At 68.2% G+C, this 109836-nt stretch carries 112 protein-coding genes, 1 tRNA gene and 3 pseudogenes (1 of these 116 cut by a window edge); 61 read left to right on the top strand and 55 right to left on the bottom strand.

Annotation, left to right across the window (positions count from 1 at the left end; genetic code table 11):
• The 3 genes in view from I4Q42_RS15840 to I4Q42_RS15850 are tightly spaced (at most 36 nt apart) and all read right to left on the bottom strand, a layout consistent with a single transcriptional unit that may run on beyond the window.
• A protein-coding gene (locus I4Q42_RS15840) for an isopenicillin N synthase family dioxygenase (RefSeq protein WP_198577055.1) crosses the window boundary here: on the bottom strand, positions 1–604 show its 5' portion. 410 nt of this gene lie to the left of the window's left edge; 604 of the gene's 1014 nt are visible here — the first part of the coding sequence; the start codon lies at positions 602–604; its stop codon lies off the left edge, out of view.
• Positions 605–640: 36 nt separating this feature from the next.
• Complete coding sequence (locus tag I4Q42_RS15845; protein WP_198577056.1) at positions 641–1987, bottom strand: nucleobase:cation symporter-2 family protein; 1347 nt, start codon at positions 1985–1987, stop codon at positions 641–643.
• Positions 1988–1989: 2 nt separating this feature from the next.
• The gene (locus tag I4Q42_RS15850; protein ID WP_198577057.1) at positions 1990–4278 is read right to left on the bottom strand and encodes a TonB-dependent receptor; all 2289 of its coding nucleotides are present in this window, start codon (positions 4276–4278) and stop codon (positions 1990–1992) included.
• 134 nt (positions 4279–4412) lie between these two features.
• On the opposite strand from I4Q42_RS15850, the gene I4Q42_RS15855 reads away from it, so the two are divergent.
• Together I4Q42_RS15855 and I4Q42_RS15860 are read left to right on the top strand one after the other, a co-directional pair.
• Positions 4413–5321, top strand: coding sequence for a LysR family transcriptional regulator (locus I4Q42_RS15855; RefSeq protein ID WP_198577058.1), 909 nt, complete (start codon positions 4413–4415; stop codon positions 5319–5321).
• Between the two features lie 272 nt (positions 5322–5593).
• Entirely contained in the window at positions 5594–6661 is a 1068-nt protein-coding gene (locus I4Q42_RS15860; RefSeq protein ID WP_198577059.1) for a family 43 glycosylhydrolase, read from the top strand.
• 178 nt (positions 6662–6839) lie between these two features.
• Here I4Q42_RS15860 and I4Q42_RS15865 read toward each other — a convergent pair whose 3' ends face one another.
• From I4Q42_RS15865 to I4Q42_RS26635, 3 genes and pseudogenes are all read right to left on the bottom strand, one after another.
• A complete protein-coding gene (locus I4Q42_RS15865; protein ID WP_198577060.1) occupies positions 6840–9110 on the bottom strand; it encodes a TonB-dependent receptor domain-containing protein in 2271 nt (756 codons plus the stop codon).
• A 97-nt stretch (positions 9111–9207) separates the two neighbouring features.
• Positions 9208–10251, bottom strand: coding sequence for a FecR family protein (locus I4Q42_RS26120; protein ID WP_332873091.1), 1044 nt, complete (start codon positions 10249–10251; stop codon positions 9208–9210).
• Positions 10252–10312: 61 nt separating this feature from the next.
• Positions 10313–10924: pseudogene (locus I4Q42_RS26635) on the bottom strand (RNA polymerase sigma factor); the annotation flags it as partial.
• 506 nt (positions 10925–11430) lie between these two features.
• Here I4Q42_RS26635 and I4Q42_RS15875 point away from each other — a divergent pair.
• The 13 genes from I4Q42_RS15875 to I4Q42_RS15935 all read left to right on the top strand — a co-directional run bounded on the left by I4Q42_RS15875 (position 11431) and on the right by I4Q42_RS15935 (position 24177).
• Positions 11431–13311 carry a conjugal transfer protein TraG gene (locus I4Q42_RS15875; protein WP_232793206.1) on the top strand — a complete coding sequence of 627 codons (1881 nt, stop codon included), beginning with the start codon at positions 11431–11433 and terminating at the stop codon, positions 13309–13311.
• A gap of 2 nt (positions 13312–13313) precedes the next feature.
• On the top strand, positions 13314–13727 hold the full coding sequence (locus I4Q42_RS15880; protein ID WP_198577063.1) for a CopG family transcriptional regulator: 414 nt from the start codon (positions 13314–13316) through the stop codon (positions 13725–13727).
• Between the two features lie 142 nt (positions 13728–13869).
• Positions 13870–14904 carry an extracellular catalytic domain type 1 short-chain-length polyhydroxyalkanoate depolymerase gene (locus I4Q42_RS15885; protein ID WP_198577064.1) on the top strand — a complete coding sequence of 345 codons (1035 nt, stop codon included), beginning with the start codon at positions 13870–13872 and terminating at the stop codon, positions 14902–14904.
• A gap of 312 nt (positions 14905–15216) precedes the next feature.
• Positions 15217–16134 carry a P-type conjugative transfer ATPase TrbB gene (gene trbB, locus I4Q42_RS15890; RefSeq protein WP_198577155.1) on the top strand — a complete coding sequence of 306 codons (918 nt, stop codon included), beginning with the start codon at positions 15217–15219 and terminating at the stop codon, positions 16132–16134.
• A gap of 50 nt (positions 16135–16184) precedes the next feature.
• Positions 16185–16496 (top strand): TrbC/VirB2 family protein, encoded by a 312-nt coding sequence (locus I4Q42_RS15895; RefSeq protein WP_198577156.1) that lies wholly within the window; start codon positions 16185–16187, stop codon positions 16494–16496.
• Positions 16493–16759 carry a VirB3 family type IV secretion system protein gene (locus tag I4Q42_RS15900; protein ID WP_332873092.1) on the top strand — a complete coding sequence of 89 codons (267 nt, stop codon included), beginning with the start codon at positions 16493–16495 and terminating at the stop codon, positions 16757–16759. Before I4Q42_RS15895 ends, I4Q42_RS15900 begins: the two co-directional genes overlap by 4 nt.
• A 3-nt stretch (positions 16760–16762) precedes the next feature.
• Positions 16763–19180, top strand: a complete 2418-nt coding sequence (gene trbE, locus I4Q42_RS15905; RefSeq protein ID WP_198577065.1) for a conjugal transfer protein TrbE — start codon at positions 16763–16765, stop codon at positions 19178–19180.
• Complete coding sequence (trbJ, locus tag I4Q42_RS15910) at positions 19177–19911, top strand: P-type conjugative transfer protein TrbJ (RefSeq protein WP_198577066.1); 735 nt, start codon at positions 19177–19179, stop codon at positions 19909–19911. The genes trbE and trbJ overlap by 4 nt, the downstream gene beginning before the upstream one ends.
• Positions 19908–20183, top strand: a complete 276-nt coding sequence (trbK-alt, locus tag I4Q42_RS15915; RefSeq protein WP_198577067.1) for a putative entry exclusion protein TrbK-alt — start codon at positions 19908–19910, stop codon at positions 20181–20183. The genes trbJ and trbK-alt overlap by 4 nt, the downstream gene beginning before the upstream one ends.
• Before the next feature lie 2 nt (positions 20184–20185).
• Positions 20186–21439 (top strand): P-type conjugative transfer protein TrbL, encoded by a 1254-nt coding sequence (gene trbL, locus I4Q42_RS15920; protein WP_198577068.1) that lies wholly within the window; start codon positions 20186–20188, stop codon positions 21437–21439.
• A gap of 1 nt (position 21440) precedes the next feature.
• Positions 21441–22124, top strand: coding sequence for a conjugal transfer protein TrbF (gene trbF / locus I4Q42_RS15925; RefSeq protein ID WP_198577069.1), 684 nt, complete (start codon positions 21441–21443; stop codon positions 22122–22124).
• Positions 22121–22987, top strand: a complete 867-nt coding sequence (gene trbG / locus I4Q42_RS15930; protein WP_232793193.1) for a P-type conjugative transfer protein TrbG — start codon at positions 22121–22123, stop codon at positions 22985–22987. The genes trbF and trbG overlap by 4 nt, the downstream gene beginning before the upstream one ends.
• A complete protein-coding gene (locus I4Q42_RS15935; protein WP_198577071.1) occupies positions 22984–24177 on the top strand; it encodes a TrbI/VirB10 family protein in 1194 nt (397 codons plus the stop codon). The genes trbG and I4Q42_RS15935 overlap by 4 nt, the downstream gene beginning before the upstream one ends.
• A gap of 75 nt (positions 24178–24252) precedes the next feature.
• On the opposite strand, the gene I4Q42_RS15940 is transcribed toward I4Q42_RS15935, so the two are convergent.
• The gene (locus I4Q42_RS15940) at positions 24253–24690 is read right to left on the bottom strand and encodes a DUF2147 domain-containing protein (RefSeq protein ID WP_198577072.1); all 438 of its coding nucleotides are present in this window, start codon (positions 24688–24690) and stop codon (positions 24253–24255) included.
• Positions 24687–25637 (bottom strand): annotated as a pseudogene (locus tag I4Q42_RS15945) (oxygenase MpaB family protein). The gene I4Q42_RS15940 and the pseudogene I4Q42_RS15945 overlap by 4 nt, the downstream one beginning before the upstream one ends.
• Before the next feature lie 95 nt (positions 25638–25732).
• Between I4Q42_RS15945 and I4Q42_RS15950 the strand changes: the two are divergent.
• Positions 25733–26440 (top strand): CerR family C-terminal domain-containing protein, encoded by a 708-nt coding sequence (locus I4Q42_RS15950; protein ID WP_198577073.1) that lies wholly within the window; start codon positions 25733–25735, stop codon positions 26438–26440.
• Positions 26441–26526: 86 nt separating this feature from the next.
• Here the strand turns inward: I4Q42_RS15950 and I4Q42_RS15955 are convergent, their stop codons facing one another.
• Positions 26527–27441 (bottom strand): LysR family transcriptional regulator, encoded by a 915-nt coding sequence (locus I4Q42_RS15955; RefSeq protein ID WP_198577074.1) that lies wholly within the window; start codon positions 27439–27441, stop codon positions 26527–26529.
• Between the two features lie 176 nt (positions 27442–27617).
• Between I4Q42_RS15955 and I4Q42_RS15960 the strand changes: the two genes are divergently transcribed.
• The 6 genes and pseudogenes from I4Q42_RS15960 to I4Q42_RS26505 all read left to right on the top strand — a co-directional run.
• Complete coding sequence (locus I4Q42_RS15960) at positions 27618–28538, top strand: HEPN domain-containing protein (protein ID WP_198577075.1); 921 nt, start codon at positions 27618–27620, stop codon at positions 28536–28538.
• A 432-nt stretch (positions 28539–28970) separates the two neighbouring features.
• Complete coding sequence (locus I4Q42_RS15965) at positions 28971–34136, top strand: hypothetical protein (RefSeq protein ID WP_198577076.1); 5166 nt, start codon at positions 28971–28973, stop codon at positions 34134–34136.
• Positions 34137–34635: 499 nt separating this feature from the next.
• Positions 34636–35151 (top strand): RNA polymerase sigma factor, encoded by a 516-nt coding sequence (locus I4Q42_RS15970; RefSeq protein ID WP_198577077.1) that lies wholly within the window; start codon positions 34636–34638, stop codon positions 35149–35151.
• A 15-nt stretch (positions 35152–35166) separates the two neighbouring features.
• Positions 35167–36168, top strand: a complete 1002-nt coding sequence (locus I4Q42_RS15975) for a FecR family protein (protein ID WP_198577078.1) — start codon at positions 35167–35169, stop codon at positions 36166–36168.
• Between the two features lie 124 nt (positions 36169–36292).
• A complete protein-coding gene (locus I4Q42_RS15980; protein ID WP_198577079.1) occupies positions 36293–39301 on the top strand; it encodes a TonB-dependent receptor domain-containing protein in 3009 nt (1002 codons plus the stop codon).
• Between the two features lie 1913 nt (positions 39302–41214).
• A pseudogene (locus I4Q42_RS26505) lies at positions 41215–41691 on the top strand (alpha/beta hydrolase family protein); the annotation flags it as partial.
• Between the two features lie 33 nt (positions 41692–41724).
• On the opposite strand, the gene I4Q42_RS26130 reads toward I4Q42_RS26505, so the two are convergent.
• The 3 genes from I4Q42_RS26130 to I4Q42_RS15995 all read right to left on the bottom strand — a co-directional run bounded on the left by I4Q42_RS26130 (position 41725) and on the right by I4Q42_RS15995 (position 45243).
• Complete coding sequence (locus tag I4Q42_RS26130; protein WP_232793194.1) at positions 41725–43506, bottom strand: asparagine synthase-related protein; 1782 nt, start codon at positions 43504–43506, stop codon at positions 41725–41727.
• A 1-nt stretch (position 43507) separates the two neighbouring features.
• Positions 43508–44131, bottom strand: a complete 624-nt coding sequence (locus tag I4Q42_RS15990) for a lasso peptide biosynthesis B2 protein (RefSeq protein ID WP_198577081.1) — start codon at positions 44129–44131, stop codon at positions 43508–43510.
• Positions 44132–44610: 479 nt separating this feature from the next.
• Positions 44611–45243, bottom strand: coding sequence for a GntR family transcriptional regulator (locus I4Q42_RS15995; protein WP_198577082.1), 633 nt, complete (start codon positions 45241–45243; stop codon positions 44611–44613).
• Positions 45244–45564: 321 nt separating this feature from the next.
• On the opposite strand from I4Q42_RS15995, the gene I4Q42_RS16000 reads away from it, so the two are divergent.
• The gene (locus I4Q42_RS16000; protein ID WP_198577083.1) at positions 45565–46092 is read left to right on the top strand and encodes a hypothetical protein; all 528 of its coding nucleotides are present in this window, start codon (positions 45565–45567) and stop codon (positions 46090–46092) included.
• Here I4Q42_RS16000 and I4Q42_RS16005 read toward each other — a convergent pair.
• From I4Q42_RS16005 to I4Q42_RS16055, 12 genes are all read right to left on the bottom strand, one after another.
• Positions 46087–47886 carry a relaxase/mobilization nuclease domain-containing protein gene (locus I4Q42_RS16005; RefSeq protein ID WP_232793195.1) on the bottom strand — a complete coding sequence of 600 codons (1800 nt, stop codon included), beginning with the start codon at positions 47884–47886 and terminating at the stop codon, positions 46087–46089. The two genes, I4Q42_RS16000 and I4Q42_RS16005, sit on opposite strands and share 6 nt — an antisense overlap.
• A 95-nt stretch (positions 47887–47981) precedes the next feature.
• The gene (locus I4Q42_RS16010; RefSeq protein ID WP_198577084.1) at positions 47982–48578 is read right to left on the bottom strand and encodes a lytic transglycosylase domain-containing protein; all 597 of its coding nucleotides are present in this window, start codon (positions 48576–48578) and stop codon (positions 47982–47984) included.
• Positions 48575–49096, bottom strand: coding sequence for a S26 family signal peptidase (locus I4Q42_RS16015; protein WP_198577085.1), 522 nt, complete (start codon positions 49094–49096; stop codon positions 48575–48577). The genes I4Q42_RS16010 and I4Q42_RS16015 overlap by 4 nt, the downstream gene beginning before the upstream one ends.
• Before the next feature lie 8 nt (positions 49097–49104).
• Complete coding sequence (locus I4Q42_RS16020; RefSeq protein ID WP_198577086.1) at positions 49105–49590, bottom strand: DUF2840 domain-containing protein; 486 nt, start codon at positions 49588–49590, stop codon at positions 49105–49107.
• Entirely contained in the window at positions 49587–49835 is a 249-nt protein-coding gene (locus tag I4Q42_RS16025; RefSeq protein WP_198577087.1) for a hypothetical protein, read from the bottom strand. The genes I4Q42_RS16020 and I4Q42_RS16025 overlap by 4 nt, the downstream gene beginning before the upstream one ends.
• Positions 49832–50467: a ParA family partition ATPase gene (gene parA / locus I4Q42_RS16030; protein WP_198577088.1), complete on the bottom strand. Its 636-nt coding sequence runs from the start codon at positions 50465–50467 to the stop codon at positions 49832–49834. Before parA ends, I4Q42_RS16025 begins: the two co-directional genes overlap by 4 nt.
• Positions 50464–51582: a replication initiator protein A gene (locus I4Q42_RS16035; protein WP_198577089.1), complete on the bottom strand. Its 1119-nt coding sequence runs from the start codon at positions 51580–51582 to the stop codon at positions 50464–50466. Before I4Q42_RS16035 ends, parA begins: the two co-directional genes overlap by 4 nt.
• A 2-nt stretch (positions 51583–51584) precedes the next feature.
• Complete coding sequence (locus I4Q42_RS16040) at positions 51585–51845, bottom strand: helix-turn-helix transcriptional regulator (protein WP_198577090.1); 261 nt, start codon at positions 51843–51845, stop codon at positions 51585–51587.
• 163 nt (positions 51846–52008) lie between these two features.
• Positions 52009–52617, bottom strand: a complete 609-nt coding sequence (locus I4Q42_RS16045) for a DUF2285 domain-containing protein (RefSeq protein WP_332873096.1) — start codon at positions 52615–52617, stop codon at positions 52009–52011.
• Positions 52520–52720, bottom strand: a complete 201-nt coding sequence (locus I4Q42_RS26135) for a transcriptional regulator domain-containing protein (RefSeq protein ID WP_232793196.1) — start codon at positions 52718–52720, stop codon at positions 52520–52522. Before I4Q42_RS26135 ends, I4Q42_RS16045 begins: the two co-directional genes overlap by 98 nt.
• A 106-nt stretch (positions 52721–52826) precedes the next feature.
• Complete coding sequence (locus I4Q42_RS16050) at positions 52827–53093, bottom strand: DNA -binding domain-containing protein (RefSeq protein ID WP_198577091.1); 267 nt, start codon at positions 53091–53093, stop codon at positions 52827–52829.
• A 99-nt stretch (positions 53094–53192) separates the two neighbouring features.
• Positions 53193–53561, bottom strand: coding sequence for a DUF736 domain-containing protein (locus I4Q42_RS16055; RefSeq protein ID WP_198577092.1), 369 nt, complete (start codon positions 53559–53561; stop codon positions 53193–53195).
• A gap of 115 nt (positions 53562–53676) precedes the next feature.
• Here I4Q42_RS16055 and I4Q42_RS16060 point away from each other — a divergent pair, with 115 nt between their 5' ends.
• Genes I4Q42_RS16060 through I4Q42_RS16075 form a run of 4 tightly spaced genes read left to right on the top strand, consistent with a single transcriptional unit; the run spans position 53677 to position 60032 of the window.
• Complete coding sequence (locus tag I4Q42_RS16060; RefSeq protein ID WP_408611080.1) at positions 53677–54780, top strand: ImuA family protein; 1104 nt, start codon at positions 53677–53679, stop codon at positions 54778–54780.
• Entirely contained in the window at positions 54677–56236 is a 1560-nt protein-coding gene (locus tag I4Q42_RS16065) for a DUF6504 family protein (protein WP_332873093.1), read from the top strand. The genes I4Q42_RS16060 and I4Q42_RS16065 overlap by 104 nt, the downstream gene beginning before the upstream one ends.
• Positions 56233–59427 (top strand): error-prone DNA polymerase, encoded by a 3195-nt coding sequence (locus I4Q42_RS16070; RefSeq protein WP_198577093.1) that lies wholly within the window; start codon positions 56233–56235, stop codon positions 59425–59427. The genes I4Q42_RS16065 and I4Q42_RS16070 overlap by 4 nt, the downstream gene beginning before the upstream one ends.
• 8 nt (positions 59428–59435) lie before the next feature.
• Entirely contained in the window at positions 59436–60032 is a 597-nt protein-coding gene (locus I4Q42_RS16075) for an alpha-ketoglutarate-dependent dioxygenase AlkB (protein WP_198577094.1), read from the top strand.
• A gap of 85 nt (positions 60033–60117) precedes the next feature.
• On the opposite strand, the gene hisE is transcribed toward I4Q42_RS16075, so the two are convergent.
• Entirely contained in the window at positions 60118–60498 is a 381-nt protein-coding gene (gene hisE, locus I4Q42_RS16080; protein ID WP_198577095.1) for a phosphoribosyl-ATP diphosphatase, read from the bottom strand.
• A gap of 98 nt (positions 60499–60596) precedes the next feature.
• Positions 60597–60962 carry a PRC-barrel domain-containing protein gene (locus I4Q42_RS16085; protein ID WP_198577167.1) on the bottom strand — a complete coding sequence of 122 codons (366 nt, stop codon included), beginning with the start codon at positions 60960–60962 and terminating at the stop codon, positions 60597–60599.
• Between the two features lie 186 nt (positions 60963–61148).
• Here I4Q42_RS16085 and I4Q42_RS16090 point away from each other — a divergent pair, with 186 nt between their 5' ends.
• On the top strand, positions 61149–61559 hold the full coding sequence (locus tag I4Q42_RS16090) for a helix-turn-helix domain-containing protein (protein WP_198577096.1): 411 nt from the start codon (positions 61149–61151) through the stop codon (positions 61557–61559).
• 198 nt (positions 61560–61757) lie between these two features.
• On the opposite strand, the gene I4Q42_RS16095 is transcribed toward I4Q42_RS16090, so the two are convergent.
• Positions 61758–61988 carry a KTSC domain-containing protein gene (locus tag I4Q42_RS16095; RefSeq protein ID WP_198577097.1) on the bottom strand — a complete coding sequence of 77 codons (231 nt, stop codon included), beginning with the start codon at positions 61986–61988 and terminating at the stop codon, positions 61758–61760.
• 5 nt (positions 61989–61993) lie between these two features.
• Positions 61994–62170 carry a hypothetical protein gene (locus I4Q42_RS16100; protein ID WP_198577098.1) on the bottom strand — a complete coding sequence of 59 codons (177 nt, stop codon included), beginning with the start codon at positions 62168–62170 and terminating at the stop codon, positions 61994–61996.
• 270 nt (positions 62171–62440) lie between these two features.
• Here I4Q42_RS16100 and I4Q42_RS16105 point away from each other — a divergent pair, with 270 nt between their 5' ends.
• Together I4Q42_RS16105 and I4Q42_RS16110 are read left to right on the top strand one after the other, a co-directional pair.
• A complete protein-coding gene (locus tag I4Q42_RS16105; protein WP_198577099.1) occupies positions 62441–62710 on the top strand; it encodes a hypothetical protein in 270 nt (89 codons plus the stop codon).
• Positions 62711–62825: 115 nt separating this feature from the next.
• Positions 62826–63236, top strand: a complete 411-nt coding sequence (locus I4Q42_RS16110; protein ID WP_232793197.1) for a helix-turn-helix domain-containing protein — start codon at positions 62826–62828, stop codon at positions 63234–63236.
• Positions 63237–63309: 73 nt separating this feature from the next.
• Here the strand turns inward: I4Q42_RS16110 and I4Q42_RS16115 are convergent, their stop codons facing one another.
• The 3 genes from I4Q42_RS16115 to I4Q42_RS16125 form a co-directional block, all read right to left on the bottom strand.
• On the bottom strand, positions 63310–63660 hold the full coding sequence (locus I4Q42_RS16115) for a DUF736 domain-containing protein (RefSeq protein ID WP_198577101.1): 351 nt from the start codon (positions 63658–63660) through the stop codon (positions 63310–63312).
• A gap of 786 nt (positions 63661–64446) precedes the next feature.
• Positions 64447–66639, bottom strand: coding sequence for a ParB/RepB/Spo0J family partition protein (locus I4Q42_RS16120; RefSeq protein ID WP_198577102.1), 2193 nt, complete (start codon positions 66637–66639; stop codon positions 64447–64449).
• Between the two features lie 301 nt (positions 66640–66940).
• Positions 66941–67264 (bottom strand): hypothetical protein, encoded by a 324-nt coding sequence (locus I4Q42_RS16125; RefSeq protein WP_198577103.1) that lies wholly within the window; start codon positions 67262–67264, stop codon positions 66941–66943.
• Positions 67265–67601: 337 nt separating this feature from the next.
• Here I4Q42_RS16125 and I4Q42_RS16130 point away from each other — a divergent pair, with 337 nt between their 5' ends.
• Genes I4Q42_RS16130 through I4Q42_RS16140 form a run of 3 tightly spaced genes read left to right on the top strand, consistent with a single transcriptional unit; the run spans position 67602 to position 69032 of the window.
• Positions 67602–67913, top strand: a complete 312-nt coding sequence (locus tag I4Q42_RS16130) for a hypothetical protein (protein ID WP_198577104.1) — start codon at positions 67602–67604, stop codon at positions 67911–67913.
• 50 nt (positions 67914–67963) lie between these two features.
• A complete protein-coding gene (locus I4Q42_RS16135) occupies positions 67964–68590 on the top strand; it encodes a hypothetical protein (RefSeq protein ID WP_198577105.1) in 627 nt (208 codons plus the stop codon).
• Between the two features lie 40 nt (positions 68591–68630).
• A complete protein-coding gene (locus tag I4Q42_RS16140; protein WP_198577106.1) occupies positions 68631–69032 on the top strand; it encodes a thermonuclease family protein in 402 nt (133 codons plus the stop codon).
• Here the strand turns inward: I4Q42_RS16140 and I4Q42_RS16145 are convergent, their stop codons facing one another.
• Positions 69033–69428, bottom strand: a complete 396-nt coding sequence (locus tag I4Q42_RS16145) for a hypothetical protein (protein ID WP_198577107.1) — start codon at positions 69426–69428, stop codon at positions 69033–69035.
• A 94-nt stretch (positions 69429–69522) separates the two neighbouring features.
• Here I4Q42_RS16145 and I4Q42_RS16150 point away from each other — a divergent pair, with 94 nt between their 5' ends.
• The 4 genes from I4Q42_RS16150 to I4Q42_RS16165 are packed head-to-tail and all read left to right on the top strand — an operon-like array spanning position 69523 to position 71314.
• Entirely contained in the window at positions 69523–69885 is a 363-nt protein-coding gene (locus tag I4Q42_RS16150; RefSeq protein WP_198577108.1) for a hypothetical protein, read from the top strand.
• The gene (locus I4Q42_RS16155) at positions 69882–70355 is read left to right on the top strand and encodes a hypothetical protein (protein ID WP_198577109.1); all 474 of its coding nucleotides are present in this window, start codon (positions 69882–69884) and stop codon (positions 70353–70355) included. The genes I4Q42_RS16150 and I4Q42_RS16155 overlap by 4 nt, the downstream gene beginning before the upstream one ends.
• Before the next feature lie 9 nt (positions 70356–70364).
• On the top strand, positions 70365–70955 hold the full coding sequence (locus I4Q42_RS16160; protein ID WP_198577110.1) for an SOS response-associated peptidase family protein: 591 nt from the start codon (positions 70365–70367) through the stop codon (positions 70953–70955).
• The gene (locus I4Q42_RS16165) at positions 70952–71314 is read left to right on the top strand and encodes a hypothetical protein (RefSeq protein ID WP_198577111.1); all 363 of its coding nucleotides are present in this window, start codon (positions 70952–70954) and stop codon (positions 71312–71314) included. Before I4Q42_RS16160 ends, I4Q42_RS16165 begins: the two co-directional genes overlap by 4 nt.
• Positions 71315–71316: 2 nt before the next feature.
• Here the strand turns inward: I4Q42_RS16165 and I4Q42_RS16170 are convergent, their stop codons facing one another.
• Positions 71317–71613 (bottom strand): hypothetical protein, encoded by a 297-nt coding sequence (locus I4Q42_RS16170; RefSeq protein ID WP_198577112.1) that lies wholly within the window; start codon positions 71611–71613, stop codon positions 71317–71319.
• Between the two features lie 126 nt (positions 71614–71739).
• Here I4Q42_RS16170 and I4Q42_RS16175 point away from each other — a divergent pair, with 126 nt between their 5' ends.
• Both I4Q42_RS16175 and ku read left to right on the top strand, forming a co-directional pair.
• Entirely contained in the window at positions 71740–71979 is a 240-nt protein-coding gene (locus tag I4Q42_RS16175; RefSeq protein ID WP_198577168.1) for a DUF5961 family protein, read from the top strand.
• Between the two features lie 65 nt (positions 71980–72044).
• On the top strand, positions 72045–72917 hold the full coding sequence (gene ku / locus I4Q42_RS16180) for a non-homologous end joining protein Ku (RefSeq protein WP_198577113.1): 873 nt from the start codon (positions 72045–72047) through the stop codon (positions 72915–72917).
• Here ku and I4Q42_RS16185 read toward each other — a convergent pair whose 3' ends face one another.
• Together I4Q42_RS16185 and I4Q42_RS16190 are read right to left on the bottom strand one after the other, a co-directional pair.
• Positions 72918–73466, bottom strand: a complete 549-nt coding sequence (locus I4Q42_RS16185; protein ID WP_198577114.1) for a hypothetical protein — start codon at positions 73464–73466, stop codon at positions 72918–72920.
• Between the two features lie 35 nt (positions 73467–73501).
• Complete coding sequence (locus I4Q42_RS16190) at positions 73502–73654, bottom strand: hypothetical protein (RefSeq protein WP_198577115.1); 153 nt, start codon at positions 73652–73654, stop codon at positions 73502–73504.
• 27 nt (positions 73655–73681) lie between these two features.
• Between I4Q42_RS16190 and I4Q42_RS16195 the strand changes: the two genes are divergently transcribed.
• Positions 73682–74518 carry an exodeoxyribonuclease III gene (locus I4Q42_RS16195; protein ID WP_232793198.1) on the top strand — a complete coding sequence of 279 codons (837 nt, stop codon included), beginning with the start codon at positions 73682–73684 and terminating at the stop codon, positions 74516–74518.
• A 456-nt stretch (positions 74519–74974) separates the two neighbouring features.
• On the opposite strand, the gene I4Q42_RS16200 is transcribed toward I4Q42_RS16195, so the two are convergent.
• The 3 genes from I4Q42_RS16200 to I4Q42_RS16210 all read right to left on the bottom strand — a co-directional run bounded on the left by I4Q42_RS16200 (position 74975) and on the right by I4Q42_RS16210 (position 76855).
• Entirely contained in the window at positions 74975–75649 is a 675-nt protein-coding gene (locus tag I4Q42_RS16200) for a hypothetical protein (RefSeq protein ID WP_198577116.1), read from the bottom strand.
• A 243-nt stretch (positions 75650–75892) separates the two neighbouring features.
• Positions 75893–76189 (bottom strand): hypothetical protein, encoded by a 297-nt coding sequence (locus tag I4Q42_RS16205; RefSeq protein ID WP_198577117.1) that lies wholly within the window; start codon positions 76187–76189, stop codon positions 75893–75895.
• Between the two features lie 135 nt (positions 76190–76324).
• Positions 76325–76855 (bottom strand): antirestriction protein ArdA, encoded by a 531-nt coding sequence (locus I4Q42_RS16210; RefSeq protein WP_198577118.1) that lies wholly within the window; start codon positions 76853–76855, stop codon positions 76325–76327.
• A 273-nt stretch (positions 76856–77128) separates the two neighbouring features.
• Here I4Q42_RS16210 and I4Q42_RS16215 point away from each other — a divergent pair, with 273 nt between their 5' ends.
• From I4Q42_RS16215 to I4Q42_RS16230, 4 genes are all read left to right on the top strand, one after another.
• Entirely contained in the window at positions 77129–77704 is a 576-nt protein-coding gene (locus I4Q42_RS16215; protein WP_198577119.1) for a hypothetical protein, read from the top strand.
• Positions 77701–78432, top strand: a complete 732-nt coding sequence (locus tag I4Q42_RS16220) for a hypothetical protein (protein ID WP_198577120.1) — start codon at positions 77701–77703, stop codon at positions 78430–78432. The genes I4Q42_RS16215 and I4Q42_RS16220 overlap by 4 nt, the downstream gene beginning before the upstream one ends.
• 14 nt (positions 78433–78446) lie before the next feature.
• Positions 78447–79766, top strand: coding sequence for a hypothetical protein (locus I4Q42_RS16225; RefSeq protein WP_198577121.1), 1320 nt, complete (start codon positions 78447–78449; stop codon positions 79764–79766).
• A gap of 194 nt (positions 79767–79960) precedes the next feature.
• A complete protein-coding gene (locus I4Q42_RS16230; RefSeq protein ID WP_198577122.1) occupies positions 79961–80386 on the top strand; it encodes a hypothetical protein in 426 nt (141 codons plus the stop codon).
• Between the two features lie 257 nt (positions 80387–80643).
• Here the strand turns inward: I4Q42_RS16230 and I4Q42_RS16235 are convergent, their stop codons facing one another.
• Both I4Q42_RS16235 and I4Q42_RS16240 read right to left on the bottom strand, forming a co-directional pair.
• A complete protein-coding gene (locus tag I4Q42_RS16235) occupies positions 80644–81183 on the bottom strand; it encodes a GNAT family N-acetyltransferase (RefSeq protein WP_198577123.1) in 540 nt (179 codons plus the stop codon).
• A gap of 3 nt (positions 81184–81186) precedes the next feature.
• Positions 81187–81351: a hypothetical protein gene (locus I4Q42_RS16240; RefSeq protein ID WP_198577124.1), complete on the bottom strand. Its 165-nt coding sequence runs from the start codon at positions 81349–81351 to the stop codon at positions 81187–81189.
• A 318-nt stretch (positions 81352–81669) separates the two neighbouring features.
• Here I4Q42_RS16240 and I4Q42_RS16245 point away from each other — a divergent pair, with 318 nt between their 5' ends.
• Positions 81670–82854, top strand: a complete 1185-nt coding sequence (locus I4Q42_RS16245; protein ID WP_198577125.1) for a hypothetical protein — start codon at positions 81670–81672, stop codon at positions 82852–82854.
• Between the two features lie 529 nt (positions 82855–83383).
• Here I4Q42_RS16245 and I4Q42_RS16250 read toward each other — a convergent pair.
• Positions 83384–83473 (bottom strand) — tRNA-Ser (locus I4Q42_RS16250).
• Positions 83474–83633: 160 nt separating this feature from the next.
• On the opposite strand from I4Q42_RS16250, the gene msrA reads away from it, so the two are divergent.
• Together msrA and I4Q42_RS16260 are read left to right on the top strand one after the other, a co-directional pair.
• Positions 83634–84284 carry a peptide-methionine (S)-S-oxide reductase MsrA gene (gene msrA, locus I4Q42_RS16255; RefSeq protein ID WP_198577126.1) on the top strand — a complete coding sequence of 217 codons (651 nt, stop codon included), beginning with the start codon at positions 83634–83636 and terminating at the stop codon, positions 84282–84284.
• On the top strand, positions 84284–84634 hold the full coding sequence (locus tag I4Q42_RS16260) for an MmcQ/YjbR family DNA-binding protein (protein WP_198577127.1): 351 nt from the start codon (positions 84284–84286) through the stop codon (positions 84632–84634). The genes msrA and I4Q42_RS16260 overlap by 1 nt, the downstream gene beginning before the upstream one ends.
• Positions 84635–84750: 116 nt before the next feature.
• Here the strand turns inward: I4Q42_RS16260 and I4Q42_RS16265 are convergent, their stop codons facing one another.
• The 6 genes from I4Q42_RS16265 to I4Q42_RS16290 form a co-directional block, all read right to left on the bottom strand.
• Positions 84751–85500 carry a DUF599 domain-containing protein gene (locus I4Q42_RS16265; protein WP_198577128.1) on the bottom strand — a complete coding sequence of 250 codons (750 nt, stop codon included), beginning with the start codon at positions 85498–85500 and terminating at the stop codon, positions 84751–84753.
• A 59-nt stretch (positions 85501–85559) separates the two neighbouring features.
• Entirely contained in the window at positions 85560–87008 is a 1449-nt protein-coding gene (locus I4Q42_RS16270; RefSeq protein ID WP_198577129.1) for an MFS transporter, read from the bottom strand.
• A 100-nt stretch (positions 87009–87108) separates the two neighbouring features.
• Positions 87109–87264, bottom strand: a complete 156-nt coding sequence (locus I4Q42_RS16275; RefSeq protein WP_110118489.1) for a DUF3309 family protein — start codon at positions 87262–87264, stop codon at positions 87109–87111.
• A gap of 99 nt (positions 87265–87363) precedes the next feature.
• Positions 87364–87756 carry a DUF983 domain-containing protein gene (locus I4Q42_RS16280; protein ID WP_198577130.1) on the bottom strand — a complete coding sequence of 131 codons (393 nt, stop codon included), beginning with the start codon at positions 87754–87756 and terminating at the stop codon, positions 87364–87366.
• Positions 87757–88072: 316 nt separating this feature from the next.
• Positions 88073–88210, bottom strand: a complete 138-nt coding sequence (locus I4Q42_RS16285) for an entericidin A/B family lipoprotein (RefSeq protein WP_198577131.1) — start codon at positions 88208–88210, stop codon at positions 88073–88075.
• 80 nt (positions 88211–88290) lie between these two features.
• Positions 88291–89022, bottom strand: a complete 732-nt coding sequence (locus tag I4Q42_RS16290) for a beta/gamma crystallin-related protein (RefSeq protein ID WP_198577132.1) — start codon at positions 89020–89022, stop codon at positions 88291–88293.
• A gap of 145 nt (positions 89023–89167) precedes the next feature.
• Here I4Q42_RS16290 and I4Q42_RS16295 point away from each other — a divergent pair, with 145 nt between their 5' ends.
• The 3 genes from I4Q42_RS16295 (at position 89168) to I4Q42_RS16305 (ending at position 90874) form a co-directional block, all read left to right on the top strand.
• Positions 89168–89728, top strand: a complete 561-nt coding sequence (locus I4Q42_RS16295; protein WP_332873094.1) for a hypothetical protein — start codon at positions 89168–89170, stop codon at positions 89726–89728.
• Between the two features lie 85 nt (positions 89729–89813).
• Positions 89814–90341, top strand: a complete 528-nt coding sequence (locus tag I4Q42_RS16300; RefSeq protein ID WP_198577133.1) for a hypothetical protein — start codon at positions 89814–89816, stop codon at positions 90339–90341.
• Between the two features lie 152 nt (positions 90342–90493).
• Positions 90494–90874: a DUF4282 domain-containing protein gene (locus tag I4Q42_RS16305; RefSeq protein WP_198577134.1), complete on the top strand. Its 381-nt coding sequence runs from the start codon at positions 90494–90496 to the stop codon at positions 90872–90874.
• Here the strand turns inward: I4Q42_RS16305 and I4Q42_RS16310 are convergent.
• The 4 genes from I4Q42_RS16310 to I4Q42_RS16325 form a co-directional block, all read right to left on the bottom strand.
• Positions 90871–91929 (bottom strand): endo-1,4-beta-xylanase, encoded by a 1059-nt coding sequence (locus I4Q42_RS16310; RefSeq protein WP_198577135.1) that lies wholly within the window; start codon positions 91927–91929, stop codon positions 90871–90873. The two genes, I4Q42_RS16305 and I4Q42_RS16310, sit on opposite strands and share 4 nt — an antisense overlap.
• 205 nt (positions 91930–92134) lie before the next feature.
• The gene (locus I4Q42_RS16315; protein WP_198577136.1) at positions 92135–92551 is read right to left on the bottom strand and encodes a flagellar export protein FliJ; all 417 of its coding nucleotides are present in this window, start codon (positions 92549–92551) and stop codon (positions 92135–92137) included.
• A gap of 25 nt (positions 92552–92576) precedes the next feature.
• Entirely contained in the window at positions 92577–93911 is a 1335-nt protein-coding gene (gene fliI / locus I4Q42_RS16320; RefSeq protein WP_198577137.1) for a flagellar protein export ATPase FliI, read from the bottom strand.
• 59 nt (positions 93912–93970) lie between these two features.
• A complete protein-coding gene (locus I4Q42_RS16325) occupies positions 93971–94984 on the bottom strand; it encodes an alpha/beta hydrolase family protein (protein ID WP_198577138.1) in 1014 nt (337 codons plus the stop codon).
• 116 nt (positions 94985–95100) lie between these two features.
• Between I4Q42_RS16325 and I4Q42_RS16330 the strand changes: the two genes are divergently transcribed.
• The 3 genes from I4Q42_RS16330 to I4Q42_RS16340 all read left to right on the top strand — a co-directional run bounded on the left by I4Q42_RS16330 (position 95101) and on the right by I4Q42_RS16340 (position 98644).
• Entirely contained in the window at positions 95101–95889 is a 789-nt protein-coding gene (locus tag I4Q42_RS16330; RefSeq protein WP_198577139.1) for a LytTR family DNA-binding domain-containing protein, read from the top strand.
• A 406-nt stretch (positions 95890–96295) separates the two neighbouring features.
• Entirely contained in the window at positions 96296–96991 is a 696-nt protein-coding gene (gene ctrA / locus I4Q42_RS16335; protein ID WP_198577140.1) for a response regulator transcription factor CtrA, read from the top strand.
• Between the two features lie 231 nt (positions 96992–97222).
• Positions 97223–98644, top strand: a complete 1422-nt coding sequence (locus I4Q42_RS16340) for a M23 family metallopeptidase (RefSeq protein WP_198577141.1) — start codon at positions 97223–97225, stop codon at positions 98642–98644.
• Positions 98645–98850: 206 nt separating this feature from the next.
• Here the strand turns inward: I4Q42_RS16340 and I4Q42_RS16345 are convergent, their stop codons facing one another.
• Positions 98851–100938, bottom strand: a complete 2088-nt coding sequence (locus tag I4Q42_RS16345; protein WP_408611084.1) for a phosphocholine-specific phospholipase C — start codon at positions 100936–100938, stop codon at positions 98851–98853.
• 253 nt (positions 100939–101191) lie between these two features.
• On the opposite strand from I4Q42_RS16345, the gene I4Q42_RS16350 reads away from it, so the two are divergent.
• On the top strand, positions 101192–102076 hold the full coding sequence (locus I4Q42_RS16350; protein WP_198577164.1) for a DMT family transporter: 885 nt from the start codon (positions 101192–101194) through the stop codon (positions 102074–102076).
• Between the two features lie 75 nt (positions 102077–102151).
• Positions 102152–102400 (top strand): hypothetical protein, encoded by a 249-nt coding sequence (locus I4Q42_RS16355; protein WP_198577143.1) that lies wholly within the window; start codon positions 102152–102154, stop codon positions 102398–102400.
• A 7-nt stretch (positions 102401–102407) separates the two neighbouring features.
• Here I4Q42_RS16355 and I4Q42_RS16360 read toward each other — a convergent pair whose 3' ends face one another.
• Positions 102408–103505: a Zn-dependent alcohol dehydrogenase gene (locus tag I4Q42_RS16360; protein ID WP_198577144.1), complete on the bottom strand. Its 1098-nt coding sequence runs from the start codon at positions 103503–103505 to the stop codon at positions 102408–102410.
• 96 nt (positions 103506–103601) lie between these two features.
• Complete coding sequence (locus I4Q42_RS16365) at positions 103602–104072, bottom strand: chemotaxis protein CheW (RefSeq protein ID WP_198577145.1); 471 nt, start codon at positions 104070–104072, stop codon at positions 103602–103604.
• 223 nt (positions 104073–104295) lie between these two features.
• Between I4Q42_RS16365 and I4Q42_RS16370 the strand changes: the two genes are divergently transcribed.
• The 4 genes from I4Q42_RS16370 to I4Q42_RS16385 all read left to right on the top strand — a co-directional run bounded on the left by I4Q42_RS16370 (position 104296) and on the right by I4Q42_RS16385 (position 106893).
• Positions 104296–104700, top strand: coding sequence for a hypothetical protein (locus I4Q42_RS16370; protein ID WP_198577146.1), 405 nt, complete (start codon positions 104296–104298; stop codon positions 104698–104700).
• A 111-nt stretch (positions 104701–104811) separates the two neighbouring features.
• The gene (locus I4Q42_RS16375; protein WP_198577169.1) at positions 104812–104997 is read left to right on the top strand and encodes a hypothetical protein; all 186 of its coding nucleotides are present in this window, start codon (positions 104812–104814) and stop codon (positions 104995–104997) included.
• Between the two features lie 227 nt (positions 104998–105224).
• Positions 105225–105917, top strand: a complete 693-nt coding sequence (locus I4Q42_RS16380) for an MgtC/SapB family protein (RefSeq protein ID WP_198577147.1) — start codon at positions 105225–105227, stop codon at positions 105915–105917.
• Positions 105918–105960: 43 nt separating this feature from the next.
• On the top strand, positions 105961–106893 hold the full coding sequence (locus tag I4Q42_RS16385; RefSeq protein WP_198577148.1) for a nucleoside hydrolase: 933 nt from the start codon (positions 105961–105963) through the stop codon (positions 106891–106893).
• Positions 106894–107005: 112 nt separating this feature from the next.
• On the opposite strand, the gene I4Q42_RS16390 is transcribed toward I4Q42_RS16385, so the two are convergent.
• On the bottom strand, positions 107006–108436 hold the full coding sequence (locus tag I4Q42_RS16390; protein WP_408611081.1) for a M20/M25/M40 family metallo-hydrolase: 1431 nt from the start codon (positions 108434–108436) through the stop codon (positions 107006–107008).
• A 147-nt stretch (positions 108437–108583) separates the two neighbouring features.
• Between I4Q42_RS16390 and ruvC the strand changes: the two genes are divergently transcribed.
• Both ruvC and ruvA read left to right on the top strand, forming a co-directional pair.
• Entirely contained in the window at positions 108584–109099 is a 516-nt protein-coding gene (gene ruvC / locus I4Q42_RS16395; protein WP_198577166.1) for a crossover junction endodeoxyribonuclease RuvC, read from the top strand.
• Positions 109096–109716, top strand: coding sequence for a Holliday junction branch migration protein RuvA (gene ruvA / locus I4Q42_RS16400; RefSeq protein ID WP_198577149.1), 621 nt, complete (start codon positions 109096–109098; stop codon positions 109714–109716). The genes ruvC and ruvA overlap by 4 nt, the downstream gene beginning before the upstream one ends.
• Positions 109717–109836 lie beyond the last annotated feature (120 nt).

Consider the following 109836-nt stretch of genomic DNA (forward strand, 5'->3'; position numbering starts at 1 on the left):
CGTCCATCACGCCGTCGGGTTGATCGGGGTAGTTGCTCAGGACCAGGTTGGTCGTGTGTTTGTCGAACTTGTCGTCGAACCAGCTCTCATCAAGGCCAAGGCCCAGGGCGCACAGGTTCATCAGCAGGCCCGCCAGCTCTTCCATCTGGCGATAGTAGGCTTCGATCGCGGGGCGGAACTGCGGATCTGCCGGCCAGATGTTGGGAAGGAAGATTTCCTTGGCCAGATCAGTCCGGTAGTACGGGTCGGCCGCATCGACATCGACCGGGCCTAGCGTGAAATACTCGCGGTGGTCGGGCTTGGCGTTCGCTTCGTCGATCGTGCTGGCTAGGTTGCCCGTCTCCAGGCCGAAATAGCCGCGATAGACCCCCTTGGATCGGGGCCGCGACCGGCCCTTCTCCGACGGGGACAGGTCATAGAAGCGTCGGGTCACGGATGAAGCGGCCTCGATCACTTCCTGCGGCACGCCGTGACCGCGGACGACTAGGAAGCCGATGGATCTTGCGGCCTCGTCGATTTGTCTGGCGACGGCGAGTTTGTCGGCCTGCGAGCCCAGGCGCGCTGGCGTCAGGTCGATGATCGGCACGGATTTCAAGGCGGTCACGATAGGCTCCATGCTGCGGCCAGGCCGCGAACTTGCTCAAGGGTGGAGGGGGGCGGCCGATCCGCCTTCGGCGGCCGGGCGCGGCGAAGACGTCGATTTGAACAGCAGGTTGAGGGCGATCGCGCTGACGACGCCGATCAGCATTCCATTCTCGAGGAACGGCGCCAGCGCCTTGGGCAGTCGATCGAACAGCGTCGGTCGGAACATCGGCAGCAGGCCCAGCGCGAGGCTCACGGCGACCACGGTCAGCCGGCCTGGCTGGGCGTAGTCCACCTCGCTGAGCGCATGCACGCCCGCCGCGGCGACCATACCGAACAGCACCAGCCCCGCGCCGCCGAGGACGGGCGACGGAAGGCCCGCGACCAGCAGCGAGAGTTTGGGGACCATCGCCAGGACGACCAGCAGCGCGCCGGCCGTCGCACAGACCCAGCGGCTGGCCACGCCAGTTAGCCCCACCAGGGCGATGTTCTGGGAATAGGAAGTGCAGGGAAAGCTTCCCAGCAGTCCGCCGATGATCGAGCCCAGGGCGTCGGTGCGCAGGCCGCGGGCCAGCGCCTCGGCGTCCAGTGGACGTCCGGAAATGCGGCCCAGCATGATCAGCATCCCGCTGGATTCCACCAGGGTGATCAGCATCACCACCACCATGGTCGTCGAGGCCGCCAAGTCGAAGTGCGGCCAGCCCATCTGGCCTGGCAGAGGAGGCGCAATCCAGGCGCTGTCGGCCAGGGACACAGGCGCAAGAGCGCCTACCGCCCCGGCGAAGACCACGCCGACGATCATTCCTGCGAGGATGGCCGTGGCCGCCAGGAAGCCGCGACCAAACCGGCTGATCGTCAGGATCGCCGTGAGTGTCACGGCTGCGATCAGCAGGTTGACCGGGTCGCCGAAACGCGCCGCTCCACGACCGCCCGCCGCCCAGTCGGCCGTGACGCCGATCAACGAGACGCCGATCAGCAGCATGGCCGTGCCGGTCACGACAGGGGTCAGGACATGGGTCAGCCGGCTCATGAAGGGGATGACCAGCAGCCCGACCACCCCCGCAACGATCGCCGCGCCGAACACCTCGGCCAGGCCATGGGGACTGGCCGAGGCGATCGCGACGGCGGGCAGGGCGCCGACGAAGGTCACGCCCATGACCACCGGGAGCTTGATACCGAAGGGGCCAAGGCCCAGGCACTGAACGATGGTCACCACCCCGCTGGTCAGCAGCGAGGCGCTGACCAGAAAGCCCGTTTCGGCGGGCGTCAGCCCGAGCGCGCCGGCCACGACCAACGGGACGGTGATGGCGCCGGCGTACATGCTCAGCACATGCTGGATGGCCAGGAGGAGCAGCCGGCCGGCCGGCGGGCGAGCGTCCACGGCGCTGGCGACGAGCTTTGCCATGGCTAGAACTCGTACCTGACCGTCGCGATCACTTGGCGAGGGGCGATGTACTCCTGGCTGGTGGTGAAGCGGCCGAACGGGTTGGTGTAGCGGGAATTGACGCCGGCCTTGTCGAGGAGGTTGGTCACCGACAGGCGCAGGGTGACGGGCCGATCGGTCAGGGCGTATTCCGCGCCGATGTTGACGGCGGTGTAGCCAGGGACGCGGTCTCGGGCGCCGTCGTTGAAGATCCGGTACTGGAACCCGCCGCGATAGAGCGCCTCCGCCCACGACCGCAGTTGGCCAGGACCGACGTCGGCCGTATGGGTCAGCGTTATCGCGCCTTGCGCCTTGGGCAGCTTGGGAGGCTTGTTGCCGTTGGTGTTGCGCACCTGCTGGGCGCGAAGGCCGATCGTGTAGGCGTCGAACGGCCCGTAGCCGAGCGCGGCGGCGGCCAGGGTGGCGTCATGGGCGCGCGAAGGGTCCAGTGCGAAGTAGTCGCCGACCATCTCGCCGTCGAGGGTCGTCGCGTTCGCGGCCAGGTGCAGCGACGAGGACAGCCGCCAGTTCAGCTCGGCTTCCGCCCCCCAGATGTGCGACTCCGGGATGTTGGCCACCCCGCCCTGGTAGGGAACCGGATCTTCCTCCTGATACTGCAGGTTCTTGTAGTCGTAGTAGAAGGCCGCGGCGTTGAGGGTGAGGCGATTGTCGAGGAAGCGGTTCTTGGCGCCGAGCTCATAGGCCCAGACGAATTCGGGCTCGAAGGTCAGCGGCACCAGGGCTGGGGCGCTGTTGTTGCTGACGCCGCCGGGTTTGTACCCCCGCGAGACGCTCGCATACAGCATGCTGCGCGGGGTCAGATCGTAGTCGAGCTCGGCCTTGCCGGTCAGGGCCTTGGCGTCGGTCTTCTGGTGGGACGCCGGCGAGAAGATGTTGAATAGCGTTTCGTTGACGCTCGTGAAGCGATCGTAGTTGTAGCGCAGGCCAAGCGTCGCACGCAGGGCTTCGGTGACGTGGAACGTGCCTTGCGCGAAGGCGGCGTAACTGTAGCGCTGCTGGCGCGAGTTCAGAGCGTAGTCGAGATTATAGGGATAGTTGGCGAAGGTTAGCGGCAGGCTGAGGCTGTAGGTCGGGTTGGCGTCGCTGCCGACAAACTCGAGGATGTCCTGGCCAAGCTTCTGGTAGAGGGCGTAGGCCCCGACGATGTAGTCGAGACGCCGCTCGCCCTGCGAGGATAGGTTGAACTCCTGGCTGTAGGCGTCGACGCTGTTGTCCCAGTACGGCATGTGATCGTAGAGGCCGTAGGCGGCGTAGTTCAGGCGATCCGTATCGACCTGGTTGTGATTGCGCGTGCGCTGGTACGAGGTCAGCGACTTCAGGGCCACGTCACCGAAGTCGTATTGCAGATCGAGATAGGTGAGGAAGAAGTCGAGCTCGTACCTGTTGGGATAGTCCTGGGAGATCCTGCGCGGGTCCGTATCGGGGTCGTCGAGGTTCTTCTGAGCCGCGCCATGTTCGTCGGCACGGAAGATTTGCGCCGACAGTTGCGCGGAGAACTGGGCGTTAGGCTCCCAGCGCAGCGCCACCCGGGCGGAGTTGTGGTTGGCGTCGTCGAGGTCGTAGTCGGCAAGCCCCGTCTGGGTGGCGAAGCCGTCATGGGTGTAGCTAGAAGCGCTGATGCGCGCCGACAGCGTCTGGCTGATCGGCAGGTTCACCGCGCCGCTGGCCTTGACCAGATTATAGTCGCCCAGGCTCAATTCTCCGAAGCCCGAGACGGTGTCGCTGTTGGGCTTGGTGGTGATCGAATTGAGGACGCCGCCGGTGGCGCTCTGGCCGAAGACCGTGCCCTGCGGGCCGCGCAGCACTTCGAGACGCGCGATATCCAGGAAGTCCGTCGTGAGCGCGTAGGGGCTAACCACATAGACGCCGTCGACGTGGAAGGAGGTTCCCGGAACGGCGCTGAGATTGTCCGAGGCCTCGTAGCCAACGCCCCGGATCGAGACCACCCGCACATAGCCGCCACTCTTGGCGACGGTCAGGCCAGGCACATAGCCGTTGAGGTCGCTCAGTTGCTGGACGTTCGCGGCCGCCAGTTTTTCGGGGCTGAGCACAGAGATGGCGAGCGCGGCCTTCTGCAGTGTCACTTCGCGCTTTTCGCCGGTGACCACGATCTCGGTGACGACGTTAGAGGGCTCGGGGTCCGGCGTTGCTGCGCTCGCCGTCTCGGCGGCGAACGCCTGAGCGGACGTGGCCAGGGAAAGGATCGACGCCCCCGCCAACCACGACGACTTCGAGAAGATTGTCTGCCCCACAAGCGGCTCCCCCGGCTTGGCTGTCCGGGCTCCCCTTGGCTCGGACCCCTTTAAGCTAAGGTGGACGAGTGGTGCATTCCAGCGCTAAAAAACGACCATGGTGTTCTAGAAATTAGAACGGTGATGAGGTCTCCATGTTCGACAGGGCGGCGATCTACTTTGACGAAGTCGCCAGGCGCGGCTCGGTCCGCAAGGCGGCCGAACGGCTCCATATCGCGCCTTCAGCCGTGGATCGGCAGATCCTCCAACTCGAAGAGCGCATCGGCGCTCCGCTTTTCGAGCGCTTGCCGCAAGGCCTGCGGATGACCGCGGCCGGCGAGATGCTGGTCGAAGCGGTGCGGCGCTGGAGGCGCGACTTTGGACGTGTCCAATCGCAGATCAAGGACCTGCAGGGGCTCTACCGCGGAGAGGTCTCATTGGCGCTGGTGGAAGGCGCGGTGGACTTCATCACCGACGCGCTCTGCGCGTTCCGCGCACGCTACCCCGGTATCCAGTACCGAATGCAGGTCTGCGGGTCCCAGGCCGTGGACGATCTGGTCCTTAGCGGGGAGTTCGATCTTGGCCTGACGTTCAATCCCCCAAAGACCCACGCCCTCAGAGCCGAGCGCTCTTTGATCTACCAGATCGGTGCGGTGGTTCCCGCTGGCCATCCTCTGGCGGACAAGGATGAGGTCAGCTTCGCTGACTGTGACGAGTGGGGCGTCGTGGCCCCGGACGACTCGATATCAATTCGTCCGATCTTGGAGGGCTGCTGGCAGGCGGCCATGGGCGAGCCGTTGCGGCATAACGCGACCGCCAACAGCATCACCTTGGTCAAGGCGATGGTGCGCAGCGGCATAGGCGTTGGCGTACTCACCCGCCTCAACATCCTCTCCGAATTGCGCGCGGGAGAGTTCGTCTACGTGCCGTTTTCGCATCCCAAGATTCCGTTGTCGGTGCTGTCTTTGGTTGTGCAATCGGGAAGGGCACTTTCGGTCGCGGCGTCGGCGTTTCTCCAAGAGCTAGACGCGGCCATGCAACATGAGGACGAGCCCTCGGTCTGAGGGGCGATCGACAGCTCACGACGCTCGCAAAGGGCGTGCTTGTCCGGCCATAAAAGCAAGTTCCGTACGGCTAGGCCGAGAAGAGATTCTGCACGGCGCGGCCTTGAGAGGTCTTTCGGAGGGCTGGTCGCGACCAGGGTGCGCCCTGCCAATTTTTAGGGAGTACGGTCCTGAAAAGCTTGGCTTGGGGGAAGGTGTCCTGTCCAATATGAGGAGAATCTGGAAAAGTGGTATGACCAAATGCGCGGTCTTCCCTGGAGAGGTCCTGGACAATGAAGCAGTTGCAGCGCCGTTCCTTGCTGGCAGGCGGGGGAGCTCTGACGATCGCAGGCCTTGCATCTCCGGCGCTCGCTGGCGCGGCCAGGGATCAGAACGCGCTGTATCGAACGCCCTACAAATATGGACGGTTGGTTCTAGGTCCGACGAACGAGGCTGGCGCTTTCGACGAGAAGCTGGTCGATTGCCCGTTCGTTTTCTCGGCCAATGATCGCTTCTACCTCGTCTATTCCGGCTGGGACGGCACAGGCTATCAGACCGGTATCGCCGAGAGCCAAGACCTCGTCTCCTGGAGTAAGCGGCGACTGATCCTGGCGCGCCAGCCGGGTGACCCCATCACCAGTTTCAACGTCAACATGGCCACTATCCTGCGTGAGAACGATCTCTTCTCGCCAGGGCGGCTCGTAAAGGTGAACGGACGCTATCTGGGCGCCTGGCACGCCTATCCTTCGCCAGGATATGAGGAAGGTCCCGCGGTGATCGGCCTGGCCTGGAGCGATGACCTCGTCCATTGGGAGCGCACGGCCCCTATCCTTTATCCGCAGGATGGCGCCTCCTGGGAACGTGGCGGCCTATACAAGCCCTACTTGATCAAGGTGGGCGACACGTATCATCTCTACTACAACGCCAAGGAGGTCACGCCCGGCTGGCCATGGCGCGAGCAAACCGGGCTTGCGACCTCAAAGGATCTGAAGACCTGGACACGGCATACGTCCAACCCGTTGATCCGCAATGGCGCGCCAGGTGCTCCGGATACCCAATTTGCGAGCGATCCTGTCGTCTACAAACACGGTGATCGTTGGGTGATGTTCTACTTTGGTCTTTCGACCGAAACGAAGAAGGCCGTCGAGTTGTTGGCGGTCGGGAAGTCCCCGGGCAAATTCACAAAGTCATCCGAAGTGCTGATAAATGTCGGCCCCAAGGGGGCGGTCGATGATCTCTATGCTCATAAGCCATCGGTCATCTATCACGATGGCGCGCTTTACCACTTCTATTGCGCGGTGAGTGGAACAGGCTCCAAACAGGTTCGAGGCATTTCGGTCGCCCGGTCCAAGCCCTGGTAATCCCTTGAGAGCTGTCTGGGGCCGTCGTCGACGTCCTGCGATTACATTGGCGTCGACGAGGCCCTATTGGCGAGGTCCTGACCAGCTGAAGCGACTGCCGGTCACCCGACTGGAAAATCGGACTATGTGGCTTGGTGATCCCGTTAGCTCCCCGGCCTCTGGCGAGCGCTAACCGTGGTCAACCGCGCGCGTCGGACGGGCTTGGTAGATCGGCGTCCAGCGCGGCGCCGCGCTCGTCGGGCGGGGCGTCGCAGCGCCAACCGCCGTCACGGTCAGGTCGTCGAACCAGGGCGTGGACAGGCGGGTCTTCTCGGCGCCGGCCAGGAGGCCCGCCATGCCGGCGGGGTAGAGCGTGTTCTCGGCGGTCAGCACCGGGGCGTCGTCGACCAGGCCGGTGATGCGCGGACCTTGGAACCGCAAGGCCAGCCGCAGCCAGCGGCCGGGCTCGGCGCCGGCCAGGACGGTGTCGCCCCGCACCAGCTCGCCGCCCTCGCCCTCGAACTTGCCGGCCTTGATCAGGGCCTGCTGCTCGGCGTCGCCCACGGCCTCCCTGGGATTGCAGGTTGTCATAGTCGACATGGAAGACGGTTGCGTTGAGGGTCAGTCGCCTGTCCAGCAGCTGCGAGCGAAGGCCCGCCTCGAAGGACAGCGACTTTTCCGGCGCCACGGGCCCGGCGTCCGCCCGAGCCTGGTTGAAGCCGGTGGACAGGTCGTAGACCTGACCCTTGTGACCGGTGGACACCGAGCCGAAAGCCATCAGATCGTCGGTGAATTCATGCTTGAGGCCAAGGCGATAGGTCACGACGTCATCCTTGGCGCCGCCCGACCATGCCGCGGCCGCCCGAAGGTCGGCGAACCAGTAGTCGATGTCCTCACGTTGGGCGCGCGCGCCCAGGGTGGCCGTCGTGCGCGGGAGCACGCGCCAGTCCAGCTGGCCGAACGCGGCCATCTGCTGAGAGCCGGCCGCAGCCTTCCAATCGGCGAGCGAAAAGACCGGGCCGCGCTTGTAGGCGCGCTTGATGGTGCTGCTGCCGTAGTAGAGGCCGACGGTGTAGGTCACCGGCCCGCCGGACGGCGACAGCAGGCGCACTTCCTGGGTCAGCATGTTGGCGCGCGACTTGCCCACGCCGGTGTTGGAGATCAGCGTCGAGGCTGTGCGGTCGGAGTCCAGCTTGTCACCGGTCACGAAGTGATCGTTGGAGGTGACCGAAACCAGCGAGTGCTCGCTGGGCAGTTCCCACGCCACGCGCAGGGATTGGCCGAACGCCTCGCTACGCGCGTACGGCGTCTCGTTGAGCGCGGTCTGAAGGTTGTCGGGTCCAGGCGTGATCCCGGGCATGACGACGGCCGGGGTTTGGGTGGCGTTGCCCCGCAGGCGGGCGTTGGGAGACAGGCGCAGATAGGTGAAGGCGGGGTCGGCGTCGGTCTTGGCGTAGTTCAGGGTCAGGTTCGCCGACACCTTGTCGGTGGGGCGCCACACCAGCTTGCCGCGCAGCGTGGTGTTGGTCGAGCCGTTCAGCGTGTCGCCGTTGACGACATTCTTCACGTTGCCGTCGAAGTCGCTGTAGGAGCCGTTGAGGCGGAAGCGAAGGGTGTCCGACAGCGGCCCCGACAGGGTGAGGCCAAGACGGTATTCCTCATCGCTCGTCACCGTAACCGCTGCGCGGCCCGTGAGCTCGGCGGTTGGGTCGCGGGTTACGATGTTGATCAGGCCGGCCGAGGCGTTCTTGCCGTAGAGGGTGCTTTGCGGACCGCGGAGCACTTCGACCCGCTCTATGTCGGCCAGATCGGTGAAGGCGCGGGCCTGGAATGCCACCGGCACCTCGTCGATCTGCACGGCCACGGACGGCTCGGCCGCCAGGGTGAAGGCGAAGGACCCGATGCCCCGGATCGAGATGGACGCCGCCGAGGGCTGGTCGGACTGACGGATACCCAGCGAGGGCGTGACCTTCACCAGGTCGCCGAACTCGCGGACCGATGCGCGCTCCAGCTGAGCGCCCGAGACGACGCTGATGGCGAGGGGAACGTCCTGCACGTTCTCGGCGCGCTTTTGCGAGGTGACGACGATTTCGCTGAGCGCCTCAGCTTCAGCGTTTGCGGCCGCCGCCACGGACTGGGGGGCGGCCGTGGGCGCGCGTTGCAGCAGGATCGCGCCACGTTCGGTGCGAACGCTTACCAAGCCCGTGCCAGCGAGCAGCCGCTGCAGGGCGGCTTCGGCAGAAAGATCGCCTTTCACCGCCGAGGCGGTCTTACCGGCCGTCAGGTCCTCGGTGAAGAGCAACTGTTGCTGGGTCGCGCGGCCGTAGTCGCGGAGGGCCTGCGACAGCGGTTCGGCGGGAATGTCGAAGGCGTAGCTGCGCGTCTGGGCCAGCGCGGTGTTCGCGCCGAGCGAGATGGCGATCGCGGCCGCGAGCGCGGTGGTGCGATAGAGTCCACGTAGTGAGTGCATCTGGGCGTTCCCCTCCTTGGTCGAGGCCGACTGATCGCGGCCTTCACAAGAGCAGGACGAGGCTCGTCCGAAATCCCTCCGAGGATTTCGCAAATTTCTACCGGCTCGATCTCAGAACGATACCCGCCGGCGTCCTGGTGGCGCGAACGGGCAGGGTGCGTTGGACGGCGTCGATGAAGGTCTCGACATCCCCGGCGTTGAAGACGCCCGACAGGCGCAGGTCCGCCGAAGGTCCCTCAACGAAGATCGGCTCGGGACTATAACGACCCACCCGCTGGGCGACCGCGCCGAGGGGTTCGTCGGCGAAGACGAGCTGACCGGTTTCCCAGGCCACGGCGCGATCGACGCTGGCAGGCTCGATATGGGCCGCTGCGGGTGCTGGCGCTGCGGCCGCGCCGGGCGCTTCTGCGACCGCCGCCAGCTGCTGGCCGGCGGTGAGCTTGGCGATAACGATCGGCGGGGGGCGGGGATTGAACGGCAGTTTGGAGGCTGGCGCGTTTTTCAGGATGGTCACCCGCCCCTCGATCAGGGTGACCAAGACCTTGGGGCCAAGAAGGTCGACATTGAAATTCGTGCCCGTCGCCACGACCACTTGGTCGCGCGCTCGCACGGAAAACGGCCGGGCGCTGACGTGGGCGACGTCAAAGCGCGCCTGGCCGCGCACCAATTCCAAGTTCCGGGCATGGCGCTTGAGCCGCACTTCCAGGCGGGTGTCGGAGTCGAGGGCGACGCGCGAACCGTCGGCCAGCGTAAGGACACGACGCTCGCCCAAAGCGGTCTCATAGGTGGCCGGTCGTCCAACGGTCCAACCAGCAACCCCGGCGGCGGTGATGACGGCGACGACGATGATCGCTGCAGTCAGGCCGCGGCTGGACCGCCAAGGCCGTGCCGGCTTGTGCGATCGTCGTGCGAACTGAAGCGCGGCCTCGCGCGCGGCCATCGTCTCGGCGGCTGTCGCGTGGGACGCGATGTGCTCCAACGGCGCCTGGACCTGGGTCCAGGCCCGAAGATTGCGAACGTCTTCGGCCAACCAGGCCTCGAAGCCGATGCTCGATTCCTGATCGGCCTCGTCCAGCGCGACCCGCCAGGCCGCTGCGGCCGTCAGGCGCTCCAGGTCCGATTGCTCGGGTCGATCGATCACGACACAGGTCCGTATTTGCGCGCCAGATGCAGAGTGGCCCGGATGACATGCTTTCAACCGTGCTGACGCCGATGCCCAGCAGCTCGGCGATCTCGCGATGCTTCATGTTTTCCAGGCGGTGCAAAACGAAGATGGCCTTGGTTTTCTCGCCTAGCTCGTCAATCGACCGGAAGACGTCGGCGAGCGCTTCCCTCCCTAGCAGGACGCGCTCGGGCGAGATTTCCTCCTGAGCCTGGCGTGAAATTTCGGCGACAAGGTGCGGATCGATGCTGACGCTTTGGGCTTCGTGACGGCGCGCCACGTTCTTGGCGCGGTCTCGCAGCAGGTTGGCGGCGACCGTAAACACAAAGCGGTCGGCGTTCTCGAGGCGGTCCACCTCGCTTGATCCGACGAGCTTGACGAAGACCTGCTGGGTCAGGTCTTCGGCTTCGGCGCGATTGAATACGCGCCGTAAAAAGAAACTCATCAAGGGGCGGCGGAACCGCGTGTCCAGCTTCTGCAGGACCTCGGGGTTCCGCGAGAGCGCTGGTGAACTCATCGTCTCCTCGGCCTCATGTCCGCCGCGAGCGTCGCGGGCCGCGGTCCAGTCAGCCTCAAGCCCGGCCCGTCCATCATTGCGGGGACAATCGCGGAGCCTTGATGTGGCGTCAATCGCTCTGGCCAATTTGATCATCCGGCCTGACCGATTTGCGGTCGAGACATCACGGGCCCTACCGAGCGCACGAAACCTCGCGAGACCGCCACCGGAGCCGTTAGGTGTGACCTTTGCAGAAGGGACGCGATGGCCGCGACGCTATGCGGGCAAGCGAGGCAAACCGCGCCGGCGCGATCGGCGCCGCGGCGCCGCCTTGACACCCGGCTCTCACCTTGGTGGGCCGGAGCCTGGTCGGGGAGTTGGAAAAGTCGTGCGAGGACCCCTAGCGGCTTTGGCGCGAGCGCTTGGACATTCCGCCAGGATCCCCGGCCAAGCGACGGCGACCTTAGGCCGCCGCCAAGATGCGGTCAAAGCCGCTGCGCCACGCCAGCGCCTGTCTTTGCCGCTGGGTGTTCGCTGACGGGCAAAAGGCGCTCGCGCTGGACCTATCGGCCGACATCCTGGCCGGCGTGGCGCGTGAAAAGCTCATACCCGCAGCTCGAATCCAGTGGGCGTCGGTGCTCGTCGCGGGCGTCCTGGTGCTCATGGGCGTCTGGGGCGCAACTCAGTGGACGGCGGCCGCCCTCGGCTACCAGGCCGGACTTGGCAAGCCCTGGACCCACCTCTTTGACGTTCCGATCTATCCGCCCGTCGCCTTCTTCGTCTGGTGGTTCGTCTACGAGGCCTATGCGCCGGCGGTGTTCCTCAGGGGCGCCTTAATTGCTGCGTCAGGCGGGCTCGCGTCTGCGGTCGCCGCGATCGCGTTGTCGGTGTTGACCGCGCGTGAGACGGCGGTGGCCGAGACCTTCGGTTCAGCAAGATGGGCCACGCCGGCTGAGGTCCGGCAGGCGGGTCTCCTCAACGACCGCGGGGTCGTTCTTGGTCGCTACGGCGAGGAGTATCTTCGCCACGACGGTCCCGAGCATGTTCTCTGCTTTGCCCCAACGCGAACGGGCAAGGGCGTGGGCCTTGTGGTTCCCACCCTCCTGACCTGGCCAGCCTCGGTCATCGTCCACGACATCAAGGGGGAGAACTGGACGCTGACGGCGGGATTTCGCGCCCGTCTCGGACGCTGCTTGCTGTTTGATCCGACCAACCTGGAAAGCTCGGCCTACAACCCGCTCCTGGAGGTTCGCCGTGGGGCCTTTGAGGTCCGCGACGTGCAGAACATCGCCGACATCCTCGTCGATCCGGAGGGGTCGCTCGACAAGCGTAGCCATTGGGAGAAGACCAGCCACTCGCTGCTCGTGGGCGCGATTTTGCACGTCCTCTACGCGGAAAACGACAAGACGCTGGCGGGCGTGGCCACCTTCCTGTCCGATCCTGAACGGACGATCGAGCAGACCTTGGCGCTGATGATGCGCACCGCCCACCTAGCCGACGGCGGCGTCCACCCCGTCGTCGCCAGCGCGGCGCGCGAACTGCTCAATAAAAGCGACAACGAGCGATCGGGCGTACTGTCGACCGCGATGACCTTCCTTGGCCTCTATCGCGACCCGGTGGTGGCGCAGGTCACGTCCCGCTGCGACTGGCGGATCGAAGATCTCGTCTCGGGACCGCCGTGCTCGCTCTACCTGGTCGTGCCGCCGTCCGACGTCAGTCGCACCAAGCCGCTGATCCGCCTCATCCTCAACCAGATCGTTCGCCGCCTGACCGAGAGCCTGGATGGCGTCGACGCCCGTCAGGAGATGCTGCTGATGCTGGACGAGCTTCCTGTCCTGGGCAGGCTCGACTTCCTGGAGAGCACCCTGGCCTTCATGGCCGGCTATCGGGTCCGGGCTTTCCTGATTACTCAGTCCCTCAACCAGATCGAACGGGCCTATGGGCCCAACAACGCCATCCTCGACAACTGTCACGTCAGGGTCTGTTTCGCCACCAACGACGAGCGGACGGCCAAGCGGGTGTCGGAGGCCTTGGGCACGGCGACCGAAGTCCGCGCCATGCGCAACTACGCCGGCCATCGCCTGTCGCCTTGGCTTGGACACCTCATGGTCTCCAAGGCCGAGTCGCCAAGGCCCCTGCTGACCCCGGGCGAGATCATGCAGCTCCCCCCTCACGAGGAACTGGTGATGCTGGCCGGCGCAGCGCCGATCCTGGCGCTGAAGGCGCGGTATTTCGAAGATGAGCGGTTGCGGGGGCGCATCCTTGCGCCGCCATCGCCCTGGCGGGGCAAGGGCGGTCCTGGGCTCTGGCCGCGAGCCGGATCCAGCGACCAACAGGAGGCCGCGGCCCAACCGGCGCGGATAGAACAAAGACTGGAACGCGAGAGCCCGGTGTTGATCGGCGAGCGCTTCGACCCCGTGCGCAATGAGTTCGGGTTCGATGAGACCGACGACCCCATCGAAAGACGTCGCCAGGACAATGATCGCATCGCCGACCTGGCCCGCCAGGCGGCCATGGATCCCGACGACGGCGTGGAGCTCTGAGCGTGCGAACGAAACACACTTTCCGCTTGCCGCCCCAACTGGCCGCGCGGCTTGCCGAATACGCCCTTCGCAAGCGCGTCTCCCAAGCCATGGTGGTGGAGGCGGCGCTGGAGAGCTTCCTGTCGCCCGACAGCGCCGAGCAACTCGAAGCAGCCATGAGCCGACGCCTCGACCGCCTGTCTCGCCAGGCCGATCGGATCGAGCAGCAGTCTCTGATTGCCAATGAAGCCTTGGGCCTCTTCGTGCGGTTCTGGCTGGCCAACACCTTGGCGCTGCCCGAGGCTGCGCTTGCTTCCCAACAGGCCAAGGGCAAGGAGCGCTACGAGAACTTCCTCGCCGCGCTTGGTCGGCGCCTCTCCAAGGGCCAGTCGTTGTCACAGGATGTGGCCGCGGCCGCGCCCGATCTGGAGGAGTAGGCAGAGGCGGCGCCCGGCAAGGCCAACCTCGCACCGGGGCGTAAATCCTGCGGCTCATTCACCTGGCATGCTGCATTGCGGGATCCGGCGATCCTCGCAGGCGTTAGCCCATGGGCGCGCGTGGTCGCTGCGGAGCCGAAGCGTGAAGCGCCCCTTTCGCGGCCTGATCAAACTGTCCAGAGCCGCGCGTAAAGGGCCGCTTGCGACAGCGTTCGCCCTGCAGCGACTGATGGTGGCGTCGACGCCGAAACCCAAGCGCGCCAAGCCAAAATCGACGACCAAGCCGAAACCCAAGACCAAGCCGAAGTCCAAGGTCGCCCGGCCGCGCGGCGCCGCTGCACGCCCCCAGCGCCCACCCGCAGGCAGCTTCACGGATGGGCGGTTCAGTGGCCCGCACGGCGGCCTGGACTACAAGCTCTACACGCCCGTCGGCTCTCCCCGCCGCCGCTTGCCGCTGGTGGTCATGCTGCATGGGTGCAATCAGTCGGCCGCCGATTTCGCGGCGGGCAGCGGCATGAACGCCGTCGCCGACGAGCTCGGCTTCCTCGTGCTTTACCCACAGCAGTCGACCTCATCCAACCTCGGGCGCTGCTGGAATTGGCACCGGGCCGGCGATCAGGAACGCGGGTCGGGCGAGCCCGAGGCGATCGCCGCCCTGACGCGCCACGTCATCGCGCTTTGCAAGGCCAATCCCGATCGCGTCTACATCGCGGGTCTCTCGGCCGGCGGCGCGGCCGCGGCGATCACGGCGGCCGCCTATCCAGATCTCTATGTCGCCGTAGGTGTCCATTCAGGGGTGGCCCGAGGGGATATTCGCACCTTGCGCGGCGCGATGGCGGCAGTGCGCAGCGGGCTTGCGCGAGCCGCGCCGGCAAAGCCACTCGACCGCTTCCCACCATCGTCTTCCACGGCGACCAGGACAGGGTCGTGCACCCCGGCAACGCGGATGGCTTTCTGCAACATCTCCAGAGATCGAGCACGGCGCCGTTGGTCGGTCGGTCCGAGCAGGGCCAAGCGCCTGGCGGTCGCGCCTTCACCCGCTCGATCTACAGCTATGGCTTCGGGGATGTGCGCCTGGAGGATTGGAGGGTGCACGGCGGCGGACACGGCTGGTCCGGCGGGCGGGCTTTCGGGTCCTACACCGACCCAGGCGGCCCGGACGCATCGCGCGCGATAGCCAACTTCTTCCTGGCGCGTCGACGCCCAAAGGCCGGCGCCGCTTAGGGGCGGCAGGTCGCAACAATCCTCCATCCTGGCGGCGGTCCTTGTGCTTCTACGGATTGCCGTAGAGGCGGAAAACCGCGCGCCTCCGCCGTCTTTACGCTGGCGCCTGTCTTTGCACGCTGCCCTGCGAACGGCCTGAAACCCTTGTTGCGCAACCGCTCAGCGGGTCTTCCTTAGTCAGCCTCCACGCCGCCCAGCGGCAATCGAGGCGCCATCCGTGTCCATCCATCCCATTGCCGGCGAGGGCCGCCAGCGCAGCCAGAAGATGCTGCGAACCGCGCTGGGCGCCTACTTCTGGGACAGCCTTCAGGCTGAGACCGTGGTGGAGGTGATGCTCAATCCGGACGGTCGCCTTTGGCTGGATCGTCTGGACGAGGGGCTGGTCGATACCGGCGAGCGGCTCTCGGCCGATGAGGCCGAGCGTGTCATCCGTCTGGTGGCCCATCACGTTGGACGTGAAGTCCATGCGGGCAAGCCGCGGCTCTCGGCCGAGCTGCCCGAGGGCGGGGAGCGCTTCGAAGGCCTGCTTCCGCCCGTGGTGGCCGCGCCGACCTTCGCGATCCGTAAGCCGGCCTTCCTGGCGCCCCGGCTCGAGGCCTATGTCGCCCAGGGCGTCATGACCAACGCCCAGGCCTTGATCTTGCGATCGGCCATCGCCGAGCGGCGCAACATCCTGGTCGTCGGCGGGACTTCGAGCGGCAAGACCACGCTCGCCAACGCCCTCTTGGCCGAGTTGGCAGAGAGCACCGAACGCGTCGTCCTGATCGAGGACACCGTCGAGCTGCGGTGCCCAGCGCCCAACACGGTGGCGTTGCGCAGCAAGGAAGGGGCGGCCAGCCTCACCGAGCTGGTGCGCTCCACGCTGCGTCTGCGACCGGACCGCATCGTGATCGGCGAAGTTCGCGGCCCCGAGGCCCTCGATCTGGTCAAGGCCTGGGGCACGGGTCACCCGGGCGGGGTGGCCACGATCCACGCCGGTTCCGCGCAGGGCGCGCTGCGCCGTCTCGAGCAGCTGATCCAGGAAACCGCGCTCGAGGCGCCGCGCGAACTGATCGCCGAGACGATCGACATCCTCGCCGTCCTGAGCGGACGCGGCGTTCACCGCCGCCTCATCGAACTCGCCGCCGTCGAGGCCTTCGACGCTGGCCAGTACCGCCTTTCCAACCTCGGAGACATCCAATGACGCAGGGTCGTCCCGCGCCGTCGCTCAAGCGGCGGCTCCTGTCCGGCTCCATGCTCGACCGCCTCGGGATCGCGGCGGTCACCCTCGCCGGCGTGGTCTATGCCGCGCCGGCGCAGGCGGCCGGCTCGTCGATGCCGTGGGAGGCGCCGCTCCAGTCGATTCTGGAGTCGATCGAAGGTCCGGTCGCCAAGATCGTGGCGGTGATCGTCATCATCGTCACGGGCCTGTCCCTGGCCTTCGGCGAAACCTCGGGCGGCTTTCGCCGCCTGATCCAGATCGTCTTTGGCCTGTCGATCGCGTTCGCCGCCTCCAGCTTCTTCCTGAGCTTCTTCTCCTTCGGCGGCGGGGCGCTGATCCTGTGATCGGCGAGCTGCCCCAAGGCTATTTCGCGCCCGTCCGGCGGGCGTTGATCGAGCCGATGCTGCTGGGCGGGGCGCCGCGTACGGTGGCCATCGCCAACGCCACCCTGGCGGCGGCGCTGGGTCTTGGCCTTCGCCTCTGGCTCGTGGGCCTGGCGATCTGGCTGGTCGGCCACGCCCTGGCGGTCTGGGGGGCCCGTCACGATCCGATGTTCGTGGAGGTGGGCCGCCGTCACCTGCGCTATCCCGCCTATTTCAGGACCTGAGCGATGATGTCGCTGAAGGCCTACGGGGATACGAGCGCCAAGCTCGCCGACTTCCTGCCTTGGGCGGCCCTGGTCGCCGACGGGGTGGTGCTGAACAAGGACGGTAGCCTTCAACGCACCGCCAAGATCCGCGGGCCCGATCTCGACAGCGCCACCCCCGCTGAACTCACCGCCACGGCCGCGCGCCTCAACAACGCTCTGCGTCGCCTGGGTTCGGGCTGGGCGCTCTTTGTCGAAGCACGGCGCGATCCGGCCCCGGCCTATCCGCAAAGCCGGTTTCCGGACGCGGCTTCGGCCTTGGTCGAGCTGGAGCGACGCGAGCAGTTCGCCGAGAGCGGCGCCAGTTTCGAGAGCCGCTACTTCCTGACCTTCCTCTGGAAGCCGCCCGCCGAGGACCAGGCGCGCGCCGGCGCCTGGATGATCGAAGGTCGCCAGACCCGCGGCGTGGACGCCTGGGAGCAGGTCCAAGCCTTCGTGGCCCGCACCGATCGCGCGCTCCAGCTGGTCGAAGGCCCCATGCCGCTGGCCGCCTGGCTCGACGACGCGGCGACCTTGTCGTTCCTGCATGGCGCGGCGACGACCGGCCGCCAGGACGTGCGCGTCCCCGAAACGCCGATCCACCTGGACGTCTTGCTTGCGACCCAGCCCCTCGTGGGCGGGCTTGAGCCCAAGCTCGGTCGCCAGCACCTACGGATCCTCTCAGTCGTCGGCTTTCCGACCGTGACGTTTCCCGGAATCCTCGACGACCTGAACAGCCTGGCCTTCCCCTACCGCTGGTCGACCCGGGCGCTGATGCTCGACAAGACCGACGCTGTGAAGCTGCTGTCGCGGATCCGCCGGCAGTGGTTCGCCAAGCGCAAGTCCGTGGCCGCCATGCTCAAGGAGGTCATGACCAACGAGGCCTCGGTCCTTGTGGACTCGGACGCGGCCAACAAGGCCGACGAAGCCGACGCGGCGCTGCAGGATCTCGGCGCCGACGAGGTTGGCCAGGCGCTGGTGACGGCGAGCGTCGCGGTCTGGGATCCCGATCCCAGGATCGCCGCCGAAAAGCTGCGCCAGGTGGAGAAGGTCATCCAGGGGCGCGATTTCACGGTCATCGCCGAGGGCGCCAACGCCGTGGAGGCCTGGCTTGGAAGCCTACCCGGTCACGTCTACGCCAATGTGCGTCAGCCGCCGATCTCGACGCGCAACCTGGCCCACATCGCGCCGCTCTCGGCAGTCTGGGCGGGGCCGGACGAGGACGCTCACTTCGCCGCGCCGCCGTTGCTGCTAGCGCGCACCGACGGGTCCACGCCTTTCCGCCTGGCCCTCCACGTCGGCGATGTGGGTCATACCTTGGTGGTCGGGCCGACGGGCGCTGGCAAGTCGGTGCTCCTGGCGATGATGGCGCTGTCGTTCCGTCGCTACGAGCGATCTCAGATCTTCGCTTTCGACTTCGGCGGCTCGATCCGGGCCTCGGCCCTGGCCATGGGCGGCGCCTTCCATCCTCTGGGCGGGGAGGGGGCGCCCTCGCTCCAACCGTTGGCTGGGATCGACGATCCCACCCAGCGGGCCTGGGCGGCCGATTGGCTGGCCGCCTTGCTGGCGCACAACGGAGCGCTGCTCGAGGTCGCCGCCAAGGAGCGCCTTTGGTCGGCGCTTGGGGTCTTGGCGCAGGCGCCTGTCGATCAGCGGACACTGAGCGGCCTGGCGGCTTTGATCCAGGACGCCGCCCTGAAGGCTGCGCTGGCGCCCTACTGCCTTGGCGGTCCGGCCGGCCGACTGCTGGACGCCGACCACGAAACGCTCGCGGCCGCGTCGGTCGAAGTGTTCGAGATCGAGGCGCTGGTCGGCACGATGGGGGCGGCCGCGGTGCTCGCCTACCTCTTCCATAGGATCGAGGGACGGCTCGACGGTCGCCCGACCCTGGTCATCATCGACGAGGGGTGGCTGGCCCTGGATGACCCGCTGTTCGCCGCTCAGCTGCGCGAATGGCTGAAGACGATGCGCAAGAAGAACGCCAGCGTCATCTTCGTCACCCAGTCGCTCGCGGACATCGAGGCAAGCGCGATCGCGGCGGCCATCATCGAAAGCTGTCTGACCCGCATCCTGCTCCCGAACGCGCGAGCCCTCGAACCGCAGATCGCCAAGATCTACGCAGCCTTCGGATTGAACGCGCGCCAGATCGAGATCCTCGCCCACGCCGTCCCCAAGCACGACTACTACTGCCAGTCGCCGCACGGAAACCGGCTGTTCGCACTGGGCCTTGGCGAGGTGGCGCTGGCCTTCACCGCGGCCTCCTCGAAAGCCGATCAGGCCGCCGTCAGCGCGATCCATGCCAGGGCCGGCGCGGAGGGGTTCGCCGAAGCCTGGCTGCGCTTCAAGGGCCTGGACTGGGCCGCCGATCTCTTGATCCAGCTTCAAAAGGACATCCAGTCATGACCGCGATGATCGCGCGTCGGCGCCTCCTGGCGCTGCCGCTGGCTCTGTGCGCCACGCCCGCGCTCGCCCAGCTGACGGTCTTCGACCCGTCCAACTACGTGCAGAACGTGCTGAGCGCGTCTCGCGCCCTGCAGCAGATCAATCAGCAGATCACGCAGCTGCAGAACCAGGCCCAATCGCTCATCAACGAGGCCAGGAACCTCACCACCCTGCCGTATTCGGCGCTGCAATCGCTGCAGTCGCAGCTGCAGAAGACCCAGGCGCTGATCCTGCAGGCCAAGGGGCTGGCCGCCCAAGTCGCCGATGTCGAGGCGCTGTTCCAGGCCCGCTATGCGGGCGCCAGCTCCAGCGCCAGCAACCAGGACCTGATCGCCGATGCGCGCACGCGGTGGACCAAGAGCGTCGAGGCGTTCCAGGACGCCCTGAAGGTCCAGGCCGGTGTGGTCGGCAATCTCGACGGCTCGCGTGAGCAGGTCAGCCAGCTGGTATCCGCCAGCCAGTCGGCAGTGGGGGCCCTCCAGGCGGCCCAGGCCGGCAATCAGCTGGTCGCGCTGCAGGTCCAGCAACTGGCCGATCTGACCGCTCTGCTGGCCGCGTCCGAGCGCGCGCAGACGCTGGAGGCCGCCCAGAAGGCCGCGGCCCAGGACCAGGCTCGCGAGCAGCTAAAGCGCTTCCTGACGCCCGGCCAAGGCTACCAGCCGGGGTCGGCCAAGATGTTCAACCAACCGTGAGCCTGACCCTCAGCGGCAAGGCCGCCTTTCGCCTGGGCGCCGTCGGCCTGGCTGGGATGGTGATCATCGTGGCGGCAATGCAGACGCACCGCGACACGCCGGCTAAGGCGACGCCGGCCCCGCCGTCTCGGCCGGCCTCGCAGGCTGGGCATAATGAGTTGGCGCGCTGCCAGGCGCTCGGCGCGGACGGCGCCGAGGAGCCCGATTGCCTGCGCGCATGGGAGCAGCAGCGGCGGCGCTTCCTCGGTTTGCCTTCGGAAAAGGGGCGCTGACCATGGAAGGCACAGGCGTCATCGACCGCTTCCTGGGCGTCTTCACCGCCTACATCGACTCCGGCTTTGGGCTGCTCGGCGGCGAGGTGGCGTTCATCGCCACCAGCCTGATCGTCATCGACGTCACCCTTGCGGCGCTCTTCTGGAGCTTGGGCGAGGGCGAGGACGTCATCGCCCGGCTGATCCGCAAGACCCTCTTCGTGGGCGCCTTCGCCTACCTGATCGGCAACTGGAACACCCTGGCCAGGATCATTTTCGAGAGCTTCGCGGGGCTTGGCGTCAAGGCGACCGGCGCGAGCTTCTCGATCGACGATCTGATGAGGCCAGGCCGTGTCGCCCAGGCCGGCATCGACGCGGGTCGGCCGCTCCTGGAGAGCATTTCGGGGCTGATGGGCTACGTCGCCTTCTTCGAGAACTTCATCCAGATCGCCGTCCTGCTGATCGCCTGGCTGATCGTGATCCTGAGCTTCTTCGTGCTCTCGGTGCAGCTCTTCGTGACCTTGATCGAGTTCAAGCTGACGACGCTTTGCGGCTTTGTGCTCGCGCCTTGGGGGCTGTTTGGCAAGACCGCCTTCCTGGCCGAGCGGGTGCTCGGCTCCGTCGTGGCCTCTGGCGTGAAGGTCATGGTCCTGGCGGTCGTGACAGGCATCGGATCGACGCTGTTTTCGCAGTTCACGACGGGCTTTGCCGCCGGTCAGCCGACCATCGAGGAGGCTTTGGCGGTGGTGCTGGCGTCGCTCTGCCTGCTGGGGCTTGGCCTGTTCGCGCCCGGCATCGCCAGCGGCCTCATCTCCGGCGGACCGCAGCTGTCGGCCGGCGCTGCTGTTGGCACGGCCGCCGCGGCGGGCGGGGTGATGGCTGCCGGCGCGGCTGCCGCCGGAATGGCCGTTGGCGGGGCGGCGGGCCTGGCGGCCGGAGCCGCCCGCGGCGCTGCGGGTCTGGCAGGCGCGGCCACGGGGGCCGCCCAGAGCGGCGGCGCGGTCGGGGTCGCCAAGGCCGCCGCGAGCGGTGCAACAAGTCCGCTGCGCCGCATGGCCCAAGGCCTGGGCCAGCGGTTTGAGGCCGCGCGAAAGGCGCATGCCGGCGGCGGGCAGAGCGGTGGGGACGCGGCGCCCCCGTCGCAAGGCGCGCCGGACTGGGCGCGCCGCATGCGCCAGGGCCAAACGGTCGCGCACGGGGCATCGACGGCGGCTCATGCGGCCTCGTCGAGCCAGAGCGGCGGCGGCGCGGCAGTCGATCTTTCGGAGGAGTCCTGACGTGTTCAAGCGAGCTGGCATCGGCTATGGCGCGACCCCGGAGGTCGATACGCCCCACCGGCGGGCGCGCCAGGCCTGGGACGAGCGAATGGGCCGGCTGGCGGTGACTGGCCGTCGGGCCTGGACCCTGGCCCTGGTGGAGGGCGCGGTGATCGTCCTGCTGGCGGGGGCTCTGGTCTGGCAGGGCGCGCGCGGTCAGGTCGTGCCCTGGATCGTCGAGGTCGATCGCTTTGGCGAGGCGCGCACGGTCGGGCCCGCCCAGGCGGACTTCAAGCCCACCGATCCGATGGTCGCCGCTCGCCTGCAGCGGTTCATTGAGGAGGTCCGCTCGGTGTCGTCGGATCCGATCATCGTGCGGCAGAACTGGTTGCGGGCGTACGACTTCACCAGCGTCCGGGGCGCGCGCACGCTCAGCGCCTATGCCCAGGCCAATGATCCTTTCACGCGGGTCGGCAAGGAGCAGGTCTCCGTCGAGGTGCGCAGCGTCCTACGGGCCTCGCCCAGCAGTTTTCGGGTGACCTGGAACGAGACCCGCTTCGTCAACGGCCAGCAACAGGACAGCGCGCGATGGGCCGCGACCCTCACCCTTATCGAGCGGCCGACGCACAACGTCGACCAGCTCCGCAAGAACCCGCTCGGCGTGTTCGTCGACGCGATCGATTGGCAAAAGGAGATGGGCGGATGAGATCGAAGACCCTGTCATTGGCGGTCCTCGCCATCGTCGCGACCAGCGCTCAAGCTCTGGCGGGAACGACCAGATCGCCACCGGCGACCGGCGCGGTCGCGCGAGCCAACGCCGCGGCCAGGATCGAGCCACAGGGCGGCGCCTTCGCCGGCGCGATCCAGAAGTTCGCCTGGAGCGAGGGCGGCCTCTATCAGGTTTATGCCGCCCCGGGCCGGGTGACCGACATCGTGCTCGAGCCGGGCGAGGAGCTGGCCGGTCCGGGCCCGATCGCCGCCGGCGACACCGTGCGCTGGGTGATCGGCGACACCGAAAGCGGCGCTGGCCAGGAGCGGCGGGTCCACATCCTGGTCAAGCCGACGCTGCCGGGTCTGGCGACCAACCTGGTGATCAACACCAGCCGCCGCACCTACTATGTCGAGCTGCGGGCCAGCGCGACCACCTACATGGCCTCGGTGAGCTGGAGCTATCCGCAAGACAGCCTCCTGGCGATCAAGCGGGCCAAAGCCGCCGCCACGCCAGGCGCGCCCGAAGCCGCCACAGCGCCACCCGCGCCAGCGCCGGTCACGGCATCGCTCGCGCTGAACTTCGACTACCGGCTCTCGGGCGACAAGGTGGGCTGGCGGCCGCAACAGGTCTTCGACGACGGGCAGAAGGTTTACCTCGTCTTCTCGGCCCAGGTGTCGACGGGCGAGCTGCCGCCGCTCTTTCTCCTGGACGCGGCCGGCAAAGCCGAACTGGTCAACTACAGGGTCGACGGCCGGCGGATGATCGTCGATCGCCTGTTTGACCGGGCGGAGCTGCGGCTGGGCGACAAGCGCAAGGCGCGCAAGGTTCGGATTGAGCGCGCCGGGGGCGCTCGATGAGCGAGCCAGGGCAGGATCCGGTGGAGGAGGTGGTGAGCCTGCGGGCGCCGCCGCCTCGGGTGGCCCGGCTCTCGCGGCCGATGGTTATGGCGCTGGGCGGCCTCGGCGCGGCGGTCATCGGCGGCGCCCTAGTCCTTGCGCTGCAGACCCGGGCGCCCAAGCCCGTGGAGCACAAGATCGAAGAGCCAGAGACCAAGCCGCCGCTGGCGGCGCTGAGCGAAGCCCCGAAAACCTACAGCGAGGTGCCCAAGCTCGGGCCGCCGCTGCCAGGAGATCTTGGACGTCCAATCCTGGCGGCGCAGGAGCGCCAGGCCGCTGGCGCCGCCGCGCCTGTCCCGGCCGCGCCAGTCGATGCTCAAGCCGAGGCGCGCCGCCAGGTCAGGGACGCGGCGCGCACCAGCGCGGTGTTTCTTCCCGGCGTGCGCGCGGCCGCGCGTGCGTCTGCTTCCGAAGCTGTCTCACTCCCGATCGTCTCGCCGTTGTCGGCGCCGACCGCCACCCTCATGCCGGCCGCCGCTCCCCAGGCCCAGGCGCAGACCGGCCAGACGGCGAAGCGCGCGTTCCTGGACGGGCAGGGGGCGGCCGCCCCGACGGTCAGCAGCTTTCGGCCGGTCGCGCCGGCGGGACGCCTGCTCCTGCAAGCCCACACGGTGATCACCGCCGCCCTTTTGAGCGCGGTCAGCTCCGATCTTCCCGGACCGGTTTCGGCTCAGGTGACCCGGCATGTCTATGACAGCCTGACCGGCCGCACCGTGCTGATCCCCCAGGGGTCGAAACTGCTCGGGACGTACGATACGCAGATCGCCTTTGGTCAGAAGCGGGTGCTGCTGGCCTGGGAGCGCATCGTCTTCCCGGATGGTCGGACCCTGCAGCTAGATCGCCTCGCCGGCGCGGATGCGGCGGGCCGCTCTGGGCTGAAGGATGGCGTCGACGACCATTGGGGCTCCGTCGCCAAGGCCGCGGTGCTGTCCAGCGTGCTTGGCGTGGGCGCGGAGCTTGCGACCGACAATGAGGACGCCGTCGCCCGGGCGCTTTCCGGCGGCGTCCAAGACACCGTCAACCAGGCTGGCCAGCAGATCGTTCGCCGGCAGCTCGACGTCCAGCCGAGCCTGACGCTGCGCGCCGGGCTGCCGATGACGATCCTGGTGACGCGCGACATCGTCTTCGACGCCGAGCCTGCGCGACCGTAGGTCCGGGCGTCGATGAGGCCCGTATCCGTCGGAAGGCGGGGGCGAGCGCACGAGGCGCTTGGATCCCTAGGCGACCTAGTTCGTCCGCGTCCATAGCTGCGCCTTACAGATCGGCCCCACGCAGCCTTCGATGCGCATCGCGCCATCGGCCGACAGGCGGGCGCGGGCCTCGACGGTGCGACCGCTACGGGGATCGTAGAGGCGCCCGTCAGTCCAGCGGCCGTCGCCGGCCGGTTTCAAGTCCCAGACCAGCGTCAGGCCCTGGAGCGGCCGCTGCCGCAGAGCCGGATCGGGATTACCCAGGTCCCGGCGCGGCGAACCGGCGGCGTCGAGCGGCGACTTCATCCAGGCGACCGCGCCGCACAGGCGCTCGCGATAGAGCGGGCACGGCCCGAAGGCGATCTTCACGCTCTGGTCGGCGGTCAGCCAGACGCCCTGTCCCGGCGCCGCCCCGGCCTCACCGGCCAGGACTGCAAGGGCCAGCAGGGCAAGACCCAAGGCCAGAGCTTTCACGTCGTCGCCGTCGCCGCCCGTTCGGCCAGCAGACGCCTTTGCTCGGCGGGCCGGCGATAAAGGAAATCGGCGGGCAGCCCCAAGCGCAGGCTAGCTTGGCAGGGGGGCGAGTTCAGTTGCGGCCTGCGCTCGGCTGCGGCTCCGCCCAGCTTCAGCAACAGGTAATCGAGGGGTTTCAGATCATATTCCCGGCCCAGCTGAAGTCGCTCGCGGACCAGGGGCGGCAGGATCGACACCGCGCCGCGCGCCATGGCGTTGTGCAGGCGCTTGGGCAGGCCCGGCGCGGCCCGGCCCGACTGAATGATCGCCAGAAATTCCCCCACGATCGGATGCGGCTCGAACCGCGGAGCCAGGCTCTCCATCATGGCCAGGAAATCGGCATCCGACTTCAGAGGTTTTTTCACGCCATAGAGTGACAGCACCGGCTCGCCCTCGGCGTAAAACCGGGCCTGATCCTCCGGGCTGACCTTGGCCACGAAGCGGTCATAGGCGGTGAGGAAGCCGTAGGCGGCCGTCGCCGCCACCCAATCCAGCAGCTCCGGATCCAGGGCGCGGTAGGCTTCGCCGGACGGCGTCTTGCCTTCGACCCTGGCGTGCATGTTGGTCACGCCCTGGATCACGCGCCGCGCGGCGCTGGCAGGGCCTTAGGTCCCCACCATCGCCGCCAGGCCCGTGCGCCGCGAGCGGCCGATCGGATCGGCCTTGTAGGTCGAATGGTCCCAGACGCCCGATCGCACGCGGGCGTCGGCGAACTCCAGCAAGACGGCCGCGACGCCGCCTACCCCAAGCGCCACGGGGTTCTTGTAGATCCTCCACTGAACCGAAAGGGGATCGACCAGCGCGGCCTCGCCCGGCGGGTGGGCAAAGTCGATCTGCCAACCAAGATAGCGGGTCATGCCGCCGGTGACGTCGGCGGGTTCTCCGCCGGTCGCATTCCTGGCGTCCATTCGGGCCTCCTGAAAAGCTATCAAGTGATAATAATTGAAGGCGTAAGGCACGCGCGCCGCCTTGGCAAGCGCGGCTGGTCTGCTATTGCCGGGGCATGGACGATGGCGCGCTTCCCCCTCCGGCCCTCACGCCGCCCGAGCCGTCCGCCGGCTATCGCAAGGGTGGGGAGGCTCGCGCCCGCATCCTGACGGCGGCCTTGGCGGAGTTCGGCGAGCACGGCTTCAAGGCCGCCACGACCCGCCAGATCGCCGAAGCGGCCGGGGTCAAGCTGCCCGCCCTGAAATACTATTTCGGCGGCAAGCGGGGCCTCTACCTGGCTTGCGCCCGACAGATCATCGACGTTTACGCAGTGCGGATGCTGCCCCTGGTGAGCGAGGCACACGCGGCGCTGGCCTCTCCAATGAGTTCCGAGGACGCTCGCGCCCGCCTCAAGGCCGTGCTGCGCCCTTTGGCCGAGTTGCTGGTTGGGGCCGGCAAGACGCCCGATGATAATATCGGCGACTGGACAGGCTTCGTGCTCAAGGAAATGACCCAGCAGGGTCCGGCCTTCGACATCCTCCATGGCGAGCTTTGGGCCCCAGGCGTCGAGCTGACCGCTGGCCTCATCGCACGCGTTCTTGGCCAGGCCGAGACCGGCCAGTCCGCCCGCCTTCAGGCCCTTATGCTGATCTCCAGCCTTTCGGCCTTCAGCGTCGTGCGTCCAATCGCGCTCAAGGTTCTCGCCTGGCCCGACGCTGGGGCGGCGCGGTTCGAGAAGGTGGTCGCGCAGCTGGAAGCGCAGGTCGACGCGTTGGGCCGTTGAGGCCAACCACTCCGGACGTTGCCCGGACCGCCCATGGCGATCCTGATCAGACGCGACTTCGCTTTTAACGCCGAAGGAGCGCGGCCTTAGGCCGTGGCTTCAACGAGGGCCAGCAGACGTCGGATGGCGGGTTTCTCCGGGCGTCGTCCGACGACCGCCCTGAAGGGGAGGAAGCCGCGAGCGATCGGACGGTAGGCCACGCCCGTCACCGGGGCTAAGGCGCCTTCGTTGACGATGGCGCACCCCTGGCCAAGGGCGGTCATGCGCGCCGCGCCGCCGGCGCCCGCGTTCAGGACTTCGACGGCGAGGTTGGGCGCCCGTCGGGAGGCCAGCGCGACGACGGCCGGCGCGACCCCGGTGGGTGAAAGGACCCGCCGGCCGACCAGGTCCGACCACTTGAGGGCAGATTTCGCACAAAGGGGATCGTCTATCGTCAGGGCGATCATCAGTCGTTCGCGCCAGGCCGCGATCGAGGTCAGCTGGCCAGGCGGATCCAGAAGGAAGGCCAAGTCCAACCGACCGGCGAGGAGCGCGCCAACCAAGGCCGGCGCCTCGCCTTCGACGAGATCCACCCGCAAGCCGTCATCGTATCGGACTAGCTGCTGCAGAAGGCCCTGCAGCGGCCCACCGCCCAGACCGCCGAGCACGCCGACGCTGAGGGATCCCATCTGGTCACGCCCGGCGTCGGCGACCCGATCGACCATCAGGTCGAGTTCCATGACAGCGGTTTGGGCACCGCGCACGAAGTCTTCGCCGGCCTTCGTCAGCTGGACGCCCTGCAGGCTACGCTCGAAGATCGGCGCCCCCAGGCGCGCCTCGAGCTCCTTGATCCGGCGCGACACAGCCGACTGCTGAACGCCCAGTTTGCGGGCCGCGCGCCTAAAGCCGCCGTACTCGGCGGCGGCCAGGACGTACCGGAGATGATGTAGCCCCACGCCCAAGCGCGCGCTGGTCTGGCCTGCGGCGGCGCTATCGAAGACAAGGGGCTCGGCGTCGTACATGGCGCTCCTGGTCGCGCCCGGTCGCGACCCGAAGCATGGAAACGCGAGCCGCCCCGCCAATCCACACTATAGAGCGAATATACAATCAATATCCGCCGCCTATCCGCCAACAACCCTGGCGTTCACGCCCCTTCCCGCCCTAGACTCCGGCCTCGAAGCGTCCGACGGAAGGAACGATGAAGACGAGCCTGGATCATCTGCCGGCGGGCAAGCGCAAGGAGCTCGAGTTCGTGGTCGAGACTCTGCGTAGCGGCTTTGCCGATGCGCTGAGCCGGCGCACCATGCCCCGTTTCCGCAACGGCCGCCTGCTCAAGATCATCCTGTTTGGCAGCTACGCCCGCGGCGACTGGGTCGAGGATCCTAAGGGCCGCTACTTCTCGGACTTCGATCTGCTGGTGGTGGTCAACCACGACGATCTGGCCGACCTCGAAAAATTCTGGAGCAAATCCGACGAGGTCCTCCTGCGAGAGCTGGCCTCCGGCGAGCACCTGCGCACCCAGCCTAATTTCATCGTTCACAGCCTTGATGACGTGAACGAGCAACTCCGTTTGGGCCGCTACTTTTTTACGGATATTCTGAGAGACGGGATTACGCTTTTCGAGGAAAGCGGCTTTCCGTTGGCCTCGCCCGAAGCTCTGTCCCCGCGCGACGCGTATAGCGAAACCAAGAGCTATCACGAGGAATGGTTCGAGAGCGCCGACCAGTTTTTGGAGACCGGCAGGGATCACATCGCAAAAGGGCCGCGCTGGTCAAAGAAGGCAGCGTTCGAATTACATCAGGCTGCCGAACGTTTTTATCACGGCATCGTTCTGGTTCTCACTCTATACAGCTCGAAGACCCATCGCCTGAATTTGCTTCGGGATCGCGCGGAGGCGATGGACGCTCGCCTCATAGGCATCTGGCCTGGGTCCAACAAGTTCGAGCGTCAGGGCTTCGACCTCATCCGCCGCGCCTACGTCGAAGCTCGCTACTCAAAGACGTACGAGATTTCAGTCGAGCACCTTGGTTGGCTGGAAGAGCGCGTCGGCACGCTGAAAGATATGGTCGAAATCATCGCCCAAGAACGCATCGCGGAGCTTGAGCGACTAGCGGCCTGAAGTCCGCTGGATGACTCTTCGCTGACGTTGGGAAGGTCCGCAGTCGGCGAGTGCAGGCGCCGGAGATGCCAATTAAGATCGGCCGCCCGCGCGCCTGCAAGATGATCTCCGCCACCGTATCGGCGACGGCTGAGAAGTTCAGAAAGTCGCGGGCAGTTTCATTGTCTTGCCACATAGACTCATCCGGTGCATTGCAGCCGATGATTGAATAGCTCAGCTTTGGGGCGAACGCGACCCATCGCCGACCGTTGGTTCGGGTCAGTGTCGGTTCGCAGGAGCGGATACCCGACGACTGCTCAGCAGCAGAGCCTGGGCAAGATCCTCTCGCTGGCTTAGGGCGGGGTTCCGGGACTGCGGCCCGACCGCTAGACGTTGCTCCAGACGCGCTCGGCGCACGCTGCGGGAATCGCGCCGAACGGCTATACCTAGGACATGGACGGGGAAAACGAGACCAGCAAAGGCCGCGATCGCGTCAGTGCGCGATCGACATCCGGCGCGGGGTTTTCGTTCGAGGATCTTATCGCGGCCGACCAACTGACTCGGATGCTGGCTGACGAGCCGGCCCTTCCGCTCGCCGTCCCGTCCCGCCTCGTGGAATTCCAACTTCCGCCGGACCAATCCCTCATCGATGATCTTCGGATCACCGGCATTGACGCCGGCACCGGCAACCGGCGCCTGACAATTTCCTGCAAGTCCAATCTCCAGGTTACCGCGCGCGCCCTCCCACGCGAATTCGTCGAGCTGGCCTGGTCGCAGTGGCGGCGGCCCGACCTCTTCGATCGCGATATGGATCAGATGGCGCTCGCCATCCGGGGGCGGCATGCGCAGTTCCAGCCGCTATGGCACGACATTAAGACCTGGTTGTCGGGAGACACCCTCGAGATTGGCCTGTCGCGGATCCACGCGTCCAACCGGCACCGCGCCATCTTCGACAGCGTGGCGCTAGGGGAGGGCTCGGTCGAGACAGCGCACCTGATCCGTCGCCTCGATGTGCTGGCTTCTGATTTTCAGCTGACACCCTCGATGATGGAGGAGGCGGCGGTGGCGCGGGCCCGCTCGGTCCTTTGCGACGCAAGCCCGGAGCAGGGACGAGATCTTTGGTCGGCGCTAGTGAAGGAGGCCCACGACGCACGCGTCGGCGGCGGTTCGATCGCCCTGGAGCCGCTGATCGGCCGTCTTCGAGATCGCCATGCCCTTAAGGGCCATCCGGCCACCGCGCCGGCCTGGACTAAGCTGAAGGCGCTAAGCGCTCAGCAACAGGCCACCGTCCAGACGCGCTTCCACGATGGCCATCACCTGGAGCGCGACACCGCGCTGCTGACGGCGGCGCTGGAGAAGACCGGCTGCTGCCTGGTGACGGGCGAGTCCGGCACGGGCAAGTCGGCGTGGGTAAAGGCCGGGTTGGCGGCGGGGTTCCCGGCCGCCCGGCAGCTTTGGCTGGGACCGGACGAGGCGCAGCAGGCGCTCAGCGGGCTTGGACCGCAAGCGCTGAATCTCCAGCAGCTCTTGGCCCGCAGCGAGAAGCCTCACAACATCCTCGTGCTCGACGCGGTCGAACGCTTCGCAGAGATGCCGGCCCAGAGCATGGCCATCGTGGTGCGCTCGCTGGTCGAGCGCCTGCGGGCGGGCGAGCGGACCTGGCGTGTCGTCGTCATCGGCCAGGGCATCGCGCAGGACACGCACGTTCGTGCGCTCTGGCAGGCGATCGCGGTTGGTCCGATCACGCCGCCGCTGCTAACCGAGGCCGAGATCCGAGCGATCCTGCAGCGCTCGCCGCGCTTGAGGGCGCACGCCTATGACGGCGGCTTAGTGGCCGCGCTCGGCAACATCCGAACTCTTGCCTGGCTCGCCAGCGTCCCCGCCGCGGACGGCTCCGAAAAGCCATCTCTGGCCTTGCCCGACATCGCCGACATGTTGTGGGACCACTGGACGACCCACGACATCAACCAACACAGTCTGCTTATCCGGCTGGCCAAGCGCGAGGCCGACTACGAGCGCAGCTTTGCGGTCAGTTTGCTCGACGCGGGGGACCGGGCCGCCCTGAAGGCTGGGCAGGCGCGCTTACCCCTGGTCATGAACGACCGCTACCGCGTCCGTTTCGAGCACGACCTAGCCTCGGACTGGGCGCGGTATCAGGCGCTGAAGGAGATGGACGACCCACGCGCGTGGGCCAGACTGGCGGATCGCCCGCTCTGGCTGCCGGCCTTGCGCCTGCTCGGCCTTCATCTGCTGCATCGGTCAGACCAAGCGGGCGACGGATGGGACGCCGCGTTCGAGGCGCTACAGGATCCCAAGGACGCCGCCGCCGCCGACCTTCTGCTCGATGCGCTGTTTCTCGATCCCAACGCCGAGGTTTTCCTGAGCCGCCGGGCCGATAGGCTACTGGCCGACAAGGGCGCGTTGCTAGACCGCCTGCTACGCCGGTTCATGCACGTGGCGTCAACGCCAAACGGCGTGCAGAGCGACGACGCGGACGTCTCTCTCTACATCGAGAGCCACTATCGCACGCCCATCCTGCGTCACTGGCCACCGATGTTACGCTTTCTCGCCGCTCATCACGACAAGGTCGCCGCCCTGGGCTCATCGGTGGTCGCCAAGGTGTGCGGCGCGTGGCTGGAAAAAACGCCGACGATGTTCGAATCCAGCCCGTTTCCGGCGCGGCGGGAAGCCGCGATTCTCGCCCTGGCCAGCGCCCGCACCGAACAGGTGATGAGCGTCGCGCATGGCTGCGTCGGCCGGGGCGGCGACGACGGAAATCCGCTCTATGTCGCTGCCTTGGCGGCGGCGGCGGAGCTGCCGGATGAAGTGGCGGCGTTTGCACTCGAACTGGCGGGTCGCCGCCCCTTAGATCCTCAAACGGCCGCACGGGTGGACGCCATCCACGCCAAGGACCGCGCGCGACGCCGCGCGGCCCAGGCCGCCAATCAGAAGCGGCGAAGGCCCAAGGCCGCACCCCTGTCTTGGTCACCGCGCCCCTTGCCGCCCTGGCCGCTTGGTCCTGCTGGCCGTATCGACGACTCCTTCAGGCGCGTGGTGCTCGATCCGCTCGATTTCACGCCGTTGGCGGTGGCGATGCCGGCGGTGGCCCGCGAAGTGCTGTTGGCCTGCATCGTCGAGGATCGGCCGCACGAAAGCTATGGCAGCATGCTCGATGACCCCTTGGGTCTGGAACATGATCATGACTGCGCGCCGATGATCCATTGGAAGAGTCCATTCTTTGCCTTCCTGAACAATTCGCCTGACGAGGCCGTGACGGCCGTCTTGGCCTTGACGGCGTTCTGCACCGAACGCTGGGCTGAGGCCCAGGCGCGGAGAGGGGAGAAGTCGCCGATCCTGAGGCTTGCCGATGGCGAGGGCAGGACGCGCGACTATGTGGGGGGCAGTCACGTGCTGGCCTGGGCGCAGTGTCGCCGTCACGGCAATCTGCAGCTCTACGGCGCTCTGGACGCGCTTGAGCGGTGGCTGCTCCTCCGGTGCGGTGCGGGAGACGATCTGACACCGACCATCGGGCGTCTGCTGAACGAGAGCAACTCGGTCGCGATCCTGGGGGTGCTATGCGGTTTGGCCAAGCATCGCCCGGAACTTCTCGAAGGCTGTCTGGCCCCGCTGCTTACGTGTCCCGACCTATTCGACGCCGACGAGACGCGCAGCGCGACGGCGCGGTACGAATTCGACGGCTTTGGCTGGTCCCGGATGGGCGAGCGGCTATGGCAACTGGCCCGCGACTGGGAATTCGCCGCCCATAGGGTCATCAGTCTCGCCGAGGTTGTGCGAGAGCGCCGACAGAGCTCGCCGTCAATGGAAGCGACCCTGATGAAGGCGGTGACGCTCTGGCCGCAGGTGCTCGAAGGGCGCGACCAGCTGGTGCGAAGGCTGCTGCTCGCCCGCCTGGATCCGGTTCATTGGGTGCAACGGGCCGACAGCGACGGCAAGCTGGTCTGGACGTTCGAGTGCCCCGCCGAGCTTTCCAAGGCGATCGCCGGCCACAACGGGCCTCAGCAAGACGATGAGCCCGTCACCGCCGGCGCGATCGTCGACTGGTGTAGGAGCACCCTGAACCACGACGATTTCAACGAGGGTCAGGCCGAGGCGCTGCTTGGCTACTTCGACGACGTCAGCCAGATGGGCGTGTTCGACCCCAGCGAGACTCTAGTTATCGAATGCGCGCTTGGCGGCCTGCTCCTGACAAGAGGATCTGAGCAGATCCGGGCGCGCCGGGAGTGCGCCGAAGCAATCGCCGCAGTGCTCGAACGACACAGTCGCGAGATCCTGCTCAAAGCTTCGCGTGAAGAGGTTCCTCGGCTGGCGCTGCGGTGGGCGTGTCTTGGGGCGCTGAACGGGTTGCTGACCGGTGTCGGTGCCAGGGCCGATTGGGCCAAGATCTTGGCGCGGGGCTTGGCCCGCGGCGACGGGGGCGTCATCACTCAGACCAGCCTGGCGATCTTTCCTCGCCGGCGCGAGATCCCGGTCCTTTGGACGCGGGTGGTCACGCTCTCGATCCTTGGCGCGGCGCTGCAAGCTCTGACGCCGGACACGCATGAGCCGGGCAGTCGGGCGCGTGCCGACAGATGGCGCGAGCGCCTGGCGGGCTTCGACCTTACGGCTTCGGGCACCACCGCGCCGACACCGCTCAGCGTCGCCATGAGGGTCGAGCGCCTCTGGCGTTCTCGCTTTCGCCGCGCGGGCCAGCCGGGGATCCCCGCGCCCTGGCGGGCCCACCGCCGGCGTTACGCCTACGGGCTTCAACGACAGGGCGTGCAAGCCCTTTACCAGTGGTCGCTCGACCGGGAGGCCACGCCGTCGCCCGAAGATCTTGACGATCATCGTACGGCGCTGCGCGACCTGTGGGCCTTCATCGACTGGACCATGCATAGCGGCCGGGAGAGCGACACGGATGACGACACCGTCGATCGCGCCGACGATTTTGGCCACACTGCGATCCGAGCGATCGCCGCACGCGTTCGCGTCAGCGACGTCGAGCGCGGCAGACCGCTGTGGGAGCCGATCCTGGCCCTCGGCCCGGCCGGCGAATACACCGTCGAGCACTTCATCGACGTCTTCTTCCTGCGCGCCTACGACGAGGCCGACGCCGAACCGTTTGTCGCCAATTGGGAGGCGATGCTTGAGTTCGTGTTCGCACCAGGCTGGGCCGATCGCGGGCGCTACTATCATGCCAGCGATCTGCGACGGCACATGCTCGGCCTCGATGCGGCCGACGCGATAGGTAGATCGCCTGGCATACTTGCCCATGTGCCTCGGCTGGCGCGGTTCTACGAAGCGTTCGCCGAGACCCATTTGGCCCGGGACGATCGAGCGCTTCGCGATTACGCCCGCTTCCTGACGCGTTCGGCCGGCGCAGCGTTGCGGGCTCAGGCCCTGGATTGGCTCAATGGCGTATTAGTCGCCAAGTCGTCGTTGCGGGATGGTGCTGGCTCGGCGCTCGCCGAGCTCGTGATGGCGATCTTAAAGGAGGATGCCGCGCGCCTGAAATCCGACGCAGGATTTCGCGATCCGCTGCTCGTACTCGTAGGCCATTTGGCACGCATCGGTACGCCCGACGCCCTCGTCCTGCAGGATCGCGTTCGGCGCAGCATCTGAGCCCACGCGCGCCGCCTAGAATTTGGTGGATTGGCTAGGCGCGGTGCTTGCCGGACTCCACAGCCGCCGAGTGTCCGGTTCCGGGAGGCGCATCAACGGCAGCAAATGGCGCCAAGCGGACATTGCCGACTGCGCGAACCTGGCCTAGTCAAAAACTCGCGGGCGCCGCCCTATAGGCCGCGATCTGGAGCCGGGGGTTATCGGCGTCGATCGCGGCTGAAGTCGGCGGGCCTTTCGACATCGCAAGGTTTCCAACGCCCGCCCCTTCTACCGCTGAACGCAGATATGCAACTTGCGCGGGCCCTCCAATTGATTCAGGATTCACCGGCCGGCGCCCCAGGGCGGCGGTGGGGCGTGGAAACCCCGTGCGATGTTGAAGCCTCAGACGACGGCCGCGTGCGGCCGCGTACGCGCCTATCGGCGCGAGCCGTGGCAGCTGGGCTGCCGCGTCCATTTCGCTCGACCGTTTCCATCGCCTCCGACCTGAACGGAGCGGCCGATGACCCGGAATGTGAAGCGCGCGGCGCCGGAGGGCTGGGAGCACTCTGAAGGCCTGGAAGATCTCTACCGGCGCTATGCCCCTTGGCTCGGTGCGACGTTGCGCAAGCAGTTTGGCCCGCGGATCGACGCAGACGCCGAGGACGTCGTCCACGAAGCCTATGTGCGCCTGGCCCCCCACGACACGGCGGAGATCAAGAGACCTCAGGCCCTGCTCGCGCGGATCGCCTCCAACCTGGCCCGAGATCTCCTGCGCCGTCGCTCCGTCAGGACCCGTCACGTGCACGCCGTCGTTCAGGAAGCGCAAGGCTCGCCGAACAGTGGCCCGCTGGACGAACTTCTGTTCAAAGAGATGATATTGTCGATCCCCGAGCCCTATCGCGATGTGTTCGTCTTGAGCCGGTTCCAGAGATTGACCTATGAAGAGATCGCCACACGCTGTGGTTTATCGGTAAAAACCGTGGAGTGGCGATTGGGCAAGGCGATCGCTCATTGCATGAGCCAGATGCGGGACTGAACGGAAGCAGCACCGATGAGCCTTTCGACCGCTCCCAGCACTCAAGCCCACGAGGAGGCCGCCGACTGGTTCGCGCGGCTGAAGAAGAAGCACGTTGCGGCCACAGACCTCGAAGCTTTCCGGCTGTGGCGCAAGGTTCCAGGCAACCGGGAGGCCTACGACGAGGTCGACAGGTTCTGGGGACGCGCGGGAGCCCTTCAGCACGACGCCGACGTGGCGGGCCTCTTGTCGGACACGCTCGCTCGCACCGCGCCTAAGCCCCCCCGACCCAAGGGCTGGCAGTTCAAACCCGCTATGGCGGTCTTGCTCAGCGTTGGCGGGGCCGCGTTGCTGGTCGGCGGCGGCTACCTTGCTCTTGGCCCACGCGGCTACGCCACGGAGGTGGGCGAGCAGCGGACCTTGAAGCTGGCCGACGGATCGACCCTGACCCTGGACACCGCCAGCAAGGTCACGGTTCGCTTCTCGGGATCCCGACGCGATATTCGCCTGGTGCGGGGCCAGGCCCTGTTCGATGTCGCTCATGACGCGGCCCGTCCCTTTATCGTTTCGGCCGGCGACACGTCCGTCACCGCGCTAGGAACGCGGTTCGACGTCCGCCGCGAAGAGGGCGGCGCCAAGGTTACGCTGCTGCGGGGGGCGGTCGAGGTTCGAGAGCAAGAGGCTGGCGTCGAGCGAAAATGGCGGCTGGCTCCGGGGGAAGGGCTCTCCACTGCCGCCCGCGCCCCCAAGCCGGCGATCGTCGATGTCGGCGCTGCCTCCAGCTGGGCCAGCCGGCGATTGACCTTCAAAGGCACGCCGCTTCGAGACGCGGTCGCTGAAGTGGGACGCTACGACCGCACGCGGATCGAGCTCGATGTAGGCGCGCTCGCCGATAGTCGGATTTCCGGCGTGTTCGACGCAGGCGACACTGAGACGTTCGTAAGTTCGGTCGCCGAGTTTCACGATCTGACCGTCACGCATCCCGCCAAGGGGGTCATTCGTCTCAGCCGCAAACATGGAGCCGATGCGGGCGCGTAATTTTTTTCCAAGGCCTTCCAGGGGAAACGGCGAGCTGGCGCGTCAATGCCGCGACGCCGAGCGCCGAGCCAAGAAGATCCGTCCCATGACGGACGCCGCGCGTGCGTCTGAGGGGTCTTCAAGCGTGTGCATTCCAACTCTTCGCCGCCGATTGCTCGCTGGTCTGGCTGTTTCGACATTCGTCATTCCCGCGACTTTCGCCGTCGTACCGGCCCCGGCCGCTGCCGAGCAGTCGCTCGTCACGTTCGACATCCCGCCCGGACCGCTGGATCGCGCCCTGACGGCGTTCGGCGAGCAAAGTGGGCAGCAACTGCTCTACTCGCCTGAGGAGGTCGCCGGCCTGAAGTCAAAAGGCCTGCGGGGAAGGCTGACGCCGGAATGCGCCATCGAACGCCTGCTCGAGGGCGCGCCGATGCAGGTTCGTCGGGGCAACCTCAAGTCCTTCGTGCTCAAGCGCCAGGTCACGCCGATCGCCTTCGATGGCGCCGCCGCCGTCAGCCGGCCCGCGGACTTGGCGCCGGCAGCGCCCGTCGAGGTCGAGGAGATCGTCGTCACCGGCACCCTGATCCGCGGCGCCAACGACGGGCCCTCGCCGGTCGTGACGCTGGACGCCGATGCGCTGAATAGGTCTGGCCGGGCGACCCTGGTCGACGCCTTGGCGGCGCTTCCACAGAACTTCGGCGGCGGCTCCACGCCCGCCAATCAGTTGTTGGGCGCCGATCGCAGCTTCACCAACGACACCGTCTCCACGGGCATCAACCTCAGGGGGCTCGGCAGCTCGGCGACGCTGGTGCTGATCAACGGACGGCGCATCGCCGGCACCGGGCTGAAGGGCAATTTCGCCGACGTATCGGCGATCCCGACCAGCGCGGTGGATCGGGTCGAGGTGCTGCTCGATGGGGCCTCGGCGCTCTACGGTTCCGACGCGGTGGGCGGGGTCGTCAACGTGCTTCTGAAGCGTGACTTCGAAGGCGCCGAAACGCGAGCGCGTGTGAGCGTGGCCGAAGGGGGAACGGCGCAGGAGCGCCAGCTATCCCAGACCCTTGGAAAGCGCTGGTCTGGCGGAAGCGCCGTACTCTCGGCCGAATACTATCGCCGCGAGGCGTTGGCCGCCGATGAGCGGACGGCCACCGCCACCGCGGACCTGCGCGCGCTCGGCGGCACGGACCGCCGCACCATCTACGCCCATCCCGGCAATATCGTGGTCTACAGCGCCAGCGCCGGCGGCTACGTGCCGCTCTACGCGATCCCCAGGACCGGCGCGACCAAGGCTTCGGACTTCACCGCCGGGACGGCGAACTACGGTGACAGCCGCAAAGGCTCCGACACCCTGCCGGCTCAGGAGCGGGCCAGCGTCTATGCAAGCCTGCGCCAGGACATCGGCAAGCTCGAGCTGTCGGCGGAAGGCCTCTACACGCGGCGGCGCTTCACCTATCGCCAAGCCGGGGCGAGCACGATCTTCACGGTGCGGGCGGCCAATCCCTATTTCGTCTCGCCGACGGGCGCGACGTCTCACCTCATCGCCTACGATTTCTCCGACGATCTGGGTCCCAAGCGTACGACCGGCAACTCGGAGAACCTCGCCCTGACCCTCGCCGCGGGCCAGGACTTCGGTCGGACCTGGCGGTGGGACGTCTATGGCGCCTACGGCGTTGACCAAGGCGAGCGCAACCAGAACAAGACGCTCAACAGCCGGTTCCTCAGCGAGGCGCTGGGCAACATCGCCGACGATGCGGCCACCAGCTACAGCGCCGCGCGGGATGGGTACTTCAACCCGTTCGGCGCCAACAACCGCACGGTGCTCGACTTCATCAACAGCGGCTACCAGCATCACAGCCGGCGAAATCGCGTCACCTCTGGCGGCCTGCAATTGGATGGCACGCTCGCCAGGCTCCCGGCTGGTGACGTGAAACTGGCCTTCGGGGCCCAGGGGCGGCACGAAGACTTCATCGTCTGGAATACGAACCTGACTTCGGCGGCGACGCCGACCACCACCGACGGCAAGCTTTTCGAGCGTGACGTCGCCTCCGCCTATGCCGAGCTGCGTGTTCCGCTGGTTTCGCCGGACATGGCGGTCCCGGCGGTGCGCCGCCTTGAACTGTCGCTGGCCGGCCGCGTCGAGCGCTACAGCGACTTCGGAAGCACGGAAAATCCCAAGATCGGCGCCATCTGGGAGCCGGCCGCGGGCCTGAAGGTGCGGGCCAGTTACGGGACGAGCTTTCGGGCCCCGACCCTGGCCGACATCCATGAGAAGTACGCCGTCGGCGCGACCTTCCTGACCAATTCGAAGGGGCAGCAGGTTCTCATCCTCATGAAGACCGGCGGCAACGAGGACCTTGGTCCGGAGACGGCCAAGACCTGGACCGTCGGGGCCGACTTCACACCGAGCTTCGCGCCGCGTGGAGCGCGCCTCAGCGTCACCTATTTCGACACCCGTTTCTCCAACCAGGTCGGTCACCCGGTCTACGACGACATCGTCAACGCCCTGACCAACCCGATCTATGCGGGCTTCGTGCGGACGCTCGATCCCACGAACGCGGCCGACATGGCCGCCGCCCAAGAGCTGATCGACGATCCCACCTCAACCGACGCCAAGCTGTTTCCCGCCACGGCGTTCGGCGCGATCATCGACGGGCGCAATCTCAATGCTGGTGAGCTCGACGTTCGAGGCCTCGACCTACAGGCGACTTGGCCGGTGACGCTGCTTGGTCAGAACCTGACCTTCATCGGCGACGCCAGCTACCTGATCGACTACCAGCGCAAGCTGACCAAGGACGCGGCCGCGATCCAATATGTCGACCAGGCGGGTTTCCCCGTAGACTGGCGAGCCAACCTCGGCGTGAGCTGGTCGCGCGGATCGCTGATGGCCTCGGGCTTCCTGCGATATGTAGACGACTACGCGACGTCCGCGGGGCGACGGATCGGGTCCTGGACGACGCTGGATCTCCAGGTCCAGTGGACGGCGCCGGCCAAGTCAGGGCCGCTCTCAGGCCTGGTGGTGGCGGCCGGCGCCCAGAACCTGCTGGGTCAGGATCCGCCCTTCTATGACGCGGTGCAGGGCGTGGGATACGACCCGGCGAACGCCGACGTTCTGGGGCGGGTTCTCTCGCTGCAACTGACAAAGCGCTGGTAGCGCCGTAAGGGCGCGCGCCCCCGTGGCGCGCGCCTAGTCCTCTCCTTGGAAAACAAGTCATGCGACAGCTCATCCTGGCTGTGGCGGCGCTGTGCTGCGTCCTGTTCGCGCGCCCGTGCCTGGCCCGGCCCTTCACCGTCGACGACCTGCTGTCGGCCGAGACGCTGACCTCGACCACCTTGTCCCCCGACGGTCGCTGGCTCGTGATCCAGTCCGCCGTCGGTCAACTGGACGCGCCGCGGTTCGACTACGACACCGCCTACACCCTGGCCGCCAGCCGGCTGCGGGTGGTCGATCTCGACCATCCAGCCGAAGCCATGTTCGTCGGCGCGCCTTCGAACGAGCTGGGCATGGTCGCGGGCGCCTTCTCGCCCTCGGGGCAGCGCATGCTGATCCATCGCTTGAACGACCATCGGTGGGAGAGCGGCGTGCTCGACCTATCCAGCCGAAAGGTGACCTGGCTGGGCGTCGGCGCCGATATCGCTGTGCTGGGCCGCACGGCCGCCTGGCTTACGGACGACGAGTTGGTCCTCATCGCGCGTTCGCCGGGCCAACCTCACCTGCTCCTCCGGCGCGGCTCCGAGCCGCTCGCCACCCTGGGCGAGCGCTGGCGCGCGACTGCCGAGGGGCAGCTTAGCGCGACGACGATCGGGTCAGGGCGCTTCCTGAGCCGGGGTGGCCAGGCCGTGCCCGCCGAGCTCGTCCACATCAGGCTGAGGACTGGCGATAAGTCCGTCCTGGCCAGAGGTGATCTCCTCTATCTCTCGGTGTCGAGCGGCGGTCGCTATGTCGCCGTGGTCGAAGAGGGCGCCGACATCCAGCCTGGCGCAGGCGACGTCGTGTTCGGCGGCACGGCCATGCGGCGACGTAACCTCATGATCGCCGATCTGACGACGGGCGCGGTCTTGCGTCCTTGCGTCGAGTGCGATCTGGCGCCGTTTCTGCTGGCCTGGTCGCCGACCGACGAGAGACTTCTGATCCAGGCGCGCAAGCCTGGGCAGAGCGTCAGCCAGGGACGCTTGATCGTGGTGACGCCGAGCCCCGCGGAGAAGGCGAGCCTCCATTGGCTGGACGCCTTCCAGCCGACCCCGGGCCAGACCAATGAGGGGTTCGAGATCCCTCACGCCGGTTGGGTCGAATCCCGCCCCATTGGCTGGGGCAGCTTCATGTCCGGCCAGGAAGCCCGGTGGCGGCGCCTTGACGCCGGCGGTGAGACCTTGCCCGGGCCCCTGGCCGGCGCCGATCGGCTTCTGACGTCGAAACAAGGCCTCGTGGCGCTGGCGGAGGGACAGCTGCTCAGCGCCGTGCCGAGACACGCGGCCAAGCTGCTAACTTCCGATTTCACGGCCCTTACTAACACGCCGCCACAGGCGATGGCCGACGGCCTCGTCCGAATAGCGCAGGCGACGGGCATCGTCGGACAGAGCCGCGGCCGCATCGTGAGACTCGAAAACGGAAAGCTGAAGGACCTGGGTCCGACGACCAGCGGCCTGATCATGGTCGCCGCCAATGGCGGGCGGATCATCAACGACCGCGACGCCCAGGGCGTGGTGCGCCTGTTTGTCGAACGGGATGGCCGGCGAACGCTCGTCGCAACCCTCAATCCGCAATTTGCGGTGCTTGATGTGAATCCGGTTCGCGCGATCCCTCATCCGGGCGTCGGCGGAAAGGCTGTCACCAGCTGGGTGCTGCTGCCGCCGAACTGGCGACCGGGTGATCGCCCGCCCGTGGTCGTGGTCCCCTATCCAGGCAGGGCAGGCTTCTCGGCGACCAGGCCGCCCGCCGATCTGCGGCCCGGCCTCGCGATCACCTCGATCTCGGCCCAGCTGATCGCCAGCCAAGGCTACGCCGTACTCTATCCCGACCTGCCGTCGAGCCGATCGGACGATCCCAGCGAGGGGCTGGCCGCGGGAATGTTGAGCGCGGTGGATGCTGCAGACCGGATGGGCCTGGTCGACGGGACGAAGGTCGCTCTGTGGGGGCACAGCTTCGGGGGGTACGCCGTCCTGGCCGCAGCCGCCCAGTCGTCTCGCTTCAAGGCGGTCATCGCCTCGGCCGCGATCGCCGACCAGTTCAGCGCCTGGGGCCAGATCCGTGGCGCGGCCGTTCGCACGCGACCAGAGGGCGGGTTCTCGTTCACGGCCGGCATGGGTTACCTTGAAACCGGCCAGATGAAGGTTGGCGCGCCGCCTTGGGTCGCGCCGGAACGCTATATCAAAAATAGCCCCTACCTGCAGGCTGCCCGCGTCACCGCGCCGGTGCTCCTGCTGACCGGGGAGCAGGACCTCTTCAGCTCAACACAGAGCGAAGAAATGTTCTCGGCGCTGTATCGTCAGGGCAAGGACGCCAAGCTGGTTACCTTCTGGGGGGAGGGCCATGTCGTTCTGTCCCCCGCCAACGTGCGTCGCCTGTATGACGAGGGGCTAGGCTTTCTTGGCGCGGCGTTCGGCGCTCCCGCCTCGCCCGGCCAAGCGCTCGATCCAAGCACGGGCCCAAAGCTCAAGGACGACCATCGCGATGATGTCACGATAAGGATCGCTCCAAATCAGATGCTCGGGCGCGAGCATCGCCTCGACGGCGTCCAACCTTAGGAGCCCGGCCTTGGCCAAAGCGCCGTCGAGGAGCAGCTCGCGCAGCTGCGGCGCGGACTGGGCGAGGGCCAGGCCATAGTGGCGACTGAGGTCGCCCTTGGAGCGTCGATCGCGCACCTTCGGCGCCAAGCGGTCAGCAAAGGCCGCGCGGGCGAAGGCGCGATCATCGCCGTTCGCGGTCAGGATCAGGGAAGGCGTCGCCAGGCCTGCCTCCATCACCGGTTGGGACAGCAGCGGGTTGACCACGGTGGCGTGGTCCGAGCGCGCCGACCGGCCGGTCACCAACAGCGTGCGCGCCAGGCCCTCGACCTGGGAGCGCTTGGTGAAGCTGCAGCGGTGGGCGTCATCGAGCCATAGGGGGGCGGCCTGGGCCCGATGGGCGGCGAGGGCGCGTTCGCCTAGCCAGGCGGGCGGCGCTGGTCTGGCTTGACGCACCCGCGCCGCGTCCAGAAGCCCGAGCCGGATGACGCGCCATATCGAGGTCTTGGCGTTGGCGGCGACCGTGTGCAGCGTTGAAAGGCGCCAGCGCCAGGGCGGCTGGCCGCGAAACAGGTCGCCGGCCAGCCTTGGGCTACCGCCCTGCATGAAGACGCTGTCGCCGCCTAGGCCGGTAAAGATCTGGTCCGCGCCGACTTGAGCGCAGCGAGTCGCCAGATCGCGGTCGTAGTCGGCGTCGACGAGACGAAAGCTTGGCCTGGCGCTCGCCCCGGCCTGGGCCAAGCCCGCCAGATCGACACCGGCTTGCGGCTTGGGGACCTCGGTAAGCGATAGATCAAGATGAGCGGCCGCCGCTCGAGCGTAGGCGCGCTCGTCGCCGCCGTCGTCCTCGACATAGTAGTTGATCCACGCCTTGATCTTGGCGGGGTTGGTTCGCTGAAGGGCGGCCGCGACGATTGAGGAGTCGAGACCGCCAGATATCTCCGCGATTGCCGGACCCTCAGCGCTGGCGAGTGCGGTGACGACGCCGTCGATGGCGCTGGCGAGGGTCTGAGGCGCGTGCTCTGGGGCGTCGGCGCCGGTTCTGACGAAAACGCTCGGCCGCCATAGAAGCCTTTCCCCACCAGCTGCATCGAGGGATCTGAAAGCGCCGGGCGTGACCGCGGTGACGCCGATCAAGGGTGTCTGGCCGGCCAAATGCAGACGCTCGACCAGGCTGGCGCCGAGGAGGTTCCAATCGACCGACAGCTGAACGGGCGCGACCGCCCGCAGGGCTGAGCCATAGTCCGACGCAATCACCCGCAGGCCTTCGGCGCGCCAGGTAAGCGCATCCATCGCGCCGGACGGATCGCGCAGTATGGCTTGCGCCGGCTGCTCTGGAGAGGTGAAGACCGCGATGTAGCCGCCCCAGCCTCCATCGATGAGGTGGCGGGCGGCTGCAAGCGGCTGCGCCGCCGCTTGCGGTGGTCGTCCGAAATAGTCGCCGATGAGCACAAGCCGGCCGTCGGCCGAAAGGTGGACCTTGGGTGGGCGCCGGTTTGGCAGCCAAAGCGCCAGGCCGGGGCGGTCATGGGCGAGCGTCCACTGCGATGCGGTCAGTTCGGCGGCGGCCCGTTGAGCTCGCGCGCTCGCATCGCCATCGGCGGCTCTCCAGGTGAGCAGCACATAGTCGCGCATGTCAGACCGCCAGGATCGGCGTGTAGAGCACCAGACGCTCGGCGCGATCGTCCAGGACCGTGTCGCCGACCTGAAGCCAGCAATGGGCCTCGAAGGACCAGGTCTTGACCCCGAACATCCAGGTGGCCTCCAGTCCCGCTTGGCGCAGAAAGGCCAGGAGCAGGAAGGAGCGGAAGAAGCAGAGGCCAGGGAACGGCGCCAGCGGCAGCAGAAGGCGAAAGGCGGCGACGGCTCTGGCTAGGTCCGGGCAAGCCTCGCACGGCGTCGGGGTCCGCCGTGCCGAGCGCGCGTAGGCCAGAATCTGGCGGAAACGGCGACGATAATAGTGTCGAAGCGCCACGCCGTAGGCCTTGGCGCCATCGCCAACGATGCGTCCGCTCAAGGCGGCGGGCGGGCAGGCCAGATCGTGGACGGCGCGTTCAGGGAGCGGTTCGACGGCGCGCTCGTAGGGCGAGGCCAAGCCAGCCTCGAGCAGTTCATGCGCCAGGTCCGCATCGTTCAGACGCCACGGCGGAACGGCGTCGAAAGACGCGGCGCCGCCAGCAAGGCAGAAGTAGCTCCCGCCGTCGGCGTCAAGGAGGACGACGTCCTGTCCCAGTTTCGCGGCGTGGACGTCAGGGGCCAACCACATTGGCGTAAATCCGTAAAATCGTACTGCCTGAAAGGCGGCGGGACCTCGGCTAAGACGCCCGCCGCCCAGAGCTCAGCCCGCCGCTCGTTGCGGCTGCATGTTCAGCTCGACGCTGTGGTCCTCGCCACCACGGGTCAGGCGCTTGGCCGACCCGACGCGGACGATCAGGACTTTGCGGCCCTTGGTCATGGCGCGCTCCTGGTTCTAGGCGGTGCTGGCGCGGCCGCCTGTGGATGGTAAAGGTGCGCCGACGCGAGCGCGCCGGCGCTGCGGCCTTCAGCCGGTCACCTGCTTGGGCTGCAGGTTGATCTCGAAGCTCTGGTCGCCGTCGCCCCGGGTCAGGCGCTTGGCCGAACCGATGCGCACGAGGCGGTGCTTGCGGGTCGTGGACATGACGCTCTCCTTGCTAGACGCCGCAAAGTTGCGGCGTCTCATCGAGCGACCCAGGGCTGTGCATTGAAACTATATTGGCCCTATAAGGTGGAGATATTCGCGCGCGCCCTCATCGCCCGGATGATCTCGGGGGCCAGGTCGCGCCGACGCAGGTGGATCTGGTTCAGGGTCTCGACCATCGCGGCGGGCCCAGCGGCGGTCGCGGTCTCCAGCGCGGCCAGCTCCCGATCGCCCTCCAGAAGCAATGCTTCGACCTCGATGGCCGGTGCGAGACGGTCGCAGACGCGGCGGTAGACCTCGAAGAGGGATCGGTTTCCAGCGCTGGCCGCCACCCAGTCGAGGATTTGCGCCGCGCGTTCGGCCGGCGTCAGAGCGTCGACCTCACCCGGCGGCGATAGCGCCGCGCTCGCGGGCCGCGCGTGAAGGGCCTCGACCAGGTACAGCCTGCGCAGGCCATAGAGTTCCGTAAGATCGGCCACGTCCAGGCGACGCGTGAAGTAGCCCCGGCCGCGGCGATCTTCGATCAGGCCTTCGCCGGCCAGCCGTGACAGCGCCTCCCGGATAGGTGTCGCCGAAAGGCGCAGATCGTGCGCGAGCGCCGTGATTGTCAGCGGCTCTCCAAGCGCAAAGCGCCCGTCCCGCAGAGCCTGACGCAAGGAATCCAAGGCCGCGGTGAACGGGTCTTTCCCGTGGACTGGCGAGTTGAGGGGCATGAAGAGCTCCGGTGTACGCGAGCGCACGCCAGAACATCGCTATGGCACGCCATGGCAAAATGAATACTCGCCATGTGAAAGTTTCACAACTAGGCTAAAGTTTCGAAAAGTTGCTACTAAGCGCAATGTAAATGCGCGATGGCGCAGAAAATATGCGCCTGTTGATTGATGTATTATTCTTTGACGTCGCTGGCGACAGCTGCGACTAACGCCCGCGCGGAAAATGGGCGCCTGTATATCGGCGCCGCCCAGCGGTTTGGCGACTATCGCCAAGCGCAAAACCGCTGCTACACCTAGGGTAGATGTGTATGCGTGGTTTGGATGAGCAGTAGGGACTCGGACGACAGGGCGCGCGCCAAGCTGCTGTCCGACGCGCTGCGGGCCGTGCGCAAGATCCGGCCCGCCAAGACCGAAGCGTTAGCCGACGCGCTCGGGCTTTCCGTGCGCGGCTATCAGAACTTCGAAGCCGGCGGTGGGGCGCTCAGCGTCAAGCACGTTATGAACTTCGGCGCGGCCATCGACTGCGATCCGCTTGGGGTCGCCGCCGCGGTCCAGATCGGTCAGCCACAGTTCGCCGCCTGGGTGGCCCACAACAAGGCCATGCTGGCGTTCGCCATGACGTTGGAGGAGTTCGTCGAAGAGACGGGCGATGCGATCGCGCACCTGGATACGACCGAGCTCGTCTCCTGCTATCGCGCCATGTTCAAGGATCTCTCCGCCAAGGCTTTGCAGGCCAAGTCGGCCAAAGACGACTGGCTCGCCCGCCTTGGACGGACCGGGCGGGGAGACGAGCCGTTCGAACCGGACGGCTCGGCCGATCCGCGCGATCCTGATGATGAGCCGTCATAGGCCAAGCCCGCGATCGCGCCCGAAGGTCCAGTCGACCCGCCGCCCGGGCATCAGCTTGCCCGACACCTGCTGGCCAAGCCGACCCTCGAGGCTGGGGGACCATCTCACCAGCTGGAAACCGAGCCCGTCGTCCAGCATGGCGAAACGGCCCGAGGCCAGATCGAGCCGGCGTTGAAAGGTCCCTGACAGGCGCTCTCCCGTCTGTCCGGCGCGCGGCGCAAGACCGGTGCTACGCGCCAGTGTTTCGCTCGCCGCGGCCAAATCCGCGGCTTCGAGGCGTTCCAGCAGCCGCACCGCCAGGACGATGCGGCCCGCCCGTCGCTGGGCCAAGCCCCGCTCGACCAGGACCTCGGCGCGCTGGTCCGCGGCGGCGGCGACCTGTCCGCCAAACCCGCCGACGCCGGCGCCTGCGCCGCCTGCCACCAGCTGTCGATCAAGCCAGGTCGCGCCACGAGCGCCGACCTGGGCCTCGAGGGTCAGATCGCTGCGCACGACCAGGCTCGGGCCCGCTCGCGCCTTGCCCGCCTCTCCGGCCCGAATCTCGACGATGGCGCCGGGGCTGGCGTCGGAACTCGCGGCCAGGTCCGAGACGACGACATGGTGCTGGCGCCCATCCATGCCGTCGATGACGACGTAGGCCGTGCCCGCCAGTTCGTCATGCAGGCCGCGCTCCACGAGGCGGCCGACGACGGGCGTTCCGGCGCGATCGGCGTCGAGCGTGAAACGGGCGGGATCGACGCGCCCGCCATCGCGGGCCATGGCCTTGTGCATCGTCTTGATGATGTCGCCCCGGGTCGACAGGTCCCGCAGGCGCGGCTCAAGGTCGTCCGACAGCCGCCACCGCGCCGCTCCCGTCGTTTGGGCCAGGCCCAGCTTCTCCAGATGCTGCAGCCGGCCGACCAGACGCAGCCGCTGAGCGTCTTGGCCCGGCAGGTCCGGGAGAGAGAGTTCCCGTCCGGCCGCCGCGCGCGACAGGGTGCGATCAAGACCCGTCCAGCGCTCGGCCCCGACCTCGGCGTCGAGCGCGGCCTCGATCTGCCGCTGGGTGCGGGGACCGAGTTCGAGGGTCGCCAGATGCTCGGCTCGGGAGCGAAGGCCGCTTGCGACGTAGTCGCCGGCGATGACCAGGTCGCGCCCGTTATCGGCCTTGCCGCGCACCAGGACGTGGACGTGGGGGTTGTCGGTGTTCCAGTGATCGATGCCGACCCAATCGAGCCGCGTGCCCAGGTCGCTTTCCATCTGGCCCATCAGATCGCGGGCGTAGGCGCGAAGATCGGTCAGCTCGCCAGCGTCCTCGGGTGAGACGATGAAACGAAAGTGGTGACGGTCGTCCTCGCAGCGGTCGGCGAAAGCGGCGACCTGCGCCTGCTCGCCGCGGGCGTCGAACATCTTGGCAGGAGCGCCGTCGCGGGTGACACCCTCGCGCTCGAGATAGGCGATGTGGCGGCTCAAGGGCGCTGCGCGATAGCGCGCGCCGGCGTGGCGGACGATGCGGGCCTTGACGATCACCCGGCGCGCGCCAGGCCCGGTGCAGCGTCCGCGCGCCGCGCCTCGGCCCTGGCGAGCGCCCGATCCGCGCCGCCCGATGCCGGCGTCGGCGGCGCGCAAGGTCGCCTTGCGCACCGCCCCAAGGAAGCTTGTCCCGACCTTGCGGTCATGACCCACCCGGCCAGGGCGCAGGAGGAATTCGTCGTCGAATTCGCTCACCGGCGCACCGCTGGCGGCGGCGGCTTTGAAAAGCTTGGGGAAATCGCCCTTGGCGACGGCGGCGACGCAGCAGCGATGGCGCTGCAAACCCAAGCCCTGCAAGGGATTGGCGAACCACCGACGGCGCTGCTTTTATCTGGCCATCGACCGGAATTTCGCAGCTCTACGCTTCCCCTCGCCATCTATCGATCGCCCTCGTGAGAAGATTGCTCAGGCCGATCGCCGCGGTCCAAGCGCACCGGTGTCTCATAGCCAGGCCGAGATCCCAGGTCGGCGGGCCAGGGCGAGGCGAACAGGCCTGCTGCGCGCCAATCGGCGAGCCTGGGCGGGGCTAGGCCACCACCGGTCAGTCGCTGGACGTAGGCCCGGGTTTCCGCCGGCAAGGGGCGACCGGCCAGGCTCTGCTCGTAGCGACGGGGTCCTGCGTTGTAGGCGGCCAGGAACCCCGGCGCGCCGTAGCGATCGAGAAGCTCACGTAGATAGGCGGAGCCTGCCGTGACGTTGTCGCGGGGATCGAACGGATCATCGCCAAGGCCTAGTCGCGCGCGAAGCTCGGCCCAGGTCGCCGGCATCAGCTGCATCAGACCCATGGCGCCGGCCGGGGACACGGCGCGAGGATCCCCGGCGCTCTCGGCGGCGATGACCGCGACGATCAGGTCTTCGGAGAGCCCGAACCTGGCCGCGCTCGTCTGCACATGGCGTCGGTCTTGAGCCTTCGCCGCCGGCGCGATCGAGCCGACGAGGACGGCCAAGAGGAGCGCGTGGAGGGCCGGCTTCATCGCCCAGGCTCCTCGTCGCGCGCCAGCTGGGGGCGAACCGGCGATGAGGTCAAAACCGGCCTTGCGACCGCCAGGATCTGCGAGGCGGGCGTGGCGCCCATGTAGCGTCCATCGAAGCTGCCCGCCTCCGCCGAAAGTAGGAAGACTTCATTGGGGCGCAGCCTCAGGCAGCCGCGCCAGACGGGGAGGGGACGATTGACCCGGTCGACGATCGCCGCCCGCGCGACCTCCAAGCCGTCGATCATCACCACCGGACCTTGCCGGCAGACGTTCTGGCCTGGCCCTGCGGCGATCGGCTTCAGGAGCGGCACGCCGGCGGGCAGCCAACCGCGGGCCGCCAGCAGGTCGGCGATTGCGGGCGCTGGACGGACGGCCACCAGATCGCCGGGCTGGGGAGCGTTGGCGCGATCGAGCCGGTAGAGCCCCACCGGGACGCTGGCGGTGGTGTTCCACATCAGCCGCGGCGGCGAAGGGCGCCAAGACAAGGCCAAGCCGGCGCCGACGCTCAGAGCGAGCACCAGGCGCCTCACGGTTCGATCCCCCGATCCAGGGCCTTGCGAAGGACGAAGGCGTGATGGCGCTGGGCGCCGTAGTCGCGCGGGGCAAGGCCCGCGGCCAGCCGGTTGTGCAGATGGCGCCAATAGTCGGGCGCGGTCTCGACGGGGGCGCCGCCGGCCGCCTCGATCCGATCAATGGCGGCCAACGCCTGCTGGACCTTGGGCCAGCCGCGCACCAGGGCCAGGCATTCGGCGCCGGGACGCACGCAAGGCCTTGTCGTGTAGGCCTCGCCGGCCGCCGGCGCGCGCAGGATGTCCAGTTCCGAGCGGATGGTGCCATAGGGACCCGCCGCCCAGCGCACCAGGCACAGCACTGATCCCGGAGCGAAGGCGAGCGTTCGGCGACGGCGGTCAAGGCGCGTCTCGCCGATGGCGGCTCCGAACCGGATCCACTGCTCGATGCGGCCCTCCCACCAGGTCAGGTCTATCTCGACCCCGACGGTCGGCCCGCTCATCGCGGCGCCTCCCCGCCCTGGTCGGCGGCCGGCGCCGGATAAGTCTGGTCGAAGAGATCGCGGATCATCTCGGCGACGGTCAGTCCGCGCGCGAAGGCGGCCATCTTGATGCGCCCCCGGCAGGCAGGGGTGACGTCGATGGTCAGGCGGGCGGTGAAGGCGTCGGCCCGCTTCTGCGCCGGCGCGGCCTCGCGGACCCAGGCCTCGGCGCCGGCCGGCCGCGCAGCGAAGGGCTTGCCGCTCATGCCAGGGCCTCCAGTTCGGCCGCGAGGCCGGCGATCTCCGCGGCGGCCGCGCCCAGGGGCTCAAGCTCGGCGGCGAGGCGCCCGGCCTGCATGGCCGTGGCGAACACCACCCGCTGGCCTACCCGCTGGCGCAGGGCGCCGATGTCCTGCTGCTCGAGGGCTTGGGCCGTCTCGCGGGCGATGATGGTGCGGGCCGCGCAGCGATTGAGGACGAAGCGGGCGCGCAGGTCGGGCCGATAGACCCTGGCCTCGTCGATCAGCCGCAACATTTCGGCCGAGGCCCAGCCATCAAGCGGGGAGGGCTGTACGGGGGCCAGCACCAGGTCGGCGGCGAGCAGGGCCGAGCGCAGCAGCGGCGCGACCCGGGGCGGGCCGTCGATGATCACGTGATCGGCGCCGCGCGCCATCTCGGGCGCTTCCAGGTGGAGGGTCTCGCGCGGCAGGCCGACCACGCCGAAGGCGCGCGGCAGGCCGGCGTGGCTGCGGGCCTGGGCCCAGTCGAGCGCGGAGGCCTGGGGGTCGGCGTCGAGCAGCGTCACGCGCCGGCCTTGCGCGGCCCATCGACCGGCCAGGTTGAGGGCCAGGGTCGTCTTGCCCACGCCGCCCTTCTGATTGAGGAAGGCGATGATCATGACGCTCGTCCCCGCAAGGCGCGCGGACCTACTAGGAAGTTAGAGTCTGGGTTAGAGTCCAAGTTAGCAGGCGCGCCAAGGCCTGCGGGGCAAGGCTTTGCGGCGGGCGGTTGCGCCTGATCTCCCGTGTCGCCCGCGCCTGATCTCCCGATAGTCCCCGCGCCCGATGTCACGACCCCCTCCACAGACCTGTCCACAGGGGCGGCCACAGGGCTGGCCACAGCACTGGCCATAGGGGCGCCTGGCGATCGCCGGGGCGCCCGGGCGGGCGGCGCGCCCAAGGCGATGACGGCGTTGAGCGGCACGATCCGCAGACGCTCAACGCCGCGGGCGCGATCCATGGCCAGGTGGTAGCCGGGCAGAGGCTGGCGCGCGACGATGCGACGGATGTCTAGGGCGAAGTCGGAGGGGCGCGCCAGGCTGCCGGACTTCTGGTGCAGGTGCGACAGCTCGAAGATCCAGCCGCCGGGTTGGTGGCCGGCGTGCTTGCGGGCGACCCGGTAGAGCCAGCGCTCGATGCCGCCGGTCAGACGGAAGTAGAGCGGGTCGATGGTCAGGACGAGAGAGCGATCGACGACGCCGCGATAGAACCAGTCGGCCAAGACGACCTCGACGCCCTCGACCCGGCCGCCGGCGCTCCCGCGCTCTTCCCACTCGGCGATCCAGGAAAACTGCTGGCGCCGCCAATGCTCGCCCTGGCGGATGGTGGTGGCCACCACGGTCGACTGCAGGCGGCGCAGGGCGGCCTTGAACAGGCGATATTCGGTGGCGCCGGTGGCCCGGCCGATGGCGGTGAGCAGCTGGTAGGGCGTAAAGCGCAGGCGCCGAGAGGTGCGCAGGCCCCCGTTCTCGGCGTCGACGATCTGCGAGGCGGCCCAGATCAGGACGTCGGCGTCCCAGATCGTCGCCATGCCGTGCTCGGGCAGGGCATGGACCTCCACCTGGACGTCGCCGGCCCGGTAGAGGATCGGCTTGGCCCGCGGCGTCTTCGACAGCGAGAAGAACGGGCGCTCCATCAGGTCGCGCTGGTCGCGGGGGCTGGCGTCGCCGGCCGCCACCACGAAGGGGTCCAGGCGCGGGGCCGCTGCGATATCGAACTTGGGGGGCTTGGCCATGCTCAGGCCGCGCCCGCCGCGTGGCGCTTGGCCGGCAACACGTTCCCGACCCCCGGATCGGTGGTGGAGATCTTGGCGCCGCGGTCGGCCCAGGCCTGCAGGTCCTCAAGAGCGTAGACCACGCGCCCGCCGAGCTTGCGGTAGGCTGGGCCGGTGCCGAAGGTGCGGTGTTTCTCCAGGGTGCGGTGGGACAGGCCCAGGAACAGGGCGGCCTGCTGGGTGCGGATGAAGCGTGGCGTGCCGGCTTGGGGCGACGAGGACATTGGCGGTCTCCCAGGTTGGGCGGCGCGGGCCAGGATGGCCGGGCGCGGACCTGGGAAGGCTGGCGAAGGGCTCGCCTCAGGGGGGAGTGCGAAGGCGGGGAGGCGGTTTTCGCACCCCCCTTCAGCCGAGCCGAGCCGAGCCGAGCCGAGCCGCGCCCCGGCTTCAGGCGAGCAGAGCGTGGTAGCCGCCGCCGACCATGCCTTCGGCGTCACGCACCAGGCGCAGGGTCGCATCGCGCAGGGAGGAGGTCTTCCAGGGCGCGGCCGCCACCCGTTCGGAGCCGTAGAGGCCCGAGGCGATGGCGCGATAGGGCGCGCCGCCCTGGCGGGCGTCCCAGGCGCGCAGCATGGCCTTCAGCCGCTGGCGGCGTTGGACGGTTATGACGTCTTCCTCGGCCGGCTGGCCGCGCCTTTGCCGCCATAGCCGGGAGAGCGCCGCCAGACGGCGCGGCAGATGATCGTCAAGGGGGATGGCCGCCGCCAGGGGCGTGGCCGCCTCGCTGCTTTCGGCCAGGAGCGACAGGCGGATCGCTCGCCGTCCCTGGCCCTGGATCAGCCGCCTGTCGGGCAGGTCCCCGGCCGTCAGCCAGCTGGGTTCGGATAAGGGGGAGGCGACCAGCAGCAGCAGGTCGGCGTCGACCTCGGCCCGCCACCAGACCTGCGCGCTGGCGCCGTCAAGCGAAGGATCGACGGGGAAATCGCAGCCCCCAGCGCGCGGGCCAATCGCTCTGGCCGCTCGCTTGGCGCGGAGCCTGGAAGTCGCTCTGATAATCGGGATTGCGGCGAAGATACTCCCAGGCCAAATCGGCGGCGGACAGCTCATCGACATAGTCGTAGGCTTGGGCTGATCGCCACCGAGACGCGTCTGGCGACATGAGGTGCTCCGACAAAGCTCACTTTAGATTGAGTGGGCGATTGTCTTTCCGTGAGACCCAGGCTTTCCAAGGCGCTGTGTCGCGCTCGGGCGATGCCGCGGCGGCATCACTTCGAAGGCTTGGTCCCGACCAGTTGGCGATAGCCGCACGTGCTCATCCACCGCGCCCGGTCCAGGTGGACCTGGTGGATCCGTTGGGCGCGCGCCGGATCGGCCGCGATGTCGAGGCCCAGAATGACGGACGCCGCCTCGCGCCAGTCGGCGTGGGCGGCGTCGGCGTCCAGCAAGCGCAGATAGTCTGGCAGGTGGGCGCGGTCGTAGTCGGTGACCTCAGGGTCGCCGATTGGGGTCTCGCGTAGATCGCCGCTCTGCATCGGGCCTCCCACCATCGGCCAGCTTCGACCATAGCGGGATTTGACGGCGGCGGCATACGCTGAGCGTGCATCGGGTGATGCGCTGGCGGCATCGCCACCCTAGCTTGGCGCGGCGCGGGGTTTGGGCTCGGGGGCGGCGGTGTCCTTGGGGCGTTCCTCCTTGGGGCGTTCCTCCTGGCGGCGGATCCAGACCAGCGGATAGGTCTCCTCGCCGGCCATCAGCCGGGCGTGGATCGGCTCGGCCCAGGTGGGATCGTCCAGCTTGACGTTGAGCACCGCGCCGCTGGCCGCATCGGTCGGACGCCAGGCCGCCCCGCACTCGGCCTCGCCGGTGAAGGCGCGAAAGACCGGCGCGCTCGGAGAGACCTTGGGGGTGGCGGTCAGGCGGACCGTGGCGTCGATCATCAGGGTGGAGACGCGGCCGACGAAGTCGTCGCCGTCGCGTCGGAACGTGCCGATCGTTGTCATGAGCTGTCCTCTGGCAAGAGTGACGGCGGCGCGTATGGCGGCTAGGGGGAAAGCCTGACGCGCCGCCGCCGTCGCTTGTGCGACGAGCGCCGGGCGACGGGGGGGACGGCCCGGCATGGCGACCCTGGTCCGGCCGCGGCTTGGTCTCAAGGCGCGCCTGGCGCTGATCGTGCAAAGACAGGCGCTGGCGTGGTCTAGCGTAGATGTTTTTTGCCTGGCCGCCCCCGGCCGGGCGCTGCGCCGCTGCGCTTGCGAGCTCCGCGCCCAGCCAAGCCTGCGCCAATGTTGGTCGCAGCATCGCTGTGGAGTGAAAAATCGTCAGCAAGCCGAATCCCTTAGCCGGTTGGGCCTTGGCCCGGCTGCGCGGCTAGGACGCATCCCTGGGACGATTGACTCTCGCGTCTCGGTGAGAACAAAGATGGAACAAAGCCGTTCCCCAGCCATGTCCCTCACCCGCTCCCCCGCCGCGCTCGACGCGCTTCGCCGTCAGGTCCGCTCGCTCGAGACCGTCGACCAGGCCACGCGCGCGGTGCTGCCCTTCGGGGTGGCGCAGATCGACGGGCGGCTGCCGGGCGGCGGCCTGCAGCTTGGCGCGCTGCACGAGGTGGCCGGCGGCGCGGACGGGGCTCTGCATGGCGCGGCCGCGGCGCGTTTCACCGCCGGCGTCCTGGCCCGGGCCGACGGGCAGGTGCTCTGGTGCCTGCGCCAACGCGACCTTTTCGCGCCGTCGTTGGCGCAGGTTGGCCTGCGGCCCGACCGGGTGATCTTCGCCGAGGCCGGGGACGAGGCAGGCGTGCTGGCCTCCATGGAGGAGGGGCTGCGCTGGCCGGGCCTGGCCGGCGTCGTCGGGGAGGTCGGCAAGCTGTCGATGACCGCCTCGCGGCGCCTTCAGCTGGCGGCCGAGAAGAGCGGCCAGTTGGCCATCGCCATTCGAAGGTGGCGACGGGCCGCCGAGGCGGCCGATCTTGGCCAGCCCACCGCGGCGTCCACCCGATGGCGCGTGTCGGCCCTTCCCTCCACGCCGCTGCCCGTTCCCGGCGTGGGCCGTCCGCGCTGGTTTCTCGAACTTCTCCGCTGCCGCGCCGGCGACGCCTTCGACATCGAGCTAGAAGCCTGTGACGCAAAGGGTCATCTCCGTCTTCCTGCCCCGCTGGCCGACCGACCGGCTGGCCCGGATGCAGGCGCAGGCCAGGACGGGCGCGGCCTCGTCGCGGCTTGAGCCGGCGATCGAGACGCCCATCGTCATGGTCGGCCGCGTCGGTCGCCGGCGCGCCGTGGCCCACATGAACCTGGCCGCGGCACAGGCGGGGCTGCGGATCGGCCAGGCGATCGCCCACGCCACCGCCCTGGTCCCTGGTCTTGTCCTTCACGATCTGGATCCTCTCGCCGACCAGGCCGCCCTGCACCGACTGGCTCTGTGGGCCCAGAAACTCTACTCGCCCACCGTGGCGGTCGATGGCGACGACGGCCTGGTCATCGACGCGTCCGGCTGCGCCCACCTCTTCGGCGGCGAGGAGAAGATGCTGATCGACCTGCGCGCCCGCCTGGCGAAGGCCGGCTTTGTCGCCCAGGTGGCCATCGCCGACAGCTGGGGCGGCGCGCACGCCCTGGCGCGGTTTTCACGGCGGTCCGTCTTCGTGGTCGCGCCCGGGCAGACGGGCCTGCAGATCGCCGACCTGCCGCTGGCGGGTCTGCGCCTGCCGGCCGATCTCGTCGAAAACGCCGGCAAGCTCGGCTTCGACACCATCGCCGAGCTGGAAGCGACGGCCAAGGGACCGCTGGCCCGGCGCCTGGGGATGGAACCGGTGCGGCGGCTGGACCAAGCCTTTGGCCGCGTGGCCGAACCGATCGAGCCGGTGATGGCGGCGCAGACGGTTCGGGCGCGCAAGGTTTTCGCCGAGCCGATCGGCGCGCCCGAGACCATGGCGCGCTATCTGACGCTGCTCGTGGACGAGCTCTGCGTGGCGCTGGAGGCGGCCAGTCTTGGCGCCAAGCGGCTCGACGCCTGGTTCCACCGGGTCGACAACCAGATCGTGGCCGCGCGGCTGTCGCTGGCCAAGCCCTCGCGCGACGCCAAGCGGATGGTCAAGCTGCTCTGCGAGAAGCTCGAGGCCGTCGATCCTGGGTTCGGCGTCGAGGCGATCGTGCTGGCCGCGTTTCTGGCCGAGCCGCTGAGCTACAGGCAGGACGAGGCGGGCCTTGGGCAGGCGCGCAAGGCCTCTGCCGACCTGACGGGGCTGGTGGACACGCTGTCCAACCGCCTGGGCGCCGATCACGTCTATCGGCTGGCCAGCACCCAGAGCGACCTGCCCGAGCGTAGCGTGCGCAAGGCGCCGGCGCTGGATCCGCTCGAGGCCCATGCCTGGCCGATCGACTGGCCAAGGCCCACGCGGCTGTTTCGCCATCCCGAGCCGATCGACACGGTGGCCTTGTTGCCGGACGCGCCGCCGGCGGCGTTCAGCTGGCGGGGCGCGCGTCGCCGCGTCTTGAGGGCCGACGGTCCCGAGCGGGTGTTTGGCGAATGGTGGAAGGCCGACGGAGAGCTTGCGCGCTCGCGCGACTATTTCCAGGTCGAGGACGAGGCCGGCGAGCGGTTCTGGATCTACCGCGACGGCGATGGCGAGGATCCGCAGAGCGGCAGCCAGCGCTGGTTCATGGCCGGGGTTTTCGGATGAGCCCGCCAGACCCGGTGGATCACCTGGCGGCGCACCCGGCAAATCTGGGCGCCTATGTCGAGCTGCAGTGCGCCTCGCACTTTTCGCTCCTGCGCGGCGCCTCCTCGCCGGGCGAGCTGTTCGAGGAGGCCGCGCGCCTGGGCTACCGCGCCCTGGCGATCTGCGACCGCAACAGCCTGGCGGGGATCGTTCGCGCCCATGTCGCGGCAAAGGCCACGGGCGTGCGGCTGATCGTCGGCTGCGAGCTCGTCCTGCGCGACGGCACGACGATCCTGGTTTTCCCCACCGGCCGGGCCGGCTACGGGCGCCTTTGCCGCCTGCTGTCCCTGGGCAAGGCGCGGGCGGGCAAGGGTCAATGCGATCTCGTGCTCGAGGACCTGGCCGACCACGCCCAGGGCCTGGTCGCCGTGCTCGCGCCCGACCTCGCCGACGAGACCTGCGCCCTGCAGCTCAAGAAGCTTTCGGCGATCTTCGGCCCGGACGCCTACCTGGCCCTGACGCTGCGTCGGCGGCCCGGCGACGCGCTGCGCCTCTATGAGTTGGAAAGGCTGGCCAGGGACTACGGGGTCACGCCCGTCGTCACCAACCGCGTGCTGTTCCACGACAAGGACCGGCGGCTGCTGCAGGACGTCGTCACCTGCATCCGCGAGAAGACCACGATCGACGACGTCGGCTTCAGGCGCGATCGCCACGCCGATCGCTATCTGAAGGCGCCGGCCGAGATGCTGCGGCTCTTTGGTCGCCACCGCCAGGCCCTCGCCGCCTCGATCGACATCGCCGCGCGTTGCCGGTTTTCGCTGGACGAGCTTGTCTATCAATATCCTCACGAAGTCGCCGAGCCGGGACGCACCCCGCAGGAGACCCTCGAGCGTCTGACCTGGGCGGGCGCGGCCCAGCGCTTTCCCGACGGCGTGACGGGGCGGGTGAGGCGCATCCTCGAGCACGAGCTGAAGCTGATCGGGGACCTTGGCTATGCGCCCTATTTCCTGACCGTCCACTCGATCGTCGCCTATGCCCGCAGCCAGGACATCCTCTGTCAGGGCCGTGGCTCGGCGGCCAATTCGGCCGTCTGCTATGTCCTGGGTGTCACCAGCATCGACCCCGACCGCAACGATCTGCTCTTCGAGCGGTTCGTCAGCGCCGAGCGCGACGAGCCGCCCGACATCGACGTCGATTTCGAGCACGCCCGCCGCGAGGGGGTCATGCAGTGGATCTTCGAGACCTATGGCCGCCATCGCGCGGCCCTGGTTGCGGTCGTGCAGCGCTTTCGCCCGCGCGGCGCGGTGCGCGACGTCGGCAAGGTCTTGGGTCTGCCGGAGGACCTGACCAAGGCGCTCTCAAGCCAGGTCTGGAGCTTCTCGCGGGAAGAGATCGAGGAAAAGCACGCCCGCGACCTGGGCTTGGATCTGACGGATCGACGCCTGCGCCTGACCCTGGAGCTGGCCCAGCAGCTGCTCAACACCCCGCGCCATTTCTCCCAGCACCCCGGCGGGTTCGTGTTGACGCAGGATCGTCTGGACGAGCTCGTCCCGATCGAGCCGGCGCGGATGGACGGCCGTCAGATCATCGAGTGGGACAAGGATGACATCGACGCGCTGAAGTTCATGAAGGTCGATGTCCTGGCGCTGGGCATGCTGACCTGCCTCAAGCGCGGCCTGGATCTGCTGAAGGACCACAAGGGCGTCGACCTGGAGCTGGCGACCATCCCGCCCGAGGACCCGCGCACCTATGCGATGATCCGCCGGGCCGACACACTTGGCGTCTTCCAGATCGAGAGCCGCGCCCAGATGGCCATGCTGCCGCGCCTGAAGCCGCGCAGCTTCTACGACCTGGTCATCGAGGTGGCGATCGTGCGGCCAGGGCCCATCCAGGGCGACATGGTCCATCCCTATCTTCGTCGTCGGGAAGGCAAGGAGCCGGTGAGCTATCCCCGGCCGGAACTGGAGAAGGTGCTGGGCAAGACGCTCGGCGTGCCGCTCTTCCAGGAGCAGGCCATGCGGGTGGCCATCGAATGCGCCGGCTTCACCCCCGGCGAGGCCGACCAGCTGCGCCGGGCCATGGCCACCTTCAAGTTCACCGGAGGGGTCTCCCACTTCAAGGACAAGCTGGTGGGCGGCATGGTCGCGCGCGGTTATCCCCCTGAGTTCGCGCAGGCCACCTTCAGCCAGCTGGAAGGCTTTGGCTCTTACGGCTTTCCTGAAAGCCACGCGGCCAGTTTTGCGCTCCTGGCCTACGCCTCGTCCTGGCTCAAATGCCACCATCCCGAGGTGTTTTGCGCGGCCCTCCTCAACAGCCAGCCGATGGGGTTCTACCAGCCGGCGCAGATCGTCCGCGACGCGATCGAGCACGGGGTTCAGGTACGGCCGCTCTGCGTCAACGCCTCACGTTGGGACTGCACGCTGGAGCCAAGGGGCGACGGGCGCCTGGCCGTGCGGCTGGGCCTGCGGATGGTGGACGGGCTGGCGGAAGGCGATGCGGCTCGGCTGGTCATGGCGCGCGCCGATGAGCCTTACACCTCGATCGATCAGGTATGGCGAAGGGCCGAAATCAAGACCGGCGCGCTATCGCGCCTGGTGGACGCCGACGCCTTCCAGCCGGGCCTGGGGCTGCAGCGCCGAGAAGCGACCTGGGCCATCAAGGGTCTGCGCGATGTCGCCCTGCCCTTGTTCGACCAGCCCGGAGCGAGCGAGCTCAACGAGCCCGCGCCCGCGCTCAAGGCCATGACCGAAGGCCGCGAGATCATCGAGGACTACGGTCATGTGGGCCTGTCCTTGCGCCGTCATCCGCTGGCGTTGCTGCGGGGCGAGCTGGCCGGGCAGGGGCGCATGCCCTGCGGCGAGGCTGCTGGCGCGCGCGACCGAAAGTTCGTCCGGACGGCGGGGCTGGTTCTGGTGCGGCAGATGCCGGGCACCGCCAAGGGCGTGATGTTCATGACCATCGAGGACGAGACGGGCGTGGCCAACCTCGTCATCTGGCGCGACCTCTACGAAAAGCAGCGGCGCATCGCGCTCGGCGCGCACCTGATCGGCGTCGACGGTCGCATCCAGCGCGAGGGCGAGGTCGTTCACCTGGTGGCTTATAAGCTCCACGACCTCTCTGGCGTGCTCGGCTCGCTTCAGGACCGCGCCGGCGACGGCGCCGTCATCGGCGGCGACCTGTCCTGGGCGCGGCGTAGTCGCAATTTCTGCTGAGGATGACCATGAGCCCCCAGCCCGGCCTTTTCGACCTTGCCGACGCGCCCCGGGCCGCACCGCCTGCGGGTCTGCCCGAGGGGCTCGTCTATAGGCCTGACCTGATTGATGCGGTCGAAGAGGCGAGCCTGGCGCGCGCCATCGCCGCCCTGCCGTTCGCGCCGTTCCAGTTCCACGGCTATGAGGGCAATCGCCGTGTCGTGTCGTTCGGCTGGGCCTACGACTTCGCCCGCGGCGTCCTGGAGCCGACGCAGCCGATCCCGGACTTTCTCCTGCCGCTACGCACCAAGGTCGCCGCGCTGGCTGAACGTGACCCGGCCGACTTTCGCCAGGCGTTGGCGATCGAATACGCGGCCGGGGCGAGCATCGGCTGGCACCGCGACAGGCCGCAGTTCGACATCGTCGCCGGCGTCTCGCTGCTCTCAAGCTGTCCATTCCGCTTTCGCAGGCGATCGGGCGTGGGCTGGACGCGGGCGACGCTGCGGCCGGCGCCGCGCTCGGCCTATGTGCTGGCGGGAGCGGCGCGCGATGTTTGGGAGCATTCGATCCCGCCTGTGGAGGCTTTGCGCTACTCGGTGACGTTTCGGACCTTCCGCACCGCCTGACGACTGTGTTGAGGCCGCCGGGCGGTCGGCATGCGGGACCGACTGATAGTCTCGGCCGTTGTGGCCATCGGCGACGCTGGCAGGGTCAGGTCTGGGCTGGCCGACCCTTCGGCAGCTTCTCGGCCATGCCAAGCAGGCGTTCGCGCCGATCCATCTCGGCCCACACCATGTCGGGATCGACGCCGACTTCGGACCAGAGGATGAGGAGATTGTAGAGAAGATCGACGCTCTCGGTGACGACGGAAGCCTTGTCTCCGCGTACCGCGTCGATCGCGACCTCGGCGGCCTCTTCGATCACCTTCTGGGCCATCTTCGGCAGACCCGCCGCCAGCAACTTCCGTGTCCTCAAGCTCTGCCGCTCGCCATTGCGCACCTGCTCGATGGCGACCGTCAGGCGGGCGAGGCGATCATCGGCGGCTGTGACGCTGTGCAAAGCGCGCCGCGCCTGATGCTTGGGTTTGGCCATGGAGCGGCTCCGGTGAACGCCGACCCCATACCCGGTAGCGCCCAGGGCGCGACCCGTCCAGGCGCGGGCTCGACCTGCCGGCCGAGCCCGCTGGTTCGTTAGCCCTTCCAGTCGGGGAGGGCCGAGAGCTGGGCCTTGGTCAGCTTGGTGCGAACGATGTGATCGCCCGGGTCGCCCGGTTCGGGGGCGACCGAGACGTCGGCGAGGGCCACGACGACCTTCTTGTCGGGGCCAACGCGATCGATCTCGATGACGACGGCCGTGGGCTTGCCGGCGGCGTCGAGGAGGACGTGCTCGACCTCGCCGGCCTTGTGGTTGGCGGAATCGATGACGTCGGCGTCCTCGATCTGGCCGACGGTGAAGGCGCCCTTGGCCGGCTGGCTTTCGACGTGCGCGATGGTGGTCTGGGCCAGGGCGCTGGTGGCCAGGGCGGCGACCGACAGGCCAAGCAAAGCGATTTTCATGGTGTGCTCCTTTTCGCGACGAGCTTGGACAACGCCAGACCGTCGGGAGACGTTGCGGCCCGCGCAAACGTCGTCGGCTTGGCTGGCGAAGACGCGCAGCGCCGGCGGGCGACGGCGCGCCCATGAGGTCTCGGGCTCGCGGCGGCGTCTTCTTCCCGAGCGCCCATGCGCGGTAAGGAGCCGTCAGTGTCTGGTGTCGAAGCCCTCAACGTCGCCGCAGCCGTCGATCGCCATGTCGGAGGGCGCATGCGCATTCGCCGCAAGCTTTTGAGCCTCACCCAGGAGGCGTTGGCGCGCCAGGCAGGCGTGCCCTGCGAGGAGGTTCGCGCCTTCGAATACGGTGATCGCCGGGCTCCTGCTGCGAAGCTCGAGGCGATCGCCAGGGTGCTTGGCGTGCCCGTCGCCTACTTCTTCGCCACCTTCGACCCGACCCAGGACATGGACGACCGTTTTATCGCGACGCTTGGCCAGATGCCGGCGACGGGAGAAGGCGAGGCGCTCGCGGCGCGCTTTCCGCAGCTGGCGCAAGAACTGCGCCGGCGACTGTTAAAGGCGGCCGTGGGCGGTCAGGCGAGTCTCGTGGCTTGGTCAGCTTGATGGTCTCCGCGCGAGCTCACGATCCGCGCCGGTGAGCTTTTGGGTCATCACACCGCTCGATGCCTGGTCAGGCGCGGCCGCCGTCGGATTTAGCGGGCTCCAGGCCGCCGCGTGGGAGGGTTCGCCGATCCGCGCGCGCTAGAGGGCGAACGCCACGGATCGGCTCCCCGTCCGCCAAAAAACGCTACGCGGCGGACCTTAGAAAGGCGGCCGGCCGCTGACCTCGGTTCCAGGCTCGACCGCACGAGCCGGGTAGCGGTCGCGGATGCGGCTGTTGAAAAACGGGCCCTTGGCGAGGGCGCGCTCAAGGTCTTCGGCCAAAGCGGCGGGGACGCCGAGATAGGCGCAACTGCGTCCGCTGACGAAGGTGATCGTCAGGATCTGGCTTCGGGCCTCGTAGATGCAGGCCCTGATCACCGCTGGGGGCATGGCGTTCAGGCCTGTTGATCGCAGAGGTCGGCTTGGCCGAAGCCGCCACCATTGTCGGCATGGCGGCTTTGGCCCGCCGACGCCTTGCCGACCTGGCCCGTCGCCTCGATCGGGCCCTGCGCGTCGCGACCTGCGGAGCGCTTGTCGCCGAAGGTTGGCTCGATCCGCTCGCGTTTGAACATCGGCAGGTCTCCTTGCCCTGATCCAAGCCGTCAGGCCGCGTCCCTGTTCCTGGCGACCGGCCCCCGCAATCACGGCTGGAGCGTCGATGGTCGCGCTGGACGGCGCGTCTGACGCTCGCTAGCTTGGCCTTGCAACTCTGAGGGGAATTCATGGCGACCAGGCGCAGACGAACCGGTCCCTACCTGAGCAAGTTCGCGATCGGTTGCCTTGTGCTCTCGGCGGTCATATTCGGCTTGCTCATCGCCAGCATGGTCCACAGGGTCTAGCCGATGGCGCACGACGGCGAAGATCTTCCAGATCCCTTCGACGATCCCGAAACCTACGCGCTTATGGAGAAGCTGTTCGCCGTGGCCATGGGCACGGCCGATGCGGCGACCGAGCGTGAAATGGCGCCCTACGTCACCTTCGTGAAGGCCATCGCCGAAGGGCTGATGGAGGCCACCGAAGGCCTGTCCGAGCAGGAGACCAAGACCTTCCTCGACCGTTGGGCCGATGTCGTTATCGCGCGCGATCGGGCTGGAAGGCCAAAAGTCCAATAGGGGGCGAGGCTCGCGGCGGGCCAGCCCTTCGGCGATCCGGCGGCGCTTACAAGGTCAGGCCAGGGAAACGGCCAAGCTGGCGCGTCTTAGGCGGTTCATTCCGCTGGAGAGCGTCTTGCGTGACTTCATACCCCATCCCGTCGATCAGCATGTCGGCGCTCGGCTTCGCCTGGCGCGCAAGATGCGCGGCCTGCCGCAAAGGGTGCTGGCCGCCCCGCTGGGCCTGACCTTCCAGCAGATCCAGAAATACGAGCGGGGCGCCAACCGGATTTCCGCCTCGATGCTCTACGCGCTGGCTCGCCAGTTGAGCGTGCCGATCGACTGGTTCTTCGAAGGGGTCGGCTCGGAGGGCGCAATGCAAGAGCGGCTTGGAGAGCGGGCGCGCAGTCTTCGCGACTTCATGGCCACGCGCGAGGGTCCAGAGCTTGCGGTGCTGATGGCGCGGCTGCCCGCTGCTCAGCGCGCCCAGGTGCTGGCGCTGATGCGGGCGTTCGCCGAGCCTGAAGCGCTGGGCAGGGCGAGCTAGGCGCAGGCGGGCGGCGGCTCGGACGGTGAAGGGGGCGCCCCGCCGCCTGGGGCGGCGGGGCGCTTTGGGCCGGTCAGTCCTCCTCGGCCTCGGGCTCGGGCTGGTGATCGGGCTCGCCCTTGCGGGCGGGCCGGTTCCAGACCAGATCGAAGCCCTCTTCGGCCGGGAAGAGCCGGGCGCTGATCGGAGCCTGGAAGCTTGGGTCGTCGAGGCTGACCGACAGGTAGTCGACGCCCTTGCCCGAGGTGTATTTCCAGGCCGCGCCGATTTCCGCGCCCTCGGCGAAGACCCGATAGACCGGCTGGTCCTTGGCCGGGTCGCCGTCGATGGGCTTGAAGGTGACGCTGGGCACCGAGAGCCGGAGCGTGCGGATGGAGCCGACGAAGCCGTCGCGGCTGGCCTTGAAAGTGCCGATGCGGGCCATTGGAGTGTTTCCTTTCGCTAGTCGGGCCGCGCCGATCGCGGCCTCGATGGCGCTCCGAAGCCCAGGGCGAGCCAGGACCGCAGGACGCCCCCTACCGCCGCTCCAAAGGAGAGATCGGGGGCGGACCCGCAGCGTCAGCGAAGGACCGAAGGCGCCGGGTTTGTTGCCTCGCGAGGAAGTCGCGCGCAGCGCGGCGGGGAAGAAACCCAAGGCGCCTCGGTTGCCGGACGGGCCAGCCCAGGGCCGGTTGCAGCCAGATGAGGCCGCGACGGACGCGAGGCCGACGCGAAGGAAACACTCGGATGGCTCGCATCGGCGCGCTCAAGGCCAGCCGCGACGGCTGCGTCGGCGCTATTCGTACGCTTCGGCGCGCGGCGCTAGCGTCGCCTTCAAGCCCCTCGACGGCGGCCCGGCCAAGGGCCAACGGTCGCATCGGGCCTTTGCCGAGGGTGCGGAAAATCGGCGCGACCTGAAAATGCGCCTTGGGCGGGGCGTGATCTCCTGGCGATCGCCTCGACGCCCGTGCTTCCAGGCGCCGATCGGCGCCCGGCCCTTGCCACCGAAGAGGGCTTGGCGCTGGCCTGAACCGACCGACCCGCAAGAGCAAGCCCGACCGCGAGCCCGAGGCCGAGGAGGACTGACCGGCCAAAGCGCCCGCGCCCCTCGGCGGCGGGGCGCCCCTTTCGCCGTCCGAGCCGCCGCCCCAGGCGCTCGCCGCCTGCCGAGACGGAGCCGGACCATCCTTCGGCGGCCCGGCTCGCTCCCAGGTTTACGGCGCGGCCGGGTCTAGGTCAGCGCGTTGTCGTCCCCGACAGACGCCTCATCGCCACCGGTCTCGTGGGGTGTGCCCGGCGTGGCCGGGCCGTCCGGGGCGGACGGCTCGCCGCCGTCCGGCGCGGCGCGAGCGTCTTCAAGGGCATCGTCTTCGATGTCCCCTTGCTGGCTATCCGCGCCGTCCTGGGGCGGCATCAGAGCCAGCGGTCGTGTGCGCAGGAGAGGCGGCAGCCACGCGGCCCGGACCAGATCGGGCTCGGCGGCGGTGACGAGGTCGGTCTTCTTCAGGCCCGACAGGCGCCGCGCGGTGTCGGCGGAGACGCCATCGGCGACGGCGGCCAGGACGTGGGCCTTGGTGACCCGGGTGAGGTAGTGCTCGGCGGTCGGACGCCAGAACGCGGTCATGTCCAGACCCGTGGCGGTCGCCAGGGCCTCGGCATGGGCCAAGCCCGATCGGCGTCCCGAGAAGCTGCGCACCGCGTCCAGCGTCCGCGCCACGCAGAAGGCCAGTAGACTGGCGCGGCTGTCGGCGTCGAGCCCGATGACGAACGCCCACGTCTCGTCCGGATCATCCGGCAGCTGCTTGGCCCAGGCGTCATGGCGCGCTTCCATGGCTTCCAGGGCAGGGCTGGCCTTCAACGTGTCGCCGAAGTTGGGCAGGCGGGTCGAGCCCGCCGTGACCTCTAGGCAAGAGGCGCGGGCCACCCCGTGGAAGGTGTTCAGCGCCATCACGTGGGTCAGGGCGACCAAGGCGAGGTCGGGGTCGTTGGCCAGGGCAAGGCGCAGGCCCGCCGTGCGGTGGGCGGTCAGTTCGGCGACGAGCTTGGCCGACAGCGGCGCGCTGGCCTCACCCTCGGGCTCTTCGTCCGAGCTGGGGCTGGGCCGATCAGCCCCGGCCTCGTCGTCTTCGCCGTCATCCTCGTAACCCTCGCCCTCGTCGCCCGGCGCGGCGACGACGTCCTCGGGGCGCACGAAGCCGCGATCGATGCGCACGAGACCGTCATAGCCGAGCACCACGAAGGCGCCAGCGCGGGCGAGGTCTTCGGGGGCGTAGGCCTCTTGGCCGTCGCGACCGAGGTCTTCCTCGATGGCGCTCAGGCGGGCTTCGACCTCGGCGGGCAGGTCTTCGATGCCGTCCCAGGTCCGGCCCAGATCGCCGTATTCAAGCTTCAAGGCGTCGCGCTCGTCCTGGCGTTCGGCGCTGAACGCCGGGGGCTTGGCCCACACGCGGGTGAGGCCGTGACCGTGCGGGTACTGCAGATGGGTCTCGCACCACTTCCAGCCCTCGGCCGCCACCTCTTCGACGATGGCCGACAGCTTCTCGTCGACGAGGCGATCGACCAGGGTGACGTTGGACAGATAGCCGCCCTGATCGTCGGCGAAGAGGTCGCGCGCGACCACGCCGCCTGCGGCCAGATAGGCGTCCAGGCCGATGAAGACGGCCCGCCGGTCGTCGGCCCGGACCGTGGTCTCGGTCATGGCCCGACGAATGGCGCTGGGATGGGCTTCGCGGTGGGTTTTGAACACCTGGAGCTGGCGCTCGTGGTCTTCGGTGGCGCAAAAGGCCATGAGCTGGTCGAGCGTCAGCTCGTCCGCCCGATAGGCCTTGATCAGCGCGGGCGAGGCGGCCGACAGACGCAGGCGCTCGCGCACGACGCCTGCGGCGACGCCAAAGCGTGCGCCGATTGCTTCGGCGCCCCAGCCATGGCGCACGGAGAGGTCCTTGAAGGCCTCGAACTCGTCGGCCGGGGGCAGCGGTTCGCGACCGACATTCTCGTCGAGGCTGACCTCCACGGCGTCGTTGGTCTCGTCCACCAGACAGCGCACGAGCGCCCCACGCGGGATCAGCTTGCGCTTGGCCAGCAGGCGCAGCGCAAGGCGACGGCCTTCACCGGCCGTGACCAGCGCATAGCCGGTCTCGCTGCCGTCCGCGCGCCGCTCGGGCTTGACCACCGGCGGCTGGATGATGCCCTTGGCCAGGATCGAGGCGGCGCGCGCCTCGATGACGGCGGGCCTGTGGCCGCCCTTGCGGACGTTGTCGGGCGAGGCCTTGAGCTTGCTCAAGGGATAGACCCGTTCTTCCCCGGAGCGGACGGCGCCGCCGTCGGTGAGGAGGAAGAACTTGGCGCCGACGGCGTCGAGCGCCGCGCCGCCCTGAATGGCGGGCACGGCGGCGTCCTGGGCGGTTTGACTGGAAGCGGACATGGAGTGATCTCCCGTAGGGTTGGGGGCAGGCGCGGGTTGCGCCTGACCCCTGCCCGTCGGCGAGACCGGGGGGTGCAAACGGAGCGGCGGTTTCGCGGGGACCCGGCTGCAGCCGTCGCAGCGCTCGCGCTTCTCGCCGCCCTCGCGCCCGCGAAGCTGGGCGGAAACCGATGCGAAGTGCGCCAGGGGGCAGGGCCCCCAAGCCCGCGGACGCGTCAGCGTTCGCCCGCCAGAACGCCGCGCCAGCGGCCCGCCGCCGTCGCCTCCGTGGCGGCCCGGCGCGTGCCGGGCCGCTCGGCGTCTAGAAGGGCCAGGCGTGCAGCCGCACCTCGACCAGCTCCAGTCCGCCCTCCAGGTCGGCGGGGACGAGGTTGGCGCGAACGACCCGTCCTTCCGCGCCTGGCACGCAGATCACCAGCAGCAGGTCATCGAACAGCTTTTCTCCGGCCAGGCGGCGGCCGTAGCCAATCTCCTGGCCGCCGACCTCGACGGTGTAGAGGAGGCGGGTCGGGTCACTGGTCTCGGCATGCGGCACGATGGTGACCTCATCGCCGCCGCCGATGATGAAGTGGCCCTCGAAGCATCGGTTGGCGCCGTTGTGCTGGAAGTAGCCGATGGTGGTCATGGGGTGGATCCTTCTGCTCGCCCGCTGGGCGGGACGGCGGCGCTCGCGCCGGGGGGCTCAGGACCGGCGTCACCCGAAGGGCCGCAGCAACCGCGAAGGACACGTCCGCCCAGAGTTTTCTGATCTGCGCAGCAGCCGCGAGGAGCCGCATCGCGGCGGGGAGAAAAGTCTTGGGCGGCGTGTTGTCGACCGGTTCGCCCCCGGCGTTGCTGGCCGCTCGTCCGCCGACGGGGCAGGAGAAGGTTCGATCCCATGACCACCATCGGCTACTTCCAGCACAACGGCGCCAACCGATGCTTCGAGGGCCACTTCAACGGTCCCTGGCGGCGAGGTATCCATGGTGCCGCATGCCGAGACCAGTGACCCGACCCGCCTCCTCTACACCGTCGAGGTCGGCGGCCAGGAGATCGGCTGCGGCCGCCGCCTGGCCGGAGAAAAGCTGTCCGACGACCTGCTGCTGGTGATCTGCGTGCCGGGCAGGGAAGGCCGTGTCGTCCGCGCCAACCTCGTCCCGCCAACCTGGAAGGCGGCTTGGAGCTGGTCGAGGTGCGGCTGCACGCCTGGCCCTTCTAGGCGCCGAGCGGCCCGGCACGCGCCGGGCCGCCCCGGAAGGCGAGCGCGGCGGGCCGCTGGGGCGTTGGGCGGTTGAGGCGAAAGCAGGGCCTAGGCGCGGATGGTCGAACGAGGCAAAGCTTGGCCATGAGCAAAATGCTGATGACCACCCGCCATCGGGCCGACGAACGCTTCCACGAGGCCAAGTGTTGGGACCGGTGGTTTGGCGAGGTGGCCCGCGCGCGAGCCGACTTCGCCGACTATCTGCGCGACGAGGAGCCGTGGGAGCCGCTCTCCAACGAAACCGCCAGCATGAGCGTCCTGGCGACGGCCGCTGTGCGCGCGGGACTTCTGGCCACGACCGAGACGCTCTGCTGGAAGCATCAGAGCGACCATCGTAAGGCCTGTCGCGGCGGTCGCTTGGATCTGTGGGTCGCCGATCCGGTGTTCCGACGCGCCTGGGCGTTCGAGGCCAAGCAGATCGACGCCCGACCCGGGACGCGCGAGGCAACCATCGAGGACGCCTTCACAAGGGCGAGGCACGATGCGTGGGAGGTCACCGGCGCGGAGGGCGATCGGTTCATGGGGCTGCTGGTGGTGACCCTGCCACGCGACAAGGACACCACGGCGCTGCGCGAGCGCCTGGTGAGGTTTGCTCACACGAAAACGGCGTTCGCGTGGGAGGTTGGCGGCGGCCCTGAGTGCAAGCCGGCCTTCTTCTTCATCGACGAGGCGATCAAGCCCAAGAAGGCCAAGGCCCCGACGGCCGCCTAACGCTACTTGGCCAAGACCCGAAGCAGACTAGAAGCCGCCCATGCCTGCAGCTGCTCTGTCCGCCGTCATTCTCGCCTGCACCGCGCCGGCCGTCCACGACGGCGACACCCTACGCTGCGACGGCGAGCGCATTCGTCTTTTCGGGGTCGACGCGCCTGAGGTGCGCCGAGGAAAGAAGCCGGCCGAGCCCTTCGCCGACCAGGCCCGTGATGAGCTGATCCGACTGACCCGCGGTCGGGTCGGATGCCGCCCGGTCGACCTTGATCGCTACGGCCGCATCGTCGCCAAGTGCTGGTCCACCGCAACGCCGGACGTCAACGCCGCTCTCATTCGCTCGGGTCTGGCCGTCGAGTACAAACGCTACAGCCAGGGCGCCTACGCCAAAGCTGAGGGCGAGGCCAGGGCAGCCCATCGTGGCCGGTGGGCGAGGCCCGCCCGCTGACTAGCCGCCAGGGGCGACGACCGGCTCGACCCAGTACCCGCTGGCGTCCAGCACCCGCCGGCCGGCGAGCACGGCGCGCTTGTGATGGCGATAGAGATCGACGGTGCTGACCAGGTCCTGGCGCAGCGCCGGAAGCCGGCTGAAGGACTGACCGCTCATCAGGCGGTCCTTCAGCGTATCGAGATCCTCCAGCGACAAGGCCTCCAGGTCCCTTCGCGAATAGACGTCGCAGCCTGGCAGAAGGGCCGGCGCCAGGTCGGCGAGCATCTGCTGGCGGCGCGCGACGCTGTCGCGGATCCTGATCGTGCGCTCATCTTCCAGCCGCGCGAGCTCGCGCGCGTCGAAGGCGGCGAGCCACTTGCGGGGAGAAAGGCTGTCGATCAGGCGGCGCAGCATGGCGTTTCCATCTCACACGAGAGCCGATAACGCGAGCCCCGCGCTTTCGGCGCAAGGCCGGCTCGCCTAAGATCGGGCGCTACAGGAGACCCGCTTGTCAGACCCCGCCCGCGCCGACCCTCACGCCGCCTTCTTTGCCCCCGCCCACGATGAGAGCCTCTGGACGCAGGCGCCTTGGATCCTCGAGCACCAGGTCGACGACACGCCAGGCGACTACGACATCAAGCTCGTGACAGTCTGGCTGCGACCGCCCCGTGCTTCGGAGATCGCTGGCGTCGAGCGCACACTGCGGCCGGCGCCCGACCGCCCCCACGACATCGAGTTCCACAATGTCGGTCACGCGCCCGAGCTTGGTTTTTGGCACTTCCATCCCCGGATCGAGGCGTTCGAGGTCGAGCACGACGAGGACGATGGAGCGGCCTGGTGGGCGCGGATCTGGCTGAGGCAAGGCCCATGATCACCGCCGTCCGCTCCGCCCTGATCTGCGACAAGGTCGAGCGCCGCGAGGGCGGCTTGACCGACTATCTGGGCGTCCACGGTTTCAAGATGCTGGCCGACAGCCGGCCTGGCCTCTTCGAGGTCTGGCTGACGCTGCACGTCGACGTCGACAAGCGCCCGACCAAAGGACAGGTGAGCGTCAGCGCCGCCGACCTTGGTCTGATCGTCCCGTTCGCGTTCACGACCGAGCGGGGGATGAGCGTCATCGCCTTTCCGATCTACATCCCGGTCCAGGCGCCCGATACCTTGACGGTGACCATCACCGATGCGGACCGGCGCGACCGGCCGATGCGGTTCAAGTGGTCGCTCGGCTTTGCTCCGGGCGCCAAGGTGCTCGATGCCGAACACGGCCAGCTTGTTCTCTCCGAAGCCGCCAAGGCCAACGCCAAGGTGCTGGCCTCCCTGGCCAAGCCATCGCTTCCCCACTGAGGCCCCCCGATGTGCAATCTCTACAGCCTCAAGACCGGCGATCTCTTCGACCTTTGGACCAAGGCCTTGAAGCTGCCGGTGGTCTGGGAGGGTCAGGCCAGCAACGTCGAGCCCAAGCCCGAGATCAGGATGACGGAGGCGGCGCCGATCCTGCGTCACGTCGGCGATCATGCGGTGGTGTCGATGACCAAGTGGGGCTGGCCGGGGCCCAAGGGGCCGGTCTTCAACTTCGTCACCGAGGGGCGGGATTTTTCCGCCAGCGACCGGGTGCTGATCCCTACCGACGGCTTCTATGAGTTCACCGCCCCGCAAGCTGGCCAGAAGCGCAAGACGAGGTGGAAGTTTACCTTGCCCGGAGACCCGGTCTTCTGGATCGCCGGCATCGTCAAGAACGACTGCTGGACCATGCTGACCACTGCACCTGGCCCGGACATCGCGCCCTACCACGACCGTCAGGTCGTGGTGCTGCCCGCCGAGCGCGGGCGCGAATGGCTGGACCTTTCGCGGCCACAGTCGGAGATCCTCACCGCTTTGCCGGGCGGTAGTCTTGCCGTCGAACGTGACTTTCCGCCGCCCGAGCCGGCGGGTCTTTTCGGATGAGCGACCACTACCAGGCCTATTGGCGCGACATGGTGCGCGACGGCGTTCAGGCGCTGGGCTTCTTCGTGCAGAAAAGCGTGGGCCCGCCGCAGCTCATGGCTGATCTGGCGGACGTCGAACTCGAGGACAGCTGGAAGCGGCGCGCGGCCTACGCGGCCCTAGCCGTTCATAAGGAGGCGGTGCTCGAGACCGCCGGCCCGCTCGCACTGACGCGCGCGGCGTTACTGGCGGCCCTGGAGAAGCGCCCGGCCATGGACGAGCTGTCCGCCTATCAAGAGGCCCTCATCGAGGCCGTCTGGCAGGCGGTGAAGGCCGATCCAGCGCCGAGGATCGAGGCGCTTGGCTACGCCGAGGATTGACCTCAGCTTGGAACCCGGACGTAGACCGTCCGCGGCCCACGCAGCAGCAGGCCAAGCAGGATGCCGACCCCGACCGCGGCGGTGACGGCCAGGAGCGGCTTTTCGCGCAGCTTCTCCTCGGCCAGCTGGCGGGCCTCGTCGAAATGCTTGCGGCCACCGGCATAGAGTTCCTTTGCGCCATCCTTGAGATTGTCGTAGGCGTGGCGGGCGTCGTTGGCCGCGTCGTCGAGCTTGGCCTTGGCGGTGGCACGATGGCGGGCGGTGAGCGCCGCGGGCGCCGTCGTCGGGATATCGGTCATGGGTCCTGCTCCTGAGGTCGGGGGTGCGGGGCATCAAGGGGTGAGCGCAAACAGGAGTTCCCTTGCGGCGCCTAGGCCATGAATCCTTTGGCGGCTCCGGTGCGTTGTATTGGCAACGGAGGACCCATGCCCCAAGCCGCCAACGATCGTCGCTTTTCGGTTCACGCCCGTCACACCGGCCGCCATCAGACCCGGGTGATCTCCGAGCCCAGCTTCGAGGCCGCGGCCATCGCGTATGTCGAGGACCTGGCCCTGGCGCCTGAGGACGACGGCGAGATCAGCGTCATCGTCCAGGATCTCGACGGCGGTGGTCAGCACTGCTTCCGCATCGATCTGGACACCGGCAAGGCCGCGCCTTGCGGCTAAAGCGAACGAAACGCCGTCCGCGTCGTTGACTCCCAGCGCCAAGCGGCGCGCTGGAGGAACGCGACATGGCCTACCGCCCAACTTGGCAGGGACACCTTCGCCTGTCCCTCGTGACCTGCCCGGTAGCCCTCTACACCGCCACCGACAGCGGCGGCGACGTGCATTTCAATCTGATCAATCCCAAGACTAACAACCGCATCAAGATGATCACGACGGATCCCGACACCGGGCCCATCGAGCGCGCGGATTTGGTCAAGGGCTATGAGATCTCCAAGGGCGAATACATCCTGCTGACACAGGACGAGATCAACAGCGTCAAGCTGGAGAGCACCAAGACCATCGACATCGAGCGGTTCGTGCCCGCCGACGAGATCGATCGCGTCTATTGGGACAACCCCTACTATCTGGCGCCGGACGGCAAGCTGGCGCAGGAGGCCTTCGCGGTGATCCGCGAGGCAATGGAGCGCTCGGGCCAGATCGCCCTTGGCCGGGTGGTGATGTCCACCCGTGAGCGCCTGCTGGCCCTGGAGCCGCGCGGTAAGGGAATCCTCGCCTACACCCTTCGCACAGACGCCGAGGTGCGCAAGGAAGACGAGATCTTCGAGGGCATCAGCGACAAGGCGCCCGACAAAGCGATGATCGCCATCGCCGAGAAGATCATCGAGCAGCAGGAAGGCCCGTTCGATCCCAGCCAGTTCGTCGACCGCTACGAGGAAGCCCTCAAGGAGCTGATCAAGGCCAAGCAGAAGGGCCACAAGGTCGAGAAGGTCGCAGAGCCGGAGGACACCAACGTCGTGGACCTGATGGCGGCCCTACGCGCGAGCCTGGGCGGCAAGGCCCCGGCCTCGTCCGGCAAGACGCAATCCAGGACCGCCGCCAAGGCAAGCAAACCCGCGGCCAAGACGGCGTCGAAGCCCAAGGCCCGCAAGGCTAGCTGATCACGCCTCGCCGCCAGCGTTGGTGAACGCCCGTCGCGCGGCGACCAGGGACTTCTCGCCTTCTCGCTTGTCCTTGCGCCAGCGCGCCCGGGAGGCTTCGTCCTCGGCATCGAGCGCTGCGCGCCGACGCTCGATGTCGGCTTCCTCGTCGATCCGCCGCTGATTGATCTTGGCCAGCGCCGTCTCGGCCGCGTCCAGGGCGCGGCGGTCAGGCTTGGGGCGCGGGGGCGGCGCCTTGGTCTTCTCGACAATCTTCAGCCGCGGCCCCTGGCGCTCGGGCGCGTCCGGAACCTTCGGCAAGCCCGGCTCCAGGCTGAAGGCGTCGTTGGAGCCGACGGCGCGGCGCAGCGGCGTTTCGGGATGGGCGCTGGCCGCCTCTACGACCTGCGGATCGGTGACGAGGCTTGCGCGCCCTTCGGTGAAGAGGTTCTGGCGCGTCCCCCAGGCGGCGAGCGCGGCGATCTGGTTGGGCGCGGCGACGACCGACTCGTGGAAGCCAAACTGGGCCTGGTAAACCTTGAGCCGGCGCTTGGCGGGGGCCTTGGCCATGACGTGTCTATCCCAACTGGCTGGGGACGGGCCGGTCAGTCGGCGCCATTGCCAGGATCGTCGGCCGTCGGATCGTGCGTCGCGTCGGTCTTCTTGTTGGGGTCGAGGGCGGGATGGGGCGGCGCCTCCTGGCCGGCGGGGTGGGGGCGTTCGGGCGTTTGGGGAGCGTTGTCGGGGTCCTGGCTCATCGGTGTCTCCTTGGCCGCGCCGCCGGCTTGGCCGATCGCGGCGCCGGGGCGTTAAAGGCCAATCCCCGTCGCCCAGGCCGGTTCCGCCCCGTGAAGATCGCAACCTTCAACATCAACAACGTGGTCCGCCGGTTCGACAATCTGGTCGACTGGCTCGACGAGGCTCAGCCCGACATCGTCTGCCTCCAGGAACTGAAGGCCGAGACCAGCGCGTTTCCGCGCCAAGCCCTGGAGCAGATGGGGTACGGCGCGGCGGTGGTTGGGCAGCGTAGCTGGAACGGGGTTGCGATCCTGGCGCGCGACGCAGTGCCCGTGGTGACCCGCACCGCCCTGCCGGGCGATCCCGCGGACGGCCAGGCGCGCTATGTCGAAGCCGCGGTCCGGGGAGTGATCATCGGCTGCCTTTATCTCCCCAACGGCAATCCAAGGCCTGGTCCCAAGTTCGACTACAAAATGGCCTGGTTCGAGCGCCTGATCGCTCACGCCCAGACCCTGATGTCCAGCAGCGCGCCGGTGGTTCTGGCCGGGGACTACAACGTCGTGCAGACCGAGGCCGACATCTATCAGCCCCATAGCTGGAAGGGCGATGCGCTGCTTCAGCCGCAAAGCCGCGCGGCGTTCGCAAAGCTTTTGGACCAGGGATGGATCGACGCCTTGCGGGCGATCCATCCGGACGGGCCGCTCTGGACGTTCTGGGCCTATCTTCGCAATCGCTGGCCGGCCGACAAGGGTCTACGCCTGGACCACTTGCTGATCAGTCCCGATCTTGGCGAGCGCCTTTTGGAGGCTGGGGTGGACCGCTGGGTGCGGGGACAGGCCGAGGCCAGCGACCATGCGCCGGCTTGGATCGAGCTCGATCTTTAGGCCCGTGCTCGCGTCGGCCAAAGCCGCTTTACGGGCGGGGCCAAGCATAGACCTCGTTGACCATCGCCATGATCAACAACACCAGCACGATGAAGGCGCAAACCAAGCAGCCAACGCCGAGCGTAGTGAAGAAGCGACCCGAGCGTCTGCGGTGGACCATTATGCCTCGTGTTCCCCCCAGCTAGGTCGGTGATGCTTACCGCGATTCTAAATGTATGTTCGTGATTTGTTCGTGCCTGGCGCTGGCGTCAGGGTTGGAGCGTCGGTGCTCGCCCGGCGGCTAGATCGCCGCGGGCAGACCTGCCGAAATTTGGGGAAGAAGGGGCGACCCGGCGCATCAGTCGGGGGGCATAGGCGCCGGGCCGCTGTCTTCCGGAGAAGACCTGTTACCAACCGTCGTTGGGCCATTGGGTTCCGGGCCGGCGGCTCTCGACCCTTTGCCGAAGTTGGTCTCGATCAATCCTTCGGACACAGGCCCTTGGGCGTCCAAGCCGAGGTGAGCGTCGTTGGGGGGCTGCCGTCTCCATGCAGGATTAAGGCGAAGCCCTGTCGCGTGTCCTGGCCAATCGCCATCAACAACATGGGCGGCCCCTGCCGCACCAGTAGCGAATGCCCTGCGCCACGGGCGACCTGGGCACCATCGGGCGTCTCAAGGCAGCTTCCGCCGCTGACCGCGTAGAACGCTTCGGGTCCGGAGTGGACATGAACAGGCGCGGTCATGCCGGGCGTAAACGTCGATTTCAGGTATTCGGCGCTGAAGTTGCCCTGCACGGTCCCGACTGGAAGCGGGCCGACGTCGGCGAGATGGACGCCGCCTTCGAGTTGGCGTCCCTTGGCACCTAGGTCGAACAGCCAGACCCTGCCGAAGGCCTGTGCGACTACGCCATGTTGCGGCTTGGCGTGTTCGGCGGCTTCGACGTCGGCAAAGGTGTAGATATTCCAGTAGAGCGGCGTCTGAGGCAGCGCCCCAAGTTCCTGGTGTGCGACAAGGCAAGCCGGTCCCGGCGTCTCTCCAGCTTGTCCAGAACAGGTTCGCGACGTCGCCTGGGCGTTGGCCGTCAGCGGCGTCATAGCGACCAAGGCGAGCGCGCCGAGTATTCCCGCCAACGCCTTTGGTGAAATCCAGATCATGGTCTGCCTTGCCGATGAAGAGCCGTCGTGAAGGTGCCTCATGTAATGTCCGCTAGCCACCCTTAGCCGACATAAGATCCGTCCGTTTCTGGCGGGTTGGTAGCGGTGGATGTCCCCGCCGCAGGGGCGGATGGTGACCGAGACAGCCACGTTCCCGATCTGACCCGCCTAATCGGCCAGCGGGTCGGCTTGCCACGCTCTGTGGCCGGTCGCCATTTCGCCCCAAGGCGCCTTTGCATTTGCTCAGGTGACGATGACCCGCTCGGGCGCGGCCGTCAGCTCCTCGTACTCGCCGATCGCCAGGCCCTGCTGGGCGACCTGCGCCCGGGTGATGATGTGGGTGTCGTTGGCTCTTGCAACACGCACGCGCACGCCGCGATAGCGCTGGCCGCGAACCGCCGAGGTGGTCTCGGTGCGGATCTCGGTACCGTAGAGCTTGTCGTTGAGCAGCAGCAGGCCCGGCCGCAGGCCATCGTCGCCCTTGGCGAGCGCCTCGGCGGTCATCTCGTCCAGCTCTTTGTCGATCTCTTCCTTGGTCATCGAACCGCTCTAGGGCGATTCCTCCGCGCCGGCGCCCAAAGCGCCGGCGCGCCCGGCGAGGGTTCCTGTAGCGGGCAAGCTCGTGAACGCCCTGCTGTCATGACGGCCGCCCCGGAAACCGGGGCGGCTTTGTTCTCACGCCCCAGAAAACACATGCAATCGCCCGCTCGGGGCAGCGAGCGAGAAGACATCGCCATTGATCTGCGCGTCCCGGGCCATGGCCTCGTAATCGATGTAGTGGCGCAAGGCCTCCGGGATCTGGATCGTCTCCTCGGTCAGGTCCTGGAGGTAGTCGGCCAAGCTGTCGAAAACACCGCGATAGCCGTCTTCGATCACGCGCCCGGCCTCGTCGAGGTCGCCACTGACGTGGGCCAGCACCAAGGCCCCCAGCTCGCCGCGCTCGCGCAGGAACGCGGCGATCTCCACCACCTTGTCGATGCAGGCGTATTCGCCGATCCCCACCCCGCCAAAACCCTCGTAATCGTGGATCGCGTGTTCCTCGGCCGAGGGGATGGGCGAGGCCTTCAGCATCGCGTTGATGGCCTCCCACACCGCGTCGGCGTCATCGCCAACCTCGATCCAGACTCCGTGCAGGCGTCCAGAGTTGTAGGCCGCCAGGCAGGCGACATAGATGCGGGGCTCCAGGGTTTCACCGGCCTTGCCCATGGCTTTCCTCCTTGAGGCAGGGGTTCGTCATCGAACCCTTGCCCGTCGGCGAGACCGGGGGTGCAAGCGGAGGGCCGGCTTCGCGGGGACCCGGCTGCAGGACCCGCAGGGGCCGAAGCTGGGCGGAAGCCGGTTCGAAGCGCGCCCGGGGCGGAGCCCCAAGCCCTGGACGCGCAGCAGCCAGACAACCAGAAGTCCGCGCTTTGCGCGCCTTCCCGTCTTCCTAAGCCCGATGCAAGCCGCTAGCTTGGCCGTGCGAGGAAGCCGCCCATCATGCTGCTCGACATTCCCCTGCCCGATCGCGAGCAGCCGCTGGAAATGATCTGGCCGTCTCCAGCCGGGCCCGTCGGCGTCCTGAGATTTGAGACGCCAGACCAGTGGCGCGCCTTTATCGACAAGCTGGGCGTCCACCCGGCAATTCCCCAGATCGTCATCGGCAAGTTCGCCCGCGCCCAGACCCTGTATCTGCTGGGTTGGATCGATCTTGGCCTCGTCAAAGCCGGTGAACTGGCCGCCTTGATCGCTCTCGAATTGGCCCTGACCGACCGCTACGGCGGGGCCTATCCGGAGAAGAAGCCAAGCTTCGCCACGCTACTCCGTCATCTCGTCCAGAAGGACGGGCTGACCGATGGGGCGATCCCCATGGTGGCCAAGTGCGGCGGGACCGCGGTCGGGCAACTGATCGGCGATGTGCGGCCAACCCTGGCCGAACGCCGTAACAGCCTGGCGCACGGCGACCCCTTCGAGGGCTGGCCGACGAGCGGTCTGCTGGAACTGGCGCGCGACCTGATCAACTACGCCTATCGCGGCTACATCCGCGAACTTGCTGGCCAGGACGCCGCTTCATGACCCCGTTTCGCTGGAAGAACTGCTTTGCCGATGTCCAGGCAAGCCAGCACGACCTGACGATCCAATCCTATTTCGACGACGTCATATCGCCAGCCCTGGCCACCCTCGAAGCGCGTATCGCCGAGCTTGGCCGCAGCGATGATCCGGGCGACCGCTTCGCCCAATCCGACATGGAGGACGTCCTGCGCGAGGCGAAGCTGGCGTTCGGCCTCTCGATCCAATCGATCTGGGAGCGCCAACTGCGCGGCTATCTGAGTGGTTGCGCCAGGGATCTGCGGCCCGACGAGCCTTTCGCGGCCAAGATCGAGAAGGCCGTCTGGGACAAGCTGTGCAAGATTTTCCGGACGCTGCGCGGCATCAGGCTCGAAGCGTTCCCTGCCTTTGCCGCGCTCGACATGCTTCACCACCTGGGGAACGCTTGCCGCCACGGCGACGGCGACTCGGCGATCAAGCTGGCCAACCTGTGTCCCGATCTTTGGCCGACGGTTCCACCGCTGCCGCCCGAGTTCGATCCGCCGCCGCCCAGCCCGCCGCCCGTGGCGGCCATGGATATTCCGGTCGAGCGCCTGGCATGGTTGGTCGCCGCCATCGCCCAGTTCTGGCGGGACGCGGAGTATATCTACAACGAGAGCATCGAGACCAAGCACCCCAGTCTCGAAGCCCACCTCGTCCGGGAACGCGCCGAGCGCCACTGGACGCCGCAGGCGCATGCGGACGACGTCGCATGACCCTCGACCAGCAGATGCTCGCCGCCCTGCGGGCGCTTTGGGCGATCCCCGCACCGGGCCCGCGCAGCCTCCAGTCCGCTCCGGCCTTCATGGAGCTCTCAAAGCTGTGCGAAACGCGCTACGGTCGCGGCGCGGCCAGGTTCGCGCTGAGCACGGCGTTGCGGTCGCTGGGCCTGCCCTGCACGCTACCGGCCGTCCACGCTAACCTGGCCCAGGATCCCGAACAGGCGGCCCTGGCCCTCGACGCCGCCTTCACCCAAACGCGGTGCGTGCGCCGGCATATGTGTCCGCTCGATCTGGCCGACGATCTGCCGCCGCTGGCGTTCGGTCCTGTCCGCGTCGGTCGGTTCAGCGCCGACGAGCTGGCGCGTCTGTTCGACGCGCCGCGCCTAGCGAGGAATTTTCCGGCAAAACCCTTGGACACCGTCGGGCTGGCCCAATTCCACTGGCTGGTGGTTGAGGAAGACATCGAGATCGACCCGCGCCCGGAGGCCCGCTCAATCCCGGCCCTGTTCATGGACATGAGCCGTGATGTCGGCGAGATCGACCCCCATCTGGGCCGCTTCCCGCAGAGCGTCGAGGCGGCGCTGTTCTTCCTGCTGCTGGCGCCTTGGGAGGCGTGGTCGACAATGCTGGAAGTCGATTGGCGCGGCTTTCGCCTGCCCTGGATCTATACGATCGACGAAGACCTGTTCAGTTGGCCCAAACCGCCTCCCAATCCTGACAGCTTGAGCTTGGAGCCCTGGATCGTCCAGGACCATGATGGCGAGGATATCGAGCTGGAGCGGCCCACGACCTTTCCCTTGGTCGACGAAGCCAAGGCGGGGTTGTCGCGCTGCACCGAGGCCGCCTGGACCGCGCTACGGACGGCGCGGGCGACGGATCTCTTCGAGACCCCCATCGCCCACTTCCTGGTGCGGGCGTTTCTGGCAGACGGCATGGATGAGGTGATGGCCCATATGACTGCCATCGAAGCCGCGGTCGGGATGGAAGCCGATCACAGGAAGAAGCTGCTTCCCAAGACCGCGCCGCATCGAGACCTGTCGGCCACCGACCGTGTGGCGGCCAGGGTCGCGGGTCTGCTGGACGATCCCGCAAGCGCGCAGCTCTACAAGGACCTTTTCGAACTGCGCAGCGCGTTCGTCCATGGGCGCGCGGGCTTGCAGAAGGTGTCGACGCCGCAGCAGGTCAGCGCGCGCGAACTTGCGCGCCGCACCGCTCGCGCCCTCGTCGACGTGGCCCAGGACGGTCGTCCCAGGAGCGACGCCATGGCCGGCCTGCTCGACAAGGGCGTAGCCGTTCTTGCCGCGAGCAAGGCCAAGGGCTCGCCCTGAGAGGCGCGCCAAAGCCGCCCCTTCCGCGCCCTCAGTCCCAGAGGTCCTTGTGCAGCCATTTCCTGGCGTTGCAGAGGAAATCCTCGGCCTGAGCGGGGCTCAGGCGTCTTATGGAGTAGGGAATCAGCCAGATCGCGCCGCGGCTTGTCGCCGAGACCCGCCCGGAGATTGTTGGCGCCGACACGCGGTCCGGCATGCAGATAGACCTGCTCGGGTTCGCGCTTCAGATAGTAGCCGAGCCGGTGGGCGACGTCATAGACGAGCAGCGGTGCGCGGCCGGGATCAAAAGCCCAAGCGTGCTCCACCGCGACTCGGAGCGCCTCAAAGTCCGCTGCTCCGCGCAGCGCCGCCTTATGAGCCGCCAGATCCTTGCCCAGTTGGCGCAATTGCACCGCGCTATAGGGCCGCTGGTGACGGTCTCGTCCGCCCACGCGACCGTACATGAACATCGCCCGATCGCAGGCGGCTTCCATGGACAGCCCTTCTTTGCCCCACCAGGCGCGCTCGAGATCGGGGCGGTCTCCACGAACCTCAAGGAAGTGATCGACCATCTCGGCGAGCGTCCGGCAGGCGCCGAAGTCGAACGCGGGTCCTGCCCCGCAGGCGCCGCTACTTTCTGATCCGCAAGCCGTCATGGTCTCCCCAGAAACCTCTTGAGCTGACGCTATGAGCATGGTCCCGCGGGACGACTACAGCGCCAATCGCGGCCGCGCTCAATTACGCGCCGGTACTGTTGCCGGCGCCCGCGCCGTATTCAACGAAATCCGTTGCCGCGTTCCATTTACGTTCTAGGCTCGACCCCTCGGCGATTGGGGCTAATCGGTGCTGCTCTTCGTGAAGAGCTAACCTTCAATGCGCGCGAGTTATCCGAGCGCGACTACTCGATGTGATCGAGGGGCTCGACCCCGGCAGGCGCCAGGTCGGAGGCAGGCAGCAACAGGCCGCCGCCTCGGACCTTTGGCTGGAAGCTTACGAAGCCGATCCGCTTGTAGAACGGCACGACAGCTTCGCTGATGGGCTTCAGGGTGAGTGCGGGAACGTGGGCTATGTCGTTGATGGCGGCGAAGTCGCTCAGCACGCGCCCCATCAAGATCATGCCTAAGCCGTTGCCCTGGAGACCTCGGTGAACGGCGAGCCACTCTAGGTTCAAGGCGGCGAAGTGGTCTTGGCCAAAGAAAGCCGGCAACGCCTTTCTGTTCAGGCCATGGACCGCGAACGCCAGCGCGTAGAAGCCGATTGGGTAGTCGAACTGAGGCGCGTGGGCGACAACCACACGGCAGCGATCCTGGTGGTGGATGGCGGCCTTTTCCCGGAACCAGCGGTCGATCATATCCTCGCCGCACACGAACTTCCCGTACGCCCGCCCCGGAGCGTACGGCTCAAACGTGATTTCGCTAGGGTCGAGCGGCAGCGCCACCGGCTATCGAGGGCGGCGAGCCACCGTCGCGGCGTAGGCTTGATAGACCTTCTGGAGCGCAAGACGCGTCTCGCCAGCGTTGGGACGGACGCGATCGACAAACTCCTGCACGCGCGCCGTTTGGCGAGCGGTGCTATCGTCGTTGCGGGTCCACGGCACGGCGGCCATCACGGTCCTCCAAAGCCTTTAAAGGCTGTCTGCGCCAGCGCGCTGGCGTCTTCGATATGTGGTTTTAAAGCGTATGTGAGTCAACATCGTGTTGAAAACTCACCATCGCGTTGAAAGTGTCTCCACTTTCGTCACGGAGATTGCCGACAACGTTTTCAATACCGTCCCTGGCGGCCGAGGCGAGTACGCCGCGCGCTAAGGCATTATCGACTTAGCCAGCGGATCGATCCCGTCGGGTTGGACGAGTAGGCGATGGCGCAAGTTCGACTTTGCCGGCGACTTGGTTAGGCTGAGCTATGAGCCAGGAGCATCCCGTCTATGCCTGACCCGACGAGCCCGGAACCTGACCTGACTAAGGAAAGCGGCGCAGGGGCTGGTGATGCGCCGACGCCGATCCGTTTTCCCGAACTAAAGCTCGCCGGCTTCTCGATGGACACAGCCGCAAAGGGCGAGGTCGCCGAAATTCTTGTTCGGTATGGGACGACCTCCGATCAGCATTTCTTCCATGTCCTGGTCAAAGGGTTCGCCGGCGTCCTGCGGCATGAACTGGCCAAGATCGGCGCAGCGGCCAACATCGAGGCAGCTGGCTTGGTCCTGGTTCACATCCACGCCGACGACACGGCCGACTTGTGGGTGGATCAGGTCGAAGTCGAGATGTCTGCGCGCCTCAAGCGGTCCGTTGAGAAGGGTGATCCCATCTATGAGGACGCAATCCTCGACGTGGTGGCGACGCGATTTCCTGGGCTGGTCTTTTCCAATCAGGACCGGGTCATCGTCCTTTTCCGGGAAGGATGGCGGTTTGGATTGTACTTTGATCTGAGCGGGGAGTTTGACCAGGCCTACATGGAAGCCACACTCGCGCGGCTCTACCGCACCATGTTGTTCTTTGAGCGCTATGCCGCGCTGGGGGAAGCCAGCGTCTCTGCGAGCCTGACAAACGAAGGCTGGTTTCCCTTCCTGGAACTGCACAACGACGAGTTCCGCTCGCTTTACAATGCCGTGCTCGAGGCGCGCGACCTTGGCCGCTGCAACAAGGTCATCGTCGGCAACTTCGATGCTGGCAGGATCGACGCGCTGGGCGGACGCTGGATGTCCAATCCGCATTTCGCAAAGCGGGAAGTGGTTCTCAGATCTGGCCTTGAGAGCTACAAGCGCGCCGATCCGGTCGCGGCGATCAAAACCCTGCTCACCGAGCTGGAGGGCATTCTCCAGGATGGCCACATCGCCGTTCACAGCACCAACGCCAAGACCGGCGCACTGTTGAAATTCGCCGGTCTGGCCGGCGCGCAGAAGGCCGGGGCGACTGACACCCTGTTCTTCCCAACCGAATTCCAGGGCTACCTGGAAAGCAATATGTTTCGAGACTTTGATCCCCTCATTGGCGACGCGATAGCCTCGCGACACGGCGCTGCCCACGGCGCCGCGCCGCCAGACGCCTATACTCAGGTGCGAGCCTTGCAGGTCGTCCTGACGCTGGACCAGATTTGCCACTACCTGTCCTGATGGGGGGAGGTCTCAACATCGTCGAGGCCGGCGCCGTCTGCGGTCGCGCCTCGCGCCTCGATGTCATGCGAGATCGTCTTGCCTTTGGACAGCCTTCGGCCAAGAGCGTTCAGGAAATTCTCGTAGCGCTCCTTTCCCTTGGCCTGTTGGGCGGCGAGGGCTGCTTCGGGCAGGGCTAACGTGTTCGCCAGCCAGAACCGTACGAAAAGCGCCAGGGCCTAACTGGCGATCACCGTCTGTTGCTTGATGCGATCGGCTTGGTGCGACAGGCGGTCGAGCCTGCGGCTGGCTGAACTGGGCCGAAGCTGTCCTCAATGCACAAGGCGCTCGGGCGCGTGATATGGCGGTGGGGGGGCGGATGGCCGTGCTCGCCAAGTCGGCCGTCCGAATCAGACCGCCGTTCTACCGCCGTCACGCGCAGGGGCACGAAATTGCCGAACGCAGAAAGTGGTGCGGGGGTCAGTGCGGGGGTTGAGTCTCGCGGGAGATTCCGCAAACTCAATAAATACAACGATTTAGATGATGGTGGTGGCGGTGAGAGAGGGATTCGAACCCTCGATAGAGTTTCCCCTATACACGCGTTCCAGGCGTGCGCCTTCAACCACTCGGCCACCTCACCAGCGCACTGCGAGTCGGGGGTGGTTGAGACCCCCGGCGCGGGAAGGGGCGCAATATACTCAGGCAGCGACTCGTAGCAAGCGCCGTTACAGGGTGAAACCGGGCCTGCGACGACTTATATCGGGGCTTAAGAAACTCCCGCCTCCGAAAGGCCCCGTCCCATGCTGTTCAAGAAGACCCTGGAACTGCCGACCGCCGACACCGCCCTGCCGGGCCGCCCGGCCGCCATCCCCACCGCCGACCTCCACTTCATCAACGGCCATCCGCTGAAGGGCCCCTATCCGGACGGCCTGGAGACGGCGGTGTTCGCCATGGGCTGCTTCTGGGGCGTCGAGCGGGTGTTCTGGCAGGTCCCGGGCGTCTATGTGACCGCCGCTGGCTACGCCGCCGGGATCACGCCCAACCCGTCCTATGAGGAAGTGTGCAGCGGCCGCACCGGCCACACCGAGGTGGTGCTGGTGGTGTTCGACCCCAAGGCCGTGACCTACGAGACCCTGCTGAAGACCTTCTGGGAGAACCACGACCCGACCCAGGGCATGCGCCAGGGCGGCGACATCGGCACCCAGTACCGCTCGGGCATCTATCCGACCAACGACGCCCAGGCCGCCGCGGCCATGGCGTCGAAGGAGGCTTACCAGGAAGCCCTGTCGGCCAAGGGCCTGGGCGCGATCACCACCGAGATCGCCGCCGCCGGCCCGTTCTACTTCGCCGAGGACTATCACCAGCAGTACCTGGCCAAGAACCCGGGCGGCTATTGCGGCATCGGCGGCACCGGCGTGACCTGCCCGATCGGCGTGGGCGTCGAGGCCTGATGACGCCGAAGGCCTTCCACGAGGCGGCCATGGCCTTGCCCGCCGCGACCATGACCGTCCAGTGGGGCGACGACCAGGTCTACAAGATCGGCGGCAAGATGTTCGCCGTCATCGGGACCGGCGTCACCCACGGCGGCGGCGCGTCGCTCAAGGTCTCGGACGTCGCCTACGAGGTGCTGACCGAGACAGGGCGCGCGATCGCCGCGCCGTACCTGGCCCGCGCCAAGTGGGTGAAGCTGGAGGACCTGGCCTCGTTCGACGACGCCGAGGTCGCCGACTGGCTGAAGACGGCCCACGCGCTGGTCGCGGCCAAGCTGACGAAGAAGGTTAGGGCGGAGCTGGGTCTGTAAAGAAGACCCCCTCAGTCGCTCCGCGACAGCTCCCCCAGAGGGGGAGCATCTGAAGCGACAAGATCCTCCCCCTCTGGGGGAGGTGGCCCGGAGGGCCGGAGGGGGTCTTCCCCAGACTAAATCCGGTCCTCCGGCGGATCGCCCGCCAGCCCGCGCAGGTGCGGCCCATGCACCACCGGCTGGCGCTCGAGGATCTGGCGCACCTTGCGCACGGCGGCCGAGGCGCGGCTGCGGCGCTGGCGCCAGACCAGCAGGACCAGGGCGCCGATGCTGGCCGCCAGGAAGGCGTAGGGACCCAGCAGCCAGGCGGCCGCCGCCAGGGCGAAATAGTAGCCGCGCACCCCGGCGTTGAAGGCCGACAGCGCCGGGTTGAGGATGCCGCCGGCGGCCTCGGCGTATTCGGCCAGCACGGCGGGCGGGGCCCACATCGGCGTCGCGCCGATGGCGGCCAGGCAGTAGTTCATCTGGCGCAACGCCCAGATGAAGTCGAGCAGCCCCCGGGCCAGGGTGAACAGCACCAAACCGAGCTTGATCTGGAACATCACCGGCGTGGTCTGGGCCAGCACCTTCAGGCCCTCGACGCTTTTCAGCGCCGCGTCGCCGCCGAACAGCACGCCGGCCGCCGCGGCGATCAGGATCAGGTTCGACGAGGCGAAGAAGCTGGCCGAGTTGATGGCGTGGCCCAGCAACTGGCCGTCGAGCAGCGCGACCTCGCGCACCGCCATCTCGGTCATCCACCGGCGGCGGATCACCGTCATGTCGGTGTTGATCAGGTTCTTGCCCTGTCCCAGTCGCCGCAGCAGCGGCTCGTAGAACAGCCAGGCGAAGACGAAGAGGCTGAGGGCCAGGATGTCGAGAATCGGCATGGGCACGCTGTTGGGGAAACGGGAGTCGACGACAGGGGATATCGGGGCGAGCGCCGGGGTCAATCCTCGGCGATCAGACTATGTCTGGCGGTGTCACGCAGCAGGACCGCGACGACTAGGCCGACGCTCATGATCCCCGCCACGTAGAGATAGAAGCCGCTCTCGATTCCGGCGTGCTTGAAGGCCAGGGCGACCATCTCGGCGGTGCCGCCGAACAGCACGTTGGCCACCGCGTAGGGCAGGGCCACGCCGAGCGCGCGCACGTGGGCCGGGAACAGCTCGGCCTTAACCACGGCGCTGATGGCGGTATAGGCCGACTGGATGGTCATGCCGGCGACGATCAGGGCCAGGGCGACCGGAACGGAGTCGGTGGCGGCGATCCCGCTCATGATCGGCCAGATGGTCAGGGCCCCGCCGGCATAGGCGGCGATCAGCATCGGCTTGCGGCCCAGCTTGTCCGACAGCCAGCCCGACAGCGGCTGCAGCAGCATGAAGACGATCATGCTGATGGCGCTGATCTCCGAGGCCTGGGCCTTCTCGAACCCGGCTGTGTTGACCAGAAACTTCTGCATGTAGGTGGTGTAGACATAGAAGGTCAGCGAGCCGCCGGCGGTCAGGCCCATGATCATCAGGGTCTCGCGCGGATGGCGAGCCAGCAGCGGCGCGACCAGAGTGGCGAAGAAGCCCACGAGGAAGACCCCCGCCAGCACCTGCGGCACGAGGCCGGGCTTGGCCAGGATCCAGCCGCCGGCCGCCAGGGTCAGCACGAAGAACAGCAGGGCGAGATTGCGCTGGGTCTTGCCGATGCTTTCGGCCGGCTTGTCGGCGGTCTTGAACGAGACGCTCTCTTCCAGGCCGCGCCGGATCCAGAACACCACCACGGCCAGGGCCGCGCCGATCACGAACGGAATGCGCCAGCCCCAGTCGGCCAGGTCTTCCTTGGCCAGGGTTCGTTGCAGGATGATCAGCACCGCCAGGGCGATCAGCTGGCCGGCGATCAGGGTCACGTAGTGGAAGCTGGACCAGAAGCCGCGACGGCTCTTGCCGGCCATTTCGCTCATGTAGGTGGCGCTGGCCCCGTACTCGCCGCCGACCGACAGGCCTTGCAGCACGCGGGCGATCAGCAGCACGGCCGGGGCGAACAGGCCGATGGTCTTGAAATCGGGCGTCAGGGCGATGATCAGCGCCCCGACGCACATCAGCGACACCGAGACCGACAGCGCGGCGCGCCGTCCGGCCCGGTCGGCGTAGTGGCCCATCAGCCAGGCCCCGACGGGGCGCGCCACGAACCCCAGGAAGAACACCGCCGCCGCTTGCAACAGCTGTACGGTCTGGTCGCCTTTGGGGAAGAAGTGAGGCGCGAAATAGAGGGTGAAGGCGGCGTAGGCGAACCAGTCGTACCATTCGACCAGATTGCCCGCCGAGCCGCCGAGAATGGCCCTCGCGCGCGCCGACGGGGTCAGTGATGGAGCCGCGGGCTGGTCCTGCGGCGCGACGGCGTCGGTCATCCTGGCTTCCCCCCTGTCGGCCCAAGCCGTGTTGGCTCGGGCCGTTGGAGTTGACCTTAGGCGAAGACGCCGCCGCGCTCCAAGCGGGCTTTGAGCGCCGTCAGATCCTGCCGATGAGGACCAGGATGATGATGATCACCAGAACCAGGCCCAGGCCGCCGCTGGGGAAGTAGCCCCACGAGCGGCTGTGGCCCCAGGTGGGCAGGGCGCCGACCAGCGCCAGGATCAGGATGATGATGAGGATCGTGCCGAGCATTCGGATCTCCCGTCTGGCCGGGCGGACCGCGTTCGGCGCCTCGGCTTCGGGGGAGGGAATGCAACCTGCGCCGCTACGGTTCCGCGACGCGTCTCAGGCCTAGCCGCCGGGGGCGTCGTGCGCCTTGCGCAGGCCATTGGCCCACAGGGCGCCGATCACCGCGCCCTTGACCCGGGGCAGCAGCATCAGGGTCAGGCCGGCCAGGGGCAGGATGGTCAGCGGCACGACCAGCCAAGGCGAAGCCTGCCAGATGAACGGAAACAGCAGCAGCGGCGCGACGAACAGGTGGCCGATGATCAGTATGGTGAAATAGGCCGGGCCGTCGTCGGCCGGATAGGCGGCCAGGTGATGGCCGCAGACCTCGCAGTCGAACTCGACCTTCAAGTAGCGCGCATAGAGGCGTCCCTCGCCGCAGTTGGGACAACGGTGGAGAACGCCGCGCTTCATGCCGGTCAGGACGCTGGGTACGGGTCGGTCGGTCATGGCGTCCATATGGCTCCGGCGCCGCTATGTGCAAAGAGCACTTTCGGTCGCATGTGCGCTTTGGAAGCAGATATTACGCCCTGAAATAGGCGATCTCGGAAAGAATTCATCCTCCGCGTTCATCGTGCGCGAATGAACTTTTCAGCAAGGTTAATGCTTCGCCGCGTCTGGTTAAGCTTTGGCTGCTGAACGCTGTCGCGGGGGTTACTTGCCGCGCCGGTGGCAAGTCTGAGTGACCATTGAGGCCAGTATGGGGCGGCGGGCGCCGTGGCTGTAGGCGAGCGGCGCGCCGCGTCGGAGGACGGGCGCGCCGAGGTCGTCGAACCTAGTGCTTGGCGTCCTTGGCGGTGTCGGAGACCGCGCGGCCGGCGGCCGAGACGTCGCGGCCGACGCCTTCGATGGTGTTGCAGGCCGAGACCAGCAGGGCGGCCGCGGCGGCGGCCAGGACGACGAACTTGCGCATGGGAAATCTCATAGAGGGGGAGGGCGCGCGGAGCTTAGCCGCCCCGCGCGCCGCTTCAAGGTGGAGTTTCCGGCGCGGGATCAGCGGATCCGGCGCAGCGAGCTGACCCGCTCGTTCATGTCGGGCGAGAACTGCACGATGTCGGACGACACCCGCCAGCAGCGGCCGCCGTAGTTGATGTCGTCGCACAGTTCCCAGTCACCGCCCTGGACCCGGATCGAGGAGGCGCGGTCGTTGAAGTTGAAGGCCCGCAGATCGGGCGTGTCGCCGTTGATCTCGACGGAGCGCTCGCGGAAGCCGCCGTCCTGGTACAGCACGACGCCGCCGCGCCATCCGCCGCCCTGGCCGGGGTGTCCGCCGCCGCCGTAGCAGACCAGGCGTCCATCCTGGTTGGTCATGTCGCCCCGGCAGTCGGCGTCGGCGCTGGTCCAGTTCCAGCGGCCGCGGTCGTTACGGCACTGGGCGGTCAGTTCGCGTCCGCGCACGGCGGCGTCGCGGCAGCTCTCCAGATACGAGCCGCGCGGCAGCGTGCCGGGGCGTCCGCCGCCGGACAGGCAGACCAGCCGGCCGTTCTGGTTGGTCATGTCGCCCCGGCAGTCGGCGTTGGCGCTGGTCCAGACCCACTGGTTGCGGTTGTCGCGGCACTGGGCGCTGATCTCGCCCCGGCGGACGGTGATGTCGCGGCAGCTGTCCTGGTAGGAGCCGCGCGGCGTCGAGTCCGGGCGGCCGTAGCCGCGATCCTGGGCGGAGGCCGGGGCGGAGACGGCCAGTGCGGCGCCGGCGAGGGCGAGCAGGGCGAGGGCGGGGCGCATGGCGGGGTCTCCCGAAAGGCGTTTCATCGTTGAGGCCAAGCTAGCCCGTCGCCGCGTGAACGCCACCTGAATGATCCGCTGGCAGGGCGACTGTCGCTTCGCGAGCGTTGGCCGCGTGTCGCCTGGCGCCTTGAGAAGGCCGCGCTTGATCGCCATTGTTCAGCTCATGCGCGCGTCCCTTCTCGCCCTCCCGATCCTGCTGAGCCTCTCCGGCGCGGCCCTGGCCCAGCAGCCGCCCCGGCCCGAGCCGACGCCGGTGTCGCCGGTGACGGTGATGCCGCCGACCCTGCCGCCGAAAGTCACGGCCACCTGGCCGGCGGCGGGTGAGGCCGTGGCGCCGGGAATCCTGGTGCTGAAGGTCGCCTTCGACCAGAAGATGACGCCCCTGGCCTGGAACTACGCCGACGCGGCCGGCGGCGAGCGGCCCGAATGCGTGCGGGCCCCGCGCCTGCTCAACGACGGCAAGACCTTCGTCCTCCTGTGTCGCACCAAGCCGGGCAAGAGCTATGCGGTCGGCTTCAACGCCGTGCGCGACGGCGGCTTCGCCAACGAGGCCGAGAACCCCGCCCTGACCGCACAACTGGCCTTCACCACCAGCACCGCGCCGTCGGTCTACACCCTGAAGTCGGCGATGAAGGCGGCCGGCCTGAAGGACGACGAGGCCCCGATCCAGGAAGCGCCGCCGTTGGTCGCCGCCAAGCCCTGAGCGTGTGATCACGCGTTGTTTCGGAACCGTTACAAACCGGGTCGCGTTGGTTGAGCGGGCAGGGGCCCTCCGACGGAGCGCAAATATGAAGACCAAGTTCGCCTATCTCGCCGCCGCCGCGACCCTTTCGATCGCTGGCGCCGCCTATGCGCAGAGCACCGCGCAGGACACCAACACCACCAATCCGGCCGATCCGGCCGCCGCCGCGCAGCCGCCGGCCTCGACCACCACGCCGCCGGCCGCCACGACGCAGCAACCGCCGTCGACGACCAGCAGCACGACTTCGACCACCACCACGACCACGCCGCCGGCTGACTCGACCACGGCTGGCGCCGCGGGCGCCGACGCCGCTGGCACGCCGTCCTCGGCCACCGTGGCGGCCAACGTCGCGGTCGGTTCCGAGATCAAGGATCCCTCCGGCGCCGTGGTCGGCACGGTCAGCGGAACCTCGACCGGCGCCGACGGCTCGGCCAATGTCGTGGTCAGCAGCGGCGACAAGAAGTTCGCCCTGCCCAAGGCCAGCCTGAGCGCCGGCGCCGACGGCAGCGTCAGCACCACGGCGACCAAGGCCCAGATCGATGCGGCCCTGGCCGGCGCGGCCGCGCCGAAGTAAGGCGCGTTCTCGTCAGGGACGCGAACTAACACCGCGTCTTCTTCCGACCACGCACGAGGCCCGCCCGGCATTGCCGAGCGGGCCTCACGCTGCTAGCGATGCAGCGTAAACTTAGGCGGTCTCCGCCAGTCCGCTGAGATGAGGTGTGTCGGATGGCTCCGGCCAAGAAATCCAAGGGGCGCGGGTCGAGCGCGCTGTTCTGGGATCTGTTGACTTTCGACCGACTGGTCACCGGGCCGGTCATCCACCTGATCTACTGGGCTGGCCTGGGCGTGGTGGCCCTGTTCGCCTTTTCCGTCGTCGGCGCGGCCGTGGGCCTGGCGCTGAAGGAGCGCGGCGTCGCCTCGCTGCTGCTGGCCTTCCCGGTGCTGATCGCCGGTCTGCTGGTCGCCGCCGGCCTGGTGCTGCTGTGGCGCGCCTTCTGCGAGTTCTACGTCGCCGTCTTCCGCATCAGCGAGGACCTGCGCGCCCTGCGCCAGGCCAACGACGCCGACCACGCCGTGGCCACCAGCGTTCGCGGTCCGGGCGGCTAGCCTCGCCTGAACGCCTCGACCAGCGCCGCCGCGCCCGCCTTGGGCCGGCCGGCGTCGTCGAACGGCGCGGGCGCGTCGGCGGCGTTTTCCTTCTTCAGCCAGGAATCCCTGTCGCGCAGGCCCCACAGGGTGAAAGCGAAGCGCTGGCGTTCGGGCAGGGCCATGAAGGCCTCGGCCGCCTCGCCATAGGTGCGGGCCTGGCGCTGTTCCAGCTCGCCGCGGCCGAGGAACTTGTTCTGGGCGCGGACCAGCGACACGTCGAGTTCCGACAGGTGGATCGGCAGGCCCAGGCTCGCCAGGTCCTTCATCATCGTGGTGATCTCGCCGGGCCGGATGTCGGCGGCGACGTGCATCTGGGTCCCGATCCCGGTCAGCGGCGCGCCGGAGGCCAGCAGGCGCTCGGCCAGCTTCAGGAAGGTGGCCCGCTTCCTGGGCATGTATTCGAGATTGTAGTCGTTGAGCAGCAGGGTCGCCGCCGGATCGGCCTCGCGGGCGGTGCGATAGGCCAGGGCGATGTGCTCGAAGTCCCCCAGGCGTTTCGACCACAGGCTCTGACGCCAGCCGTCGCCGTCTTCGGCCACCGCTTCGTTGACCACGTCCCAGCCGACCACCTTGCCGCGATAGCGCCCGGCCACGGCCAGGATGTAGTTGCGATAGGCCTGCTCGAAGCCGATGCGGCTCTCGTCCAGCCGCTCGAAGGCCTCCGGCGCCTGGGCGTACCAGACCAGCACGTGGCCCAGCACGGCCATGCCGTTGGCCTGGGCGAAGGCGACGATCCTGTCGGGGGCGTCGAAGCGGAACGAGCCGTCCGGCTGGACGATGTATTCCATCTTCATCTGCCACTCGGGCGTCAGCTGGCTGATCTGGCGGCGCAGCAGGGCGGCCAGGCCGGGCTCGTCGAGATGCAGGGCCTGCACCGAGGATCCGATCCGGAACGGCGCGACGGCCTTCAGCGGCGGCAGGTTCGCCGGAACCGGCTGGCTCTGCGCCGTCTGCCCGCAGGCGGCCAGCGCCAGGCTGGAGCCGAGCACGGCGCGGCGTGAGACGTCGGACATGGAACCCTCGCGGCGATCTGTCGCGAGGAAAGCATGGGGAGTTTGCGGAAGGGTGAAGTTCATCACGATCCCTCTCCCCCTGGGGGAGAGGGTGGCCTCCCGGAGGGAGGTCGGGTGAGGGGTCTCTCAGAAATTGGCGGAGAGGCCTAGCGCCCCCTCATCCGTCGGCTTCGCCGCCACCTTCTCCCGCAAGGGGAGAAGGAAGTTATCGACCCATCGCCGCGCGGCGCAGGCCCAGCTCATCCAGGGCGGCCATTTCCATCTTGCCGACCTTCTTGGCCAGGGCCGCCTTGGCGGTCTCGGCCACGTGCTCGTATTTCTTGAGGTTCTCGAAGGCCACCGACAGGGCGTCGCGGGCCCCGGTTTCCTCGATCCGGATCTGGTCGATTTCCAGCAGGGCCTCGGCGCGGCGCACCTGCAGGCCCTTGCGGTAGCCGATCATGTACCAGCCGGACGAGGCGTCGCCCTCGGCGCGCTTGAACTCGGCCTCGGCTTCGGCGTCCATCAGCACGACCCGCATTTCGGCGGCCTCGAGACGATCGACCACCTCGGAGAGGCGCTTCTGCAGCGTCTCGACCTCGTGGTTCGAGATGCGGATCAGGGAGGCGGCCCACTTGGTCATGCTGACTTACTCGGTACGAAAAGCGTCAAGCTGCGCTTTGGAGAATCTGGCCGAGGAAGTTGAACGAATCGTCAAGACTCGTGGCTTCGTCGGGGTTCTGGCTGAGAAAAGCTTCGACCGCCGGATTGAGCTGGATGGCCCGGTCGACGGTGGGGTCGGCGCCGGCGCGATAGGCGCCGATCTTGATCAGCTCTTCCATGTTGGAATAGGCCGACAGCACCTGGCGGGCGGACTTCACGATGTCGCGCTCGTGCGGCAGCTGGCAGCCCGGCATGGTCCGGCTGATCGACTTCAGCACGTTGATGGCCGGGAAGCGGCCGCGCTCGGCGATCGAGCGCTCCATGACGATGTGGCCGTCGAGAATGCCACGGGCGGCGTCGGCGATCGGTTCGTTGTGGTCGTCGCCGTCCACCAGCACGGTGAACAGGGCGGTGATCGGGGCGGCCGTGGTGCCGTCGGCGCGGATGGGCCCAGGGCCGGCGCGCTCGAGCAGCTTGGGCAGTTCGGTGAAGACGGTGGGCGTGTAGCCCTTGGTGGTCGGCGGCTCGCCGGCGGCCAGGCCGATCTCGCGCTGGGCCATGGCGAAGCGGGTCACCGAGTCCATCAGGCACAGCACTTCCAGGTCCTGGTCGCGCAGGAACTCGGCGATGGCCAGGGTCATGTAGGCGGCCTGGCGGCGGGTCAGGGCCGGCTCGTCCGAGGTGGCGACCACGACGATGGCGCGGCGCAGGCCCTCCTCGCCGAGGGTCTCCTCGATGAACTCGCGGACTTCGCGGCCCCGTTCGCCGATCAGGCCGACCACGACGGCGTCGCAGGTGGCCTCTTTCGCCAGCATCGACAGCAGCACCGACTTGCCGACGCCCGAGCCGGCGAAGATGCCCAGGCGCTGGCCGCGGCAGGTGGTGGTGAAGACGTTCATCGAGCGCACGCCCAGGTCCAGGCGCTCGCCCACCCGGCCGCGGGCGTGGGCCGGCGGCGGCGGGGTCTTCAGGGGATAGGGCACTTCGCCCTGCGGCAGCGGGCCCAGGCCGTCGATGGGCTCGCCGAAGGCGTTGATGATCCGGCCCAGCCACGCCTTGGTCGGGCGCACCACGGCGCCTTCGGGCATGATCTTGATCTCGGCGCCGGGGGCCACGCCCTCGACGGGGCCGAAGGGCATCAGAAGGGCGCGCGTTTCGCGGAAGCCGACGACTTCGGCCGGCAGGGTCGGCAGGTTCAGGCGCTCGATCTCGACGCGGGCGCCGACGGCCAGGCGGGTCAGCCCGCCCCGCGCCTCGATCAGCAGGCCGTTCACGGCGGCGACGCGACCGAAGATGGTCAGCGGATCAAGACGTTCGACGGCGGCGATGAGACTGCGCAAGACGGCTCCTGGAAGCGACCCGCGCAGACTCGGCCATCATGGTTAATCGCGCATGAAATTCAGTGTTCCGCGACGCCCAGTCGGGTGGTGAAGAATGTCGCAACCTGCCTGTTGAAATCGGCATGGAAAGCGGCCCGATCGAAGCCCGGAGCGCTTGCGCACAAGGGGCCGGGCAGGCGTTGGGCGGCCTGCGGGCCGCAGGGGACGAGAAAGTCGAAATGTCGCGCCCCCGGAACGACGCGGTAATCGTGGGGGCGGGGCAGGGCGCGGTGCACGGCCTCGGCATAGTCCGGATCGGGCAGGATCTCGTCGTCGGCCGCCTTCCACAGCTGCAGCGGCTGGGTCAGGTTTTTCAGGCCCTTACGGTCGAAGGTGAAGCCGAGCGCCGGGGCGGCCGAGACCACGGCCTTGATCCGTGCGTCGTGGGTCCAGGTCGGCGCCAGGGCGCTGGCCGGCAGCGGCTGGCCGGCGCTCAGGCGGCAGTCGTAGTTGGTCGGGTGCTTGAGGCAATGACCCGGAAAGGTGGTCGCGAGACTCGGTTCGCCGCCGGCCGCCGCCAGCACCGTGAAGCCGCCCGACGAGAAGCCGAAGGCGCCGACCTTCGCGGCGTCGATGCGAGCATGCATCGGCGAGGCGTCCAGCATGTAGCCGATCAGCACGCTGAGCTGGCGCGGCCGCTCGGTCATCTCCAGGGCGCGGCTCTGGTCGCGGTAGTTGTCGCCGGTATGGGTCAGGGCGGCGACGACGAAGCCCTTCCTGACCAAGGCGGCGGCGGTGTCGTAGTGACCGCCGAACCAGCCGCCGTTGCCGTGCGACATCACCACCAGCGGCAGGTGCTCGCCGGCGACCGGCGCGCCGGGGGCGACGGGCAGGCTCTCCATGCCGCCGATCGGGCCGGTCTCGGCTGTGTCGGTCGGATACCAGATCCCGACCTCGATCGGCGCGCCGTCCTTCGGATCGGGGGTCGTGACGCGCATGAAGCCGATATGAGGCCCAGGGGAAGGTTCTGCGGCGTGAGCCGCGCCGGCCAGCGCCAGGGCGGCCAGCAGAGGGATGAGACGAAGGGGCGACATGGAAGGCTCCGGTTGAAGAGAGCCCAGCGATGCGGTCCCGGCCCTTGCGCCGCCACGCTTCATGCGTGAATGGGCGAACGGGTTCGCGAAGCGGCGAACGGCGCTATAGATCGGCCATGACCGGCCAGGGCCCCATGCTCGGAACCGCCCGCGAATGGGCGATCGACCTTTCCGTCGCCACCGCGATGGGGGCCTTCCTGGGCATGGTCGGGCCGTTCGGCAGCTACTTCAACGGACCCTTCCCCGTGCGCGCGATCTACTGGATCGGCTGTTTCTGGGCCGGGATCCTGATCTTCGGCCTGCTGATCCGGCTGGCTGCCGAGGCGGCGCGGCGCACGACGATCCCGGCCCCGATCCTGGTGGCGGTAGCGATCCTGGTCGGCAGCGGCCTGCAGGCGGTCGTGGTCGCCCCGGCCGCGACCGCGCTGTGGCCGTTCCTGAAGCGGTTCTCGCCCCTGGACTGGTACGGCCAGTGCCTGGCCTTCTCGGGCCCCCTGGCGGTGGGCTTCACGTTCCTGCGGGCCAGGCTGGCTTCCCAGCGCGCCGCCGCGCCGCTGGTCGTCGCCGCTCCCGCGCCTTCGCCGGCGCCTGCGCCCCTGGTCGCCGCTAGCGTGCTCTATCTGAAGATGGAGGACCATTATGTCCGGGTGCGCACCGAGACTGGGTCGCGGCTAGAGGCCGGGCCGATGGCGCGGGTGCTGGAGGGATTGAGCGGCCTCGACGGCCTGCAGGTGCATCGCTCGTGGTGGGTGTCGCGGCGGGCGGTGGCCGGGATCGAGCGCGACGGCCGCAACCTGCGCCTCCGGCTGGTCGATGGCGAGACCGCCCCGGTGGCCCGCGCCTCGGTGGCCCGGCTGAGGGCGGCGGGATGGCTGGCCGCCGACGAGTCGAGCCTGGCCGGCTGACGGCGTCCGGACGTCGCGATTTCCCTGCTCAAGCTTTGCGAGCGCGCGTCAGAGGCGAAAAATTCCCACTGAAATTCTCGCGACAGAACGCCGCAATCTCGCCGCAAGTAAGAACGTGACCTTGCACCTTCTTAACGCGGCCGTAGCGCGCGAGGCCCTGTTAACCGTTGGGTTTGCTGCGTTTTTAAGGGTTCAAGGCAGAGCTTGAAAACCGCCTGCGGCCAATGTGCGCAACGGTTTCCCGACCGCTTGCACCCGATTCGCAAATCATATTAACCATTCGGCCAGATCACGCGTTCACCATTAACCAGTCTTAAATTAACTGTCCGCCAAACTGGTGGACGGGTTTCACCGGCGGTTGTCCGCCACTGTCGAATAAGCGCCGCCGTCTGGCGGGGAGGGTTCCATGCGGGTACTGCTGATTGAGGATGACAGCGCCACTGCGCAGACGATCGAGCTGATGCTGAAGTCGGAAGGCTTCAACGTCTACACGACCGACCTGGGCGAGGAAGGCGTCGATCTGGGCAAGATCTACGACTACGACCTGATCCTGCTCGACCTGAACCTGCCCGACATGAGCGGCATCGACGTGCTGCGCACCCTGCGCGTGGCCAAGGTCAACACGCCGATCATGATCCTGTCGGGCTCGTCGGAAATCGACACGAAGGTGAAGACCTTCTCGGGCGGCGCCGACGACTACATGACCAAGCCCTTCCACAAGGACGAGATGATCGCCCGCATCCATGCGGTGGTCCGTCGTTCGAAGGGTCACGCCCAGTCGGTCATCAAGACGGGCGACATCATCGTCAACCTGGACGCCAAGACGGTGGAAGTGAACGGCAACCGCGTTCACCTGACCGGCAAGGAATACCAGATGCTGGAACTCCTCTCGCTGCGTAAGGGCACGACCCTGACCAAGGAGATGTTCCTGAACCACCTGTACGGCGGCATGGACGAGCCGGAACTGAAGATCATCGACGTCTTCATCTGCAAGCTTCGCAAGAAGCTGGCGGCCTCGGCCCAGGGCAAGCACCACATCGAAACCGTCTGGGGCCGCGGCTACGTGCTGCGCGACCCGAACGAGCAGGTCAACGCCGCCTAAGATTCGCCCGCGCGAAACCCAAGATTCGACAGAAAGCGCCCGCTGCTTGCAGCGGGCGTTTTTCTTTGCGTTTCAAGGCGTTAACCATGTCCGTGACAAAAGGTCCGAAGCACCGGATAGTCCTTGATCGGCGGCGGCCGCGCCGTCATGTTCCGGCCCGACGATTGCTGGGGGGCTTCCCGGCCGTGCCGTTCCTGTACGAAAACGGCATCGCTACCTAACGGGGGACCGATGCAGGAATTTGATCCGCGACGCCCGACGATGCGTCTCGCGCCGCGGCTGTTCACCGCCGTCGCCGGCCTAGCCGCCCTGGCCCTGGGCTGGAAGCTGACCGCGGGCGACTCGCCCCAGACCGTGGTCGCCGCCCATGCGCCGCTCGACGCGGCCGCCATGGTGGCCCTGCAGCATGTCGCCTTCGCCCAGGCCGAGGCCCAGCCCGGCTTCGACCGTCCCGAGACCGTTCCCGTCAAGGTCCAGCCCGGCGAGACCCTGCAAGGCGCCGTCCAGCGCGCCGGCGTCGGCGCCGACGAGGCCCAGCAGGTGGTCAGCACGCTGCAAAGCGCCATGGACACCGTCAACATCAAGGCCGGCATGGCCTTCGAGGCCGCCATCGCCCGCCGCCGCGACAATGGCCGCGGCCCGGCCCGGCTGGTCGGCCTGTCGATGCGCACCAGCCCGTCCTCGACCGTCACCGTGTCGCGCACCTTCGACGGCGCGCTGAAGCTGCGCGAGATCGAGGAAGAGGTCCGCGACGAGACCAAGGTCTCGTGCGGGGCCATGAACGGCTCGTTCTACGAGAGCGTGGCGGCCGTCGGCGGCAGCCCGGCCGTGGTCAGCCAGGCCGCCAAGCTGTTCTCGCACAAGATCGACTTCTCGCGCGACATCAAGGACGGCGACCCGTTCTGCCTGGTGTTCGACCGCAAGGTCACCGAGAGCGGCCGCACCATCGAGGCCGGCGACCTGGAATACGCCGAGGTCAAGGGCCAGCGCTTCTACGCCTTCGAGCGTGACGGCAAGACCCAGTTCTTCGACGAGACCGGCAAGAACATCAAAGGCTTCCTGCTGCGCACCCCGGTCGACGGGGCGCGCATCACCTCGACCTTCGGCGCCCGCCGCCACCCGATCCTCGGCTACAACCGCGCCCACAAGGGCGTCGACTTCGGCGCCGGCACCGGCACCCCGATCCTCGCCGCCGGCGACGGGGTGGTGCTGGAGGCCAAGCGCTGGGCCGGCTATGGCAACTGGCTGCGCATCCGCCATTCGGGCAACTGGGACACCGGCTACGCCCACATCTCGCGCTACGCCAAGGGCATCCGCCCGGGCATGCGCGTGCAGCAGGGGCAGGTCGTGGCCTATGTCGGCACCACCGGCATGTCGACCGGCCCGCACCTGCACTACGAAGTCTGGCTGAACGGCCAGCGCGTCAACCCGATCGGCGCCAAGGTGCCCCAGGGCACGGTGCTGTCGGGCAGCGAGCTGGCGGCCTTCAAGGCCAAGCGCGCGCGGCTCGACACCCTGCTGGCCAAGGCCGGCCGCTCGGACACGCGCTACGCCCAGGCCGAGACCCCGGTGCCGGCCGACCTCGCCGGCAAGGGCAACGGCCGCCTGGCGCTGGCGGAGCTGAAGGCTCCGGAAGGCGCGCGGCTGCGGTAGGTTTTCCTGATCCCTCTCTCTAAGAGAGAGGGAGGGGCCCACGCTGCAAGCGTGGGAGGGTGAGAGGTAACAAACTCACCGAATGAAGCGCCGTCGTTGGGCGCTTACCTCCTCCAGATCCCGAAACTTGCGGAACGCCTCGGGCTACCGGCCGACGGTGAAACCTCTCACCCTCCCACCGCTACGCGGCGGGCCCCTCCCTCTCTCTAAGAGAGAGGGAATTTTTTCAGCCGCGCCGGTCCGCCCATCAGCGGGTCGCTGACCGAGTCTCTGCCCGTCTCCACCCGGCCGGCCGCGCGGCGGAGCCAGGAGGGGGCGTCGGGGCAGCGGGCGGAGAGGTTGTACCAGCCGCGGTCGGTCGGCCATTTCAGCGTCTTCGTCGCGCCCGGCGCCAGCGTCGCGCGCCAGGGCTTGCCCGGCAGGCCCTCGACGGCCTCGACCATCACGGTGCGGGGCTTGTCGCCGCCATTGCTGACGATCGCCGTGACCGAGCGGCCATCGGCGGCTTCCCGGATCCGCAGCTCCAGCCCGTCAGCGGCATCGCCCGCGATGTGGCGGTGAAAGCCGTTCGGCCCCAGCAGCCACAGGTCATGGGCGCCGGCCGGCCAGGCGTCCTCCAGCCGTCCGCCCGCGCCCAGGGTGTAGCGGCGCGGGGGCTGGTCCAGCCGCAAGCGGTCATAGACGTGCAGCACCGCGCCGGCCGCGCCGGGGTTGGTCAGGACCAGGCCAGCGGCGCCGTCGCGGATCGCGATCTCGACCTCCAGCCGGTAGGGCAGGGCGCGCGACGGGCGCATCCCCTGGTCCTGCAGCGGCGCGGTCGGCGTCGCCGGCGTCGGCGGCGTAGTGGTCGTCTTCAGGGTGGCCGCGAGCCTGGCCGTCCGCGCCGTCTGCGGCAGGGGCGGTTCGGGTCTGTGGTTGGGCGTCTTGAAGTCGAAGCACGAGGTCAGGTCGCCGCACACCGCCCGCCGCCAGGGCGAGATGTTGGGCTCGGCCACGCCGAACCGCGCCTCCAGGAAGCGGATCACCGAGCCGTGGTCGAACACCTGGCTGTTGACGAAGCCGCCCCGGCTCCACGGCGAGATCACGTACATCGGCACGCGCGGCCCCAGGCCGTAGAGCCGGTCCATCAGGTGGTCGCGCTCGGCCTTGGCCTCGGTCGGGTTGCGCACCAGGTGATATTCCCCGGCCGTATCGACGGTCGAGCCGCCCAGCACGACGCCGTCCGCCGCCTTCGACGGCGGGGCCGGCGGCGGGACGTGGTCGAAGAAGCCGTCGTTCTCGTCGAACATCACAAGCAGAACGGTCCGCGCCCAGACCTTGGGATCGGCGGTCAGGGCCGCGATCACCCGGGCGGTGTAGTCCGCGCCCTGGGCCGGGCTCGACGGGCCAGGATGCTCGGAATCGGCGGCCGGGGCGATGATCCACGACACCGACGGCAGGCGGCCCCCGACCACGTCTTCGGCCAGCCTGTCCAGATGCCAGGTGGTCAGGGCCAGGTCCTTCAGCCGCGTGTCCGATCCCGCCGCGCCGGCCCGGGCGTCGCGATAGGCGGCAAAGCCCGCCAGTGGGTTGTCGGTGAAGTTGTCGGCCATGTCCTGGTAGATACGCCAGCTCACCCCGGCCGCCAGCAGCCGCTCGGGATAGGTGGTCCAGCGATAGGGCTCGGCCGCCCCGCCCTTGTCGGCGAAGTCGTCGTGCGAGTTGGAGATCGAGGGGCCGCCCGCCTGGCCCAGGCCGTCGTTGGTCCCGGTCCACAGGAACAGGCGGTTGGTGTTGGTGCCGGTCTGGGTCGCGCAGTGATAGGCGTCGCAGAGGGTGAAGGTGTCAGCCAGCGCATGCTGGAAGGGGATGTCGGCCCGCTCGTAGAAGCCCATTGCATGGGCGTGCTTGGCGACCGGCCAGCGGTCCATGCGGCCCTCGTCCCAGGCGTCCTGGGCGTCGGCCCAGCCGTGCGGCGTGCCCTCCACCCGCATGTGGGCGAAGGTCTGGGTGGTGTTGAGCGGGAAGGGCGCGACGACCTCGGGGCCGCCCGCCTGGCCATAGGCCTGCAGGAACGCCGTCCCGTCCTTGCGGTCGGGCGCGTCGCGCACCGGGATCGGGAAGCGGTCGCCAAAGCCCCGCACCCCGGCCATGGTCCCGAAGTAATGGTCGAAGCTGCGGTTCTCCTGCATCAGGATCACCACGTGCTGCACGTCCTGGATCGTGCCCTTGCGGACGTCGGCGTCGATGGCCGCGGCCCGGGTCAGGGTGGAGGCCAGCAGCGAGGGCAGGGCGGCGGCGCCGGCCGCGCCCATCAGCAGGCCGCGACGATCGATGACGGACAAAGGCGGGCCTCCCGAGTTCAGAGCCGCCGATAGCACGCGCCGCTTTGCGGTCTCGTGACAATGGGCGGGCGGTTGAAGCCGGGCGGCCGGGAGCCTAGAAGCTGGGCGCAGTTCATCATCGCCGCCCCGCTCGCCGTGGGGCGGCGATGCTTTTTTCGACAAGGCCCCGCCCGTGACGTCCCCCCGCACCGACCTCTACCGAGATAAGCGCTTCGTCATCGGCATGGCGGTGCTGTGCTGCCTGCTGTGGGGCAGCGCCTTCCCGGCGGTGAAGGCCGGCTACGCCCTGCTGCACGTGGCCAAGACCGACACGGCGGCCCAGATGCTGTTCGCCGGCTGGCGGTTCGTGGCGGCCGGGTCGATCCTGCTGGTGCTGGCGGCCCTGTCGCGGAAATCCCTGGTCCCGCCGCGCGACCAGATCGCCAAGGTCGCGATGCTGGGCGTGGGGCAGACCACCCTGCAGTACGTGTTCTTCTATATCGGCCTGGCCCATGAGACCGGCGTGAAGTCGTCGATCATGAACTCCACCGGGGCCTTCTTCGGCGTGATCCTGGCCCACTTCCTCTACGCCAATGACCGCCTGACCCCGCGCAAGGCGCTGGGCTGTCTGCTCGGTTTCATGGGCGTACTGGCCGTGAACCTGGGCGGGAAGGGCTTCGACTTCGAGTTCACCCTGCTGGGCGAGGGCTTCGTGGTCATCGCCGCCTTCGTGCTGGCCGCCGCCTCGATCTGGGGCAAGACCATCTCGCAGAAGATGGACGCCATGGTCATGACCGGCTGGCAACTGGCGATCGGCGGGGCGGTGCTGCTGGCCATCGGCTTCGCGTTCGGTGGCCGTCTGGAAGGCTTCGAGGCCCGCTCCCTGGCTCTGCTGGCCTACATGGCCGGCCTGTCGGCCGCCGCCTTCGCCCTGTGGAGCCTGCTGCTCAAGCACAACCCGGTCGGCATGCTGGCGGTGTTCAACTTCCTGATCCCGGTGTTCGGGGTGCTGCTGTCGGCCCTGTTCCTGCACGAGCCGGTCCTGGCCTGGAAGAACGCCGCCGCGTTGGCGCTGGTGTGTGGGGGGATCTGGCTTGTGACGCGCAAGGGGCGCCCGGCGGCCGCCTGAAATATAACTTGTTTTGCTTAATCGTGGAGATGAGCGCGCCGTGGCGATCGCCTTTAAGGCGAGGGGGTGCAATCCATGCTTGACCCAATCCCGGCGGCCGACGCCGCCGGCCCGATGATCGAGCGCCTGAGAGGCAAGGCCTTGATGCTGTCCGAACGCGCCGCCGTCGTCGGAGAGCGCCAGGCGGATCTCTATCGATGGATGGCCTCGTCCTGCCTGATCCAGGCCGACGTGCTGGAAGCCATCGACGGTAGCGACGCCCAGGCGGGTTCAGAGCCGGATCCCAACGACGATCCTGCGCCTCGCCCCGCCAAGGCCGCCTGACGCCGCCTCAGTCGAAGACGATCACCGAGCGCGCCAACTCGCCGCGCTTGAGCTCGTCGAAGGCGGAATTGACGTCCTCCAGCTTGATCCGGCGCGAGATCAGCTCGTCCAGCTTCAGCTTGCCGTTCATGTAGAAGTCGACGAAGCGCGGCATGTCGACCGGGAAGCGGTTGGAGCCCATGTAGCTGCCCTGGATCTTGCGCTCGCCCAGGAAGTCGACGCCGTGCAGCTCGATCATGGTGCCGACCGGGATCATGCCGATGATGTTGGCCGTGCCGCCCCGGCGCAGCATCTTGAAGGCCTGCTCGGCGGTGGCCTTCAGGCCGATGGCCTCAAAGCTGTGGTGCACGCCGCCGCCGGTCAGCTCCTGCACCTGCTTGACGACGTCGCCGGCGTTGGCGTCGATCACGTCGGTGGCGCCGAAGGTCTTGGCCAGCTCCAGTTTCGAGGGCTGGCGGTCGATGGCGATGATACGGCCGGCGCCGGCGATGGCCGCGCCGTTGATGGTGGCCAGGCCCACCCCGCCGCAGCCGATGACGGCCACGGTCTCGCCCGGCTGGACCTTCGACGTATGGATCACCGCCCCGATGCCGGTGGTCACCGAGCAGCCGAGCAGGGCGGCGCGGTCGAAGGGCATGTCCTTGCGGATGGCGACGCAGGCGTGTTCGTGCACCAGCATCATCTCGGCGAAGGACGACAGGTTGAGGAACTGGGCCATCGGCCCGGTGACGCCGTTAAGGTCTTCCTTGAACAGCCGCGGGGCCGAGCCCTTGGGCCGCTTGGTCTCGGGGCTGGTGCACAGGCTCATGTGGCCGGTGAGGCAGACCTCGCAGTGGCCGCAATAGACCGACAGGCAGGTGATGACGTGGTCGCCGACCTTGACCGTGCGCACCTCGTCGCCGACCGCCTCGACGATCCCGGCGCTCTCGTGGCCCAGCACGGCGGGCATGGGGTGGCTGTAGGAGCCTTCGATGAAGTGCAGGTCGGAGTGGCAGACGCCCGCGGCCTTGGTGCGGATCAGGACCTCGCGCGGGCCCGGCTTGCCGATCGCCACGTCCTCGATGACGAGGGGCTTGCCCACCTCGCGCAGCACCGCCGCCTTCATCCGCTCTCTCCCGCTTTATGGTTGTGCGGAGACCCTAGCCCCGGCGAAGGGGCGAGCGGAAGAGGCTATCGAAACATTTGTTTGAAGTGGCGTCGCCTACGCCGCCAGATCGATCGGACGCTCGGGCAGGATGGCGTCGACGGTCAGCAGCACCACCATGGCCGCGTCGGTGGTGATCACCGCCGAGACCAGGGCCGAGGCTTCCTCGCCCACCGACGGCGGCGGGCTGATCTGGCTGGCTTCGACGATGAAGCTGTCGCAGACCGCGTCGACCAGCAGGCCGGCCACGTCGCGGCCGTTCTCGACGACGATGATCACCTGGCGCGGACCGTCCTGGGCCGGGCCCTTGCCCAGGCGTTCGGACAGGTCGATGACCGGCATCACCTGGCCGCGCAGGTTGATGACGCCGCGCACGTGCGGCGGGGCGTCGGGCAGCGGGGTGGGGGGCGTGACGCCGCGGATCTCGCGCACCGTGCCGACCGGCACGCAGTAGGTCTGGGCGCCCACCTCGAACGACAGCACCTGCAGGGCTTCGCCGGGGGTGTAGGCCGTGTTGTTGCTCGACATCGCTTCGTCCGCCTTCGTCGCGTCGATGGCCTTCTGGCCACGTTCGAGGGGCATCATCGCGTGGAAAGGTGAACAAAAAAGGCGTTCCGGCGTAGCTCAGGCGGGGCGGCGCCTGCGACGAAATGGCCCATGCGCCTCGGCCCGGCCGCCTGACAGCGGCGTTCAGGTGGGGTTCAGGCGCGAAGGCCCAGGCTTGGGACAAGCTTTTCCGAAGGAGGCCGTGATGGCCGTCAAATCGATCAAGACCGTGGGCGTCGCCGCCGCCAAGACCCTGGGCGTCCTCGCCGCCGTGACGCTGGTCGCGGCCAGCACCCAGGCCTCGGCCCAGGACTGGCGCCGCCACCGCAACCATGGCCGCGACAGCGGCGACGTGGCCGCCGCGGCCATCGTCGGCGGCATCGTCGGCCTGGCGATCGGCTCGTCGATCAACAACGACCGCCCGCGCCACAGCCGCCCGGCCTATGGCTATGGTTATGGCTACGACTATCCGCCGCCCCCGCCGCCCCGCTACTACGGCCGCGGCTACGGCTATGACGACGGCCCGCGCCGCTATCGTGAGGACTGCTGGACCACCCGCGACTACGACCGTCGCAGCGGCGCGGTCTACGAACGCACCGTCTGCCGCTAAGCCTGCGGCCAGACGTCCTTCAGCCCCGACGCCGTCCCTCGGCGTCGGGGCTTGTATTTGAGAACAAAAAATGAACATTGTGGCCGTACCGCTTGTCCAGGAGGCCTCCCCATGTCCGCCGCCGTCACCATTCCCGACCGCCAGGAAGTGGCCCTGAGCGTGCTGCTGGGCGCCTGGCGCACCCTGCGCGCCGCCGGCTTCGAGGAGGCCGAGGTCCAGGCCCTGTTCGACCAGATCGCCGACCGCCCGCAGGACGTCGCCCGCCGTCTGCGCAAGATGGTCAACGGTCTCGGTTAGGTTTTTCAGCCGAGTTTCAGAAGGGTGCGCATCCGACTGGCGAATAGCTCCGTAGCTTCGGCATGGCGACGGTTCGTTCCCCGGACCGTCCGGCCGCGCGCCCGCCCAATCCGTCCCCCGACCAGGAGGCGGGCGAGCCGGGGTTCCTTCCGCCTCTCCCCCCATCGGAGGCGGAAGGGCCTTGGACGGTTCGCGGAGCCCCGCGCCGACTTGGCCGTTCCGCCAGGATGGACGCCGTCTCCCTGCAATACATCCTGCCCGTGCTGGGCGCTCTGGCGGCCGGCGGCGCGGTCGGGTTCGAGCGCGAATACCGCTCGCGGCCGGCGGGCCTGCGCACCCACATGCTGGTGTCCCTGGCCTCGGCCCTGCTGATGCTGGCCGCCGTGCACCAGCTCAAATGGATGGGGACGGCGCCGCTGGAGACAGTGCGCATCGATCCCGTCCGCATGGCCCACGGCGTGCTGACCGGCGTCGGCTTCCTTTGTGGCGGAGTGATCTTCCAGCAGGGGGTGTCGGTGCACGGCCTGACCACGGCCGCCTCGCTGTGGATCACCGCCGCGCTCGGCATGCTGTTCGGCATGGCGCTGTACGACCTGGCGATCGCCGGCGCCGTGCTCAGCGTCGGGGTGCTCAGCGCCGCCCGCTGGCTCGACCGTCGCATGCCGCAGAAGAACTACGCCGAGATCGCCGTCCGCTTCCGGCGCGAGGCCCTGGTCGACGAGAGCGAACTGCGCGGCCTGCTGGCCGGCTACGAACTGGAGGGCGGCCGCATCAACCAGCGCCTGATCGAGGGCGGGACGCTGTTCGAACTGTCGGGCCCGTTCTCGGGCAAGGGGACCTTGCGGCTCGGCGAACTGGCCCGCCATCTGGAAGCCGACCAGCGGGTCGTGGAGTTCGACATTCTGCCCCGCAAGGACTGAACCACTAGCTTCCCGTCACACGGGTATCGGCTATGATCGCGCCATGGCGCTTCGTCTGCACATCGACACCGACTGCGGCGTGGACGACGCCCTCGCGCTCGCCCTGCTGGCGCGGGCGCGCGACGTCGTCGAGGTGGGCACCGTCTCGGCCGTGTTCGGCAACACCTATGTCGACCAGGCCGCCGCCAATGCGCGCGGGGTGCTGCGCCTGGCGGGCTGTCCGGCCGAGGTCTATATCGGCGCCGGTTCGGGGCTGGCCCGCCGCCGGGTCGAGCGTATGCGCCCGGCCCACGGTCCCGACGGCCTCAACGGCGCGGGCTTCTCCCAGCGCTGGAAGCTGCCGGAACTGGATCGCGGCCACGGGGTCAGCCTGCTAGCCTTCCTGGCCCGCCGGCGGGTGACGGGGCTGTTCCTGGGGCCGCTGACCAATATGGCGCTGGGCCTGCTCGACGACCCGGCCGCCTTCCGGGGCTGGTCGCCGACCATCATGGCCGGAGCCTTCGCCGTGCAGGGCAAGGCCGCCGGCGGCGCCGACTTCAACAGCTGGAGCGATCCCGAGGCCCTGGCCCGTATCCTGGAGGCCGGGGTCAAACCGCGCCTGGTGCCGCTGGACGTCACCAGCCTGGTGACCCTCACCGCCGCCGAGCTCGACAGCGGCGCCCGCTGCTGCGGCAGTCCCCTTTCCGCGCGCCTGACCCGCGCGGCCGGTCCCTACATCGCCTTCCACCAGAAGGCCTGGGGCGCCGAAGGCTGCCACCCCCACGACGCCGTCGCCGCCGCCAGCCTGGTCGCGCCCGAGGCCTTCACCTTCGAGCCGGCCCGTCTTCGCGTGATCCTCGACGGCGACCGCCAAGGCCGCCTCGAACGCGTCGACGGCGAGCCCAACGCCGAGGTCTGCGTCGGCGTCGACGCCCCGGCGGTGCGGGCGTTGATCCTCAAGGCGCTGTTCGGCTGGGTGGAGATGGCGGAGGCCTGAGGGGGGCGAAAACCTCGTCCTTCGACAAGCTCAGGATGAGGTTTTTCTACTGTCCGGGCCTGAAAAATGGTCCTCACCCTGAGCCTGTCGAAGGGCGAGGACCACGCACAACCTACTTCCCGCCCGCGTAGTCCTTGACCAGCGCGTAGAGGAAATCCCGCCCGTCATAGAGCGACTTCACCCGCATGCGCTCGTTCAGGCCGTGCACGCCGTCGCCGTCGGAATTGCCGAACAGGCCGCTGACGCCGTAGGTCGGGATGCCGGCGGCGTTGGTGTGTACGCCGTCCGTCGCGCCGGTCAGCAGGATCGGCAAGATCGGCACGTTTGGCCACAGCTTGGCGGCTTCCTTCTGGATCGGGCCCATGATGGCCGGCGTCAGGGCCGGCGGCGGCGAGGCGGGCTTGGCCTCGTGGGCCAGGGTCACGGCCACGGCCGGATCGGCGGCCAGCTCGGTCAGCTTGGCCTTCACCTCTTCCACCGGCGTGCCGGGCAGGATGCGGCAGTTGACGTTGGCCGTGGCGCGCTGGGGCAGGGCGTTGGGCGCGTGGCCGGCGCTGACCATGGTCGCCACGCAGGTGGTGCGCAGCATCGAGTTCCAGCCGGCGTCGCGGGTGATCACCTCCAGCGCCTCGGGATCGGCCACATTGGCCACCAGGGCCTTCATCGCCGCCGCCTGCTCGGCCGGCACGCGGGTCTGCATCTGGGTGAAGTAGCCGCGCGTGGCGTCGTTGAAGCGGGTCGGGAAGTGATAGGCGCCGATGCGGTCGAGCGCCGCCGACAGCTGGTAGATGGCGTTGGCCGGGCCGGGCCGGCTGGAGTGGCCGCCGGGGTTGGTCACGGTCAGGGTGAAGTCCTGATAGACCTTCTCGCCGGCCTGGACCTCGAGCACCACGGCCTTGCCGGTCTCGTCGAGCAGGCCGTCTGCGCCTTCGTTCAGCGCGAACTCGGCGTCGACGAGGGGACGGTGGTTCTTCACCAGGTCCTCGATGCCGTTATAGCCCTCGCTCTCCTCGCCGCAGGTCAGGGCCATCTTGATGTCGCGCCTGGGCTTGAAGCCGCTCTGCTTCAGGCGCACCAGGGTGTCGGCCCAGATGGCGGCCTGGGCCTTGTCGTCCGACGTGCCGCGTCCATAGAAATAGCCGTTCTCCTCGACCAGGGTGAACGGATCGCGCGTCCAGTCCTCGCGCTTGGCCTCGACCACGTCGATATGGGCCAGCAGCAGGATCGGCTTTGACTTCGGATCGGTCCCGCGCAGCACCGCCACCAGGCTGCCCTCGCGCGGATGCTTGGGCTCGACCACCACCTGCACGTCGGCGTCGGCATAGCCGGCCGCCTTCAGCCGCGCGCCCATGGCCTGTGCGGCCGCCGTGCAGCTGCCTTTCGACAGCGTCGTGTCGATCTCGACCAGCTCCTTGTAGAGCGCCCGGAAGGCCGTCTGGTCGGGGCGCGGCGTCACCTGCGGGCCGGGCGTCGGCTGGGCGTGCGCAAGAACGGGGAGGGCGGCGAGGGCCGCGGTGGTGGCGAAGAGAGCCTTCAGGCGCATGGTCCGACCTTCAAGTGTCGTAAAACGTGGCCGGAACAGGAGCGGGCTTCGCGTCCGCGCGCAAGCCACATGCGCGAAAACCACGGCCTTCCGTTAACCCGTGCTTAAGCATGACGCGGCTTTTCCTGGCGACAGGAACCGGCGACACTGCGAGAACACATGATGAACGCGAATCGCCCCTTGCGCATCCTCGGCCTCGATCCGGGCCTCCGCCGCACCGGCTGGGGCGTGATCGGCGTGGCCGGCTCGCGCATCACCCACATCGCCCACGGGGTCATCGTTCCCGACGAGAAGGCCGCCTTCTCCGACCGGCTGCTGACCCTGTTCGAAGGCGTCTGCGCGGTGATCGAGCAGCACGCCCCCGACGAGGCGGCGGTGGAAGAGACCTTCGTCAACACCAACGCCCAGTCGACGCTGAAGCTGGGCCACGCCCGCGCCGCCTCGATGATCGCCCCGGCCCGCGCCGGGCTGCTGGTCGCCGAATATTCCGCTCCCGTGGTCAAGAAGGCGGTGGTGGGCACCGGCGCGGCCGACAAGGCCCAGGTCGCCTTCATGATCGCCCGCCTGCTGCCGACCGCCGGCGCGCCCACCGCCGACGCCGCCGACGCGCTGGCCGTCGCCATCGCCCACGCCCACGCCCGGACGGCGAGGAGAGTCGCATGATCGGACGCCTGCGCGGCGCCGTCGCCGAGGTCGGCGAGGAAGAGGCCCTGATCGACGTCATGGGCGTCGGCTACATCGTCCGCTGCGGCCAGCGCACCCTCCAGCGCCTGCCGGCCCTGGGCGATGAGACGCTGCTTCACATCGAGAGCCAGTGGAGCGAAAGCCAGGGCCTGCGGCTCTATGGCTTTTCAACCCGCGACGACCGCCGGGCCTTCGTGCTGCTGCAGGCGATCCAGGGCGTCGGCCCCAAGGCCGCCATGGCCGTGCTCGACGTGCTGTCGCCCGCCGAACTGGCTTCGGCGGTGGCGCGCGAGGACAAGGCCGCCGTCGGCCGCGCCAACGGCGTGGGCCCCAAGCTGGCCCTGCGCATCGTCACCGAGCTGAAGGGCAAGCCGATCACCGACGGGCCGGTGCTGACCGCCGCGCCCTCGGCCAGCGCGACGCCGTCCGCCCCCGCCAAGCCCGCCGCCACCGGCGACGCCGTCGCCGCCCTGATGGGCCTGGGCGTCGCCGAAGTGAACGCCCGCCGCGTGGTCGAAGCCGCCGCGGCGAAGCTGGGCGACGAGGCGTCCGTGCAGGCGCTGATCAAGGCCGGTCTGCAGGAGCTGGGGCGGTGAGCGCCTGCGCGGGGGGGGGGGGGGGCGGCCGGGCGCGGGCCGCCCGCCCGCGGGGGGGGGGGGGGGGGGGGGGGAGGCGGGGGCCGGGGGGGGGGGGGGGGGCGCGGCGGGGGGGGGGGG

Origin of the sequence: Caulobacter hibisci (assembly GCF_016135805.1) — a bacterium.
GTDB classification, from domain to species: domain Bacteria; phylum Pseudomonadota; class Alphaproteobacteria; order Caulobacterales; family Caulobacteraceae; genus Caulobacter; species Caulobacter hibisci.

Bases quoted from the DNA above. Each gene is read 5' to 3' on its own strand.
- I4Q42_RS15845 (WP_198577056.1), bottom strand. From the start codon at position 1,987: ATGGCAAAGCTCGTCGCCAGCGCCGTGGACGCTCGCCCGCCGGCCGGC.
- I4Q42_RS15855 (WP_198577058.1), top strand. From the start codon at position 4,413: ATGTTCGACAGGGCGGCGATCTACTTTGACGAAGTCGCCAGGCGCGGC.
- I4Q42_RS15860 (WP_198577059.1), top strand. From the start codon at position 5,594: ATGAAGCAGTTGCAGCGCCGTTCCTTGCTGGCAGGCGGGGGAGCTCTG.
- I4Q42_RS15865 (WP_198577060.1), bottom strand. From the start codon at position 9,110: ATGCACTCACTACGTGGACTCTATCGCACCACCGCGCTCGCGGCCGCG.
- I4Q42_RS15875 (WP_232793206.1), top strand. From the start codon at position 11,431: ATGGGCGTCTGGGGCGCAACTCAGTGGACGGCGGCCGCCCTCGGCTAC.
- trbB (WP_198577155.1), top strand. From the start codon at position 15,217: ATGCTGCGAACCGCGCTGGGCGCCTACTTCTGGGACAGCCTTCAGGCT.
- I4Q42_RS15895 (WP_198577156.1), top strand. From the start codon at position 16,185: ATGCTCGACCGCCTCGGGATCGCGGCGGTCACCCTCGCCGGCGTGGTC.
- trbE (WP_198577065.1), top strand. From the start codon at position 16,763: ATGATGTCGCTGAAGGCCTACGGGGATACGAGCGCCAAGCTCGCCGAC.
- trbJ (WP_198577066.1), top strand. From the start codon at position 19,177: ATGACCGCGATGATCGCGCGTCGGCGCCTCCTGGCGCTGCCGCTGGCT.
- trbL (WP_198577068.1), top strand. From the start codon at position 20,186: ATGGAAGGCACAGGCGTCATCGACCGCTTCCTGGGCGTCTTCACCGCC.
- trbG (WP_232793193.1), top strand. From the start codon at position 22,121: ATGAGATCGAAGACCCTGTCATTGGCGGTCCTCGCCATCGTCGCGACC.
- I4Q42_RS15935 (WP_198577071.1), top strand. From the start codon at position 22,984: ATGAGCGAGCCAGGGCAGGATCCGGTGGAGGAGGTGGTGAGCCTGCGG.
- I4Q42_RS15950 (WP_198577073.1), top strand. From the start codon at position 25,733: ATGGACGATGGCGCGCTTCCCCCTCCGGCCCTCACGCCGCCCGAGCCG.
- I4Q42_RS15955 (WP_198577074.1), bottom strand. From the start codon at position 27,441: ATGTACGACGCCGAGCCCCTTGTCTTCGATAGCGCCGCCGCAGGCCAG.
- I4Q42_RS15960 (WP_198577075.1), top strand. From the start codon at position 27,618: ATGAAGACGAGCCTGGATCATCTGCCGGCGGGCAAGCGCAAGGAGCTC.
- I4Q42_RS15965 (WP_198577076.1), top strand. From the start codon at position 28,971: ATGGACGGGGAAAACGAGACCAGCAAAGGCCGCGATCGCGTCAGTGCG.
- I4Q42_RS15970 (WP_198577077.1), top strand. From the start codon at position 34,636: ATGACCCGGAATGTGAAGCGCGCGGCGCCGGAGGGCTGGGAGCACTCT.
- I4Q42_RS15975 (WP_198577078.1), top strand. From the start codon at position 35,167: ATGAGCCTTTCGACCGCTCCCAGCACTCAAGCCCACGAGGAGGCCGCC.
- I4Q42_RS26130 (WP_232793194.1), bottom strand. From the start codon at position 43,506: ATGCGCGACTATGTGCTGCTCACCTGGAGAGCCGCCGATGGCGATGCG.
- I4Q42_RS15995 (WP_198577082.1), bottom strand. From the start codon at position 45,243: ATGCCCCTCAACTCGCCAGTCCACGGGAAAGACCCGTTCACCGCGGCC.
- I4Q42_RS16000 (WP_198577083.1), top strand. From the start codon at position 45,565: ATGAGCAGTAGGGACTCGGACGACAGGGCGCGCGCCAAGCTGCTGTCC.
- I4Q42_RS16010 (WP_198577084.1), bottom strand. From the start codon at position 48,578: ATGAAGCCGGCCCTCCACGCGCTCCTCTTGGCCGTCCTCGTCGGCTCG.
- I4Q42_RS16020 (WP_198577086.1), bottom strand. From the start codon at position 49,590: ATGAGCGGGCCGACCGTCGGGGTCGAGATAGACCTGACCTGGTGGGAG.
- I4Q42_RS16025 (WP_198577087.1), bottom strand. From the start codon at position 49,835: ATGAGCGGCAAGCCCTTCGCTGCGCGGCCGGCCGGCGCCGAGGCCTGG.
- parA (WP_198577088.1), bottom strand. From the start codon at position 50,467: ATGATCATCGCCTTCCTCAATCAGAAGGGCGGCGTGGGCAAGACGACC.
- I4Q42_RS16035 (WP_198577089.1), bottom strand. From the start codon at position 51,582: ATGGCCAAGCCCCCCAAGTTCGATATCGCAGCGGCCCCGCGCCTGGAC.
- I4Q42_RS16040 (WP_198577090.1), bottom strand. From the start codon at position 51,845: ATGTCCTCGTCGCCCCAAGCCGGCACGCCACGCTTCATCCGCACCCAG.
- I4Q42_RS26135 (WP_232793196.1), bottom strand. From the start codon at position 52,720: ATGTCGCCAGACGCGTCTCGGTGGCGATCAGCCCAAGCCTACGACTAT.
- I4Q42_RS16050 (WP_198577091.1), bottom strand. From the start codon at position 53,093: ATGCAGAGCGGCGATCTACGCGAGACCCCAATCGGCGACCCTGAGGTC.
- I4Q42_RS16055 (WP_198577092.1), bottom strand. From the start codon at position 53,561: ATGACAACGATCGGCACGTTCCGACGCGACGGCGACGACTTCGTCGGC.
- I4Q42_RS16060 (WP_408611080.1), top strand. From the start codon at position 53,677: ATGGCGACCCTGGTCCGGCCGCGGCTTGGTCTCAAGGCGCGCCTGGCG.
- I4Q42_RS16070 (WP_198577093.1), top strand. From the start codon at position 56,233: ATGAGCCCGCCAGACCCGGTGGATCACCTGGCGGCGCACCCGGCAAAT.
- I4Q42_RS16075 (WP_198577094.1), top strand. From the start codon at position 59,436: ATGAGCCCCCAGCCCGGCCTTTTCGACCTTGCCGACGCGCCCCGGGCC.
- hisE (WP_198577095.1), bottom strand. From the start codon at position 60,498: ATGGCCAAACCCAAGCATCAGGCGCGGCGCGCTTTGCACAGCGTCACA.
- I4Q42_RS16085 (WP_198577167.1), bottom strand. From the start codon at position 60,962: ATGAAAATCGCTTTGCTTGGCCTGTCGGTCGCCGCCCTGGCCACCAGC.
- I4Q42_RS16095 (WP_198577097.1), bottom strand. From the start codon at position 61,988: ATGCCCCCAGCGGTGATCAGGGCCTGCATCTACGAGGCCCGAAGCCAG.
- I4Q42_RS16100 (WP_198577098.1), bottom strand. From the start codon at position 62,170: ATGTTCAAACGCGAGCGGATCGAGCCAACCTTCGGCGACAAGCGCTCC.
- I4Q42_RS16105 (WP_198577099.1), top strand. From the start codon at position 62,441: ATGGCGCACGACGGCGAAGATCTTCCAGATCCCTTCGACGATCCCGAA.
- I4Q42_RS16115 (WP_198577101.1), bottom strand. From the start codon at position 63,660: ATGGCCCGCATCGGCACTTTCAAGGCCAGCCGCGACGGCTTCGTCGGC.
- I4Q42_RS16120 (WP_198577102.1), bottom strand. From the start codon at position 66,639: ATGTCCGCTTCCAGTCAAACCGCCCAGGACGCCGCCGTGCCCGCCATT.
- I4Q42_RS16125 (WP_198577103.1), bottom strand. From the start codon at position 67,264: ATGACCACCATCGGCTACTTCCAGCACAACGGCGCCAACCGATGCTTC.
- I4Q42_RS16130 (WP_198577104.1), top strand. From the start codon at position 67,602: ATGGTGCCGCATGCCGAGACCAGTGACCCGACCCGCCTCCTCTACACC.
- I4Q42_RS16135 (WP_198577105.1), top strand. From the start codon at position 67,964: ATGAGCAAAATGCTGATGACCACCCGCCATCGGGCCGACGAACGCTTC.
- I4Q42_RS16140 (WP_198577106.1), top strand. From the start codon at position 68,631: ATGCCTGCAGCTGCTCTGTCCGCCGTCATTCTCGCCTGCACCGCGCCG.
- I4Q42_RS16145 (WP_198577107.1), bottom strand. From the start codon at position 69,428: ATGCTGCGCCGCCTGATCGACAGCCTTTCTCCCCGCAAGTGGCTCGCC.
- I4Q42_RS16155 (WP_198577109.1), top strand. From the start codon at position 69,882: ATGATCACCGCCGTCCGCTCCGCCCTGATCTGCGACAAGGTCGAGCGC.
- I4Q42_RS16160 (WP_198577110.1), top strand. From the start codon at position 70,365: ATGTGCAATCTCTACAGCCTCAAGACCGGCGATCTCTTCGACCTTTGG.
- I4Q42_RS16165 (WP_198577111.1), top strand. From the start codon at position 70,952: ATGAGCGACCACTACCAGGCCTATTGGCGCGACATGGTGCGCGACGGC.
- I4Q42_RS16170 (WP_198577112.1), bottom strand. From the start codon at position 71,613: ATGACCGATATCCCGACGACGGCGCCCGCGGCGCTCACCGCCCGCCAT.
- I4Q42_RS16175 (WP_198577168.1), top strand. From the start codon at position 71,740: ATGCCCCAAGCCGCCAACGATCGTCGCTTTTCGGTTCACGCCCGTCAC.
- ku (WP_198577113.1), top strand. From the start codon at position 72,045: ATGGCCTACCGCCCAACTTGGCAGGGACACCTTCGCCTGTCCCTCGTG.
- I4Q42_RS16185 (WP_198577114.1), bottom strand. From the start codon at position 73,466: ATGGCCAAGGCCCCCGCCAAGCGCCGGCTCAAGGTTTACCAGGCCCAG.
- I4Q42_RS16190 (WP_198577115.1), bottom strand. From the start codon at position 73,654: ATGAGCCAGGACCCCGACAACGCTCCCCAAACGCCCGAACGCCCCCAC.
- I4Q42_RS16200 (WP_198577116.1), bottom strand. From the start codon at position 75,649: ATGATCTGGATTTCACCAAAGGCGTTGGCGGGAATACTCGGCGCGCTC.
- I4Q42_RS16205 (WP_198577117.1), bottom strand. From the start codon at position 76,189: ATGACCAAGGAAGAGATCGACAAAGAGCTGGACGAGATGACCGCCGAG.
- I4Q42_RS16210 (WP_198577118.1), bottom strand. From the start codon at position 76,855: ATGGGCAAGGCCGGTGAAACCCTGGAGCCCCGCATCTATGTCGCCTGC.
- I4Q42_RS16215 (WP_198577119.1), top strand. From the start codon at position 77,129: ATGCTGCTCGACATTCCCCTGCCCGATCGCGAGCAGCCGCTGGAAATG.
- I4Q42_RS16220 (WP_198577120.1), top strand. From the start codon at position 77,701: ATGACCCCGTTTCGCTGGAAGAACTGCTTTGCCGATGTCCAGGCAAGC.
- I4Q42_RS16225 (WP_198577121.1), top strand. From the start codon at position 78,447: ATGCTCGCCGCCCTGCGGGCGCTTTGGGCGATCCCCGCACCGGGCCCG.
- I4Q42_RS16230 (WP_198577122.1), top strand. From the start codon at position 79,961: ATGCAGATAGACCTGCTCGGGTTCGCGCTTCAGATAGTAGCCGAGCCG.
- I4Q42_RS16240 (WP_198577124.1), bottom strand. From the start codon at position 81,351: ATGGCCGCCGTGCCGTGGACCCGCAACGACGATAGCACCGCTCGCCAA.
- I4Q42_RS16245 (WP_198577125.1), top strand. From the start codon at position 81,670: ATGCCTGACCCGACGAGCCCGGAACCTGACCTGACTAAGGAAAGCGGC.
- msrA (WP_198577126.1), top strand. From the start codon at position 83,634: ATGCTGTTCAAGAAGACCCTGGAACTGCCGACCGCCGACACCGCCCTG.
- I4Q42_RS16260 (WP_198577127.1), top strand. From the start codon at position 84,284: ATGACGCCGAAGGCCTTCCACGAGGCGGCCATGGCCTTGCCCGCCGCG.
- I4Q42_RS16265 (WP_198577128.1), bottom strand. From the start codon at position 85,500: ATGCCGATTCTCGACATCCTGGCCCTCAGCCTCTTCGTCTTCGCCTGG.
- I4Q42_RS16270 (WP_198577129.1), bottom strand. From the start codon at position 87,008: ATGACCGACGCCGTCGCGCCGCAGGACCAGCCCGCGGCTCCATCACTG.
- I4Q42_RS16275 (WP_110118489.1), bottom strand. From the start codon at position 87,264: ATGCTCGGCACGATCCTCATCATCATCCTGATCCTGGCGCTGGTCGGC.
- I4Q42_RS16280 (WP_198577130.1), bottom strand. From the start codon at position 87,756: ATGGACGCCATGACCGACCGACCCGTACCCAGCGTCCTGACCGGCATG.
- I4Q42_RS16285 (WP_198577131.1), bottom strand. From the start codon at position 88,210: ATGCGCAAGTTCGTCGTCCTGGCCGCCGCCGCGGCCGCCCTGCTGGTC.
- I4Q42_RS16290 (WP_198577132.1), bottom strand. From the start codon at position 89,022: ATGCGCCCCGCCCTCGCCCTGCTCGCCCTCGCCGGCGCCGCACTGGCC.
- I4Q42_RS16300 (WP_198577133.1), top strand. From the start codon at position 89,814: ATGAAGACCAAGTTCGCCTATCTCGCCGCCGCCGCGACCCTTTCGATC.
- I4Q42_RS16305 (WP_198577134.1), top strand. From the start codon at position 90,494: ATGGCTCCGGCCAAGAAATCCAAGGGGCGCGGGTCGAGCGCGCTGTTC.
- I4Q42_RS16310 (WP_198577135.1), bottom strand. From the start codon at position 91,929: ATGTCCGACGTCTCACGCCGCGCCGTGCTCGGCTCCAGCCTGGCGCTG.
- I4Q42_RS16315 (WP_198577136.1), bottom strand. From the start codon at position 92,551: ATGACCAAGTGGGCCGCCTCCCTGATCCGCATCTCGAACCACGAGGTC.
- I4Q42_RS16325 (WP_198577138.1), bottom strand. From the start codon at position 94,984: ATGTCGCCCCTTCGTCTCATCCCTCTGCTGGCCGCCCTGGCGCTGGCC.
- I4Q42_RS16330 (WP_198577139.1), top strand. From the start codon at position 95,101: ATGACCGGCCAGGGCCCCATGCTCGGAACCGCCCGCGAATGGGCGATC.
- ctrA (WP_198577140.1), top strand. From the start codon at position 96,296: ATGCGGGTACTGCTGATTGAGGATGACAGCGCCACTGCGCAGACGATC.
- I4Q42_RS16340 (WP_198577141.1), top strand. From the start codon at position 97,223: ATGCAGGAATTTGATCCGCGACGCCCGACGATGCGTCTCGCGCCGCGG.
- I4Q42_RS16345 (WP_408611084.1), bottom strand. From the start codon at position 100,938: ATGGGCGCGGCCGGCGCCGCCGCCCTGCCCTCGCTGCTGGCCTCCACC.
- I4Q42_RS16350 (WP_198577164.1), top strand. From the start codon at position 101,192: ATGGCGGTGCTGTGCTGCCTGCTGTGGGGCAGCGCCTTCCCGGCGGTG.
- I4Q42_RS16355 (WP_198577143.1), top strand. From the start codon at position 102,152: ATGCTTGACCCAATCCCGGCGGCCGACGCCGCCGGCCCGATGATCGAG.
- I4Q42_RS16360 (WP_198577144.1), bottom strand. From the start codon at position 103,505: ATGAAGGCGGCGGTGCTGCGCGAGGTGGGCAAGCCCCTCGTCATCGAG.
- I4Q42_RS16365 (WP_198577145.1), bottom strand. From the start codon at position 104,072: ATGTCGAGCAACAACACGGCCTACACCCCCGGCGAAGCCCTGCAGGTG.
- I4Q42_RS16370 (WP_198577146.1), top strand. From the start codon at position 104,296: ATGGCCGTCAAATCGATCAAGACCGTGGGCGTCGCCGCCGCCAAGACC.
- I4Q42_RS16375 (WP_198577169.1), top strand. From the start codon at position 104,812: ATGTCCGCCGCCGTCACCATTCCCGACCGCCAGGAAGTGGCCCTGAGC.
- I4Q42_RS16380 (WP_198577147.1), top strand. From the start codon at position 105,225: ATGGACGCCGTCTCCCTGCAATACATCCTGCCCGTGCTGGGCGCTCTG.
- I4Q42_RS16385 (WP_198577148.1), top strand. From the start codon at position 105,961: ATGGCGCTTCGTCTGCACATCGACACCGACTGCGGCGTGGACGACGCC.
- I4Q42_RS16390 (WP_408611081.1), bottom strand. From the start codon at position 108,436: ATGCGCCTGAAGGCTCTCTTCGCCACCACCGCGGCCCTCGCCGCCCTC.
- ruvA (WP_198577149.1), top strand. From the start codon at position 109,096: ATGATCGGACGCCTGCGCGGCGCCGTCGCCGAGGTCGGCGAGGAAGAG.